Source organism: Sphingomonas echinoides (assembly GCF_029623395.1).
Lineage (GTDB): Bacteria > Pseudomonadota > Alphaproteobacteria > Sphingomonadales > Sphingomonadaceae > Sphingomonas > Sphingomonas echinoides_A.
Window position 1 is genome coordinate 57,672 of sequence record NZ_JAPYKK010000009.1, and the last position, 84,208, is coordinate 141,879.

General features: G+C 63.8%; 56 protein-coding genes (1 of these 56 running past the window's edge). 32 read left to right on the top strand and 24 right to left on the bottom strand.

The features are described 5' to 3' along the window. Both rfaE2 and QBJ92_RS07585 read right to left on the bottom strand, forming a co-directional pair. Positions 1 to 159 carry the start of a D-glycero-beta-D-manno-heptose 1-phosphate adenylyltransferase gene (rfaE2, locus tag QBJ92_RS07580; protein ID WP_277969086.1) on the bottom strand. It extends 1,266 nt beyond the left edge of the window, so only the first 159 of its 1,425 coding nucleotides appear in the window; it begins with the start codon at positions 157 to 159; its stop codon lies off the left edge, out of view. 18 nt (positions 160 to 177) lie between these two features. Continuing rightward, entirely contained in the window at positions 178 to 1,065 is an 888-nt protein-coding gene (locus QBJ92_RS07585) for a hypothetical protein (RefSeq protein WP_277969087.1), read from the bottom strand. A 270-nt stretch (positions 1,066 to 1,335) separates the two neighbouring features. On the opposite strand from QBJ92_RS07585, the gene QBJ92_RS07590 reads away from it, so the two are divergent. The 3 genes from QBJ92_RS07590 to QBJ92_RS07600 are packed head-to-tail and all read left to right on the top strand — an operon-like array spanning position 1,336 to position 15,597. Further along, positions 1,336 to 12,183 (top strand): autotransporter outer membrane beta-barrel domain-containing protein, encoded by a 10,848-nt coding sequence (locus QBJ92_RS07590; RefSeq protein ID WP_277969088.1) that lies wholly within the window; start codon positions 1,336 to 1,338, stop codon positions 12,181 to 12,183. 13 nt (positions 12,184 to 12,196) lie between these two features. After that, the gene (locus QBJ92_RS07595; protein ID WP_277969089.1) at positions 12,197 to 14,356 is read left to right on the top strand and encodes a tetratricopeptide repeat-containing sulfotransferase family protein; all 2,160 of its coding nucleotides are present in this window, start codon (positions 12,197 to 12,199) and stop codon (positions 14,354 to 14,356) included. Next, entirely contained in the window at positions 14,353 to 15,597 is a 1,245-nt protein-coding gene (locus QBJ92_RS07600) for a glycosyl transferase family 8 (RefSeq protein ID WP_277969090.1), read from the top strand. Before QBJ92_RS07595 ends, QBJ92_RS07600 begins: the two co-directional genes overlap by 4 nt. Before the next feature lie 66 nt (positions 15,598 to 15,663). Here the strand turns inward: QBJ92_RS07600 and QBJ92_RS07605 are convergent, their stop codons facing one another. After that, positions 15,664 to 18,075: a DUF3772 domain-containing protein gene (locus QBJ92_RS07605; protein ID WP_277969091.1), complete on the bottom strand. Its 2,412-nt coding sequence runs from the start codon at positions 18,073 to 18,075 to the stop codon at positions 15,664 to 15,666. A 92-nt stretch (positions 18,076 to 18,167) separates the two neighbouring features. Then, positions 18,168 to 19,283, bottom strand: a complete 1,116-nt coding sequence (locus tag QBJ92_RS07610; RefSeq protein ID WP_277969092.1) for a Gfo/Idh/MocA family protein — start codon at positions 19,281 to 19,283, stop codon at positions 18,168 to 18,170. A 186-nt stretch (positions 19,284 to 19,469) separates the two neighbouring features. Here QBJ92_RS07610 and QBJ92_RS07615 point away from each other — a divergent pair, with 186 nt between their 5' ends. Continuing rightward, the gene (locus tag QBJ92_RS07615) at positions 19,470 to 20,465 is read left to right on the top strand and encodes a LacI family DNA-binding transcriptional regulator (protein ID WP_277969093.1); all 996 of its coding nucleotides are present in this window, start codon (positions 19,470 to 19,472) and stop codon (positions 20,463 to 20,465) included. Between the two features lie 57 nt (positions 20,466 to 20,522). Here QBJ92_RS07615 and QBJ92_RS07620 read toward each other — a convergent pair whose 3' ends face one another. Together QBJ92_RS07620 and QBJ92_RS07625 are read right to left on the bottom strand one after the other, a co-directional pair. Further along, positions 20,523 to 22,148: a glycoside hydrolase family 43 protein gene (locus QBJ92_RS07620; RefSeq protein ID WP_277969094.1), complete on the bottom strand. Its 1,626-nt coding sequence runs from the start codon at positions 22,146 to 22,148 to the stop codon at positions 20,523 to 20,525. Next, positions 22,145 to 23,422: an MFS transporter gene (locus QBJ92_RS07625; RefSeq protein ID WP_277969095.1), complete on the bottom strand. Its 1,278-nt coding sequence runs from the start codon at positions 23,420 to 23,422 to the stop codon at positions 22,145 to 22,147. The genes QBJ92_RS07620 and QBJ92_RS07625 overlap by 4 nt, the downstream gene beginning before the upstream one ends. A 427-nt stretch (positions 23,423 to 23,849) precedes the next feature. On the opposite strand from QBJ92_RS07625, the gene QBJ92_RS07630 reads away from it, so the two are divergent. Continuing rightward, positions 23,850 to 26,780 carry a TonB-dependent receptor domain-containing protein gene (locus tag QBJ92_RS07630; RefSeq protein WP_431358378.1) on the top strand — a complete coding sequence of 977 codons (2,931 nt, stop codon included), beginning with the start codon at positions 23,850 to 23,852 and terminating at the stop codon, positions 26,778 to 26,780. Between the two features lie 66 nt (positions 26,781 to 26,846). On the opposite strand, the gene QBJ92_RS07635 is transcribed toward QBJ92_RS07630, so the two are convergent. Further along, positions 26,847 to 27,416 carry a DUF4142 domain-containing protein gene (locus tag QBJ92_RS07635; protein WP_277969097.1) on the bottom strand — a complete coding sequence of 190 codons (570 nt, stop codon included), beginning with the start codon at positions 27,414 to 27,416 and terminating at the stop codon, positions 26,847 to 26,849. A 164-nt stretch (positions 27,417 to 27,580) separates the two neighbouring features. Here QBJ92_RS07635 and QBJ92_RS07640 point away from each other — a divergent pair, with 164 nt between their 5' ends. Further along, positions 27,581 to 27,991, top strand: a complete 411-nt coding sequence (locus tag QBJ92_RS07640; protein WP_277969098.1) for a DUF3597 domain-containing protein — start codon at positions 27,581 to 27,583, stop codon at positions 27,989 to 27,991. 121 nt (positions 27,992 to 28,112) lie between these two features. After that, complete coding sequence (locus tag QBJ92_RS07645; protein WP_277969099.1) at positions 28,113 to 28,856, top strand: dienelactone hydrolase family protein; 744 nt, start codon at positions 28,113 to 28,115, stop codon at positions 28,854 to 28,856. 49 nt (positions 28,857 to 28,905) lie between these two features. Here the strand turns inward: QBJ92_RS07645 and QBJ92_RS07650 are convergent, their stop codons facing one another. The 4 genes from QBJ92_RS07650 to galA all read right to left on the bottom strand — a co-directional run bounded on the left by QBJ92_RS07650 (position 28,906) and on the right by galA (position 38,585). Next, positions 28,906 to 30,039 carry an acyltransferase family protein gene (locus QBJ92_RS07650; protein ID WP_277969100.1) on the bottom strand — a complete coding sequence of 378 codons (1,134 nt, stop codon included), beginning with the start codon at positions 30,037 to 30,039 and terminating at the stop codon, positions 28,906 to 28,908. Then, the gene (locus QBJ92_RS07655; protein WP_277969101.1) at positions 30,036 to 32,318 is read right to left on the bottom strand and encodes an alpha-N-acetylglucosaminidase; all 2,283 of its coding nucleotides are present in this window, start codon (positions 32,316 to 32,318) and stop codon (positions 30,036 to 30,038) included. Before QBJ92_RS07655 ends, QBJ92_RS07650 begins: the two co-directional genes overlap by 4 nt. Before the next feature lie 36 nt (positions 32,319 to 32,354). Further along, on the bottom strand, positions 32,355 to 35,117 hold the full coding sequence (locus tag QBJ92_RS07660; protein ID WP_277969102.1) for a TonB-dependent receptor: 2,763 nt from the start codon (positions 35,115 to 35,117) through the stop codon (positions 32,355 to 32,357). A 537-nt stretch (positions 35,118 to 35,654) separates the two neighbouring features. Continuing rightward, on the bottom strand, positions 35,655 to 38,585 hold the full coding sequence (gene galA, locus QBJ92_RS07665; RefSeq protein ID WP_347342786.1) for a beta-galactosidase GalA: 2,931 nt from the start codon (positions 38,583 to 38,585) through the stop codon (positions 35,655 to 35,657). A gap of 400 nt (positions 38,586 to 38,985) precedes the next feature. On the opposite strand from galA, the gene QBJ92_RS07670 reads away from it, so the two are divergent. Next, complete coding sequence (locus QBJ92_RS07670; protein ID WP_277969104.1) at positions 38,986 to 39,843, top strand: serine hydrolase; 858 nt, start codon at positions 38,986 to 38,988, stop codon at positions 39,841 to 39,843. Positions 39,844 to 39,880: 37 nt separating this feature from the next. On the opposite strand, the gene QBJ92_RS07675 is transcribed toward QBJ92_RS07670, so the two are convergent. From QBJ92_RS07675 to QBJ92_RS07690, 4 genes are all read right to left on the bottom strand, one after another. After that, on the bottom strand, positions 39,881 to 40,762 hold the full coding sequence (locus QBJ92_RS07675) for a polysaccharide deacetylase family protein (protein ID WP_277969105.1): 882 nt from the start codon (positions 40,760 to 40,762) through the stop codon (positions 39,881 to 39,883). A 75-nt stretch (positions 40,763 to 40,837) separates the two neighbouring features. Continuing rightward, complete coding sequence (locus QBJ92_RS07680; protein ID WP_277969106.1) at positions 40,838 to 41,926, bottom strand: PepSY-associated TM helix domain-containing protein; 1,089 nt, start codon at positions 41,924 to 41,926, stop codon at positions 40,838 to 40,840. 35 nt (positions 41,927 to 41,961) lie between these two features. Next, positions 41,962 to 44,169, bottom strand: coding sequence for a TonB-dependent receptor (locus QBJ92_RS07685; RefSeq protein ID WP_277969107.1), 2,208 nt, complete (start codon positions 44,167 to 44,169; stop codon positions 41,962 to 41,964). A gap of 95 nt (positions 44,170 to 44,264) precedes the next feature. Continuing rightward, positions 44,265 to 44,675: a DUF2946 family protein gene (locus QBJ92_RS07690; protein ID WP_277969108.1), complete on the bottom strand. Its 411-nt coding sequence runs from the start codon at positions 44,673 to 44,675 to the stop codon at positions 44,265 to 44,267. Between the two features lie 188 nt (positions 44,676 to 44,863). Between QBJ92_RS07690 and QBJ92_RS07695 the strand changes: the two genes are divergently transcribed. The 7 genes from QBJ92_RS07695 (at position 44,864) to QBJ92_RS07725 (ending at position 51,314) form a co-directional block, all read left to right on the top strand. Beyond that, a complete protein-coding gene (locus QBJ92_RS07695) occupies positions 44,864 to 47,707 on the top strand; it encodes a monovalent cation/H+ antiporter subunit A (protein ID WP_277969109.1) in 2,844 nt (947 codons plus the stop codon). Next, positions 47,704 to 48,060: a Na+/H+ antiporter subunit C gene (locus tag QBJ92_RS07700; RefSeq protein WP_277969110.1), complete on the top strand. Its 357-nt coding sequence runs from the start codon at positions 47,704 to 47,706 to the stop codon at positions 48,058 to 48,060. The genes QBJ92_RS07695 and QBJ92_RS07700 overlap by 4 nt, the downstream gene beginning before the upstream one ends. Next, complete coding sequence (locus tag QBJ92_RS07705) at positions 48,057 to 49,583, top strand: monovalent cation/H+ antiporter subunit D (protein WP_277969111.1); 1,527 nt, start codon at positions 48,057 to 48,059, stop codon at positions 49,581 to 49,583. The genes QBJ92_RS07700 and QBJ92_RS07705 overlap by 4 nt, the downstream gene beginning before the upstream one ends. Before the next feature lie 35 nt (positions 49,584 to 49,618). After that, the gene (locus QBJ92_RS07710; protein ID WP_277969142.1) at positions 49,619 to 50,071 is read left to right on the top strand and encodes a Na+/H+ antiporter subunit E; all 453 of its coding nucleotides are present in this window, start codon (positions 49,619 to 49,621) and stop codon (positions 50,069 to 50,071) included. Next, positions 50,068 to 50,337 (top strand): K+/H+ antiporter subunit F, encoded by a 270-nt coding sequence (locus QBJ92_RS07715; RefSeq protein ID WP_277969112.1) that lies wholly within the window; start codon positions 50,068 to 50,070, stop codon positions 50,335 to 50,337. Before QBJ92_RS07710 ends, QBJ92_RS07715 begins: the two co-directional genes overlap by 4 nt. Then, entirely contained in the window at positions 50,334 to 50,747 is a 414-nt protein-coding gene (locus QBJ92_RS07720) for a Na+/H+ antiporter subunit G (protein WP_277969113.1), read from the top strand. Before QBJ92_RS07715 ends, QBJ92_RS07720 begins: the two co-directional genes overlap by 4 nt. A 345-nt stretch (positions 50,748 to 51,092) precedes the next feature. Then, positions 51,093 to 51,314 (top strand): hypothetical protein, encoded by a 222-nt coding sequence (locus QBJ92_RS07725; RefSeq protein ID WP_277969114.1) that lies wholly within the window; start codon positions 51,093 to 51,095, stop codon positions 51,312 to 51,314. Between the two features lie 145 nt (positions 51,315 to 51,459). On the opposite strand, the gene QBJ92_RS07730 is transcribed toward QBJ92_RS07725, so the two are convergent. The 4 genes from QBJ92_RS07730 to QBJ92_RS07745 form a co-directional block, all read right to left on the bottom strand. Then, positions 51,460 to 53,127 carry a hypothetical protein gene (locus QBJ92_RS07730; RefSeq protein WP_277969115.1) on the bottom strand — a complete coding sequence of 556 codons (1,668 nt, stop codon included), beginning with the start codon at positions 53,125 to 53,127 and terminating at the stop codon, positions 51,460 to 51,462. A 320-nt stretch (positions 53,128 to 53,447) separates the two neighbouring features. Next, a complete protein-coding gene (locus QBJ92_RS07735) occupies positions 53,448 to 54,767 on the bottom strand; it encodes an ABC transporter ATP-binding protein (RefSeq protein ID WP_277969116.1) in 1,320 nt (439 codons plus the stop codon). A gap of 25 nt (positions 54,768 to 54,792) precedes the next feature. After that, a complete protein-coding gene (locus QBJ92_RS07740; protein ID WP_431358379.1) occupies positions 54,793 to 56,511 on the bottom strand; it encodes an ABC transporter permease in 1,719 nt (572 codons plus the stop codon). 457 nt (positions 56,512 to 56,968) lie between these two features. Next, a complete protein-coding gene (locus QBJ92_RS07745; RefSeq protein ID WP_277969118.1) occupies positions 56,969 to 59,431 on the bottom strand; it encodes a TonB-dependent receptor in 2,463 nt (820 codons plus the stop codon). A gap of 378 nt (positions 59,432 to 59,809) precedes the next feature. Here QBJ92_RS07745 and QBJ92_RS07750 point away from each other — a divergent pair, with 378 nt between their 5' ends. The 4 genes from QBJ92_RS07750 to QBJ92_RS07765 are packed head-to-tail and all read left to right on the top strand — an operon-like array spanning position 59,810 to position 63,712. Next, the gene (locus QBJ92_RS07750) at positions 59,810 to 60,721 is read left to right on the top strand and encodes a ubiquinol oxidase subunit II (RefSeq protein WP_277969119.1); all 912 of its coding nucleotides are present in this window, start codon (positions 59,810 to 59,812) and stop codon (positions 60,719 to 60,721) included. Continuing rightward, the gene (locus tag QBJ92_RS07755) at positions 60,718 to 62,805 is read left to right on the top strand and encodes a cbb3-type cytochrome c oxidase subunit I (protein WP_277969120.1); all 2,088 of its coding nucleotides are present in this window, start codon (positions 60,718 to 60,720) and stop codon (positions 62,803 to 62,805) included. Before QBJ92_RS07750 ends, QBJ92_RS07755 begins: the two co-directional genes overlap by 4 nt. Continuing rightward, the gene (locus tag QBJ92_RS07760) at positions 62,802 to 63,404 is read left to right on the top strand and encodes a cytochrome c oxidase subunit 3 (protein ID WP_277969121.1); all 603 of its coding nucleotides are present in this window, start codon (positions 62,802 to 62,804) and stop codon (positions 63,402 to 63,404) included. Before QBJ92_RS07755 ends, QBJ92_RS07760 begins: the two co-directional genes overlap by 4 nt. Then, entirely contained in the window at positions 63,401 to 63,712 is a 312-nt protein-coding gene (locus tag QBJ92_RS07765; protein ID WP_277969122.1) for a cytochrome o ubiquinol oxidase subunit IV, read from the top strand. The genes QBJ92_RS07760 and QBJ92_RS07765 overlap by 4 nt, the downstream gene beginning before the upstream one ends. Positions 63,713 to 63,908: 196 nt before the next feature. Here QBJ92_RS07765 and QBJ92_RS07770 read toward each other — a convergent pair whose 3' ends face one another. Further along, positions 63,909 to 64,730 carry a flagellin gene (locus QBJ92_RS07770; RefSeq protein WP_277969123.1) on the bottom strand — a complete coding sequence of 274 codons (822 nt, stop codon included), beginning with the start codon at positions 64,728 to 64,730 and terminating at the stop codon, positions 63,909 to 63,911. Between the two features lie 232 nt (positions 64,731 to 64,962). Here QBJ92_RS07770 and QBJ92_RS07775 point away from each other — a divergent pair, with 232 nt between their 5' ends. The 5 genes from QBJ92_RS07775 to QBJ92_RS07795 all read left to right on the top strand — a co-directional run bounded on the left by QBJ92_RS07775 (position 64,963) and on the right by QBJ92_RS07795 (position 71,754). Then, entirely contained in the window at positions 64,963 to 65,388 is a 426-nt protein-coding gene (locus QBJ92_RS07775) for a flagellar biosynthesis repressor FlbT (protein ID WP_277969124.1), read from the top strand. 92 nt (positions 65,389 to 65,480) lie between these two features. Continuing rightward, positions 65,481 to 68,267 carry an SBBP repeat-containing protein gene (locus QBJ92_RS07780; protein WP_277969125.1) on the top strand — a complete coding sequence of 929 codons (2,787 nt, stop codon included), beginning with the start codon at positions 65,481 to 65,483 and terminating at the stop codon, positions 68,265 to 68,267. A 93-nt stretch (positions 68,268 to 68,360) separates the two neighbouring features. Further along, complete coding sequence (locus QBJ92_RS07785) at positions 68,361 to 69,890, top strand: L,D-transpeptidase family protein (RefSeq protein ID WP_277969126.1); 1,530 nt, start codon at positions 68,361 to 68,363, stop codon at positions 69,888 to 69,890. A 12-nt stretch (positions 69,891 to 69,902) separates the two neighbouring features. Further along, positions 69,903 to 70,250, top strand: coding sequence for a hypothetical protein (locus tag QBJ92_RS07790; protein WP_277969127.1), 348 nt, complete (start codon positions 69,903 to 69,905; stop codon positions 70,248 to 70,250). Between the two features lie 154 nt (positions 70,251 to 70,404). Then, the gene (locus QBJ92_RS07795) at positions 70,405 to 71,754 is read left to right on the top strand and encodes an FAD/NAD(P)-binding protein (RefSeq protein WP_277969128.1); all 1,350 of its coding nucleotides are present in this window, start codon (positions 70,405 to 70,407) and stop codon (positions 71,752 to 71,754) included. A gap of 77 nt (positions 71,755 to 71,831) precedes the next feature. On the opposite strand, the gene QBJ92_RS07800 is transcribed toward QBJ92_RS07795, so the two are convergent. Then, a complete protein-coding gene (locus QBJ92_RS07800) occupies positions 71,832 to 72,947 on the bottom strand; it encodes an alpha/beta fold hydrolase (RefSeq protein WP_277969129.1) in 1,116 nt (371 codons plus the stop codon). Positions 72,948 to 73,213: 266 nt separating this feature from the next. Between QBJ92_RS07800 and QBJ92_RS07805 the strand changes: the two genes are divergently transcribed. Genes QBJ92_RS07805 through QBJ92_RS07815 form a run of 3 tightly spaced genes read left to right on the top strand, consistent with a single transcriptional unit; the run spans position 73,214 to position 75,245 of the window. Next, entirely contained in the window at positions 73,214 to 74,011 is a 798-nt protein-coding gene (locus QBJ92_RS07805; RefSeq protein WP_277969130.1) for a hypothetical protein, read from the top strand. Then, a complete protein-coding gene (locus QBJ92_RS07810) occupies positions 74,008 to 74,877 on the top strand; it encodes a metallophosphoesterase family protein (RefSeq protein ID WP_277969131.1) in 870 nt (289 codons plus the stop codon). The genes QBJ92_RS07805 and QBJ92_RS07810 overlap by 4 nt, the downstream gene beginning before the upstream one ends. Further along, positions 74,877 to 75,245: a hypothetical protein gene (locus QBJ92_RS07815; RefSeq protein WP_277969132.1), complete on the top strand. Its 369-nt coding sequence runs from the start codon at positions 74,877 to 74,879 to the stop codon at positions 75,243 to 75,245. The genes QBJ92_RS07810 and QBJ92_RS07815 overlap by 1 nt, the downstream gene beginning before the upstream one ends. 27 nt (positions 75,246 to 75,272) lie before the next feature. On the opposite strand, the gene QBJ92_RS07820 is transcribed toward QBJ92_RS07815, so the two are convergent. Together QBJ92_RS07820 and QBJ92_RS07825 are read right to left on the bottom strand one after the other, a co-directional pair. After that, complete coding sequence (locus QBJ92_RS07820) at positions 75,273 to 76,337, bottom strand: extracellular catalytic domain type 1 short-chain-length polyhydroxyalkanoate depolymerase (protein WP_277969133.1); 1,065 nt, start codon at positions 76,335 to 76,337, stop codon at positions 75,273 to 75,275. 26 nt (positions 76,338 to 76,363) lie between these two features. After that, positions 76,364 to 76,777 (bottom strand): hypothetical protein, encoded by a 414-nt coding sequence (locus QBJ92_RS07825; protein WP_277969134.1) that lies wholly within the window; start codon positions 76,775 to 76,777, stop codon positions 76,364 to 76,366. 206 nt (positions 76,778 to 76,983) lie between these two features. On the opposite strand from QBJ92_RS07825, the gene QBJ92_RS07830 reads away from it, so the two are divergent. Both QBJ92_RS07830 and QBJ92_RS07835 read left to right on the top strand, forming a co-directional pair. Beyond that, entirely contained in the window at positions 76,984 to 77,862 is an 879-nt protein-coding gene (locus tag QBJ92_RS07830; protein WP_277969135.1) for a TauD/TfdA dioxygenase family protein, read from the top strand. 14 nt (positions 77,863 to 77,876) lie between these two features. After that, positions 77,877 to 79,154: an MFS transporter gene (locus tag QBJ92_RS07835; protein ID WP_277969136.1), complete on the top strand. Its 1,278-nt coding sequence runs from the start codon at positions 77,877 to 77,879 to the stop codon at positions 79,152 to 79,154. A gap of 7 nt (positions 79,155 to 79,161) precedes the next feature. Here QBJ92_RS07835 and QBJ92_RS07840 read toward each other — a convergent pair whose 3' ends face one another. After that, positions 79,162 to 79,362 (bottom strand): DUF5818 domain-containing protein, encoded by a 201-nt coding sequence (locus tag QBJ92_RS07840; protein ID WP_277969137.1) that lies wholly within the window; start codon positions 79,360 to 79,362, stop codon positions 79,162 to 79,164. 170 nt (positions 79,363 to 79,532) lie between these two features. On the opposite strand from QBJ92_RS07840, the gene QBJ92_RS07845 reads away from it, so the two are divergent. From QBJ92_RS07845 to QBJ92_RS07855, 3 genes are read left to right on the top strand one after another with little or no spacing between them, the layout of a single operon-like run. After that, positions 79,533 to 80,213, top strand: a complete 681-nt coding sequence (locus QBJ92_RS07845) for an ABC transporter ATP-binding protein (RefSeq protein WP_277969138.1) — start codon at positions 79,533 to 79,535, stop codon at positions 80,211 to 80,213. Continuing rightward, positions 80,206 to 82,731 (top strand): FtsX-like permease family protein, encoded by a 2,526-nt coding sequence (locus QBJ92_RS07850; RefSeq protein ID WP_277969139.1) that lies wholly within the window; start codon positions 80,206 to 80,208, stop codon positions 82,729 to 82,731. Before QBJ92_RS07845 ends, QBJ92_RS07850 begins: the two co-directional genes overlap by 8 nt. After that, complete coding sequence (locus QBJ92_RS07855; protein ID WP_277969140.1) at positions 82,731 to 83,804, top strand: carotenoid 1,2-hydratase; 1,074 nt, start codon at positions 82,731 to 82,733, stop codon at positions 83,802 to 83,804. The genes QBJ92_RS07850 and QBJ92_RS07855 overlap by 1 nt, the downstream gene beginning before the upstream one ends. Positions 83,805 to 84,208 lie beyond the last annotated feature (404 nt).

Below are 84,208 nucleotides of genomic sequence, written 5' to 3' on the forward strand. Positions count from 1 at the left end.
CGCCACGTTCGCTGCGCCACCGGGGCGCGACTCCTCGCGCGCCGCGCGCATGACCGGGACCGGTGCCTCGGGCGAAAGCCGACTGGCTTCGGCGATGATGTAGCGATCGACCATCGTATCGCCGACGATCAGGATGGCCGGGGGGCGTTGGTGAGTCATCTTCGGGTCTCCGCGATATCAGCGCCAGCCGCGAACCTGAGAGGGTTCAGGACGCGTGGAGAGGGTCGGCCAGCGGCGTGCCCAGCCGCCGCCGTGATCCTGATGGGGAACGACGATGATCGAAACGGGCGCGTTCGGGGCCATGCGCGCGACGAAACTTCGGGCAATCGTGGGGTCGACCACCGTGTCGTCGCCCCCCACGAAATGAATCTGCGGCACGGTCGACAAAAGCGCAGCCTCGGCGGCTGGATCGAGCGAGCGTGTCAAAGGGGACAAGCGATGAGCGCGCGTCCACTGCGCCAGATCGAGATTGGCGGCGACCGTCACCAGCGCCGCCACATCCCGCCGCCGTTCCGCCAACAGCGCTGCCAGCGTTCCGCCTCCCGAATATCCGACGAGGATCAGTCTAATCCGGTTCGTCTGTCGAAGGAGAAGATCCAGCGCCTGGGACGCACTGTCGATCACTTCCGAGGAGAAACGCGCGATACTCCAGTAATCGCTCTGGCAGTGACGCGAACGGGCAGCGTATTGGCAAGGTCTCGCCAGCCAGGCGACCGCGCCCTGACCGGGGTGTTGCACGGCAAGTTGCAACGCGACGGGGGCGGTCGGTGTCGGATCGAGCGAACGGCGCCCTTCGCGCGTGTAGGCGAAGCCGTCGCCCTCGATGTAGATCACGAGGACATCGGATGTATCGCGCCCTGATCGCGTGGCTGATGCAAGGTCGAAGCGCCCGGTCGGGATGACCTGCGACTGCCACGCCGCGTCGCGCACGAGGCGCGATGCGGACTGGCGCGCGACGGACGGGCTCCCGAAGCTGAGCGAAAGAAGTGTCGCACAGCATAGCGCAATACGGACGAGTGCATCACCGTATGGTCCCCGAACGTGGTCGGACAGATCCGTCTTCATTCAGTGGAAGTGAACTCTCGAAAGGAGAAAGAAACTACTGTAATATTACCTAAATGTATAAACGCAGAACAGACGTATTGTGATGCGGTTGACGGTATAGATGTGGGTTTGAAGTAATATACCTCAATGAGAGTAAGGCGTTTATTGATCCGCATCTGTTGTTGAAGGGGAAGTCCGGTGGTGATGAACGGCGAAGCGCCCGATCAGACCAAACGGACTCGACGTCTGCACGCCGGCATTTCGCTATTGGCGATTGGTGCTGGACTTGCGATGCCCCAAACCTCCTGGGCGGATACGACCATTTCCGGAACGACGGTCGGGGCGCAGGTGCTCAATGGCAATGTCGGGCTTTTTGAGATCGAGCCTACTGGCACGGTCGTCGCGGACACTAGTGCCGCGGTTTTCAATTCTGGTACGGTCGACACGTTCACGAATAACGGCGTCATCGACAACACCGGTTTGTCCTTTAATGCCGTGCAGAACACTGGTTCGATCGGGCTATTTCTCAACACCGGCAGGATTACCAGTCTTGGCTCGGGGCTCGTTCTCACCCGGGCGACCAGTAGCTCCCCGACTCCTGCGATCATCAATGCCATCATCAATTCCGGGCTGATCTCCGGCGCGAGCTCCGGGGCGATCCTAAATTATGGCAGCACGATCGGAACACTCACCAACAGGGGCACGATAAAGGGGCTGTTCGCCATCATCAACGATGTCGACGGCACGTACGCCGGCTCGCTCGGGACGATCGAGAATTCGGGCCTGATCGCCGGCGATATTGCCAACAACGGCAACGCCCTGACGATCAGCGGCGGTACGGGTCCGACGATCGGCACGTTGAGCGGCTTCGTGACCGGTGCGACGGGTACGATCACCTCTGCGGCCGACATCGTTTTCAATTCGGGCAACATTTTGCTCAATGATTCGATATCGGCGTCCGGCTATACCGTCACGAACTCGGGCGCCGCGCTGACGCTCACGACCGCGATTGGAGTTGCTGGACGCTACAACCAGACGGCAGGAAAACTGGTGCTGGGGGCGGCCGGCACTCTGTCTGTGACGGGGGGAGCCACGCTTTCTGGCGGAACGCTTTCCGCTCCGCTTTTCGCCACTGAAAATTATTTCGCGGGAACGCTGGCGACGCTGGTCCAAGCCACCGAGGCTTCAAGCTATACCGGCGTCAGCATCAGCACCGGTTTCGGGTCCATCTTCGGGGTGCGCGGCTCAACGGTAGGCAACAACCTGCTGCTGTTGGCGGCCGGTGATTATATCGGCGGAACGCTCGCTTCGCTCAACAACAGCGGGACCATCGACAGTCCGGTTGCCGCCATCGTGATCGGCGCTACCGGCAGTGTCGGCGCGCTCAGCAACACCGGCACGTTGTCCGGCGCTACGCGCGGGATCTCCGTGCAAAACGGAGGGCAGATCGGCACGGTAACGAACAGCGGCTGGATAGCGGCAGGAACGCTCGGTACTTCGGCGGCCGGCGGCATCGCCAATAGTGGTACGATTGGTACGATCCTCAACGACGGCACGATCCTGAGTTCCCGAAGCAGTGGCATCGGGAACAACATCGGTAGCGCCTCGATCGGTCGAATCGTCAACACCGGTCTGCTGAGCGGAAATACTGGAGGGATCTACAACGAAGGCACGATCGGCGAACTGACCAATAGCGGGCGGATCCTGGGAACGCAGTTCGGGATCTGGCATGCGGGCGGTAGGATCGGTACGATCGACAATAGCGGAACGATCGCCGGGCCGGTTGCACTGGTGATTTCGCCCGCGTCCGCGGTCCACACGATCTATAACAGCGGCGTTCTTTCGGGAGATATCCTGAACGGCAGTGCGAGCGTTTTGACGATCAGCGGCGGAACGTCTGGAACCGTCGGCACGCTGACGGGACAGTCGGGCAGGGGGACGATCACCAATCAGCGCAGCAACCTCGTCTTTGCGGCGGGCGACTTGCTGCTCAACGACGATATCGTCGCCACGGGCCGCACCGTCAGCAATACCGGGGCGAATCTTCAGCTTTCGTCGATCATCAATCTCACCGGTGCGTTCAGCCAGATCAGCGGCACGCTTTCGATCGATCCGACACACGCGGGGCTGATCGCCAGCGGCGCGATGGTGCTGAGCGGGGGCACGGTGCGGTCCGACCTGTCTAGCACGGGTAATTATCTGCAAGGCAGCTACACCTTGCTCAGCGGATCGAGCCTGAACCTTAGCGGTGCAACGGTCGAGATCAACGATGTCGCCGGTCTGGGCAAAACGTCCGGCACGGTCGGCAACACATTCCTGCTAGAGATCACCAACGACTATGTCGGTGGGACGCTCTCGGCGCTCACCAACACCGCGGCGATCACCGCAGCCGACACCGGTCTGCACGTCGGTATCGGCGGCAGCATCGGGACGGTGACCAACAGCGGGACGCTCGGTGGCGCAGAGTTTGGAGTTAGCAATCGCGGCCAGATCGGCACACTCTTCAACGTCGGCGTGGTCACCAACGCCGGGCTGACCGCGCTATGGAATCAGGGCAGCATCGGTCACCTGTTGAACAGCGGTGAGATCAGCAACAACAGTTGGGCGATCCTCAACAGCGGGACGATCAGCACGATCATCAACGAAGGCATCATTTCCGGATTGGCCAACGCGATCCAGAACAACGGTGTCGTGACCCTGCTTCACAATCGCGGCACCATGTCGGGTGGCAGCAACGCGATTGCGGGCACCTTCGGCACCGTGGGCAACAGCGGTATCATCCGCGGGAACATCAACGGGGACGGCGGCCTGATCGGCACGATCATCGGCGGCACCGAGGGCACCGTCGGGACCTTCACAGGGCTTACCGGATCGACCCAGGGCACGATCGGCGCGAGTGGAAACCTGACCTTCGCGGCGGGAGCGTTGCTGCTCAACGACACGATCATTGCATCCGGCATCGCCGCGAGCAACTTGACCGTGAGCAACATCGGCGCGGATATCGCGCTGTCGACGATTGTGACGATCGGCGCCAACTACCACCAGACGGCCGGGGTATTGCGGCTAGGAAGCGACGGCCGACTGGTCGTTACCGAGGCGGCTGTGCTGTCGGGCGGAACGATTGCGGCCGACGCGGGGGGATTGTCCCCGACCGGTACGTACCGTCCGGGCGATGTCGTGGGCAGTCCGATCGTCTCGGGTGGGGTCGGCTCGACCTACGTCGGGGTCAGCATCACGACGATGGGCGGGGTCACGGGACTGGCCACGTCCGCGAAAGTGAGCGGCACCAATCTCGCGCTGGCCGCAAGCAACATCTACATCGGCGACACGCAGGTTTCGATCGGGAACACCGACACGATCACCGGGGTCAATTATCCGATCTATGTCGCGAGCACGGGGACGGTCGGGACGCTGTCGAACAGCGGTACGCTGATTGGTCTCGCAGACGGCCTCAACACCAACGGCAGCGTCGATACGCTTCTCAACAGCGGGCTGATCTCCGGTGCGCAAAAGGGCCTGGGCAGCCAGTCCACGATCGGCACGCTGATCAACGCGGCCGGGGGAACGATCCTTGGCGGCACTGCCGCGGGGTTACAGATCGACCGCATCCTGGGTGCGCTGACGAACTCGGGCTACATCTCTTCCGGGTCGGCGGGTTTCGCCGTTTATGGGTCGGTGGGAACGCTGACCAATGGTGGCACCATCAACGGTGGCCCCCAGGGAATCTATCTCTCAGGAGTCCTGGAGACGATTGACAACAGTGGCTCGATAACCTCCGGGCAGACCGCGATCAACATATCCGGTTCGGTGTTTTCGCTGACCAATAGTGGGTACATCGGCAACGCCACCACGGCTATCAACGTGTCGGGCGTTCTCAGTACGCTCGCGAACGGGGCGGGGGGGACGATCCGCGGGAATACGGCCCTCTATGTGAACGGGAATTTTGCCGAGCTCGGCAACAGCGGCGTCATCTTTGGCGCGATCCGCAACGATAGTGCCAACGACTTGACGATCAGCGGCGGGTTTGGGGGAGCGGTTGGCACGCTCACCGGGCAATCGGGCAAGGGGACGATCACCAACACGCTCAGCAATCTCGTCTTCGCGTCCGGCGATTTGCTGCTCGACGACAATATCGTCGCCACGGGTCGCACCGTCAGTAACACCGGTGCAAACCTTCAGCTCGCATCGATCATCAATCTCACCGGTGCGTACAGCCAGACCGGCGGCACGCTCTCGATCGATCCGACGCGCGCCGGGTTGATCGCCAGCGGCGCGATAGTGCTGAGCGGCGGTACGGTGCGGTCGGACTTGTCGAGCACGGGAAACTATCTGCAGGGCAGCTACACCTTGCTCAGCGGATCGAGCCTGAATCTCAGCGGTGCGACCGTCGAGATCAACGATATTAGTGGGTTGGACAAGACGTCCGACACGGTCGGGAACAAGCTGCTGCTGTCGATCGCCAACGACTATGTCGGCGGGACGCTCGCGACGCTGACGAACAGCGCGGAGATCACTTCAGCGAACACCGGTCTGTACGTTGCCACCTCCGGCAGCATCGGGACGATGACCAACACCGGAACGCTCAGCGGCGCGCGTTTCGGAATCAACAATCTTGGCCAGATCGCGACCTTGGCGAATAGCGGGTTGATCACCAACCGCGAATTCACCGCATTGTGGAATCAGGTCAGCATCGGCCAATTGGTCAACAGCGGTACGATCAGCAACAACAGCTGGGCGATCCTCAACAGCGGGACGATCGGCACGATCATCAATACCGGGCTGATCGCCGGGGCGAGTACGGCGATCCAGAACAACGCTGTCATCACGCTGATCGACAACCGCGGCACGATGTCGGGCGGAAGCAACGTGATCTCGGGCACCTTCGGCACGGTCGCAAACAGCGGGGTCATCCGCGGGAACATCAACAGAAGCGGCGGGATGATCGGCACGATCATCGGCGGGAGCGCCGGCACCGTCGGAACGTTCACAGGGGCTACGGGATCGCTGCAGGGCACGATCGGCGCGAGCGGCAATATGACCTTCGCGTCCGGGGCGTTGCTGCTCAACGACGGGATCATCGCTGCGGGGATCGCAGCAAGCAATCTGACGGTAAGCAATATCGGAGCGGATATCGCGCTGTCGACGATCGTCACGATCGGGGCCAATTACCGTCAGACTGCGGGCCTGTTGCAACTCGGAAGCGCTGGCAGGCTAGTCGTCAGCGAGGCCGCCGTGCTGTCGGGTGGAACGGTCGCGGCCGACGTGAGCGGATTGTCCCTGACCGGGACCTATCGCGCGGGCGACGCTGCGGGCGGAACGCTCGTCGCGGGCGGTGTGGGTTCGCTTTACGATGGGGTCAACCTCGCCGTGTCCGGGAGCATAACGGGGCTGAAACTGTCGGCGATCACCAACGGCACCAACCTCATCGTCGCTGCGGGCAACGATTACATCGGGGATGTTCAAGGCGTCTTCGAGAACAGCGCAACGATCGGGGGCGCGACCTACGCGCTGTATGTCGCCGACACCGGTACCGTGGGCACGCTCGGCAATTCCGGTGTGCTCAGTGCAACCGGGACCGGACTCTTCAACCGCGGCAGCATCGGATCGCTCTCCAATGCGGGTCAAATCGGCGGCCTGATCGGTTTGCACAACGTCGGCTCGATCGACCTGTTCGACAATGTCGGCACGATCTTCAGCGCGAGTGGCGCGACGACCTACGGCATATTGAATGCCTCGTCGATCGGCACGCTGATGAACTCCGGGCTGATCAGCGTCGGGAACGGAACCGGCGGGCACGGGATCTACAATACGGGCCGGATCGATACACTGGTCAATCTGGCCGGTGGGGTGATCAGCAATGTCTTCGGTGGTGGCGGTGCTTGGAACGCAGGGACGATCCTGTCCATTTCGAATGCAGGCCTGATCAGCGGGAGCAGCGTAGGATTCGGCAACACTGGAGTGATCGACCGGTTCAATAACAGCGGGACGATCACGGGCAACACCGGCCAATCCGATACCGGGCTGTACAACGGCGGTACCATCGGCACCTTTACCAACACTGGGATCATTGGTGGCAACACGGGCATTCGACACGACGGGGGATCGATCAGCATCCTCATAAACGCCCCGGGCGGGACGGTCGGCGGCGGGGAAATGGGGGTCTTCAGCAGCGCCAATATCGGTATGCTGAGCAACAGCGGACTCATCTCGGGGAGCGCCGAGGCGCTGCATGTCGAGGGGATGATCGCGACGTTGCTCAACGCGGGCGCGCTTGTTGGAGGCTCGATCAATGCGATCGTGGTCTCGAGTTCCGGTCAACTCGGCGGGATCGCCAACAGCGGATTGATCCGCGGCAATATCGTCAACGCCAGTGCGACCGACATGGCGATCATCGGCGGCAGCGACACGGTAGTCGGCACCTTTACTGGCAGCGCCGGGCACGGGTTGATCGACAACAGCGCGAGTAATCTGACCTTCGGCAGCGGCGCGATCCTGCTGGACGACGACATCGTCGTCGGTCCTTCCCATACGGTCACCAACGCCGGCGCGAGCATCGCGCTCGCCTCGATGACCACGATTACGGGCAATTACAGCCAGACCGACGGGACCCTTTCGCTCGTTCCAGGCTCGGCCGAACTGGTCGTGAGCGGCAGCGCTGCGGTTTCCGGGGGCACCGTCGCGTCCAATCTCGCGAGCACCGCCAATTACATGCCGGGCGAGAGTGTCGGGCTGATCACGGGCGGGGCGGGGTCGACGTACCGCGGGTTGACGCTCGCCGGCGGTCCCGAAGGCCTGTTGTCGAGCGCGGGCACCGTCGGCACGACGTTGGTCCAGACGTTCGACAACACGTACATCGGCGGAACGCTGGCAACGCTGGCGAACACCGGGACGCTGAGCGCACCGACGGCGATCTATGTCGCTGCAACCGGCAGTCTGGGGGCGTTGGCGAACAGCGGGACGATCCTTGGCGACGTCCGCAACCTGTCGGGACATGCGCTGACCATATCCGGTGGCTTTGATGGCGCGGTCGGGACGTTCACCGGCCAGTCGGGGCAGGGCAGGATCGTAAGTACGCTCGGCAACGTCGTGTTGGCGTCGGGCAGTCTTCTGCTCGACGACGCGGTCGACGTCGGGACCGGGACACTCCTCAACGATGGCGCGTCGGTGCGCCTGATCCATTCCATCGACGTTACGGGGAACTACGCCCAGGCATCGGGAACGCTCGCGCTCGGCCTTTCGTCGCTGCTGGTCAGCGGCAGCGCGAACATCACCGGCGGGCTCATCACCAGCAACCAACTCGACACGATGGCGAATTACATCGCCGGGAGCGGTGGCGGAACCTTGGTGCGGGGCGGTGCCGGATCCAACTATGACGGGGTAGCGGTGGCGTCCGGCGTCACCGGTCTGGCGATCGCCGCGGCGACGGCCACGATCGGGAGCAATGTCGATCTGTTGCTGGGTATCAACAACGATTACGTCGGCGGAACGCTCGGGGATCTGGTCAACAGCGGAACGATTACCGGCGTAACAACCGCAGCGTATATCGCCACGGCGGGGTATCTTGGTACGCTCGAGAACAGTGGCGTGCTGCAGGGTACGGAATTCGGCGTCCGTAATCTGGGCGTCATCGAGCGGCTCGAAAATCGCGGCGTCATCGATGGTACGGTCGGGCTCTACAACGGTGGTTCGATCGGCACCATTCTCAACAGCGGAACCATCATGGACTCGCCCGCCGTCCAGGCGGCCGGCATCGACAACAATGCCACGATCGGCGGGATTTCCAACGCCGGGGTAATCACCGGCGCCGCATACGGCATCTTCAATCGCGGGACGATCGGTCGGATCAGCAACACCGGCACGATTTCGGGGCAGCAGGCGCTCTACAACGATGGCAGCATCGGAACGCTCGACAACCGCGGCACGATCGCGGGCGGGGATCATGGTCTGGTCAACGACGGTACGATCGGCGTCCTCACCAACAACGGGTTGGTGACTGGTGCCGTCGCGGTCCGTGTCGGTGCGCCCGGAGCGTTTGGGTCGTTTTCCAACAGCGGGACGATCGCTGGCAACATCGAGAATGCCTCGGAAGCGGCGCTGACCATCAGCGGCGGCTCGGTAGAGACGCCGGGGACACTCACTGGCTTCGAGGGACAGCGCGGGACCATCCTGAGCGAATTGGCCGACGTCGTTTTCGCATCGGGCGTTCAAGTTCTGGACGACGATATCGTGGCGTCGGGGCATGTCGTGTCGAACAGCGGCGCAACCCTCGGCTTGTCGACCAGCGCGAGTATCACGGGCGACTACAGCCAGACCGCGGGCGCGCTCTATCTGGCGAGCGGGGCTGAACTCGTCGTCAGCGGGCGCGCAAGCCTGACCGGCGGCAGCGTCGTGGCACAGTTCGACTCCTCGGCGAACTATCTTGCGAACACCAGCGCAGGCACGCTGGTCCGCGGCGATACCGGAACGAGCTACACCGGGGTGACGGTCGATACCGGGCACGTCACCGGGCTGGCGCTTCAGGCGGACCCGAGCGGAACGAGCTTGGTCGTCACCGCGCTCAACACCTATGTCGGCGGCACTCTCGGCAGCGTTACGAACACCGGCTCGCTGACCGCAGACTATCCGGTTTACATATCCTCGACCGGCAGCCTCGGCAGCTTGGCCAACAGTGGCACGCTCACCGGATCGATCGCCGCAATCTTTGCTGCGGGGACCCTCGGACGCATCCAGAACGATGGCGTCATTGCCGGCAACATTACCAATTCCTCAGCGGAGCCCCTGCAGATTTCGGGTGGTATGGGCACGACCGTGGGCACGTTGACTGGCTTCGGCGGCGGTCGCGGTACGATCGTCAGTAGCGGCGGCGACGTGGTGTTCGACGCGGGCACGATCGCGCTTCAAAGCGATATCACCGCAACAGGGCATACGGTATCGAACAGCGGTGCCGAGCTTCGGCTTGCGGCCAGCGCCACGATTTCGGGAGCCTATCATCAGACGTCCGGTTCGGTTCGGCTTGCGCAGGACGCGAAGATCGTGGTCGACGGCACGGCGACGCTGAGCGGCGGCACAGTAACGGCGAGCTTCTCGCCGACCTCAAACTACCTCGCAGGCGCAACGGTAGGAACGCTCGTACAGGGCGGGACCGGTTCGAGCTACGCTGGAGTGACCGTTTCTACCGGATCGATCACCGGGCTGGCCCTGACGCCCGGAACGGCTGGGACCAACCTGATCGTGTCGGCGGACAATAACTTCGTCGGCGGGAGCCTTGCCGGCCTGGCCAACGCTGGCGCCCTTTCCGCGGCCTATCCGGTCTACATCGCAGCAAGCGGTTCGCTTGGCAGTCTGACCAACAGTGGCACGCTCAGCGGATCGGCCGCTGCTATCCGCAATCTTGGGGTGATCGGACCGATCGTCAACACCGGTGTGATCGCAGGGAACATCGAGAGCGATACGGACGGAACACTGGCGATCGCAGGCGGCAGCGGGACGGTGTTCGGAACGCTGACCGGCTATGCCGCGGGAAGCCAGGGGACGATCGTCAACGCCGGTGGCAATCTCGTGATGACCGGTAACATCCTGTTGAACGATGCGATCAACGTCGGCACCCGAACGGTCGTTCTCGACGGTGCTGGGCTGGCGGTGAATGCGCCCGTCGCCATCACCGGCAATTACACCCAGACGGGTGGCAAGCTGTTGATCGGGGTCACGTCGACAGCCGCCTACGGCCAGCTATCGGTGAGCGGCTCGGCGAATTTGACAGGCACCAACGTCACGCTCGTCAAACTGGGGACGGCGACGCTGGCCGCCGGGCAGGCATATACCGTGGTTAAGGCGAACGGCGGTCTCGCGTTCAGCAACCTCACGTCTTCGGTCACCGGTTTGACCGGCGCCTTTTCCAGTGTCGCGAGCGCCGGGGCGACGGGGCTGGTGCTGACGTTGAGCGATCCCAACGGAACGATCACGCCACCGCCGCCGGTCCGACCGACGACCTTTACCGGCACGGGCGCTCAGGCGGGCGGGGCGGGTGTCGGCACTGGCGCGGCGCTCGATGCGATTGCGGACGCGGGCAGTGCAGCCGCGGCGCCCGTCATCACGAACATCCTCCTGCCGCTGTCGCAACTGACGCCTGCGCAACAGCAGACCGCGATCGTCCAGCTTTCGCCCACGCAACTCACGCCGCAGGTGATCGCCGTCGCCGTATCCCCCGCGGTCAACGCGATCGTGCAACATCAGGAGGTGCTTGCCGCCGCGGTGACCGGTCGCGAGGAACGCGGCCTCGCCGCAGGATCTCAAGCGCAGCGCGGCGTGATCTGGGGACAGTTCCTGGCCAGCTCGGCGCGCCGAGCGGCAGTCTCCGCGGCCTCGCCGTACAAGGCGAGCAGCTACGGCGTGATGGTCGGCGCCGATCTGCTCGGCACGTCGAACTTCATTGCCGGGGGCGCGCTCAGCTGGGTTAACAGCAATGCGCATGGCCGCGGGAATATCCGGGGAAGTTCGACGACGCTCAACAGTTTCCAGGCGACCGGATATTTCACCTGGCAACCGGGGGATCTCGACAACTCCCGCTTTACGATCGATGGCCAGATCGGGTTTGGCTACAATCATTACGACCAATTGCGACGCATCGATTTCCTCGGGGTCAGCGCGCGAGCCTCCTATGATGGTCAGCAATATCTCGGAAATCTGCGCACGAGCTACACCATCCCGTTGTCGACGAGCACATCGTTGACGCCGTTCGCAAGCATTCGCGAGGTTCACCTGCACAATTCAGGATATGAAGAGAGCGAGGCGGGGACCGCCAACCTCAAGGTCGAGAAACTCGACGTGGATTCGCTCAGCCATGAAATCGGCGTTCAAGGTGGGGGTGTGTTCGACTCCGCATCAGGTCGTTTCGCGCCGATGCTGAAGCTTGGGTGGGTCCATACCTATACCAACGGGCCCATTCCGCTGACCGCGGTGCTCGGCGGCGTCGCCTTCACCAGCACGTCCGCGCGCGGCGCACGCGACGGGCTTACGGTCGGGGCGGGGATGTCGTTCATGCGGACCGAGAGGTTCCGCATCGGCCTCGGGTATGACGGCGATTTGCGCCGCGACTTCAAGAGCCACGCGGGGACCATCAAAATGACGTTCAGCTTGTGAGCGGAGACTTCGTATGAACAATCCCGCCCCGACCGGACTTTCGATCGATCAGGCGCTGATAGAAGCGAACGCGCATTGGAATGCCGGTCAGGCAGACCAGGCGGAGCGCCTCTGCCAGCACGTCCTGGCGATATGGCCCGGCCAGTCCGACGCGCTGCATCTGATGGGGCTGATGGCGCATGCCTATGGCAATCTCGACATCGCGATCGATCATCTCCGTCGCGCCTGTCAGGCGCCGCGCGTCCAGGCGATCTATTTGAGCAACCTGGCAGAGATGTGTCGCCAGAAGGGCTTGCTGGAAGAAGCGGAAGTCGCCGCGCGCCGTGCGGTGACGATGGACGCCACGATGGTCGCCGGGTGGAACAACCTGGGGATCATCCTGCAGGAAGCGGGCAAGCTCGAGGAGAGCCTGTCGTGCCTGGAACGCGTGGTCGGGCTGCGGCCCGATTATGCCGAGGCACACAGCAATCTCGGGAATACCCTGAAACGGCTCGGGCGGCTCCAGCAGGCGCGAGTGCACTACGTCCGGGCGTTGCAGCTTGCGCCGGCTTATGCCGAAGCCATGAGCAATCTGTCGCACCTGCTCAACGATCTCGGTGAGCCGGACGAGGCCATGGCCGCCGCCCGTCGTGCGATCGATACCAATCCCCGTCTGCCGGACGCCTACATCAACGCTGCCGCGGTCGAGATCGGTCGCGATCGCCACATCGAAGCGCTGCGCTGGATCGATGCTTTACTCAGTTTTGCGCCCCTGCACGTCGGTGCTCTGGGCGTGCGGGCAACGGCGTTGCGGCAGCTCGACCGGCTCGACGAAGCGCTGGCGGATGCGCGCCGCGCCGTTGCGGCGGCACCTGATGATGGAGAGACTCAGAATATTCTCGGGGAGGTCCTGCAAGCCCAGAACAAGCTGACCGACGCGCTCGCCGCGTTCGATCGCGCGGCGCAACCGAGCGGGTTTGCGTCCGAGAAGGCGTTGATCAATCGCGGGATCCTGCTGATGGAGCAAGGCGACAGGGGCGGTGCCGAAGCTACCTTCGAGACGGTGCTGGCGCGGTCTCCACGCTCTGTCGCAGCGTGGTTCAATTTTGCGGATCTTCACCGGTTCGAGCCGGGCGATCCCCGTATATCCGCGATGGAAGCGTTGGTTGCGCAAGACGGGGTCGAGGGTCAGGCCGATCGGACGGCGCTGCACTTTGCGCTGGGCAAGGCTTGGCTCGACGCCGGGGACGCCGAGCGCGCCTTCGACCATCTCGATCACGGCAATCGCCGCAAACGCGCAACGGTCTCCTACGATGCGGCACGGACGGAGCGCTGGATCGGCGAGATCGCCGCGGCTTTCCCCGCAAATCGCCTCCAACGCCCGGCGGCGGACACGGCCGGCAGCGATCTGCCGGTGTTCGTGCTCGGAATGCCGCGCTCCGGAACGACGTTGGTCGAGCAGATCCTCGCGTCACATCCGCACGTCTTCGGCGCCGGAGAGCTGCCCGCGTTACAGGAAGTCATCAATGCCGCCGGTCTCTATCCGGCATTCGCAACGACCGTCACCCTCGAGGGTGAAGCCGCCCTTGGTCGGCAGTATCTCGATCGAATTCGTCCGCTCGCGACGCATCACCGCCGCGTTATCGACAAGATGCCCTCCAATTTCCTGTTTGCGGGGCTGATCCACCGTATGCTGCCCGAGGCGCGGATCCTTCATGTCCGCCGCGATCCGGTCGACACCTGCCTGTCCTGCTACACCAAGCTGTTCACGCGCGAACAGCAGTTCGCCTACGATCTGACCGAGCTTGGGAAATTCTATCGGGCATACGACCGCCTCATGGATCATTGGCGGGCGGTGCTGCCCGCCGACCGGTTCCTCGAGGTCCGTTATGAGGACATCGTCGGAGACATCGACACCGAGGCACGGCGGATGGTCGCGTTCTGCGGGCTCGACTGGAATGCGGCGTGTCTCGAATTTCATCGTACCGAGCGGATCATTCGCACCGCCATCCTCAACCAGGTCCGCCAGCCGCTGCACGCAGACAGTGTCGGACGCTGGCGTCCATACGCGCAACACCTGATGCCGCTCCTCGATGCGCTGGGGATCGATCCGGCGCTGCCTGCACCGGACGACGTCGCCGGCGGCGTGTCCAAGGCACGGACGAAGCGCGGGCCGCGACTGGTCGCCGGATGACTCCACCCGTCTTCGACGTTCAGGCCTTCGAAGCCGAAATCCGGCCGCTCCTCACCGTCGGCAAAGGCCGCGAGGCAGAGGCGTTGATCCGCCCACTGATCGCGGGCGGGGCCGGGCCCGTTGCGGTCTGGGCGTTGCTGGCGCAGGCGCTCCGGGTTCAGGGGCGCGTTCAGGAGGCGCGACCGATCCAGGAAATGCTCGTTGGTGCCTTGCCGGGGCACGTGTCGACTCGTTTCGACCTGTCCGAGACGCTGTTGCTGCTCGGCGAGTTCGAGCGGGGATGGCGGGAATACAGCCATCGCTACGGCCTTGCCCATACCACCCGGATCGAACGCAAGGTCCAGCGGCCACGTTGGGATGGTCGCGCGATCCCCGGGCGCACGCTGCTGATCCACGACGAACAGGGATATGGCGACACGTTCCAGTTCATGCGGATGGTCCGTTGGGCGAAAGCACGAAGTCAGGCGACCGTGGTGCTCGAGATCAACCACGAGACGGCTGCTCTGGCGGAGCGTATGGGCGGGTTCGATGCGCTTACGGTGCGCGGGCAGATTCCTCCGCCGTTCGACCTGCATTGCGAGATGATGAGCTTGCCGCACGCCATGGGGTTGACGCTGGAGGACCTTCCCGGCTCGCCGATGCCGTATCTTTCGGGGTCGCCCGAACGGCGGACCGTCTGGCGCGACCGGCTTTCGCCGTATCCTGGGTTGAAGGTTGCGTTTCTTTGGGCGGGTCGACCGACGCATTTCAACGATGCCAACCGATCGATGACGCTGGAGCAGCTACAGCCGCTGGCACAGGACGGCGTGACGTTCTTTTCCATTCAGAAAGGCCCCACCGAGCAACAGGCGTTGACGCCGCCCCCCGGCATGACCGTGGTAAGCCTCAGTCCCCAGATTGCGGACTTCGAAGATACCGCGGCGATCCTGTGCGAAGTCGATCTGTTGATCTCGATCGACAGTTCGCCGGTCCACCTTGCCGGAGCCCTGGGGCGGCCCGCCTGGGTGCTGCTGCCGCTTCTTCCCGACTGGCGGTGGTTGCAGCACCGCACGGACAGCCCGTGGTATCCCTCCGTTCGCCTGTTCCGGCAGCGCGCGTGGGGGCGGTGGGATCAGGTTGTCGACGACGTTGCGTCCGCCCTTGCGGTCGAGGCACGTGCGCATCGCGACGGTCTCCAGCAGGAGCGCGCGCCAATCTTCCCGAATGCGGAGCAACCGGTCAAGGTCAGACGCCTGGGCTGAGTCCCGCCCGGCCGCATCGTGCTGTCGAACCAAGCGTCGCATGATATCGCTCGGACGATAGTCTCGTTACGTGCCCGATGTCTGTATGGGCGGGGTCGGTAAGGGCGGGTCATAGGCGACCAGCTCGATCCGCTGCGGAACCGTGCCGATATCGATCCCTTCCGCGCGGAAACGTTGCAGCAACGTCATCAGCACCGCGCTCCGCGCGGAATAGGCTGCGCGGGGATGACCGACGTGACCGAAGCAGTTGAACGCGATCCGCCCGGTAACAATTCCGTCGACGAACACTGCTGGTGCCGGATCCGTGAGCACGGCGTCTTCGGCAGCGAAAGCCTCTTGGACCATTGCTTTCACGGCTTGCGCATCACTGTCGAGCGGTACCGAGAACTGGATCTGGATCCGCCCCAGCGGGCTCGCCATCGTCTTGTTGAGCACCGATTTGGTGATGAGTTCGGAATTCGGGACGATCAGCGTCGAATGGTCGGCCAACTCGATTTCGGTCGACCGCACGCTGATCCGCTTGACGTCGCCCTCGTCGGTGCCGACGCGGATGAGATCGCCGATCTTGATCGGGCGTTCCGCCAGCAGGATCAGGCCCGAGACGAAATTCTGCGTAATGGCCTGGAGACCGAACCCGATCCCGACCGACAGCGCGGACAGCAGCAACGCAACGCGCTCCACCCCGATACCGAGCGACGCCAGCGCCCAGATGAACGCTATCGCGATCCCGACGTATCGCGCCACCAGGCTGACGGAATTGCGTCCGCTGCCGTCCAGATCGGTGATCGGCAAATACCGGTTTTCGAGCCAGCTCATGAAGCCGCGGACCAGCGCCAGCCCGACGAACAATACGATCACACCCCGCAGGATGTTGGCCGGCGAGATCGACACGCCGCCGAACTCTACGCCTTGCGCCAGGATCCCAAGGCGTCCGAACATTTCGCCCGCCCCGGCGCTTCCGCCAAAGGGGGTGACGAGCAGGCCGAGCGCCACGAGAATGAGCGCAACGCGCAACACCGCGGAAAGCAGCACGCCGAACTGGTCGACCATGCTCGGGCGAACGCCCAATGCCCGCGTAACCGTGACCCCCAACCGGCTGTCCCGAACGAACATGCTGGTCGCCACGTCGTCTACGGCGGCCATCAGCAGGTACAGCGTGATGCCGAGGATCGTCGCCCAGCTGATGAACCAGGCGATGAACAGGCTGAGCGCGATATATCCCAGGAGTAGCGCAACGAGCGCGGACGCGACCAGCACCCACGCGAGCAGCGTCCCCAGACCGATGCCAGCGCTGGTCTTGACGTTTTCCGGTTGCTGTTCGGTATCGGCGCGGTTCGCGCGCAAACGTCCGAGAACGATCAGGAAAACGCCGATCAGCAGCAGATGCAGCAAGGCCGTGAGCGTTTGCGTCGCGACCTGCGCCGGTTGGCTCGTGCCGATCGACCGATTGAGGGCGCTGGCGAGGATACTGACGAACGAGAGCCCCGCCAACATCCAGGACAGCGGGCGGAGCGCGGAGGCGGTTGCGTCGTCGATCGGTGCAACCCGCCATGAAGGACCATGGCGCATCAGCAGAGCACCGCTCACGGCTGCGGTATAGGCACTGAACCCGGTCGCCATCACGAAGGCGTCGAGCATCCCGCTCCAGCGCTCGGGCAGCAGCCCCGACCAGCGGAGCCCCTGGACCAGCGCCGCCGCCGCCAGCAGCGGCGCGAGCGTGCCCGTAAAGACACGCCATAGCGCGTTGGCGGACCGCCGCACCCGGTGACCGGGCGCACCCTCCACCAGAAAGCGCTGACCGAATTGCCGCGCGCGGACGCGCACCGGGAAGAGCAGCACCAACCCCAGCACCAGGCCCAGCAGCACCTGCCAGGGAAGGCTGTTCTTCCATTGCGCCCGGATCTGCGACGTGCCCTGCGTCAGGAACAGTTCGGTCCGCCTGAGATCGCGCGGAAGCGACTGGAGGATCGCCCGCCAGTACGACGGGGTAAGCGGGGAGAAGACCTTCGCGGTGACCTTCTCGTTGAACTGCTGTGCGCGGCTGCGGTCGAGCTCGTCGATCAGTTGTTCGGATTCGACGGTGGCGAGGCCCCCGCGCTTGATTGCAGCGTCGATCAGCCCGCGTTGCTGCGCGAGGAGCTTGCGTTGCGCGCCGATTTCGGAGGGTTCCACGACTCCCGGCGTGACCGGTCCCAGACCGGCGATCCGCGCGTCGACCAGTGTGGCCTGCTGTTGCAACTGGTCGGTGATATCGCCGATGGATTGTTGCGCCGCGACCGCGCGGCCACGAAGCTTCTTCTGGTCGTCCGCATCGACCCTGCCGTCGAGCAACCCATCCACCGTCCGCAATTCGGTCTCGGCCTGACCGATCTGCTGGGCGAGACTCGAGACCGACGGGGTCTGCGCAATGGCCGACGGGGCGATCGTGGCGAGCAGAGCCGCGACGATCCATCGAAGCAGGATTTTGGAAAGGTGCATTGCCGCCGCCTTTAGCCGTCCGCGAGACCCGCGGCAACGCGACGCGGGTCTCCGAAAGGATGGACGGCAATGCGGCCTTACAGTGGCTGGCCTTAGGCCGATTGCGGGATGATGCTGATCATCTCGTCTTCGCTCGGTTGTTTCGCCGGCTTGAGCTTGAGCGCCTGGTCGGGCTGGACGTGCCGGCTCCGCGTCGCCGGTTCGAGCGCAACCGTCTCGCCGCTCTCCAGCGACCGTTCGATCGCCGCGAGCACCCGCATATCGAACAGACCTTCCTCGCCGTCGGCTTCAGGATGAAGATCGTTGAGGATGCAGTTCGAGAAATACTGGGTCTCGTTGCCGAACTGCTCGACCGGGTCGAAGCTGCGGCATTTGCTGCCTTCTTCCGTGCGTTCGACGTAGGAGATCCCGACCTTGGGACCGAACATGAATGCTGGATTGGCGTGGACGCTCGCCTCGGTGCCAACGAGCTCGAAATATTCCGACGAGGCGGTGGCGTAGCTGACCGTAAACTGCGCGATCCGGTCGTCCGGAAAGCGCAACGTCACCGCGACGGTATCGTCAAAGTTGAACCCGCGCCCAGCCGTTTTGGTCCCGATCGCATGCACGGCGATCGGCTCCTGACCGAACAGGTTGCGGACCGCGTTCAGCGGGTATGTCCCCATGTCGGGCACCGGCCCACCCCAATAGCCATTGTGGCCACGGGAATTCGCTTCGGCCACATTCTGCGCGAAGACCGACGAGAAGCTGCGTAGCTCGCCGAATGCCCCGGCGCGGGCGCGCGTGATCAGGTCGACCGTGCCTGGTTCGTGATGAAGCCGATAAGCGATCATCAGCTTGGCGCCGCTCTTCTGCTGGGCTGCCAGGATCTGTTCGGCTTCCGCGACGCTCGATGCCATCGGCTTTTCGAGCAGGACGTGGATGCCCGCTTCGAGCGCCGGTACCGCATAGTGCAAATGCAGAAAGTTCGGCGTCGCGACATACACCGCGTCGATTTCGCCCGATTCCAGCAGGGCGCCATAATCCGCGTAGGACCACGCCTTGATCCCGTACAGCTTGGCGAGCTTGTCCGCCTTCACGGGATCACCCGTGACCAGCGCCGTCATCTCCGAATTGTCGGTCTGCGCCACGCCGGGCATGAACGCTTGCTGCGAAATCTGGCCGCCGCCGACCACGGCGTAGCGTACCTTCTTGGTGTGTCCGAACATGTCGGTCCTTCAATCTGTCTGGGGAAGCCATGCAAACGACGGACTCCGGGGATCGTTGCATCCTCGTCGGCGCCGATCGGTGTTGCTCCGGCCGTGAAATTGGCTAGTCCAGGCAAGGGTAGGGCAGCAGGGTAAGGGCGGGCGGAATTGGCACGGAAGGCGGTCCCGGGACGAAGCACGACCATCGTGGACGTCGCGGCAGCGGCGGGCGTCTCGGCGATGACGGTATCCCGGGTGATCAACGGTCAGCCGGGGGTCGGCGCAGAGACGCGCGCGACCGTCCGCGAAACGATCCGCCGCCTGGACTATCGGCCAAACCAGACCGCACGCAATCTCGTCACGTCGACCGAGCTGCGGATCGGCGTCGTCTATTCCAACCCGAGCGCCGCTTTCATGAGCGATTTCCTGACCGGGGTGTTCGAAGAAGCCTCCGAGCGCGGCGCGCGATTGATCCTCGTGAAGGGCGAGGGGGGGCGGCTCCCGCCACTGGCCGCGATCGAAGCATTGGGGGCATCGGGGGTTTCGGGTGTCATCCTGACTCCGCCGCTTGGGGAATCGCCGACCGTGCTGCGGGTTCTGCGCGATGCGGGGATACCGTTTGCCTGCGTCGGCGCGCACCGGGTGCCAGGCGCGATCTGTGTCCGTATCGACGACCGCCAAGGCGCGTATGAGATGACGCGCGATCTGATCGCGCTGGGGCATCGCAACCTGGGCTTCGTCGTCGGGAACCCCGATCAGGCGGCAAGCGCCGAACGTCTCGCGGGGTTCCATGCGGCGGTCCGCGAGAGCGAGGGCGTCCATACCGTGGTTGCCCAAGGCGACTTCAGCTATGCCTCGGGGTTGGTCGCCGGCGAGCAACTGCTCGACTCCGCGCAACCACCGACCGCGATCTTCGCGAGCAACGACGACATGGCGGCAGCGATCGTCTCCGTCGCGCATCGGCGGCAATTGGACGTGCCGGGGGAACTGACGGTCGTCGGGTTCGATGACACGACCGCGGCGGTAACCTTATGGCCGCCGCTGACCACCGTCAACCAGCCGGTACGCCAACTGGCGGCGGAAGCGCTCGGGTTGCTCGTCACCGAAATCGCCGCGCCCAAGCACACCACCGATCACCCCGAACGCGTCCTGCCGCACAGCATCATCCGGCGGCAGTCGACGGCCCCCCCGCGCTCGCGATAGCCTTCCGCAGCTACCGCCAGAAGGCGCGCCCTTCGATCGGCGGCGACGAGAACCGCTCTACCCGTCGCGTCCTTCATACCGAAAGAAGGCAAAGTCCGCGGGGAGTGCTGTGCCACCCATGTCCTGACAGGCCATGCCGACGAACGTTCCCGTGAAATTGGGCAGCCCCGGCAAAGACGCCTCGTCGGACAGGATGCTCGCGTCATAGACCTGGTCGAGCCAGATCCAGTCTGATCCCTCTTCGCCGCGCGCGAGCCGCCACGCGAAGCGCAGTTGGTCGTGATCGACGTCGACCCGCAATTCGACTGGCCCGTCCGGGAGCTGCGGGACCACCACGGTGGTCCCGCAGCGTCCGTCTTCCGGCGAGGCGGTCATCACCTGCAGTTGCCGTGTGGTGTCGTCGTGCGTGATGTTGAGGTAATGGAACTTGGTGCTGTTATAGTAACAGATGAGCCCGGCCGCCTGCTGGAAATTGGTCGGTTCATAGTCGATCCGCGTGGTGGCGGTGTAGCACAGATCCTGCTGTCGCCGTGCAACGAGCGACTGGCTGAACGGACTTCCGACCGTTTCCCGACCGTACAGCCGGAGGAAACCGGGCCGTGCACTCAGGCTGAACAGCGTCGTGGAATCCGGGGTGCGGAGCCATTGGAACGCTTCAGGCAACGCCCCCTCGTCAAACGTGCCGTCGGACGGGCTGGTCGGCCACGGTGCCGGTTGCAAGGCGGGTGCCTGCGGCGCGGGGTCCGGGCGCGCGTCTCCGTTCTGTGTTCTGAGCCATCCGTCTTCCCCCCACACCATCGGCTGCATTGCGGTTTCCCGGCCGAGCACGCACCGTTCGCGCGACGGCAGCGGTCGCCCGCAAAGGTAGGCGATCCAGGTCGTACCGTCGGCCAGATCGAACAGGTCGCCATGTCCGGCCCGCGTCAACGGTCCGTCGCGCCGGCCCGCCGCGGTCAGCACCGCGACGTCCGGATGGACCTCATACGGGCCGAACAGCGACCGGGATCGCGCCATCGTGACCGCATGGTCCCACCCGGTCCCCCCCTCCGCGACGAGCAGGTGATACCAGCCATCGCGCTTGTAGAGATGCGGTCCTTCCGTGAAGCCGATGTCCGTACCGTGAAAGATCGTACGGCGTTCGCCGATCAGCTGCAGTGTGTGGCGGTCGAGTTCCTGCGCCACGATGCCAGCGAAGCGCCCGTTGCCCGCGCGGTGATCCCACAGCATGTTGAGCAGCCAGGTCCGCCCGTCGTCGTCGTGGAACAGGGCGGGGTCGAACCCGCTGCTATTGAGAAACACGGGGTCGGACCATTCGCCATCGACCGTGTCGCACGTCACGACGTAATTGTGGAAGTCGCGTAGCGACGCGCCCGACGCGCCGTTCACGGTGGTTTGCCCGTATCGCTTCACATCGGTGTAGACGAGCAAGAACCGACCGTCCGTATAGGTCAGGTCGGGCGCCCATACGCCGCACGAATCGGGATCCCCGCGCATGTCGAGTTGGCTCGCGCGCGTCAGCGGTCGCGCCGCCAACCGCCAGTGCACCAGATCCCGGCTATGGTGGATCTGCACCCCTGGATACCATTCGAAGGTCGACGTCGCGACGTAGATGTCCTCTCCCACCCGGGCGACGGACGGGTCGGGGTTGAAACCGCGAAGCACGGGGTTGCGTAACTGCGTCATGCGGGTTTGCGTACCAAGGTCCAGAGGATGGCGGCGCCGATAAGGTCGAGAACGCCCAAAACGATGAAAAACGGAACATAGCCGACCTGATCGACCAGCTTGCCCAGCGAAAGCGTGAAGATCAGGACGCCGAGGTTGGCGGCGAGACCGGCAAAGCCGGTCACGGTGGCCACCTCGTCCCGGTGGAACAAGTCCGACGCCATGGTGATGACGGTGACCGACAGGGTCTGATGCGCAAATCCGCCGAGACAGAGCAAAGCGATGGCGACATAGGGGCTGGTCGCCAATCCGACGAACGCCATCCCCGTCATCATCACCGCACCCAGGGTGAACGCCCATCGCCGTGCGTCGATCAGCGATACGCCGCGGCGTTGCAGCAACGCGACGACCGCCGGGCCGAACAGGCAACCAAGGTCCGCGGCAAGGAACGGAAGCCAGGCGAAGATGGCGATCAGCGTAAGATCGAATCCGCGTTCGCGGGCAAGGTACAGCGGCATCCAGAACGACAACATCCCCCAGACGGGATCGGCGAGCAGCCGGGGCAGGGCGATGCCCCACAGGTTCCGCCGCCGCAGTAGCGCGGAAATCGGCTGACGCTTCGCAGCACCCGGGGAACGCGCGACTTGCTCCGTCTCGATATGCGCGCGTTCGTCTGCGCCAAGCCGGCGATGCTGCGCTGGCGTGCGATACCACAGCAACCACGCCACGCACCAGACGAGCCCGAGCCCGCCGGTGACGACGAACGCCAGTCGCCAGCTTTGCGTCATCACCGCCCAGGCGATCAGCGGCGGTGCGAAGACCGCGCCGAACGACGCGCCGATGTTGTAGATGCCCCCCGCGACCCCGCGTTCGCGCGCTGGAAACCATTCCGCGATGAGTTTCTGTCCCGCCGGTTGCGCCGATCCCTCCGCAAGGCCGAGCGCCAGCCGCAGACCCGCGAACGAAGGCCAGCCTTGCGCCAGCACGTGGGCGATGGTGATCAGCGACCAGATCGCGACGCACAGCGTAAACCCGAGGCGCAGCCCGAAACCGTCGAGAAAATAGCCGACCAGCGGCTGGAACATCACGCCAAGCTGAAACGCGCTGGTCACCCAGCTATATTGCTCGCTCGAGATTCCCTGCTCGCTCAGGATGACGGGGGCCGCGACGCCGAGCACCGACCGGGCGAGATAGTTCAGGATCATCGCGACGACGAACAGCGCGATGATCGTCCAGCGAATATACGGGAACGGGCGCCGCATCCCGCCATGATCGGCTGTACTTTCCCCCGCCATGACACCCTTTCCCGTTAACGTTATCCGACCAGTCGGTAATTAATCTTGAACGACCGTTGGCAAACGCCTCGCCGCGGATCACGCCGCGCTGCTGTACGCTAGGCGGCTTGGCACCTTTGGCCAAATCACGAGCGTCTTGTCAAACGGGTCGGACTATTGACTAGATCCGGCGACCGCCATACCAAGCAGCGGTAACGTTAACGTTGAAAGCGGATTTCGCCGCCGACGACGCCAAACGCCAGGGCGTAAAAGCGCCGATCGTTCAATGCAGACGGGGAGAGGTGCCATGCAGACGGCCCAACGGAATACGGTTTCGCTACACTCGGCCGAGCAGGTCGCGGCACACACGGCTGGCAGGACACCTCGGATCGGTGCGTTCCGCCGCCAGATCCGTTTGTCCGCCGGGATCCTCGCCCTTTCGTGCGCGATGAGCACGACCGCCGCGTTCGCGCAGGTTGCGACCACCGAAACGCCCGCGCCCAATCAGCCGGCGGCGCAAGTTCCCCCCGGCGCGATCGATCCGACCCCGCCCGACAGCGCCGAGCCCACCACCGGTAGCAGTGACGACATCGTCGTGACCGGGTCGCGCATCGTCTCCAACGGGTTCGCCGCCCCCACGCCGACCACGGTGATCGGCACCGCGCAGATCCAGGGCAATGCCCAACCCAACGTCTTCACGACGATCGCGCAGCTCCCGTCGCTGCAGGGCTCGAGCGGGTCCGCCACCAACACCTTCAGCACGTCGAGCGGGCAGCAGGGGTTGAGCTCGCTGTCGTTGCGCGGCCTCGGTCCGATCCGGACCCTGACGCTGCTCGACGGGCAGCGCGTGGTCGGCGCATATTATACCGGCGTCACCGACGTCAGCCAGTTCCCGCAACTGTTGATCCAGCGTGTCGACGTCGTAAACGGCGGTGCATCGGCGTCTTATGGCTCGGATGCGGTCGGCGGCGTCGTCAATTTCATCACGGACACGCGCTTTACGGGCATCAAAGGCAACGTCCAGGGCGGCATCACGACTTACGGCGATAACGAACAGGGCCTGATCCAGCTCGCCGCCGGTCACAGTTTCCTCAACAACCGCCTCCACGTCGTCGCCAGCGGCGAATATGCCAAGGAAGCCGGCGTCGGCCCCGGCGATTTCGGTCTCGATCTTGCCGGCGGACGCACCTGGTTCACGCAGACGTCGCTGGTCAATCGCAACGTCGTCAACGACGGATCGCCCCAATATCTGTTGCTCGACAACGTTCAGAGCACCGGTTTTACCAAATACGGCCTGATCACCGCAGGTCCGTTGCAGGGCACCGCGTTCGACAAGAACGGGCAACCGTTCGCGTTCAATTACGGATCGAACGGCACGCCGTCGCGCAACGCCGCGGGGACGGTCAACGGTTGCTATCCCGGCTTCTGCGTGGGCGGGGACACGTCCGGCAACATCGATACCGGGCGATCGCTGCAATCCGCGATCCAGCGCGTCGTCGGCTATGGCCGGATCGGCTATGATTTTGCCGACGACAACGAAATTTACGCGACGATCAACGTCGCGCAGGTCAAGACCAACAATCAGCCGACCAACGGCGCGAACCGTCCGGGTCTCACGCTTCAATGCGCCAACCCGTATCTGCCCGCGTCGGTCCGCGCCGCGTGCGCGACCGCTGGCATCACCAGTTTCCAATATGGCACCAGCAACGCGATCCTGCCGAACACCAAGGTGTTCACGGACCGCCGCCAGTATCGCTACGTGGTTGGCGCGAAGGGCAAGGTGCTGATCGGCGGGTCGAAGTGGACCTACGACGCCTATTATGAGCGTGGCATCAATAACATCGCGGTCGATGTGAACAATGTCCTGCTGACGCCGCACTTCAATCAGGCGATCCAGGCGGTCGAGCTGAACGGTGCGATCGTCTGCGCCAGCGCGGTCGCCCGCGCGAACGGCTGTCAGCCGATCAACATCTTCGGTGGCGCCGAGCCGTCGGCTTCCGCGAAGGAGTATGTCAGCCCGGCCAAGGGTCCGTTGCAGCGCATGCGGCTGACGCAGGATGTCGTCAGCGTCAACTTCTCCGGGTCGCCGATCGATTTGTGGGCAGGACCGTTGGCAGTCGCGTTCGGCGGGGAGTATCGCAAGGAATATTACACGGTGCGCGCCGACGCTTACGGCGCCGGTGTTAGCAGCATCAGCCCCAATACCGCGGATTATCCGGCGGACCCGACCCTGCTGGCGGCTGGAAACAACTGGTATGCGGGCAATTACAAGAACGGCAACGGCGCATTCGACGTCAAGGAAGCCTACGCTGAGCTTGACCTGCCGATCCTCAATTCGGAAACGCTGGGGCGCGCCAACATCAACGGCGCGGCCCGCGTAACGGAGTATAGCACGTCCGGTACAGCTTGGACCTGGAAGGTCGGTGGAACTTGGGATACGCCGATCCAAGGGCTTCGCCTGCGCGCCGTGACGTCGCGCGACGTGCGTGCGCCAAACCTGTCGGAACTGTTCGCGGCGCCCGTTACTACGACGCTCCCGAACTTCCTTGATCCGGTTCGCAACGTGAACGTCGTCGCGATCCAGAATGCCGTGGGCAACCCCAATTTGACGCCCGAGATCGCCCGCAACACGTCGTTCGGCGCGGTGCTGTCGAACCCGAGCTGGCTACCGGGGTTCAGCGTGTCGTTCGATTATTACAAGATCAACATCCGGGATGTCGTGTCGAGCCTTGGTGCTGGGCAGATCGTTGACTTGTGCTTCCGCAACATCCTGCCCGAGACCTGCAGCGCGTATAATCTCAACAACCAAGACGGGCCCAACTTCGTCAACGTCCAGTCGTTCAACCTCGCGTCGATCAAGACGAGTGGCTTCGACATCGAGGCAAGCTATCGCTGGCAGCGCCCTCTGGGCTTGCCGGGCAACTTCACGGTTCGTGGCCTCGCGACCCATATTCAAGAATACATCACCGACACCGGTTTGCCGGGCACGATTCCGTCGGAGGGCGCAGGGGTGAACCTGGGTTCCACTCCGAAGTGGAAATGGCTTGCGGTTCAAACGTATGACAATGATCAGTTCAGCCTGCTGGTGCAGGAGCGCTGGTTCAGCGACGGTACGATCGGTCAGCAATATGTCGTCTGCTCGCCCGGCACGTGCCCGCTCTCGACGCCGAATGAACCAACCGTCGACAACCGGTTCATGCCCGGGTCTTTCTATATCGATATCGGCGGGACGTATAACTTCACCAAGAAGGTGAGCGGATACTTTAAGGTCGACAACCTGTTCGACAAGGATCCGGCGCGGTCACCGTTCAACGCCAACCCGGCTTTGTACGACATCGTCGGCAGGACCTACCGCGTGGGCGTTCGCTTCAACTTCTAGTCTCGAACAGAATCGTCACTGCTCGGAAATATTGACGCGGAACGGGGGTTCCGCGTCAATATTGCTTCAGGCTTTCAGGCCCTTGGCCATGTTCAGATGCGCCGTTACGGTCGGAACCAGGTTCGTCGCGAAGGTCTTGAGCGCCGGCACGTCACCCGATGCCGCATATGCCTTCAAGGCGTCGAGGGTCTGCTGATGGCCGGTCGTCTGGGCATCGATATAGGCGCGATTGAACTCGGCGCCGGTCTTTCCTTTCAACCCGTCCACCGTCTGCTGCTGCGCTGCGGTCAGTGTCGCATCAGGTGCGATCGGCGGGGTCAGGCCGCTGACTGCCATGGTCAGTTTGGCGGTCGACTCGGTATGCGCGTCGATCATCTTCTGCGCATATTTCTTGATCGCGGTAGAAGACGAGCTGTTCAGCGCCATTTTCGACGTCGCGATCTCGAACGCGTCGCTTGCGGCGGCCGTATTCGCAAACGTCTGCCCGGCTGCCGGCGTGACGACCGGCGACGTCGATGCGGTTGTCATTTCGGTGTTGGTCGTGGTCATCGTCGTATTGTCGACCGTGGTCTTCTTGCCGCAACTCGCCAGCGCGAGCGCGCCGGCGGAGACCAGCACGAGATAGGATGTCTTCACGAAAGTTGCTCCTGTTGTGAACGTAATCGGCACGCGTCCTCAACAACCGCTGCGACGGGACGTTCCCAACAGGCGAAGATCGCGCGGGACCTTTGCCTTCGCTGCGCCGTTGGTGCGCTGCGCGGCAAGCAGCCGATCCGCAGGCATTTCGAGGAGGACATCGAATGAGCATTTTCGGGAACATCATGAGCAAGATTTTCCATCATGGTTCGGCAAAGGCCGCGACGCCCGCGCCCGCCGCGCCGGCCCAGGCGGCACCCGCACCTCCGCCGACGCAAACGCCTGCAGCTGCTGCGCCCGCACCAGAACCCGTTCAGTCGGTCGACGTAGGCGCGGTTCTTTCGGAAATGGCATCGTTGAAGGACGGCGGCGGTAACTATCAATCGTCGATCGTCGATTTGCTCAAGTTGCTCGACCTCGATTCGAGCCTGACCGCACGTAAGGAACTGGGCACCGAACTCGGCGTCCATGCGGGTGCCGACGGCAGCGCCGAGCAGAACATTGCGCTGCACAAGGCGGTGATGGCGAAGCTCGCGGAAAATGGCGGCGTCGTTCCGGATTCGCTACGCAACTGACGGTGAGGGCGCGAACCTGATCACGGGTTCGCGCCGATTGCCCGCTGCGCCCGGCCCTTGCTCCGCAGAGGGCATCGTCCGATAGGGCGGATGGGCAAATCGGCGCTGCGGGGGAATGACGATGATCGTGCGGACGGACGAAACGCTGGATGTCGATGTCGCGGGATCCGGCACGATGCGCATGCATCTCTTCCGACCCGCAGGCGACGGGACGTTCCCGGGTGTTCTGCTATTCTCGGAAATCTATCAGGTCACGGCACCGATAAGGCGGCTGGCGACGATGATCGCGGGCAACGGCTATGTCGTTGCCGTTCCCGAAGTCTATCATGAATACGAAGCGGCGGGCACGGTGTTGGCCTATGACCCAGCCGGGACGGATCGTGGCAACGCGCTCAAGGTCGCGAAACCGGTCGCTGCCTATGACGCCGACGCAGCTGCTGCACTGTCGGCCTTGGCGGCGCATCCGGCCTGTAACGGAAAGCTCGCGACGTTCGGCGTGTGTCTCGGCGGTCACCTGGCGTATCGCGCGGCGTTCGATCCGCGGGTGTTGGCGGCAGCGTGCCTCTACCCGACCGACATTCATTCCGGAACCCTGGGCGAGGGCAAGGCCGACGACAGTCTCGCGCGGGTTGCGGATCTAGCGGCGGACATGCTGTTCGTGTGGGGGCGGCAGGATCCGCACGTCCCGTTCGCCGGGCGCGAAGCGATCCGGGCGCGGCTCGAGGAATGTGCCACCCCGTACGAGTGGCATGAGATGAACGCGCAACATGCGTTCCTGCGCGACGAAGGACCGCGCTACGATCCAGCGCTGTTCCTCCAGGCAATGACGTTGACGCTCGAATTCTATCGACGCACGCTGCGGTGACGCCGGAGAACTCCCTCTCGGCGAAGGGGCTGTCCTCCCAATTGCGGGGTTAGGCCTTGAGAACCAACCCCTTGCGATCCATCCACCAGCCCATCGCCCAGCACAGCATCGTATAGGCCAACGCGCACGCCAGCGACCCGAGCGCACCCGGCGCGATCCGCTGGAAGATTTCGATCCCGACCCAGTCATACAGCCCGTGATCGGGACCGACCGGGATCAAGTTGATCGCGGTCACGAACAGTTCCGAGAACAGGTAGATCGCCAGTGGATTGCGCCCGAGGATGACGAAGAAGCGCGTGCCGCGCCGGAAACCGCTAACCTCAACCAACTGGATCACGCCTGCGAGGGCGATGCAGTCGATTCCGGTCGTCAGCAGGACGTAGGACCCTGTCCACAGTTTCTTGGCGATCGGGAACCACGGCGACCAGGCAAGACCCGCGACGACAAGCGCGACGCCGATCAGTGCCATCACCCGCACCGTCCGAGACAGATCGGCATCGCGCTGCACCGCGCGCCCAGCCAGATACCCCGCCAGGACGTTGACGATGGCGGGCAGGGTGCCCAACAGCCCCTCGGGATCGAAACCCCCGTCCTTCTTGTAAAGATGTCCCGGGCCGAGCAGCCACAGATCGAGATGCGTTCCGATTGTCCCGAACTTGTCATAGGCCATGCCCGGCGCCGACAGGAACACCAGCATCGCCCAATAGCCGAGCAGCAGCGTGGCGCACGCCACCAGGATCTGCCGAACGGAAAGCCAGCGGACCAAAACGCCCGCCGCGATATAGCATAAGGCAATCCGCTGCAGCACGCCCGGGACGCGCGTCAGCGCAAACGGGATCGGTTCCCACCCGGCTTCGCCGTGCGCGACGAAGGGAAACCAGTACATCAGGAAACCGAGGACGAAGATGGTCGCCCCGCGCCGAAATAACCGCACAAGATAGGGCCGCGCGGGCAACGGCTTGCGCATCGCGAAGCTCATCGCATTACCCATCGCGAACAGAAAGCTCGGGAAGATCGCATCTGCCAACGTGAAGCCGAACCATTTGGCATGGACCAGCTCGGCATAGGCTGGAGCGCCAGGTCCGGCTGTGTTCACCAGGATCATCAGGAAGATCGTGATCCCCCGAAAGACATCGAGCGCGGTGAAGCGGCGGGGAGCGGCGGAACCGATCGTATCGGTCATGGGCGGTCCGCCTCGGCAAGCAATGCGCGGATCTCGACCAGCGGCGCAGCAGGCCTTTGCCGGGGCCACTCACGACCGTCCTTGAGCCAGGTCTGCTCCCATGCCTTGACCGCGGCGACGGTCGCCGTTTCGTCCATGGGTGTATGCGCCTGGGCTGCCTTGCGCTGCGCGGCGAGAAAAATCTGCCAGCGCGGCAGGTAGTAACCGGCGTACAAACCTTGCCACGCACGCGAGGCATAGTCCGATAAATTGCCTTCACCGCCCCAGACGGTGACGATCGCCTTCGCTTGTTGTTCGAACGCATCCTTCTCGACTGGCGTGTCGCCATAAGCCCGCGCACTCGCGATCCAGCTTCCCAGCGTTTCCTGCTGGTTGCCGATCAGCGCATCGATCTTGCGCGCAAGGCGCTCTGCGGTCGCAGCATTGGCGTCGCCGCTTGCGATATCCCCGGCGGCGTAGGCCTTGATCGCCGCCTGCAATTGGTCGTCTAGACGGAGGGTGGCGTATTGGCGCGAGAAATCGATCAGGTCATAGACCAGCAGCGGGGCAGGTTGCCTCGGCGCGTTCGCGAGCAGACCCGCGATCCCCGCGCGCAGCTCCGCCGCGTTCCCCGGTGCGGCCGGATACTCGGCCCCGGCGAGTGTCGGGCGCTTGAAGAACAGATGCGCGCCCGCCTTGTTCTGCCACCAGCGCGGCGTCCAGTAGCGCGTGCTGTATGCGCCGCTGATCACCTTGCCCCACGCGGCCACCATTCCTGGCGGGGCCGCGCCGTAGCGTGCCCTGGCATATTCGGCGATCCAGTCCGCAACCGGGCGGCGCGCAGCATCTCCCCATGCGAGATCATAGGCATAGGTGTACGCAACGGAGTTGCTGTTCAGGCCTTCGGGAAACATGCCGAACCCGGTCAGGTTGCCGCGGGACGGGCTCCGCGCCAGCGCTGCCAGATCGTCCCGATAGAAGCCCAGGTCGCCATAGACCGGATTGCTCCCGCCATAATTGTGGACGTAGCCATAGACCCACTTCTTACCGTCGAAAGCCCCGGTCGATTGCCAGATGCCGGGGTAACGGTCGTTGCCGATGTCGAGCAAAAGCATCCGATCGTTGGGCACCCGGCTGAGGAACGACCGGATCGCCTCTGGCGTCCAGAAGGTCTTGTCGGCGCCGAACAACCAGCCCTGCATGACCCAGGTCGCGTTCGGCGCGGCAGCGGTCACCGACTGGAACAGTTTCTCGCCGTAGGCAGCAAGCCTGGAATCGCGGACGGAGGCGGGGAGGGCGGCGGCGCGGGTCGCCGCGGAATTGGCGATGCTGTCGCCATATTTTGCCTCACTTGCATCGCTGCCGTCTTCAGCGATCGGCGGTACCATCTCGTTGAAGGCGTCGGCGAGGTAATAGTCTCCGGGCCCATAAGCCTGTGTATAGAGCTGCGTGAACCGCTTCGCGAGCGTGGCGAACAGCGGATCGGACGGATCGAGCCAGTAGGTCGGGCTGAACCCCTCCCACGCTCGCATCCGGTAAATCTTCGCTTTTGGATGCCGATCGGCGAACGCCTTGGGCACATAACCCGAGAAAGCGGGCAGGATCGGCTTCATCCCGAGCGAATGCATCCGCGCGAGGATCTGGCGTTGCAGCCGGTGCTTCTTCTCGATCCAGCCGGTAAAAAGCGGGGCGCGGTAGCCTGCGATGTTCCCCATCCGTTGCCACGGCAGGAACGGTGCCGCGGAGAGGCCGTCGGCAATCGTCGCGTCGTCGAGACCCTGGTCGCGCCACAGCGCCCGCCAGACATATTCCTGGCCTTCCATCGCCAGCGGCGTGTCGATGCCGCGCGCCGCCATCCAGTCGATCTCGCGGGTCCAGTCGTCCCAGGTCCACCACGGCGTGGTGTAACCGAAGGTACAAGTATTCAAATACGTCCGTAGCGCAAAGGACGATTCCACCGGTCCGGTATCCCCGCTCGGTAGGGTGCCGATCGGCGCGATCCGGCGTCCCTCCCAACTGAGCGACAAGCGGCCTTGCCGCTGCAGATACTGCGTCGCCCCGTGCACCAATGCGACCGAGGAGGACCCTTCCACCAGCATGTGGCCGCCCCGCGCGACCCGCACCCGGTAATAGGGTTTGGCCGCGGGTTTGACCGCCAACGTTACACTCGTGGCCGGAATGCCGAGCCGCCCGAGCGCATCCCGCGCCGCAATCGTATCGCGCGTCTGCGCCTGGGCGGCATCGGCCACCACCAGCATGACAAGGCCCGCCAGAACGGGGAGGTAGGAGAGTCTTGTCATGACAGGGTGGGATCGTTTCTTGTTAGGCTACGTGGGTCAGAAGCGGGCGGTGGCGGACAGGTAGTAGGTCCGACCCGTCCGGCTGGCGAGCTGGAACGTGTCCGCCGTCGTCTGGTACGCATCTTCGTGGGTGTTGTTCAGGTTGATGATCCCACCCGTGAAGCTGAGATACTTGGTCGGGGTGAAGCCCGTCGCCAGATCGAACTGGGTGCGCGCGCGCACCGTGTGGGTCTGGCCGCCGTCGACGAAGAAGCTGGTCGACGCATCCTGCTTGTACGCGCTGCGATGGTTGATCGAGAGGCGGACGCTGAACATCTGGTTTTCCCAGTACGGCGTCAGGTTCCAGGTCAGCTTCGACAGGTCGCGCAGGTTGAAGCCAGTGCCGAGGGCGGGCGAGTCCGCATCGACGACGGTGACGTTGCCCGTCGCGCCGAAGCCCTTCAGCGGCAGGAAGTCGTCGAAGCTCTGCGATGCGGCGACTTCGACGCCCTTGATGTGGATGACGCTATTGTCGTTCAGCTTGCGACTGAAATTATAGTCGGTTCCACCATCGGCAGACTGGCAGTTGCCGACCTGGCCGTTCAGCGTCACGCCGTTGAACGAGGTCGGGCAGTAGAATTGCGTGAAGGTCCCGTTCTTCACGGCTTTGTAGAAGCCGGCGACGCTGATCGAATTCCCGCGACCATAATAATATTCCAGGCTGATATCTGCCTGGTTCGCGGTCAGCGGCTTCAATCGCGATTCACCGTTTGATACGGATACGCTGGGGCGGATCCCGGTATTGTCGGTGACGAAGGTATCGGCCATCTGCGTCTGGCTGTTGAGCAGCGGGCGTACCAGCACCTTGGCGACCGCAACGCGGGCGACGAGCCGGTTCGTCAGGTCGAGGGCGAACGAGGCGCTTGGCAGGACATTGCCATAATCCTGGATCACGTTCTGCTTGCTCAGCAGTGCCGAGCCGCTGTCGGTGCCTGCGGTGAGGTTGGATGATACGTTCTGGTGCGTGTGCTCGTAGCGAGCGCCGAGGTTGCCGCGCAGCGTCTTGCCGAATACGACCGTGTCGACATTGGCCATCGCATACACGGATGGAATGTAGCGGTCGACGCGATAGCTGTTCGCGAAGTCGCGCACGTCCGGCACGGTGATGCCCTTCGATGCGAGGATCGACTGCCACAGCGGTGCATTGGTTTCGAGGAAGCTGTCCGGAATGCCGATCTTCCCGTCCAGGAAGTTCGTGACGCGAATGCCGGTTGTGCTCAGGTTCGGAATGAAGGCGTATTCCGGATAGAGGTCGGGCCTGGATACGTCTGCGTCGCGGTCATGCCGAAAGGCGTCCGTCTGGAAGCTCTCGTGGTGATATTTCACGCCGAACACGAGCGACTTCACTCCGAAAGCGCCGACGTCCTTAGTGACGTCGAGCTGGCCGGAGACGTCCTTGGCGGTCTGAATGTGCGTCGCACCGTCGACGAAGGCGAAATAGGTGCGGTTCGCCGGGTTGAACAGCGTGCCGTTCCACACGCCCGGATCGGTGTTGAACTTGACGTTCGTCGGGTCGGAGATGTCGAGCGAACCGCCGGCAGCCACGTTTGCGCCATCGATCGAGGCGAATTCGCGAAGATCGGCGTCCCCCTTGGTATAATGCGCAACCGCGTGGATGTTCCAGGTATCGCCCGGCTGCCAGTTTACCGTGCCGGTATAGGCTTGGGTCTTGAGGTTGCGCGTCTCGGGCTGGTCGTTGTTGCCAACCCCGAAATTGCTGATCGTGATCTTGTCCGCCACGCCATTCGCGGTGTGGTTGACCGTGATCTTGCTCGGATTGGTCTTGTCGGTGGGGTTCCACCGGCCGAACACCAGCTGCTGCGTATCGTAGCGCGTGTCGTCCTTCGAATATGTACCCTGGAGGAGGACTTCGAAATTGGACTGCGGCTTCCACTGGATTGCGCCGCTGGCCATCAGTTGCTTGCTGTCGCGATCGATGCGACGCAGGCGGAAGTTGCCGGGGACATAGTTGGTGGGATCGACGACACCGGGATTGTACCAGTTCTTGACGAACGCGTAGTCGCCGCGATCCTTCAGTTCCTGGTAGCTGACGTTCGCCATCACGCCCAACGTGCCGCCTGCGAAGCTACCGATATAGGCACCGCTGATTTTCGGCGTAATCTGCTTGCCGCGATATTCGGAATTGTAGCCCTTCACCCCGAGGATGAAGCGCGGGCCCTTGTAGGCGAGGGGCTTGACCGTATCGATGTTGACCGTGCCCGAGAGACCGCCGGTGTCCATGTCGGCCGTTGGTGACTTGATCACCTGGATCGCGCTTGCGAGATCCGTCTGGACGATGTCGTAACGGAAGCCGTCCTTGAAGTCGGCGCTGGCGAAAGTCTGCCCGTTAATCGTCGTGCGGGCATATTGGGCACCCAGGCCGCGAATGCTGATCGTCGCGCCGCGTCCGTTGATGTTCGACATCTGGACGCCGGCAATCCGTTGAATTGCTTCAGTGATGTTCTGCGCAGGGAATTTGCCGATATCCTCCGAGGTGATTCCGTCGGTAATCCGGATATCGCGGCGCTTGGCGTCGGCGGCGGATTTCAGGCTCTGTCGGAAGCCGACGACGGTGATGTCCGATTCGACGCCGGACGCTTGGTCGGCGGGCGTCGTCGCCACCGGTGTCGCTACCCCGGGATCGGCAACCGGGCCTGCCTGGGCCGAAGCGGAATTGGTAGCGATGATTGCGGTAATGCAGCCCGTTGCAAGTAACCAGGCCTTGACGCTGCCGTGCGGAAGCCGTCGTCCGATAGACATATTCTGTACCATATGGTCCCCCCAAATACCCTGTCACTGTAGGACGCTGGTGCTGGCCTGAAGCCATTGTCACCGCGCCCACCCCTGCAGCGTAACCGGAGTGTCATGGAAGAGCTTGCTACCTGTCAAGGCCAAAACAAGACAAAAACATTACGTCTGATAGCCATTGGTATCCTGCAAAAAGTTGACATCATTTGGAGAAGCTTTTGTCCATGACAACCAGTTTCTGCGGATGCCAGATTCCGCGACTCGGCAGGGCGCAACGAGATATAACGATAAAAAGGGCAGCGTTATTGATATATCGAATGTGGATTGCGGCGATATACGATCGTTTTGGGTACCGACGGCGGAAACGATCGCTATGTGCCTCGCCTATATTAGCTAATGCCAGAGCGTTATTGCGGCGATCAGCTTCCACCGGGGGTCTGAGAAAGCCGGGTAGCGCTAACAATAGCAGACGTATCCAATACCAATGCGCGGAAGATTGAAATAACGAGGTGATGAGATGCTTCGAGCTATCGCGTCACGGGGGTGCGATTACCAGATCGCGACCCCGCGACTGAGACCCGTAGCCTCGCCGACGTCGGCCTCCAGCACCAGGGTGATGACGCGCTCCTGATCACCGGCGGGGAGCTTTGCGGTCATCGGCGCTTCCGCGCGGCTCGTCTTCGTGGCGACGCGGACGCGATCGACCCACAATTCGGCACGACCGATCACCCCTGCAAGTCGCAGCGTACCGCCCCGCGCGGCAACGTCGCGGCGGGGTACGAAGCGCCCTTGAAGAAGCGCTGTCGCATGCTCGGTCGGCGCTTCCTCCAGCCGCCCCGGCCGGACGTAACTCAACCCGCGCCATTGCGGGACGGGGTAGACCTCGCGCGGGTCCGGGGCCTGCACCGCGAACGGCGTGCGACGGAACTCGGTGAGGTGTTGGACGCTCGGTGTGGCAGGGATGTCGCGCAAGAGGGTGGCGGCGACAAGCGGCACGGTGATCCGTGCCTCCGGCACCCCGGCGACCCGCGCGGTCAGGACCAACTGGCGCGCGGCGGGCGCACTTCGGACCAGCACTTGGGCAAAGCCCGCGAACAGCTTGCGGGCATTGCCCTGCTCGGCATCGTGATCGTTCGGATCGCCATTGCCGAGCCCGATGATCTCCCCACCCTCAATCGTGAACAGCACGCGGTCGGTCGCGATCGGTACGTGGCGACCGTCAGCGTCCAGCAGATCGACGCTGATCGGCTGGACGTCTGCACCGTCGCCCAGCATCATCGGCCGATCCGGCGTCAATCGCAGCGCGACCGCCCGGCCCGTCGTTTCGACCGCCGCACGGACGACCTCGCGACCGGCGACATAACCAATCGCTTCAAGCTTTCCCGCCGCATACGGGACCTGCCACTCGGGCGTGACGAACGGTTTGCACGGTTGCCGGCCGATCGTCCGTCCGTTGAGCAGCAACGCGACCTCATCGGTATTGGCCGGGGTCATCACGCGGATCGATTGCCCCTCGCGTCCAGGCCAACTCCAATGCGGTCCGATCGCCAGCACGGGCTCACGGGTGATCCACTGCGCGCGGCGCAAATGATACGCCATCTTGGCGAACCCGCACATATCCAGGATCCCGAATGAACTCGAGGCGGCAGGCCAGGGCAGGGGCGTCGGCTCGCCGTGATAATCGAACCCGGTCCAGACGAAGGTGCCGGCCATGAACGGCCGCGAGCCGATCATCTTCCAGCTTTCGTGATGCGTAAGCCCCCATTCGGGTGCTTCGCTGTCGTAGGAGGTCAGCACGTTGCGTTGAGCGTCCGACACCCATTCCCCGCGCGTCATCACCGCGCTGGTGTCCTCGGTGCTGATGAGTGGACGGTCCGGATGCAGCGCGTGGTATCGGTCGTACCAGCCATGCTTGTAATTGAAGCCGACCACGTCGACCGCGTCGGCCCCGTTCAGCGGCGTGAACATCCCGTCGTTCATCGCCGCCGTTATCGGTCGCGTATCGTCGAGCGCCTTAACCGCGCCCGCAAGGCGGCGCACCATCTCATAGCCTTGCCGGGTGCCCTGCATTGGTTCCTCGTTCAGGACCGACCACATTATCACGCACGGCCGATTGCGATCGCGCCGCACCATCCAGGTCAGGTGCGCCATATAGTCCGGGCTCGGGTCGAAATGGCGGTTCTCGTCCATCACCATCATGCCGAGCCGGTCGCACGCATCGAGTAGCGCGGCGGCGGGCGCGGCATGAGCGAAACGGACCGCGTTCGCGCCGATGTCCTTCAACCGACGAATGCGCCACTCCAGGAGAGCAGAAGGCACCCCGACGCCAACGCCGGCATGGTCCTGGTGGATGCACACGCCCGTGATCTTGAGCGGTGCGTCGTTGAGGTGAAACCCGGTAGTGGCGTCGAAGGCGATGGTCCGGAAACCGATCTCGCTCCGACGGCTGTCGATCGCCTGGCCATCCCGCAGCAATCGCGTCTGCACCACGTACAGTGTCGGCGTATCGGGCGACCATAGCCGCGGTCGGGCGACCGGAAGCGACATCGATGCAACCGCCGTCCCGAGCGGCGCCACGTTGGCGGGCGCGATTGCCTGTGCGATCGTCCGGCCCTGCGGATCCAGCAGCACCGCCTCGACCGTCACGCCGACCGCCGCCGTCGCAATGTTGCTAAGCGTCACGGCGACCGGGATCTGCCAGCTCGTGGAATCCGCCTGCCGCCGCGGCGTCGCATGGACGCCATCCGTCGCGATATGCACCGGCGCACGTACCGCCAGCCAGCAGTCACGGTATAAGCCTGCGCCTTCGTACCACCACCCCTCCATCACATTCCCGTCGACTCGGATCGCAATGGTATTGGGTTCGTCCCCGAACCGCGCATAAGGCGTGACGTCGATATTTTGCTGCACATAGCCCGACAGGCTGTGCGCGACCGGAATACCGTTGAACCATACGGTGGCGGTGTTCGCCATTCCGCCGAGCTGGAGTTCGAGGTACTGCCCTTGCCACTCGGTCGGCAGGACCAGATAGCGGCGATACCAGCCGACCCCGCGCCGACGATAGCCGAACGCATCATTCTGGTCCGGCTCGATCGGATGCGCAATCGCCCAGTCGTGCGGCAACTGAACCGTGTTCCAGCCGGAATCGTCGAAGTCCACACCGGCGGCGGCTTGCGCATTACCTGCCTTCGTTGCGGCATAGGTTTCGTCATTTCCGCGCACCGGAGGGACTGGCACGTCTCCTTCGTAAAACTTCCAACCACGGTTCAGGGCGTGCAAGCTCGGATCGGCAGGTGCAATCGGGGTCGGCAATCGCCCCAGAGGGATCGGCATGTCCGGGGAAAGCGGTGCTGCTACGGTCGTACCGGCCCGCGCTACTCCCGGCATCGCGAACGATGCCGTCAGCGCGGAAGATGCAACAAACGTGCGACGATCGAGCATCGAATCTCCAGGAACATTTGTAATGCCAAAATAATACATGGAACACGACGTTGCTCAAGTTGGAATCCGGCGAGCTTTTTGACCCATCAATATCGATCAGGTACGATGCCGAGCTCAATCCGTCGTGATCCGTCACGGAATGGATGACATTCCGCCCCACTAAGCCGCGGCGGCGCCGGATCGTTCATCGTCAGCGTGCGCGCCAAGGGGCAGGCGGCGTATGTCCCGTCGTTTGGGCCCAATGATCGTGCATTGTGCTAGCCAGGTCGAGTGCACCATGATGATGTAAGAGGGGGTTACCGTCGCACGGACCGCCGATTGACCACCGTCTAGTCCGTAATCAGCGCTTGGCCGAGAGGCAGCGGCATGTAACACGAAGGGTTCAGGTTTTCGGCGTAGTATGAGAAGGTCGCTGAAGGACACCTCGCAAGGACGATCGATGCGCGTACCCATGCTTTCCCGTCTGTTGATAACCGGTATTGCCGCAAGCTTCCTCCTTCCGGTGCCGGTTGCTGCCAGTTCCCCCGAGTTGATCGGCCTCCAGCGCCAGCTGAACAGCCTGGTCGCAGCGAACTCTGGCGAATATGGCATCGCAGCGCTCGACCTGCGCGATGGCTCGACCGTCGCGATCAACGGCGACATCCCATTTCCAATGGCGAGCACGGTCAAGCTGGCAATAGCGGGGGCCTACCTTGCGGAGGTAGATCAGGGACGCCGTAGTCTTGGCGACATGATTGTGGGCCGCCCCGCGGCGAAAGTCATTGAGCTGATGCTGGTACGCAGCGACAACTACGCAACGGACCAGATCCTGGCCACGCTCGGCGGCCCTGCCGTCGTTCAACAATGGCTATTGTCGCACAGGATCTCTGGAATCCGGGTGGACCGCACGATCGCGCAGTTGCTGCGGGAGCGCGGACATCTCGCCGACAGCAAGGATGTCGCTACGCCGGTTGCGATGGTTGGGCTGTTGTCAAAACTTGATAGCGCGACCGTTCTGACCTCGCAAAGCCGCACGTTCCTGTTCGATCTTATGCGTCGATGCCAGACAGGAACTCGTCGTATCCGCGCACTGCTTCCTGCGGGTACGCAAGTCGAGGACAAGACCGGCACGCTTGATGGCGTCACGAATGACGTTGGGGTCATCACCATGCCCGATGGTCGCCGCGTCGCCGTCGTGGTGTTCGCCCGAGGTGGGCGTGATCGCCAGCCTGTCATCGCTCAGGTAGCGCGGGTGATCTATGACCGCTTTGCCGATGATACTCGTAACGCCCTCGCGTACTTCATGCGGATGCGCTGAATCCACCACCCTTGATTTGGGCGTGCTTACCCGGAGATCAGACCGCTAGGTCGTTAGCGTTTACATACGTCGCGATGTCACCCGCAGTAGTCCACCAGATCCGCGGATCGTTCGCTGTTCGTAGTTCCGTCAGTACCCGGGCTAGGGCAGGGACACGATGCGCTTGTCCCATAATGTAGGGATGGAGTGCGATGCCGAGGACAAGCGGGCGACGGTCGCATTCTGACAGAAGCTGTTCAACGTTGTCGCGGATCATGGACGCGAACGTCTCCGCTTCCTGCTTGCGCGCGATGATCGCGGGAATGTCGTTGATCTCCTGCGAGTAGGGGATTGAAAGCAGCTCGCCATAATCGGTTGTCAGTCTGGTCGGCTGATCGTCATGCGCCCAGTCGAGCACGTAGCGATACCCGTTCCCGGCGAGTAGGTCGGGCGTGTTCTCGCTTTCCGAGATCCAAGGACCCAGCCAACCGGTGGGACGAACGCCGAGTTTCGCCAAGCGCTGGGTAACGTCTTCGATCAAGTGCTTCTCGCGCCGACGGACCATCGTGCCTTGTGCTCTGGCGTTGCTGCCGCCGTGCGCGGCGATCTCGTCACCTCGATCGCGGCACGCCTCGGCAAGTCCGGGGCAGCGCTCCAGCACCTCAGCGTTCACGAGCGCCGTCGTCCGTAGCGCGAGTCTGTCGAACAAATCGAACAGCCGCCACGCTCCGACCCGATTGCCATAGTCGCGCCAGGCGAAGTTCATCACGTCCGGTTCGGTCTGCGATGGCGCAAGTTCCGCCCCCAGACCGCTGCCGAAGTCGAACACCTCGTAGTTGACGCCGATATAGATGGCGAGGCGGCGCCCGTCGGGCCAGGCATAATCCGGACGACCGATGATGGGACGGTAGGCGTAACGGTTGTGGTGCGAAGGGCTCATTGGGCTGCAACGCGCGAACCGGAAAATAGCAGCCTATTTTATAAGACCATCGCTTGGTCTTCGGACAATCCGTCGTCACGAAGCATGCGGCGATCGGCGACGCCGCAACCAGTGAAGAACGCCTGTTGCGAACAGCAGCGCGGGTACGAAACCAAGGAGCAGTGCGATGACGCGCGTCGTCGTCCCTCCAACAGTTCCATCATGCAACGTGCGGATCCAACGCGCTACTGCCGAACCGGTATTAGCGCGGCGAACGTCGTGGATCGCCAGAACCCTGCCTGAGAGCGAGTCAATAAACACATAGCTGCCCGGGAACCGCTCGTGCGGGTCGCCGGGTACCTGAACCCGTACTCGGATTGGCGCCGTGCCGCTGGTGGGGACATCCACGAAGACGATACGGCCTTCCGGCAGCGCGCGGCGCCCGACCGCGAGCGCCTGGACGATCGAGATCCGCTTGCCACGGGTGTCGCTCGATGTAGGGGCAGGGATGGTTGACGGTGCCAATAGGGTTTGCGTGACAGCCGGCAATGCCAGAAGCACGCCCGTTGCAACAAGGATGAATAGCAACGGCATGCTTGCAAGACCCGAAAGCTTGTGAAGATCGCGGAAGCGCCGGATCGGCGCGGCATCGCGCTTGAACGCTAAGGCCTTTTTCCAGCTCCCGCGAGGCCACCATGTCAGCAAACCGCTGACGAGCAGCAGCAGCATCCCCACACCCGACCAACCGACGACTTGCCCCCCGGTCGCACCGGCAAGCAATTGCATGTGAAGTTGGTAGACCCAGCTCATGAGATAGCCGCCCCATGGTTCGGCCCGAAGGATCCGCTTTCCGTCGGTGGAGAACCACACCATCAGCCGAACGCCGTGACCGCCGGGCATCGGATAATAGCGCGCCGGAATAGGACCTGGTTCGCCCGTCAACTCAAACGACCATTTGCCGCCGGCGTCGTTCCAGCGTGCATGCCCGGTTGCCAATGCGCGATCCCATGCCGGGACCGTTCCGCCAGATGCGGGGCTGTTTCGCGTGACCTGAACCGTAGGGTGCAGAGCGGTATCGATATCGCTGTAGAACACCAGTGCCGACCCGGTGAGCCCCAGCACCGCGAACAGTAGCCCGAGGCTCAAGCCCAGCCAGAGATGCACGCGTCGCACGAGAATACGCATGCTGGCGGACGCCCCTTGGCGATACCTAGCCATCCTCACAGGCGCGTCGAGAGTGCGATCTCGAACGATCTTGGAGCACCGATATAGACGTTTGTGGTCGGATAGCCTGAATACTCGCCATAAAAGGCGTCCGTCAGGTTGCGTGCCCGCAGCGTTGCCGTCGCCTGAGGGTGGATCCGGAAAGATAGGCTGGCATCGAGAACGGCATGCCCGGCGACCCGTATAGTGTTGGCAGTATCGGTAAAGAAGCTACTCGCGTGACGCAGAAACCCCCCTACGGTTACCGTGTCGCCAATCGTGTAGAGCGCCGACGCGTTGACCGTCGTCGCGGGAATATTGATTGGGCGATTTCCGCGCCGGCTGACCCGCGTTGTTCCCGCGAGCTCGAAGAGTTCGTCATAGCGTGCGTCAGTGTACGAGACGCCGCCGGACAGACGAAGCGCGGCCACCGGGGAGACCGCCGCGGACAATTCGACACCCTGTGACGACTGGCGACCGCCCTGGACCGAGAGTGTCGGGATGTTGGGGTCGCGTGTCAGGATGTCCGTCTGCTCGATCCGGTAGATAGCGCCGGTAACGCTCGCTCGCCCGGCCCAACCGCTCGCCTTGAAGCCAGCTTCATAAGCCCGGCCCTTGGTAAGCCGGAACCGGCTGTTCGCAATCGAGGCCAGCAATATCGATGACACGGGCGACACCGCGGTCGTGTATTGCCCATAGAGGGTCACATTGGACGTTATGGCCCAGGTGGAGCCGGCGCGCCACGAGATCGGGTCGAAGGTGGGATCGTTCCGATCAATCGCGCCCGTCATGTTCTGGATCGTTGCACGCTTTAGCGCCATGTGATCCCAGCGTACGCCTCCTACCAGCAACCATTTGGGGGTAAGGTTCAAAGCATCCTCCACAAATACCGAGGTTTGCTTGAGCCTCGAATCGAACGTGACGTTGGTGGTGGTGAAGATTGCGGTCGTGATTGGCAGAGGGACAATTCCCGGATTGCGCACATCGATTGCGGGCAGGGCCGTAACGGGTGCCTGTTGCCGCAGGCTGACGAAATCCGTTTCGTTGTGTTCGACGCCGAGGTTGAGGCGGTTGCGTAGCCCGCCAAGGGATCGGTCATTTGCGATACCGCCGCGCACGTTCCAGAACTGGTGATCATGCCGGAAATCCTGGTAGCTCTGGCGGAAACTACCATTGGGGAAAACGGCGGTTGGTGCGACGAACGTCTGGCTGTCCGCCAGCAAAAACGCGCGTTTCGCGGTGTAGCCTGTGAGGTCGAGTGCAACGCTCCAGCCGCCGCCGACCGTCGCATCCAGGCGCGACCGCATGGTCGTTTCGTTGCTCCCGGAATAAGCGCCCTGTGGATTGTAATTTTGGTGTCGCAACGCGCGATCCGCGACCAAGCCGGTGGTCGTAGTAACGGCGTCAGTCGGTCGCAGCGCATATTGGCCGGGAATGAGTGGAAGGCCCTGATAGGTCGCGTCGTAGCGATCCTCGAAATAATCGACCGCGATCAGCAGCGACAAACGGTCGCTTGGTCGCCACAGGGCGCTGGCTGTCAGTCCGGCCGAAAAGGTGTCGTTGTTATCGACGTCGTAGAGGCTGTCCGATCGCTGATAGCTGGCATCCGCCCGAACTGCGATGGTGGAGGAAACCGGGAGGTTGACCCCCGCCGCCGCAAACACCGTATCGAAGCTGCCGATCGATAAGAAGGTGTCGAGATGGCGTTCGCCCAGGACCGGCTTGCGGGTCACCTTATTGATGACGCCGGCGAGGGCGCCCTCGCCGTAGAGCACGGAGGCGGGCCCCTTCAGAACTTCGACCCGGTCGTAGTGCCAGCTATTGCTGTCCCGTTGGACGACGGTCGCTGCAGATAGCCGTACCCCGTCCTGGAGGATCGATACGGTATTGCCGGCGAAGCCGCGCATCGAGACGACTGCCGGATTGCCGGGCACGTTTCCGGCGATCGCCCCGACCACATCGTTGAACGCCTCCCGCGCGGTGCGAAGCCCACGGACCTGGAGATCCTCCTGAGTCAGGACCTCGACACTTGCGGGAGTCTCTCGGATCGTCAGGCCGAGCCGGCTACCGGCTTGGGCCTGTTCATTCAGCTTGAGCTGGTCTCGCTGACCGGTGACGATAATCATTGAATCTGAGCGTTCCCCGGAGGGACCGTTGAGCGTCTGTGCTTCAATCGGCACGGACAGAAGCAGGCAGGGCGCGGCGGCGCCGGCCAGCAAGTACATTCGGATCATGGAGATACCTTTGACCGACCCGGCGTGAGACACACGCCAGGCCGCAGTTCATGGACGCGCCAGACAAGGCAGCGCGGACTGAAGGGTCAGCGGTAAGCCGGAGGCCCGCGTAAGGGCGGCCGCAAGAACGCCGGACGTGCGACGGCCGGCAGGACGGTTGCCGCTAGAACGATGGCGACAATGAAGGCGATCAATGCGGCGAGTTGGATTGGATCGATCGAACCCAGAACCGCTGAGGAGAACCCGGCGAAGGCACAGGGCATTTCAGTCTTGCCGTGATCTCTCGACGTATCGTGGTCCCCTGCGTCGGCATGCATTCCCGGCATGTCCATCGGCATCGCAGCAGGCATGATACCGGAGCACAGGGTCATGACGACGCGGCCGTGATCTACGGTAATCATGTATCCGGTCGGAACGAGCAGCTTGAGAAGCAGTGTCGCCGCGCAGATCAGCATGGCAAGGCGGCGTTGCGCGAAAAGATGCCGGACGATGTGCACGGCAACCGACTACCGCCGCAGCGGCGAAGTGTCACTTGGCCATTCCGCCGCACGCCCTTTTTCCGGAAATATCTCTCGATCGGGGGCGGTGGGATCGGAAAGCCGTGCGCCGCACGAGTGGTACTCCGAACCTCGACCTATGGCGTCTCGCGTGCAAAGGCTAACGATCGCGGTTCCACGAGGTTAATATGGTCCTGATGGTCCTGCTGCTATTGCCGTTCGCTGCTGCCGTGATGCTGGCGCTGAATGCCCGCGCATCGCGTGGTGCGCACATCTCGATCGCAGCCAGCGCTAGTGCGGCGGGGCTTTTGGTTCTGTTGGGATTGGCGCCGGGCGTATTGGCTGGCACGCCTATGACCGTGCGGATCGGATGGATACCCGCGCTTGGGCTCGACTTCAGCCTGTGGCTCGATCCACTGGCGTTGCTATTCGTCGGACTGATCCTGGGGATCGGGCTGCTGGTGGTGGTCTATGCGCAGGGCTATCTCAAACGCAACGAGGCGACGGGACGATTCCTGTCGTTCCTGATGCTGTTTCAGGGAGCAATGGTCGGCATCGCCCTGTCCAACAACGTCCTGCTCCTGCTGATCTTTTGGGAGCTTACAAGCCTGTCGTCGTTCCTCCTGATCGGGTTCTGGCGCGATCGGGCGGACGCGCGGCAGGGCGCGCGCATGGCGCTCGCCGTCACCGGCGGCGGCGGGCTCGCGTTGATTGGTGGGATGCTGTTGCTTGGGCAGGCGGCAGGATCGTACGACCTGACGACGATCCTTGGCCGTAGCGGTCTGATCCAGGCCTCGCCGCTTTATCCCGCGATCCTTGTCCTCATTCTGCTGGGCGCGTTCACCAAATCGGCGCAATTCCCATTTCACTTCTGGCTTCCGCACGCGATGGCAGCTCCGACCCCGGTCAGCGCCTATTTGCATTCCGCGACGATGGTCAAGGCGGGCGTGTTCCTGCTCGCGCGGTTATGGCCGGTCCTGGCGGGCACGCAGATGTGGTTTTTTCTGGTTGCCGGCACGGGCTTGTTGACGATGCTGTTCGGGGCGGCAGTTGCGTTGTTTCGCAACGATCTGAAGGCGATCCTGGCCTATTCTACGATTAGCCAGCTTGGATTGATGGTGATGTTGCTCGGTTTCGGGACGGCTGCTGCCGCGGCCTCTGCGATGTTTCACATGATGAACCACGCTGCCTTCAAGGCAGCGCTGTTCATGAACGCCGGCATCGTCGATCACGAAACCGGAACGCGCGACATCCGCAAGCTCGGCGGTCTGGCGGCGATGATGCCGTTCACGGCGGCGCTAGGTTCGCTAGCCGTGGCGGCGATGGCGGGGTTGCCGCCGTTCGGCGGGTTTATCTCCAAAGAGATGATGCTCGAGCAGAGTGCGCATACTGTCGTAGCCGGACAAGGGCTGCTGGTGCCGATCCTTGCGACGGTCGCCGCGACGCTATCGGTCGCCTATTCGCTGCGCTATGCGACCGACCAGTTCTTTGGCCGACGTCGTTCGAGCGATGGCCCGGTGCCGCACGACCCTGGGATGGCCATGCTGGCGCCAACGGCTGTGCTGGTTTTGATCGCGATCGCGCTGGGGGTGATGCCGATGACCATCGCGGGTTCGCTCGTCGCTGCCGTTGCGTGCGCGGTTACTGGCGGGGCCGCGCCGGACGTGGATTTGGCGCTGTGGCACGGGATCAACCCCGCTTTGACGATGAGCGTCGGTGCGGTGGCGATCGGCGTGCTTCTGCTGTGGCGGCGCGCGCCGATCGCAGCCTGGCTGGCGAAGCGCCCGGCGCTCGATGGGAAAGCGCTGTTCGATGCGGCGATGGACGCCATCGTTGGCGTTACTCGCCGGGTGATCCTCGTTGTTCACGTCGCGTCGCTGCAACGCTATCTCTTCATCCTGTTCGCTGTGGCGACCGCTTTGGCGGTGGATGCGGCGCTAACTCCGGGCGGGCTCCCCGCCGGGGGGCGCCCAACGCTCCCGGCCGGGCCGGCTGCGATCGTCGCTTGGGTGGCGCTGATCGTTGCGACCGTCGCTGTCGTTGTTCGACAACGCGAGCGCTTCCTTGCGTTGGTCTTCATCAGCGTTATCGGTCTCGTCGTTGCGCTGGCCTTTATCCACCTCTCCGCGCCTGACCTTGCGCTAACGCAGATCGCCGTGGAGGTCGTCACCATCGTGTTGATGTTGCTTGCGCTACATTTGTTGCCGAAGACACCGCCGAGCCTGTCCGGCACTTTGCGTATGGGGCGAGACGCGGCGCTCGCGATCATTGCCGGGGGCGGTACTGGATGGGCTGCCTGGACAATGATGACGCGCGAAACGCGCGATACGGTCTCCGCCTACCACTGGGCGAACAGTTATGCGGGCGGCGGCGGGACCAATGTAGTGAACGTAACGCTCGTTGATTTCCGGGCGTTCGATACGTTGGGAGAGATCACCGTGCTGGGGATCGCGGGGCTCGCCATCTATGCGTTGCTCGAACCCGCTGCGCGCGGTGTTGCAGGGCAGCGCTTGCGGGCCTGGCGCAAGGATACGCCGCATTCGCCCGAGCGACATCCGATGATGTTCGTGATGGCGGCACGGCTGCTGATGCCGCTTGCCCTGCTGGTCGGGTTCTACATCTTCCTGCGCGGGCATAATCAACCTGGCGGCGGATTCATCGCTGCGCTGGTGTTTGCGATTGCAATCCTGCTCCAGTATCTCGCATCGGGGTTCGATTGGACCGACGAGCGACGTCGAATCGGCGAGCATCCGCTGATCGCTTTCGGCGTGCTGATCGCCACCGCGACCGGGCTTGGCTCGCTGCTGTTCGACGCGCCGTTCCTGTCGAGCAGTTTCGGGTATTTCCATCTTCCGCTGATCGGTGAAATCGAGCTGGCAACCGCCACCCTCTTCGATACCGGAGTCGCATGCGTTGTTGTCGGTGCTGTGATGATGGCGCTTGCACAGCTCAGCCATGTCGCCCAGCGCGCTGCGCGATACGCCGAGGCCAAACCCGAAGACACCGTGAACGATGCGGAGGCGTTGCAATGAGCCTCGAGTTCCTGATCGCGAGCGCAATTGCCGTGCTGACCGCGGGGGGCATCTACTTGTCGCTGCGCGGCCGCACGTTTCAGGTCGTTCTGGGGCTGACCTTGTTGTCCTATGCCGTAAACCTGTTCCTGTTTGCGATCGGTCGACTGGTCGTCGATCGGCCGCCGCTGTTCGCGAAGGGCGTGACCGACCATGCCGACCCCCTGCCGCAAGCCTTGGTGCTGACCGCGATCGTCATCACCTTCGGCATGACCGCGCTAGTCGTGATCCTGTCCCTGCGCAGTTACCTCGAAAGCGGATCAGACCAAGTCGATGGTCGTACCGATATTCCGCGGGACGAGACGCCATTATGATGCCGATCGACCAACTGGTCATCGCGCCGATCGTTATACCCGCAATCGTCGCGCCGTTGACGCTGCTGGCGATGCGCCGGCGGCGTCGTGTCGGGATGGCGCTCTCGCTGGCAGGATGCGGTGCGATGCTGGTCGCAGCGCTCGCGCTGTTCGGCATTGCGCAGGACGATGCGATCCGCGCCTATCCGCTTGGGGGCTGGCCTGCTCCGTTCGGCATCGTGCTGGTGCTCGATCGATTGTCCGCAATGATGCTAGTTGTGGCGGCGGTGCTTGCGCTGGTGGTGATGCTTCATGCTGTTGTGACCACGGTGGACCGCAAGGGCTGGCATTTCCATCCCATGTTCCACTTCCAGCTGCTCGGTCTGAACGGCGCGTTCCTGACGGGCGACCTGTTCAATCTGTTCGTGTTTTTCGAGGTGTTGCTGATCGCGTCCTATGGGCTGATGCTCCATGGGCAGGGCGCCGCCCGATTGAAGGCGGGGGTCACGTACGTCATCGTCAATATCGTCGGATCGGCACTGTTCCTAATCGCACTGGGCCTGCTGTATGGGCTGACCGGTACGCTCAACATGGCGGATCTCGCCCGGCGGATCTCGCTTCTCGGCGCCGAGGACCAGGGGTTGATCCGTCTGGCGGGGCTCCTGCTGCTGACAGTATTCGCGCTTAAGGCCGCGGTCGTGCCGCTACATTTGTGGTTGCCGCGTACGTATGCGGCGACCACCCCGGTGATCGCGGCACTGTTCGCGATCATGACGAAGGTTGGCGTCTATGCGATGATTCGCACGGTACCCCTCCTCTTCGGTGATAGCGCCGGCGCGGCGGCGTGGGTGCCCGCACCCTGGCTGCTGCCGGCGGCAGCGGTGACAGCGATCGTCGGCTTTGCGGGCGTCCCCGCGGCGAGGGCGATGAGAGAGCAGGCGGCGTTCGCGATCCTTGGCTCGACGGGCACGGTATTGCTGGCCGTATCGTGCTGGACGCAGGAGACAACGGCGGCCGCCTTATTCTATCTCGTCCACGCCACATATGCGGGGGCCGCTCTGTTTCTCGTCGCCGACGCGACGTCGCGACGACGTGGTCAATATGGCGACGCAATTGTTCCAAGTCCGCGCTTCGCGGGGCAGCAGGCGTTGGGCTTGCTCTTCCTCGCGGCAACGATTGCTGCGACTGGGTTGCCGCCATTGTCTGGTTTCGTGGCAAAGCTATTTATTCTTCAGACGACCTTTCCCACCAAAGCGTGGGTGGCGATTTGGGCGACCGTGCTTTGTACGACGCTGGTTGGCGTCGTTGGGTTTGCGCGCTGCGGCAGTGCGCTCTTCTGGAAGGCGCCAGCGGGTGACGCCGATCCGATCGCCTCCGTCGAGCGATCCGGCATTGAATTCGCCGCGCCCTCCGCTTTGATAGCGCTTCTCGTGCTTCTAATGTTGGGGGCTGGCTGGGCAACCACACAGACTCAGGCCGCCGCAGCGCAAATCTACGCACCGCAACGGTACATTCTTGCCGTTCTGGGGGGGGAGCCATCGTGATCCGACACATCGTTCCGCATCCGGCATTGTCGGTAATGCTCCTCGGCGTTTGGTTGTTGATGGCCAACAGCATCACCGTAGGAGGCGTTTTACTGGGTGGAGCATTCGGCCTCATTCTGCCCAAGTTTACCGAGCCGTTCTGGCCTGACCGCCCACGCGTCCGCTTCGGCGGCGCCCTGCTCCAATATTGCCTTGTGGTCCTGTTCGATATCGTCGTGGCGAATTTCGAAGTTGCCTGGCTGATCCTGTTCCGCCGTAACCGTGATCTGCGGTCGCGTTGGCTGGTGATCCCGATTACACTTTCGACACCCGAAGCAATCACCGTGCTCGCCGCGACGATCAGCCTGACGCCTGGGACCGTGTCGTCGGATATCTCGGCTGATAGGAAATCGTTGCTGGTTCATGCGCTGGATGTCGCGGACGCTGCTGCTGAGATCGCGCGGATCAAAACCCGCTACGAAGCGCGGCTACACAGGATTTTCGCATGATCACCTTAACACTTCAGATTGCGCTGGGATGTGTGGCGCTTGCATTGCTCTTCAACGGGTGGCGATTGCTCAAAGGTCCAGCGCTCGGCGACCGGATCGTTGCGCTCGACACGATGGTCATCAATGCTATCGCGCTGATCATCTTGATCGGAATGATCGGCGAGAGCGACGCCTATTTCGAGGCGGCGTTGCTGCTTGCGATGGTCGGTTTTGTCAGCACAATCGCTTACTGCAAATTCATCCTGCGCGGGGACATCGTGGAATGACCATGGTGGTGGAAATTATGGTCTGCGCGTTGGTTCTGCTGGGCGCGGCATTCGTGCTGATCGGGAGCTGGGCCCTCGTCCGCCTGCCATCGACGATGGAGCGGTTACACGGTCCAACCAAAGCGACGACGCTGGGACTCGGATCGCTGCTGGTGGCGTCGGTTTTCTATTTCCAAGGACGGCTCGGTGTTTGGACCGCGCATGAGCTGCTAATTGCGCTGTTCCTGTTCATTACTGCACCGATTTCGGCCAACATGATCGCCAAAGTACACCTTCACCGTGTCCGGATTGGTGCATTCGAGGAACCCGACACCAAAGCAGGGGCACCGCCGCGTCCGCCGGGGGAGGGCGATTGGGCAACGTTCGAGGCGCCAACGCGCAATACCCAGGCGTCGACCGCCAATACCTGAAGTCCCTCTACATCAACAGTCTCAAGCTCTTTGTTAATCCGGCTCACACAGTAAGGAAACACGAGCGCGCATTTGCCGGACATGCAGGGCGGCGGCAAATACCTGATCGAGGCTGAGTTGTCGCAATTCGATCAAGGAGGCGCTCAAGTTGTCCCCGATCGCTCCTTACTACCTCACGGGCTGGTCGTGTCGCACTGTCGATGCGAGCATCGCAACAAAGCCGCATACGCTTTCGAACGACATCGATGCGATCGACATTGTCAGGGCTGGCTGAATCCGCGAAAGTCCCACGGAATCCCGCCGTCGCAATATCGCGCTACCGGGTAGAACCATCTAGGATATTCCGTGACAGCGACCGTTATCACTCCGAGCGGCCCGGGCGCCATGGAAGCCGGCCTGGTCCTTGACGAAGACGGCCAGCGCTTCGTCGTCCTGACGTTCAAGGAACCCAAGGGCGAACCTACACTGGTCACGTTCACGGTTCCAATCTTCCAGAATTATGTTGAGCATCTCGTTCGAACGGCAAAGGCGGCTGACGAAGAAGCCAATTGGGGAATCCCCGGCTGATACGGAGAGTAGCCAATCCTTATTTTAAGGTCGCCGTCGCACGTCTTTAGCCAGTACCAGCGGCACTTCGGACGACATCAAGTTGCAGTGGGCGGGGCTATTACGCCCCACCCACTGCATCGATCCGAAGCCGTTGCCAGTTCCTTTAGCGATTGGCTGCTGCCTCCAGCACGGCACGGCGCTTCGGTGTTTCCGTCAGCGGCTGACCGGCATATTCTCGGATACCCCAGGCGCCATATTTGCTGATCGAGCCCGTTGCCGAATACAGGGTCAACGTATCGCCAATCTTCGCCTTCCAGTCGTTGAGATACCGCTTGTAGATTTCATACATCAGGGGGCTCCGCTGCATACGAGCGGCTACATCCTCGGTTGCGGGTAGCGGAACGATATGCTGGCCGCCTTCGTACGAAATATAGCGCTTACCCCATTTGGTCGCGTTGGCCTTATCCGAAACTGCGCGGCCGATCGTCTCGACTCGCATTGCTTCAAGTGTGGTGAACAAGCGCGGCAGATCCGTGACACCAACATCGACCGAGCGGAGAAGATCATGCCCGAAATAGGGGGCCGCCGCGATCGCATCGACCCACTGCTTGGTGTCGCGGAAGTTCATGATCTGGTCGATTCCGTAGCCGTTACCGTTTTGAATATTCAAAACGCGCACGAGCCGTGCTGGATTGTCCTGAAAAGCGGACGTCAACAATTTATGGAACCAGACCGACTTCTCGGCGTACCTTAAAAGGTTGTTAGTATAACGATCTGGCGAGAGCCTCCGCGCAAGACCCTCATTCAGAACTTGGGTCCCAATCGGGAAAGCGTAGTTCCACGTTTCGTTAGAAAGCTCGAAATACGCCTTGTGCCCAGGTGCTAGACGATCGTGGACCAGTTTGCCCATAGCGCGGACATAAGTTTCATCGGCGTTCCATGGCACCGTGAACCACGGGTCTGCGCCGACCGCATTTGCTAGATCGACCATATGCTCGACCGCCACCCCGTCGGTGCCATCCTGCACCAGTCGCTGGGGTGTGGAACGGCTCGACCATGTTACACTGCTTGGATTGCTGTTGGCGGACGTCCAGTCGAGGAAACGCAATACACTGTACGGTTTGAGATCGTCGACGATCCGCTGATCGAAGACACCGTTCACCACCAAGCCCGGTTCTCGGCAATCAAGATTTGCCAGAGGATCCGACGGGTTGACCGACGTGACGTGGAGCCGCGCCGTTGGCAGTGCCGTCCCGGTCCGTCCGGGCCAAGTAAACGTAACTGCATGGTTCGCTCCGGCCATTTGTGCATCGCCGTCGACGCGCAGGGCGCCACTCCCACTCCAGGTACAGGTAATTTGCGTCGCCTTGCCGCTCCAGACTGTCTGCGGAACGTTCAGGAACAGCACTGCATCGATCAGAGACGTGCCGCCTGCTGAAAGTTTCGTCTTCGGAACATCGGACCACGCCGCCGACGGGTTGCGCCACGCGCCCGAGGCGAACGCGAGGTTGGCGAATGTTCGTTCTGGCCCGTAATACGTGCTGCCCGCAACGTTGATGCCCAGTGCGAACGATTGTGGGGATGACGAGGACGGCGTCGGCGTAGGAGTCGGAGCTGGTGTTGGGGCTGGCGTAGGCGTGGGCGAAGGCTTTCCCTTCACGACGATGATAGGTTTTTGCGATCCGTTATCGCTGGCTGAGCCGCCGACCCCGGCAGCAAAGGCGCCCCCGATGATTGTTGCGCCAAGAAGCGTGCCGATGACGGCTTTTTTCCGGAAGGATGCCGACGATGCGTCAGGTATTGCGGATTCTGCGACCTTGGGATTGGACACGGATTTTCACTTTCTCTGCCGCGCAAGGCGGGTTTCGGCACACTGGGGCAACACTAGCGATACGATCGGAAGAATCCGATCGAACGACATTGGTCTTAGCGCATGAATAGAATGGGATATCACCCGAGTTGAACAACTCTGGCTGACCCGACTTCTACTGGCATCATGAAAGATGGGCAAAGCGTATTGACAACGCTTTGGCATAGTTGCGCCACGTTTCACCGCCATTCGCCGCCGGAACAACGCCATCGGGCGATCATTCGCGCTCGAATGCTGCAGAACTGTCGGCACGCCCGGTAGGTGGCGCGCCAAGTCCAACCCTAAACCGCGTCCTCCAGCGAGAAACGATCGTCGTCCTCGTCATAGGCGAAGACTTCTGCGTACCGGCCCCAGTGGGTGACCGTGCGTAGCGTCTCGTCCGCATAGTCGGGGGACATGTGGTCCTCGAGTTCGTCCCGGAAGCGGCGCGCAGGGGCGTTGTGGCCGGTGCGCTCGTCGAGGATGCGGCGGATGTGCTGTGCGAGCGGGACGTGCGCGAGCAACGCGCGTGCGAACATCGCCTTGCGGTCGTCCACATCCGCTTCGACATACCGCCGTGCCGCCGGGGTGAGCAGGATGTCGGCGCCCTGGAGTTCGGCGAACCGCAAGAGTTGAAGTGTCTCCGCGATCGGGAACAGTTCGTCGATCTCGAGCTGGAGCTGGTCCGCCAAGTCCGCCATCGCCGCGCGTCCGTCGAACGGCGGGGCATCGACCTCTTCCATCAACCCCGCGAGCGCGTTGGTCGACACGCGCGGCAAGACCATCTGGATCCCGCTGCCGGGGAACACACCGTCCTGCACGGGCTCGACCGCGACCCGCGCCGTCATGCGCGCGTAGATGTCGTCGACCAGCGCGCGGAAGGCCGGATCGAGCCGGTCGCGTGGCTGCGGCAGATCGACGACGATCTCGGCAGCGACGCGGCCGGGATTGGACGAGAAGACGAGGATGCGGTCGCACATCAGCACCGCTTCCTCGATGTTGTGCGTCACGATCAGGATCGACTTGATCGGCATCCGCCCTTCCGACCACAGATCGAGCAGGTCGCTACGCAACGTCTCCGCGGTCAGCACGTCGAGTGCCGAAAAGGGTTCGTCCATCAGCAGCAGCGACGGGTTGACGACGAGCGCGCGTGCCAGCCCGACACGCTGGCGCATTCCGCCGGAAAGCTCCTTGGGATAGGCGTTCTCGAAACCGTCGAGCCCGATCAGGTCGATCGCGGCAATCGCCCGGGTGCGCCGTTCTTCAGCCGGCACGCGCTGCGCCTCGAGCCCGAGTTCGACGTTCTGCAACACCGTCAGCCACGGGAACAGCGCGAAGGTCTGGAAAACCATGCTGACGCTCGGCGCCTCGCCCGTCTCGTCGGGGACGAAGGCGATCGTCCCTTCGTCCGGCGCGATCAACCCCGCGATCGAGCGGAGCAGCGTCGATTTGCCTGAGCCCGACCTACCGAGCAACCCGACGACCTCGTTCTCGACCAGCGTCAGCGCGACATCGTCCAGCACCAGCAACGCTCCGCTGGTGCCCCCCTTGCCATAGCGATGCGTCAGATGCTCGATCGCGACGAGTGGGCGCGCGGCGGGAAGCGAGGCGAGGGTGGCCATAAGGGGCTCCGTTACTCTTCAAAACTTAGGCAAGGCGCAGGCGGCGGTCGGCATAAGCATAGAGCGGGCGCCACAGTAGGCGGTTGAACCCGATCACGAACACAGACATCACTGCGATGCCCAGCGTGACCCGCGGGAAATCTCCCGCCGTGGTCGCCTTGGCAATATAAGTACCGAGTCCGTGTGCTTCCAGTCGTTCGCTGCCCCAAGAGACCGCCTCTGCGACGATACTCGCGTTCCACGACCCGCCAGAAGCCGTCAGCGCACCGGTGACGTAATAGGGAAAGATCCCTGGGATGCCGAGCTGGCGCCACCATTGCCAGCCGCGCACGCCGAACATACCCGCAGCCTCGCGCAGATCGTTGGGGATCGCGCTCGCCCCCGCGATGACGTTGAACAGGATGTACCATTGCGTCCCCAGCACCATCAGCGGCGACAGCCAGACGTCGACATCGAGGTGCCAGTGAACGATCGCGATTACCGCGAACGGGAACAGGACGTTGGCGGGAAAGGCTGCCAGGAATTGCGCAATCGGCTGGAGTCGTTCGGCCCAGCGTGGCCGCAACCCGATCCAGACGCCGATCGGTACCCAGACCAGGCTTGCGAGCGCGATCAGGACGAGCACGCGGAGCATCGTGATCAGACCGAGCCCGAATGCGCTCACCGCATCTCCCCACGCCAGATGCCGCGCGACATACCCGATCACGACCCACAAGGCCGCGCCCAGCACGACCGCGACGAGTGCCAGCCATAGTTTCTGCCCGATCGGATCGCGCGTGCGCCGACGCTGGGGGCGTTGCGCGCGGGCCGGAGCCCGATCGAGCGTCATCAAAAGCGCGCCGAGCAGCCGCAGCGGCGCGAACAGCACGGGTAGCAGTCGCGCCTTGCGGAACACGTCATAGGCCCAGCTCGTCGGGGCATCCTGCGACGCTGTCTGTTCGAAACGGAAGCGGTCCGCCCAAGCGACGACCGGACGGAAGACGAGCTGATCGTACAGCAGGATCACGATCGCCATCGCACCCACCGCCCAGCCGACCGCGCCGAAGTCCTGCCGGTCGATCGCGAGGGCGAGCCAGGATCCGATGCCGGGCAGCATGATTCGCGTCTTGCCGACGCTGATCGCTTCGGACGCGACGACGAAGAACCAGCCGCCGGACATCGACATCATCGCGTTCCACACCAGCGCCGGGGTGGCGAACGGCAATTCGAGCCGGAGGAACCGCCGCCACGGCGATAGCCCAAACCCCTGCGAGACTTCCGCAAGATCCGCCGGGACCGAGCGCAGCGACTGGTAGAAGCTGAACGCCATGTTCCAGGCCTGGCTGGTAAAGATCGCGAAAATCGCGGCGAGCTCGACGCCGAGTTGCTGTCCCGGGAACAGCCCCATGAAGAAGGTGACGGTAAAGGTCAGGAACCCGAGGATCGGCACCGATTGGAGGATGTCGAGCGCGGGTACGATGATCATTTCAGCGCGCTTGCTCTTGGCGGCGAGCGTCGCGACGACGAAGGTGAACAGCAACGAGGCGCCAAGCGCGGCGAACATCCTGAGCGTCGTCCGCAAGGCGTAGGCGGGAAGGTGCCACGGATCGAGCGAGACCGGGTCGATCCGCAGGTCCGCCAGCGGTTCGGCAACACCCGCCGCACCCTTAGCAACCAGCACTGCGAGCGCCGCCAGCAGGAGGAATGCGACCGCATCCGCCCATCCCGGCGTCGTGATGCGCCAGTGGCGTGCGAAAGGGCGCATGCCGCGGACGATCCGCGCCGGCGCGATCGAAGGTAGTTCACGCATGGTCTCACCTCATCGGACGCCATCGACGGCGCCCGCGCGAGACTGATCGGATCAGGCCCGGCCGAGCGCCCCCGATGGCGCGTACATTCGACTACTGTCGCTGGGCATTTGCTGATTCGAGTCCTTGATTCCCGGCATTCCGGCCGGTTCGTGGCGCTTGCGACGAGCGCGCGCGGTTGTCAAACATTCGCGGATGTGGGGGCGAGAAGGGGGCGTCACAGGCGACACTTTTTCTGCACGCGGCCCTTCGACTTCGCTGAGGGCGAACGGCTTGGCTGTCGCCTCCGTCCCCCCAATCCGTTCGGGCTGCGCGAAGTCGAAGCCTACCTATCACTGCGTGGAACGCTCGATCTGCAGGCGGCCCCTAGGCTTCGCTCAGCGCGAACTGCTGCAGGCCCGTTCGAAAACAGCCTTAGAAGCTCACCTTCCCACGGAAGCCGATCGTCCTAGGTCGCGCGAGGGTCACGCGGCTGCCCGCCTGATAGACCTGGTAATAGGTCGCCCGCGCGATGTCGGTCACCCGGACTCCGTTGGCGAGGTTGTTGCCGTAGATTCCGAATTCGAACTGGCCGCTGTTGTAGGTCACCGCGGCGCTCAGATTGTGCGTTTCGGGGATCACTGCGAAGCTCTGGTTCAAACCGTTACGGGTCAGCGCACCATTTGCGATCACGGTGCTGAACTGGTTGAAGTTGGTCGTCTGCGACGATTGATATTGATACCCCGTCTGAACATGCAGCGCCCCGTCGCCGACCGGGCGATCGTAGAACAGCTGCAGATTGCCGGTCCAGCGCGGGTAATAAGGCGTGCGATCTCCATCGAACGCGCCGACCGTCGGGATGTCGCCGTTTGCCGTCGAATCATTGTACGATCCGCTCGCCGACAGCGTGATCTCGGGCGTTGCCTTGATCATCGTCTCGAGCTCGACGCCCTTGCTGGTGATGCGACCTTTGTTGTCGGTGAAGAAATAGGAGCAATCGAGCCGCAGCCGGGTCTGCACGTCACGCCAGTCGATATAATAGGCGCTTGCGTTGAGCGTCACGCGACCGTCCGCGAACTTCGCCTTCTCGCCGATCGTGTAGTTCCACAATTTGTCCGGCCCGAACGTGAGCGGTGCGGCGTCATAGCCATAGCCCGCAAGCTGCCGCGTGCATTGCTGTGCGATCGAGCCGCCGCTTGCGGGGTAGCTCGGCGACAGCGGGACGGGCTGGTTGCCGCCGCCATAGCGGAAGCCCTTGGCCGCCTCGGCATAGATCATGAAATCCGGGTCGAAATGGTAGGACACGTTCGCCCGCGGGTTGACCCCGTTCGACTTGAGCGTTGCGTTGGTCGTCAGCGGCTTGCTGTCGATCACGCCGTAGGTGCCGCCCGAGAACAGGAAATAGCGTTCCTTGAAATTGAAGTAGCGCAGCCCTGCGGTCAGATCGAGCTTGTCGGTCGCGTGCCATGTGCCGTCCGCATACAGCGCGAACTGATGCTCGTTGGTGTTCTGAAGCCCGGAGTATATGTCATTGGGCTGGAACGCGGAATCCACGAGCTGCGAGTCATATAGGCCATCCGGCGTGTTGAACGGGCCGTAGTAGAAGTTCTGGTACGACAGCCGGTCGAACCCGGCGACCGGGATGTCCTGCCGCAGGGTGCGCTTCTGCTTTTCGTAGAACGCTCCCACGGTCCAGGCCACCGGGCCGCCCGGCTTCGAGACGAGGCGACCCTCCAGCATGGTGTCCTTGATCTTCTGGTCGATCTGATAAAGCTCGGCCGGGATTTTGAGCGCGGTCGCCTGATCATAGGACGCCGGGGCCGCGTACAGCGGATAGGAATCGGTACGGAACGGCGCCGTGCCCTCGAAGAAATAGCCGATCTGCGGTTCCAGGCTTGCGTCGAACCCGATCGCGCGGTCGGTATAGGCGCCCGTCACGATCAGATGCGCGAAGCCCGCATCGTAATCCGCGCCCAGCGTATAGAGCCGGAAGCGGTCGTCGGTGCCTTCGGGGCCGTTCGTCAGCAGCGTATAGGGCGCGAGCCCGTCGAACGCGGCGTTGAGGCCGTTGGCGATGCTGCGTTCATACGTGACGGAGGCGTCGACGGTCAGTGTGGCGTCCGGCGTCCAGCGTAGCGCGGCACGGCCCTGATAGGTGCTGTTGCGGTTCGCGTCCTGCTTGTTGCGCAAGCCGATGTTGTCGATGAACCCGCCGTCGCGCCCGACATAGAAGTTCGTGCGCAGCGCGAGCGTGTCCGTCACGATCGGCACGTTGAGCATGCCGCGGACGTTGAAGCCGGGCTCGCCGTGCTCGGTGGTGACGACGCCTGCCTCGGCGGTGCCGAACGCCTGTGTCAGGTTGGGCTTGGCCGAGACGAAGCGGATCGTTCCCGCCATCGATCCTGCGCCGAACAGGGTGCCCTGCGGTCCGCGCAGGATTTCGACGCGTTCCAGATCATAGACTTTCAGGTCGGGCGTCTGGCCCTGCACCGAGATCGGCGTATCGTCGAGATAGACCGCGACGAGCGAGCGGTCCGACGTGTCCGAAGTCCGATACGGGCCTGTCGCAAGGCCACGCATGTTGAACTTGTTGAACCCTGGTGCCCCTTCGGTGATCGACAGTGAGGGCGTGAACTTGGCGAGGTCGGACAGATTGCCCTGGCCCGCCTTGGTCACCTGATCGACGTTCACGACCGACACCGCGATCGGCACGGTCTGCAGCGATTGCGCGCCCGAACGATTTGCGGTGACGACGATGTCGGTCAGCTCGGATGCAGGCTCGGCAGCGGCGGGCGGCGCGGATTGCGCATGGGCGGCAAGCGGCGCGCATACTCCGACGATTGCCGCCGAAGCAGCCCAACGCGCGGCGAGACGGCGAAAGCGCAGTAGTGATGTCATCTTGACCCCCAAAGTATCGTGCCGACTGCCAGCCCCGTCACGATCCGCCGCGTTTTCGCGGCGCGGATCGCGGCATGGGTAGCCCGTCGTGGTCATCGTGCCCCTGCACCGATAGCCTATCCAGTAATGCGATCCCCATATGCATTTTTGGCATGAGATCGAGAGGATTTTTTCACCATTGGCAGCGTTCGCCAAGCGCACGAACGGTTTGGCCGTTACTCGGTCATCTGACGTAGGACTCATTCGGGGGCTGATCTCAGGGTCCATTCCGAGCCGCAGACAAATTTCGTTACAATCCGTCGACATGCGGCGTCCGATGGCGCAAGCACCCGCCCGGCATACGGACGTGGGGTCCGCAGCCGAAGGGACGCGTTCACGATGATTCGCCGCGAGTGTATGCGGTTGCCGGTTGCCCGCTGGGGTGTGTCCGTCGGGTTGCTGGTGGCGCTCGGCGGATGCTCGGCGCTGGGCCATGGCTTTCTCGCAGCAGCAGGGCCGGTGGCGACGCACGAGCGTCATCTGTTCCTGATCGTGTCCGCGATCCTGGTCTTCGTCGCAGGGCCGGTGCTGCTGCTGACACCGTTGTTCGCGTGGCATTACCGGTTGGGGAACGCCGACGACGCCTATCGCCCGAACTGGAACTTCTCCTGGTGGGTCGAGGCGCTGATCTGGATCCCGCCGATCGGGATCGTGGTCGTCCTCGCGGTCCTGCTGTGGACGTGGACGCACATCGACGATCCGTATCGCAAGCTGCCCGGTGCCGCGCCGATCGAGATCGAGGCGATCGCGCTCGATTGGAAATGGCTGTTCATCTACCCCGACGAGGGCATCGCGACGATCAACCAGCTCGCCATCCCGGTCGGGCGCCCCGTGCATATCCGTCTGACCAGCGCGACGGTGATGCAGTCGATGCTGATCCCGCGGCTCGCCGGGCAGATCTATGCGATGGGCGGGATGACGACCGAGCTCAACCTCGCCGCATCCCGCCCGGGTCAGTATCTCGGCAAGAACACACAATATAACGGCGCAGGGTTCGCGCGCGAGCGGTTCACCGTGCTGGCGCTTCCGGGCGCGGGCTATCAGGCGTGGCTCGGCCGCGTGCACGCCGCGCCGCGGATGCTCGACCAGACGAATTGGAGCGCGGTTGCGCAGCGCTCGGTCGCGCCGCAGCCGGTCTTTTTCGGCACGGTCCAGCCCGGCCTGTTCGCACATGTGCTGGCGAAGACGGGCGGGTCGGACTCCGCAGGAACGATGCACGGCATGCCGATGACGGCGAAGGACGCACGATGAACACCCCGGTCTGGCCGCTGCTGCTCGGCCGCTTCGAATGGCGCGACCTGCCGTTCGTCCGCGCGATCTTGGACCCGAGCGCAAGCAACCTGGTCGGCGCGTTTGCGGGCGGGCTGGTCGTGGTCGGCGCGATCGTCGTCGCGCTCGTGCTCACACGCTACGGCAAGTGGCGCTATCTGTGGAGCGAATGGCTCACCAGCCTCGATCACAAGAAGATCGGGATCCTGTACATCGCGCTCGCTTTCGTGATGCTGTCGCGTGCGCTGGTCGAGGCGGTGCTGATGCGCGGGCAACAGGCGGTCGCGATCAACACTCCGGGGTTCCTCACCCCCGATCATTTCGGCGAACTGTTCAGCACGCACGGGTCGATCATGATCTTCTTCATGGCGATGCCGTTCCTGACCGGCCTCATCAACTTCGTCATGCCGCTCCAGATCGGCGCGCGCGACATGGCGTTTCCCTGGGCGAATTCGGTCGCCTTGTGGCTGACCGCGGGGGGTGCGGGGCTGATGATGGCGTCGCTCATCGTCGGGCAATTCTCGACCGGCGGGTGGACGGGCTATCCGCCCTTCACCGAGGTCGCGTTCAGCCCCGACGTCGGGCCGGATTACTGGATCTGGGCGGTCTCGCTCGGGTCGATCGGATCGACCATGGCGGGGATCAACATCGCCTGCACGCTGTACAAGCAACGCGCGCCGGGGATGGCGTTCATGGCGATGCCGCTGTTCTGCTGGACCAGCCTGTGCACCGCGATCCTGATGATCTTCGCGATGCCGCCGCTAACCGTCGCGACCGCGCTGCTCGCGCTCGATCGGTATCTTGGCTTCCACATGTTCACCAACGATCTCGGCGGGAACATGATGAACTACGCCAACCTGTTCTGGCTGTTCGGCCATCCCGAGGTCTACATCCTGATTCTCCCCGCGTTCGGGGTCTATTCGGAGGTCGTTTCGACCTTCTCGACCAAGGAGCTCTACGGCTACACCTCGCTCGTGCTCGCGACGATGGTGATCGCGGTGCTGAGCTTCACCGTGTGGGTCCACCACTTCTTCACCATGGGGCAAAGCGCCAATCTGAACGCGGTGTTCGGGATCGCGACGATGACGATCGGCGTGCCCACGGGCGTCAAGATCTACGACTGGATCTGGACGATGTTCCGCGGCGAAGTGCGCTTCACCGTGCCGATGCTCTATGCGCTCGCGTTCATGATGACGTTCGTGTTGGGCGGGTTCACCGGGATCCTGCTGGCGATGCCGCCACTCGATTATCTGGTGCACAACACGCTGTTCCTGGTCGCGCATTTCCACAACATGCTGATCCCGGGCCTGCTGTACGGGATGCTGGCGGGCTATCATTACTGGTTCCCCAAGGCGTTCGGCTTCCGGCTCGACGAGAAATGGGGGCGGATCGCCTTCACCTGCTGGGTGGTCGGCTTCTACCTCGCGTTCATGCCGCTCTATGTGCTGGGCGCGAGCGGGATGGCGCGGCGGACGCACGAGATCTTCGATCCTTCGTTCCGCCCGTGGCTGTACGTCGCGATGGCAGGGGCAGGGGTGCTGTTCTGCGCTTTGGGGTCGCTGTTCGTCCAACTCGTCGTCAGCATCCGCAACCGCGACGCGCTGCGCGTCTTCGCGGGCGACCCGTGGGACGGGCGCACGCTCGAATGGTCGATCGCGTCGCCGCCGCCCGAGTATAATTTCGCGGTCGTGCCCAATGTGGACGGGCGAGACATCTTCTACCGGCGCAAGCACGCCGAGCATCAGGCACCACCCTATGCGGAGCCTTATGCTTACGAAGACATCGTGATGCCGCGCAACAGCGCGAGCGGGGTGGCGATCGGGGTGTTCGCGGCGGTGTCTGCGTTCGGGCTGATCTGGCACATGTGGTGGCTCGGGGTCGCGGGCGCGGTGGTGGGGATTGCGGCGCTGGTGACGCGCAGCTTCGGGCGCGATCAGCACCGTATCCTGCTCGCGGCGGACGTCGCGCGGGAGGATCGCCGCTGGCGCGCGGCGCTGGCCGAAGCTCGGTCGATCTCCCGCCACACCGAGATGACGACTGCCAATCAGGGGCTGGCGGAACGATGAGCAAGACAGCGACCGAGATCGAACAACCGGACGCAGAACAGGATGATACCGCCTTGTTCGGCTTCTGGATTTTCCTGATGAGCGACGCGGTGATCTTCGCGCTGCTGTTCGCGACTTACGGCACGATGACGCAGGCGACCGCCGGCGGGCCGACTGCGGCGGCGGAGTTCAAGCTGGTGCCGACGTTCATCGAAACGCTGTTGCTGCTGACCAGCAGCGCGACGTTCGGGCGCGCTTCGGTCGCAATGAAATATGACGAGCCGCGCCGCGTGCTGTTCTTCTGGCTGTTCGTGACGCTGGGGCTGGGCTTGGTCTTCCTCGGGTTCGAGGCGAAGGACTTTGCGGACATGTTTGCGGATGGCGCCTATCCGAGCCGCAGCGGGTTCCTCTCCGCCTTCTTCGCGCTCGTGCCGCTGCACGGGCTGCATGTCGTGGCGGGGTGTTTCTGGCTGATCGTGATGATCGTGCAGGTCCGCGTGATCGGGCTCGACCGGCGCGTGAAGCTCAACCTGTTGCGGCTGGGGCTGTTCTGGCACTTCCTCGACGTGGTGTGGATCGCCATCTTCTCGGTCGTCTATCTGGGCGGACACATCGCATGAAGAACGGGACCGAACGGCGCACCGAGCTGCGGACCTATGCGGTGGGCTATCTGCTGGCGCTTGCGCTGACCGGCGCGGCGTTCGCGGCGGTGGTGTGGCCGTCCTTCGCGGCGGGGACGACGCTGGCGATCGTGCTCGGGCTCGCGCTGGTGCAGGCGGTGGTGCATTTCCGCTGCTTCCTCCACATCACGATGCAGCGCGCGTCGCGGCACGACCTGCAACTGATTTTGTTTTCCACGCTGATCATCGTGATGATGGTGGGCGGGACGATGGTGCTGCTGATGAATTTGCGCACGCGGATGATGTAGCGGGGGGCCTGGTTTGTCGGCGCCTTCGAAGCGTTTTGCGACGATCTCTTGCAATCAAAAATGGACAGGGACCGGCCTGGCCATGGGAGCGTGCCGACCGGCCCCTGTCGCGACGTCGGCACCCTGAGGGGGTAGGCGCCAACGATCTCTGGTCCCGGCGCCGGACCCGAGGGGCCGGCGTCGGGTCTCGGTGGTCTTAGCGGAACAGCGAGGTGATGCTCTGCGGCGCCTGATTGGCGATCGACAGAGCCTGCACGCCCAGCTGCTGCTTGACCTGCAACGCCTGCAGATTGGCCGATTCCTTCGACAGATCCGCGTCGACGAGGTTGCCGATGCCGCTGGTGATCACGTCCGACAGGCTGTTCACGAAGCTCGACTGACCGTCGATCTTGCGCGATGCCGAGCCGAGCGTGCTGAGGCTCGCGTTGATCGTCGTCGAAACGTCCTTCAACGTGTCGATCATCGTCTTGGCCGATGCCGCGTCCGTGAACGTGGAACCGATTGCGTCGATGACGTCGGTGTCGAAGTCCTGGTTGGCGACATCCAGCGTCGCTGCGGTGGTGTCGGTGGACTGGAGTGCGCTGACGCTACCGCCGCTGCCCTGAAGCAGATTGGTGCCGTTGAAGCTCGACGAGTCGATGATCGACTGGATCTGCTCCTTCAGTGCGTCGAAATCCTTGCCCATCGCATCGCGGCTGTTGGTGTCGAGACCCGCGTCCGACGCCGACGTGGCCTTGGCGGCCATCTGGTTGACGAGGTCGGAGATCTGCTGCGTTCCCGCAACCGCCACGTCGACCGTGCTCTTGGCGCGGCTCAGCGACGACCCGACCGATGCGAGCTTGCCGACGTCGCCGCGCAGCGTCTGCGCGATGGTGTAGGAAGCCGAATCGTCCTTGGTCGAGGAGACCTTGAGGCCGGTGCTGATACGCTTCTGAGTCGTCGCCAGTTCGTTGGTCGTCATGCTCAGGTTCTGGAGCGCGGTAAGGGCGGCGGTATTGGTGTTGACCGACATTGCCATGATAACATTCCTTCTCAAAAACACGGTTGCTTCTGCAGCCGATGCGCCGCGACAGGCGGAGCATGCGTCCTTTTTAGAAAGCGGTTGGGAGTGCGGTTTCCGGCACGACGCTTTTTGATGGTTAAGCTCCGTGCACGAACCTTTTGATGACGATAGGCAAAAAATTCCGGGTCCGGACCGTGCGCGATGCACGCCGTCTATGATGGCGCAGGGATGTGCGGAAGGATTGGACGTGGCGCTCAAGATCTGGTTGCGGGAAGGGGAGAAGGTCGTCGTCAACGGCGCAGTGCTGGTCGCGCTCGGTCGGACGCGGCTCGCGGTCGAGAACCAGGCTGCGGTCCTGCGCGAGCGTGAGATCATGACGCCCGAGGAAGCCAACACGCCCGCGCGGCGGCTCTACTTCGCCGCGATGATGGCGTATATCGACGAGCCTGCACGGGACCGCTATCAGGATCAGGTGGTCCTGCTGGTCCATGCGTTGCTCAGCGCGATCCAGTCGGACGCGGCAAAAGCGATGGTGGTCAGCTTCGCGCGGCATATCGCCGCGGGCGAATTCTACCGTGCGTTGGGGGATTGCCGCGATCTGATTGCGTATGAGGCGACCGCGCTCGAGCGTGCGCCAGCCGAAAGCATACAAGCTTGCGCGGTGTTGCCCTGATTCAACAAAAAATGTGCAGACGCGACCGGGAATCCGACCGGTGTCTATCATGGGATGTGACCCAGGAGGGTCTCTACCCGGAGTGACGATCCATGGCGGCGGATGTCTCCAATAGCCTTGCTGGCCTGAGCCTGCTGACGCGTACCAACGAGTTCGCAACGTATGGCATGAGCGTCGCTACGGTGGCGACCGAAACCCGCGCACAGCGCGCCGCGCATGCGCAGTTCAAGACCCCCGCCACGACTGCACCCTGGACCCAGACGCGGACGCCGTCGCCTTCAGTCGCCGCGGTGCAAGCGATGAAAAGCGTCGTCGACACGCGTGCCGGATCCGGTACGTTGCCACGGGACGTGCAAGCCGACTTCACCACGTACAAGGCGCTTGACCGGTTGCGGGTCCTTGCCCAAGCGGCGGCAAGCAGCAGCGCGAATGCCGCACAGCGCAAGAGCTTACAGCAGAGTTTTGAGCTTGGGTTGAAAGATTTGCGAGCGTACCTCGGCTCGACGGTCGGCGACAAGTTGCAGCTCGCCTTCGATCAGCCGCATACGCGTGCGGAAAGCATCGCGATTGGCGGCCCCAAAGTGTTGCCGGCGATCGTCGGGAAAGGGGTGGTTGCCGATCGTTTCGCCGCCGTACCTGACATCTCCGGGACCGAACGCCTGCGCATCACGCTGTCGCAGCGCGAAACCAGCGACGCGATCGACATCGATCTGGCGCAGATCCCGCAACCCCCGACGCTTGACGGCATTGCCGCCGCAATGACCTCCGCCATCGCTGCGATCCCCGCGCGGGATACGGCAGGCGTGATCCAATATGCAGCGGACGGAACCGCGCTTCCGCGCTGGGACGTCAAGGTCCGCGTTACCAAGACCGGTGATGCCTGGGGCCTCACGATCGATCGGACCGGGAACGAACGGATCACGATCGATCAGCCAGGGGCTCCCTCGACCCTTGTCGTTGCTGCCGATGTGACCGGTGTTGCGACTGCCACGAAGGTCCAGATGCTCCGGTTCGATACGCCCGAGGGGATGATCGAGCCACGTCTCGATGGGACGATCGCTGCGACCGACCGAACTGCGACCGCAACCGCCGCGCTTCGGCCAAAACCGGCTCTCCCTGCCGCCGCACCCGGGAAACCCATCGTTGCCGCGCCGTCGCCGCCAGCGGTCACTGCGGAAACGACGGTCAATGCGCTGGTGGTCGACCCGCAGGGCTTCAGCTATGTCGTGGGGACGACGGGGGGCGACCTTGGCGGCGCGCTTTCCAACGGCAACGCCATGTTGTTCGTGTCCAAACGCGATAGCATCGGGAACGTCGTGTGGCAGCGCAGCCTTGGCACACCGGGGACGTCCACCGGCGCGGCGATCGCGCTCGCCCCGGGCGGCGGCGTGGTGATCGCGGGGACGGTATCCGATGGCGCCGATCCGATTGCCAATGGCAGCGCAATGGTCGTCGCGCGGTTCGCGGATAACGGCGACGAGCAGCTATTGCAGAGGATCCGGACATCGAGCTTCGACAGCGCTACCGCGATTGCAGTTGCCGATGATGGAACGATGGTCCTGGGCGGGCGAACATCGACGGGGCAGGGCGACGCGTATCTCGCGCGTCTCGATGCGAAGGGCGTGGTCCTGGAGCAGCGGATGCTCGACAACGGAGGTGATGACCGCGTTACTGCACTGGCTTTCAACCGTGCGGGAAAGGTCCTTGCCCTTCTCCAGCAGGGAACCAACAGCCTGATGCAACAATATGATACAGCAGGGTTTAATTCCGAATCCGGGAGTGTCTCGCTGGGTGCGGCACAAGCGCGGGCGTTGGCCGTCGCAGCGGATGGTACGATCGCGATCGGCGGTTCGACACTGGGGGCCGTGGCGGGCGATCAAGTCAATGCACCGGGCGGCGCGCGGGATGGGTTCGTCACGCGGATCAACGCCGACTTCTCCGGCGTCGCCACGACCTATCTGGCCACGACGGGCGACGACCAGATCGATAGCGTCGGCTTTCTCGGTAACTCGCTGTACGTCGGCGGGCGGACGAGCGGGACACTGGGCGCTGCCAAACGGGGCGAGATCGACGGGTTCGTCGGGCGGATCGATCCGACGACCGGCGCGATCGAAACGGTCGAACAGTTTGGCGCCAGCGGCGCGCGTACGGGGACGGTGCGGATCGCTGGCGCGCCGGGCGGGGACACGATCCTCGAAGCGCTCGGGCTCAACCGCGGCGTCGTGACACCCGACGTGTCGGCGAACCTGGTGGCACAGACCAACGTGCGGGTCGGCGACAGCCTCTCGATCCGGATCAATCGCGGGGCGGCGATCAAGCTGACGATCGGAGCGAACGACACGGTCGCGTCGCTTGCCAGCAGACTTGGGCTGCTGACCGGAGGAAAGGCGAGCGTTTCGAGCGCTATCAAGGGCGATGGTCGCGCGTTTCAGATCACCGCGCGTGGCGGCGCGACGATCGAGCTGATCGCTGGGCCACCCGGACAGGACGTGCTGTCGAAGATCGGGATCGATCCGCAAATCCTGTCGCAACCACCGGTGCGGGCGGCGAGCGCGCCGAAGGTTTCGCCGGGGGGGCAATTCGGCCTTGGCCTCTCTGCTGGCCTGTCGCTTGCGTCGGCGCAGGACGCCGGAATTGCGCTCAACGCCGTCAAGCAAGCGATGTCGATCACGCAGACGGGCTATCGTTCGCTCTATTGGGATTCGACCAAGGCTGCGCTGGCCAATGGCGGATCGCCCAAGGGCAGCAAGGCGGCGGTCTCGCGCGCCTCTGCGCAGGCCGCCAGCTATCAGGCGGCGCTTGACCGGCTTCAGAGCAGCGCCGTCGTCAGCACGGGCAAGCCGGACCCGACCTTGACCGTGTTCGGCTATACCAGGTGATGCCGTTAACCATCGTTTCTGCGCTGTTGCGACGAAACGCCAATTAGGCGATGCAGAGCACGCCAGTGCCGTGTTAGAGGCGCTGCTATGATCATGAAGCGTCGCAAAGAATCCACCTTCACTCGCACGGCATCCAGGCTTGCCCGCTATGCCGCCGCAAGCGCTTGCCTTGTTCCATTTCCGGTCTTCGCACAGACCCCGCCGCCGGTCTCTCTGCTGCCGCCGACGATGCAGGCGCCGAGCGTCACGCCCACTCCAGTCCCCACCGTGCAACCACTGATCTCGCCCGAGATCGTGCTGCCGACGCTGTCCGCGACTCAAGCCAAGCAACTCGCCGACCTGATCCGCAAGGACGTGGTCGCACAAGGGTTGAGCGATACGCCTGTGTCTGTCCCGCGCGACAATGACGGGTTGATCCGCGCGGCGCTGGACCATGCGCGCGCGGTGCATTCGGGACGGCTGGCCGAAGGGGACTTCCAACGCGATTGGGCGATGCGTCCGGTTGCCTATGACCCGCTGCCGGCGCTGCGAGCGGCGATCGTCAGCGATCGGCTCAGCGCGTGGATCGCGGCGTTGCCGCCGCCTTATGCCGGGTACGACACATTGGTCGAAGGACTCGCGCGCTATCGGGCGATCGGCCAGGACGGCGGCTGGTCACAGCTCGCGGCCGGGTCGGACGTCGCGTTCGGGAGCAGCGGGGCGCGGGTCACCGCGTTGCGCAAGCGACTTGCGGTCGAGGATCCGCAGATCAAGGCGAGCGGCGACAAGTTCGACACCGCATTGCTCGAAGCCTTGCGCCGGGCGCAGCGGCGGTATGGGCTCAATCCGACCGGGACGGCGGGTGCCCAGACAATTGCGGCGCTGAACGTCCCGGTCGATGCCCGCATCCGGCAGATCAAGGCGAACATGGAGCGCTGGCGCTGGTTGCCACCGACGCTCGAGCAGAACCGGGTCCAGGTCAACATCGCCGCTGCGGTGTTGACGCTGTTCGACGGTGACGCCCCGGTGATGTCGATGAAGGCCGTCACCGGGCGACCGGGCGACGAGACGCCGATGCTGGTTTCACAGATTCACAGCATCGTGCTCAATCCACCGTGGAACGTGCCCTCCACGATCGCGACCAAGGAGTTGTGGCCGAAGGAAAAGGCGCATCCGGGCTATCTGGCGCGCAACGGCTTCCGCGTGATCGACAATGGGGACGGTAGCAAGCGGCTCCAGCAGTCGTCCGAACGCAGTGCGCTTGGCCGGTTCAAATTCGATTTCGCCAATCCGTTTGCGGTGTATCTCCACGATACCCCGGCACAGGCGGGTTTTGCCAAGTTCGATCGGCTTGCCAGCCACGGCTGCGTACGGCTCGAAAAGCCTGCCGCACTCGCCAAGCAGTTGATGAGCACGACGCCCGAATGGTCGGCCCAGACGATCGACGAGACCGTGACCGCGGGTAAGACCGTCCGCGCCAAGCTTGCTGCGCCGGTCGCGGTATATCTGCTGTACTGGACCGCGTTCGCGAACCAGAATGGACAGGTCAGCTTCCGCGACGATCCGTACAAATGGGACGGGACGCTCGCCAGCAAGATCGAGGCGCGTTCCGCGCACCAGACGCAAACCCTTGCCGCCCGCTGAGGACCGTATCGAATGAATCGTAAAGTCGCCTTCGCCGTTGCAGCGACGCTGCTGACCCTTACTCTTGGTGCGTGTTCGGGATCGGACGACGCCCCCGTCTATACCGACAACGCGACGGACAATGCCGATCTGGGCACGTCCGAAACAGCGATGCCGACACCCGAGCCTTCTCCTGTGGCAGTCGAGCCGGTCGAGACCGTCAACACAGCGGTTGTCGACGACACGCCGCCGCCGGTTCCTGCGGAGCCCGACCAGCAGATGATGGACGACGCGTCCGCAACCGGAATGACGTCGCGCAGCGCGCGCAAGGATCTCGGTTCCGAATCTCCACCGGCCGAGGACCCGACCGAGGGTAAGTGACCTAAGTCGCCTGGTCGATATCGACCAAGCGAGGCGCTGCCCGGACGTGATGCCGGGAGAAGCGAGACTTTCGCTGGCGTTGGTCGGTTGACGGTCCAGACGGCAGGAGAATGGCAGTGAACCGTGCGACCGCCCGCGGTGGCTGGAGCGTGGCGTGATCGAACATGTCGCGATCATCGGAGGTGGATTTTCGGGTTCACTCGCTGCGATCAACCTTGTTCGGCATGATGGCCCGCGCGCGACCCTGATCGATCGTCAGGCAGACGCCGGGATCGGCCTCGCTTACGGCGCAGCGCATCCGACTCATCTGCTCAACGTGCGCGCGACCAACATGAGCGCGTTCCCCGACGACCCGTCCCACTTCGCGCGCTGGCTGGAGGAGCAGGGGCACGCCATCGTCGGGCAGACCTTCGTGCCGAGGCTGTTGTACGGCACGTATCTGCGCAGCCTGCTCGATCGGGTCGCGGCCGAGAATCCCGACCGCCTGCAGATCGTGCACGGCGAAGCCGTCGATGTCGTCGACGACTCGAGCGTTCGTGTCGTCTTGCGAGATGGTATGAAGATCACGGCAGATGCTGCTATATTAGCAGTCGGAAACTTGCCGCCGCCTGCCCCTGGTGGGCTCGCTCTTGATGCGTTTCCGCCCGACCGGTACGCGGGCAATTGTTGGCACGCGGCGGCGACGGAAGATTTGGGGGCCGGTGATACCGTTCTGATCCTCGGCACCGGTCTGACGATGGTCGATGTCGCGCTGCTGCTCGAGGCGAAGGGCTTCGAAGGGCGGATCGTCGCATTGTCGCGGCGCGGACTGTTGCCGCACGCACATGCAGCGCCGGGCGCGCCGTTCGTACCGATCAGGGAGCGTCCCACGTCCGTCCTGTCGGAACGGCTCCGTTCCCTCCGGGCGCGCGGCGCAGATATCGGATGGCGCAGCGCGATCGACGAACTGCGGCCGTTTACGCAGGACATGTGGCGCGCGGCGAGTGCGGAAGAACGCTCGCGCTTTATCCGCCACGCCCGACCGTGGTGGGACATCCATCGCCATCGGCTTGCGCCGGACGTTGCCGCTCGGATCATGGCGCTTCTGGAGGCTGGTCGACTCGACGTGCTCGCTGGAAAGGTCGCACGGGTGGAAGCGGCTTCAAATGGACTCACGGTCGAGTGGCGACCGCGTGGTGCGACAAAGGTCGAACAGTTGAATGTCCAGCGCATCATCAACTGTACTGGCCCCCAAGGCGATCTGCGGCGGACGACCGAGCCCGTGCTCAACCGGCTGACGATGCGCGGGGCAATCCGCCCCGATGCGGCGGGGCTCGGGATCGACGTGGATGACCAGATGCGCGTGGTGGCGGACGATGGCGTCCCCAACGACCGCTTGTTCGCGCTCGGCCCGATGACGCGCGGTGCGTTCTGGGAGATCGTCGCGGTTCCGGACATTCGTGCTCAGGCATGGACGCTTGCGCGACGCCTTTCCAATGCGCATTGGGTCGCGGAGGGACTGTAGGGCCGGTCGAGCAGGGCGCGTCGGACACGCTTTGTCCTCCGGTGCCTGGAACGATCCCGAACCGTTCGGTCCGTCGGTTACTGCGTCCGGTCAAGCAAATTGGCCAGATCCTGCTTCCAGAAACGTGCTGCGGTGTGCGTGCCGTGGCCGCGCGTGTCGTCGGTTTCCGCAATCAACCGGAAGCGCGCGTTCTTCATCCTTGCAACGGCTCGTTGCGGGAGATCCAGGTTCCTCGGGTTGATGAAGTCGTCGGCCGAATTGATCCACATCGTCGGTGCGGTGATGCGCTCCAGCTTCGACCAGGGGTCATAGGTCCGCGACGCATCGATTTGATACATCAGGTCGTTCGCGTCGGTCGACGCGATCGATGCCGTCACCCGCTGGCGGGCGAACGCCTCCGCATCTTGACGCCTCGGATATTGCGCCTGGAAGTACAGTGGAGCGGCGCCTGCGACGAACAACAGGCTGGCGGCGGTGCGGAGACCCTGAACCGGCGGCGTGCGATACTCGCCGTTTGCCCACGTCGGGTCCGCGCGGATCCCGTCGATCGCCAACTGTCGCCACATTCGGTTGAGGCCCGCGATCTCGATCGGTTCACAAGCGAGTGGCATCAGCGCGCGGGCAAAGTCAGGGTGCTTTTCGCCCCACATCAGGCTGTGCATGCATCCCATGGACGTACCCATGATCAGGCGCATCCGTTCGATGCCGAGCCCGTCCTTGAGCAACCGGTATTGCGCGGTCACCATGTCGTCATAATCGTAGTGCGGAAACCGCATGTGCAGCCCGTCTGACGGCTTGGACGAATTTCCGTGTCCGATATTGTCGGGCAGGATGATCCAGTACCGCCGGATATCGAGCGGTTGGCCGGGACCGTAGAGCTCATCGGCGAATTGCGGGCTGAGGAATTGGCGGCCGGTGCCGCCGGTGCCGTGCAGGATCATCACCGCATTGTCGATCTTGCCCCGCGCGTCGCGATGCGGCTGGCCAAGCATGGTGTAGCTGATCCGCATCTCGGGGAGGCTTTCACCCGACCGGAACCGCACGTTCCGGACCGTGTATTGAGCAGATCTGGCGGGCCACGCTGTCGTCGGGCGAGCAGGCGTGGTCGCAGCGGTCAGCGGCGGAATTGCGGCGGGCGCCTGAACCGGCGCGGGGCCAGCCTGCAGGAGCAGGAGGAGGACTGTAGATATCATGTCGCAAGTCTGCGCGCGATCCGCAGCCCTGCCAAGCGACGGCTATCAAATTTCCGGCGAACCCGCGCCGGTGTTACGATGCCCGTGGCGGGGCAGTCTTGGATCGACTGCAACCTATCGATCGCATGATGTGTTTCCCGATCTGACCCAAGGTCGGCCACTGGGTCGGGCCGCGCCCCTTTGATCGGCGTACCTGTTTCGGATAGCTGTTAACGCAAAGTACAGACGCATCTCGCAACACGGTCGCGCTGAAAGGAAAAGTACCGATGGTGACCAACCTGCCGCCGGATTCGGTGGCGGCCGACATGGACCGGATTTTCAAGCCCTTGGCGAAGCGTGGGCTGGCCGGAACGTCGTTGAATGATCGTGCTGGGTCGGCCCGAAAGGGTCGAGGCGGGCGTCGCTGGCGCATCGTTGCGCTTGCGGCGCCGGCGCTGGTCGTCGCGGCCGGCGCAGCCTTGGGGGTGGGCTATCTGGCGCAAGATCCGGTTCGGTCGCCTGCCGTATCCGCCGCCACGGCGGTGCCGAGCCGGGCAGCGGTCGGGGCGAGTGCCGCGCCTTCGACAGCGCTGCAGACCGTCGCGCTCGTGGCGCCCTCGGTCCGCACGGGGTCGGAAATCATCATCGACGACGAGGGCAACGGTACGGTTGCGCCACGGGCACCGACGATCGACCCGGTGCGCCGACCCATGGGCGCCGAACGGGCGGCGACCGACGACGTGACGCCCGACCGGTCAACACCGCGAGATGTGCGCGCCCGTTCGACGCCAGAGGCGTCCGAGACGGTTCGACCGGGTCGTTCCGGTAACGCCGCAGCCGGTTGCGCCCCGGGAAGTCTTGAGGATCGATGCATTTACCAGGACGTGCTCGACGCCGATGCGCGGCTCCGGCTGGCGTATAGCCGAGCTCGACGCAGCGGCGTCTCGGCAGGGCGGCTGACCGCGATCAACCGTCGATGGATTCGGGCTCGGGAGCGGTCGTTGGATGATCCGGATGGGACGATCGAACGCTATGACGCGCTGGCCGGGGCGCTTGATCGGGCGCGGCGTGAGGGGGAGGAATGACGGAAGATCCCCCGATTTCAACGACGAACGTTGAGATCCTGCGCTGGCTTCATGCCACGCCGTCCGAACGCGCCACGTCCACCGACGGTCGGATCGTCTATGCGGTGGGCGATATTCACGGCTGTTACGTGCAACTTGCCGCATTATTGGAAGCGATTGTCGCCGATGTGGAGGCGGCTGACGTCGGTTTGCCGCCACTTCTCGTGTTTTGCGGCGACTATGTCGATCGTGGGCCACAGTCCGCCAACGTGCTCACCGCGCTGATCTGGCTGGCGCGGCATGCTGCCCTCGATGTAGTGTTCCTGCGGGGAAACCACGAGGTCATGCTGCTCGATTTCGTGGAGCATCCCGAGCAAAATCTTGCCTGGCTGCAACGTGACGGTGAATCCACGCTGTCGTCCTACGGGGTTCCGCTCGCCGACATCGTGCCCTCCGCGCTCGACGAGGAATGCTTCCGGCTGCGCGATCGCCTGCTCGACCGCATGCCGGCATCGCATCTCGAATGGTTGCGCGAATTGCCGGTGACGCATATGTGCGGCGACTACGTCTTCGTCCATGCCGGGCTGAAGCCGGGTGTTCCGCTTTCGAAGCAGGACGAGGAAGATTGTCTGTGGATCGGGAAGGACTTCCTCCAGGCCGACTACCGGTTCGAGAAGGTCGTAGTGCACGGCCATAGCTGGAGTTCCGAGGCTCCGGTCGTGACAGCCAACCGGATCGGGATCGATACCGGTGCCTATGCGACCGGCGTATTGAGCGCGGTCCGTTTCGAGGGGCCGCGCATCGCATTTTTGCAGGCGCGGTTGCGGGGCATGGGGGAGACGACGGTGGCCTTCCGTGGTCCGCAGACTAGCCCAGGAGGCCTGTAATGTTTCGATTAAGAATGTTCGCCGCACTCGTTGCGATCGTCACTTTGGGCGTCATGGTCCTAGCGTTCGTCATGGAGGCACCGATCGGCGTGCCGATTGCGCTGCTGGTTGCAGCCGCGTGCCTCGCGGCGATCACGCCCTTCGACGCGCCGACGCGGCGGGAGCGGAACCGCGTTCTGATCGCTTGTCTTCTGTATCTCGTGCCGCTGGCTGTGGCGGTGTGGTTCGCCCACGGCATTCCCGGATTTGAACGCATCGAAGCCGCCGTGATCGTCCTGTCGCAGCTCGGCGTGGGGTTGATCTGCTGGGCATTCGCGACCCGGAAGCGTCGCCGGATGCCGCAACCGCGTCGCTACTTCGACAACTGATCCGGGGATGGGCCGCCGACCGCGGCGCTACTTTGCGGTGCTCCGGTGGAGCAGGAAGAAGTCCAGCATCGCGCGCGATGCATTCGGTCCGGTCGCATCGGCGTAGGACCCTTTCGAATCACCGCCAGACCACGCATGTCCCGCGCCCGTGATGGTCCATTGTTCGATCAGCACTGTTCCGTCGGCGTTGCGGCTGAGGGCGCGACTGTAGGAGCGGCCGCCTGCCTGGCCGTTTTCGACCATGACCGAGAGCGCGCCGCCGCTTGCGGCGGTGGCGGCATCGGTGATGTCGCGCGCGTTGATCTCGCCGACCGTGGTGTCGCGGTCTCCGTGGAAAGTGATGACCGGAACGAAGCGCGCCTTGCCACCAGCGGGTGTGCGGACGCGTTTGTCCTGCGTGCCGTTCTTCATCGCGGTCAACGCGCTGGACAAATCGCGGGCGGCACCGCAGGCGAGCCCGGAATGTACGCCGACTGCGGCGAACAGCTCAGGGTAGGCATCTGCCATGATCGCCGCAGCGGCGCCGCCAGCGGACAGGCCAGCGACATAGACGCGGGCCGGATCAGCGTGTTCCGCCGCGATGATGTCACGCGTCAATCCGGCGATCAGCGCCGGTTCGCCGGAGTCGCGTTGCTGGTTGCCGGGTTGGTACCAGTTCCAGCACTTCTGCATGTTGGCGGACTGGGTCTGGCGCGGATAAGCGATCACACAGCCATACTCGTCGGCCAGCGCATTCATTCCGGTTCCGCGGGCGAAATCCTCGGGCGACTGCGTGCAGCCATGGAGCATGATGACGAGCGGCATTCCGGGGGCAAGGTCGGCCGGTCGATACAGCATATAGTCTATGCTGCCGGCGCTGCTCTTGTAGGTTCGGGTCGTGAAACCGCCGACAGGCGGCGTGCCTGGCGCCTTGCGACCCGGCGTAACGTCGATGACGCGCGCGCCGGGGGCATCCGATGCAGGGGAGGGGGCGGCATCCGGGGCGAACCCGGCGTTGGCCGCCATAGCACCCCGCACCACGCGGCTTGCCGCAGCAAGATCGCCGGACTGGGTTAGCCTTAAGGCTTCGGCCATCGAATCGATCAGAGCCATGATAAAAGTCCTTCGAAAAATAGAAATCAGGCGATGCGGTCGGCGAGCGCTGCCTTGACCGCAGGACTGGCATGAAGCGCACCAAGCACGGTAATCGATCCGATCGTCGCGCGGGCGAGTTCGGGAGAGACGTCCGCGGCGATCGTGGCGAGACCCAGCACGCGGATGTCGAGGCGTTCGCCCGCTGCCTGTGTCGTTTCCAGATCGCGCGCCGAATAATGGCAGAGGCCGAGTTGTAACTGGCGGCGGATGGTCGATTGTTTCGCGGATTCGCTGTGCCGTTCGAGCTGATTGCGGATCGCCGTACGAATGAAGTCGCTGCGGTTGCCATAGAACCCCTCGCGGACGAGCAGATCGACGTAGCCGAGGTCGACGAAGCCGAGATTGATCGTAATCTTCTCGCTGTCACTCTGCTTCGCCTCGCGTACCGCGACTGTCATGAAAATCTCCGTACCATCCGTGTGGATGGTATATGGATGGTGTTGCGAAGGTGTTCAACCGTGGGCGCCATAAAGATTGCGAGGAACACCAAAACTTTAGGCCCGACAACGAATTGCAAGGCCCAGGTCTCGCCGCATCTTCGTATCCTCCGAACGAATGACATGCCCGGCACGAACGTGGTCGGGCTGTACAAACAGGAGAGCTTATGAGCGACCATGACCAACGCACCGGGGGGCATCTGGACGTTCGGGCGTCAGGCGGCGGGCTTGGCGCGGAAGTGCGCGATATCGATCTGCGCACGCTGGACGACGATGCCTTTGCGGAACTGCATGCGGCGTGGCTGGAGAACCTCGTCCTGCTGGTTCGGTCGCAGCATCTGGCCCCGGCCGATCTCATCGCGTTCAGCCGGCGGCTCGGTGCGCTCGATCATGCCCCTGTCCAGGAAACCGGGCGGCGCTTCGTCGGCAACATGCCGGAGCTCTATGTCGTGTCCAACGTCGTGGAGAATGGCGCGCCGATCGGGAGCCTCGGCAATGGCGAGGCGGTCTGGCATACCGACATGTCGTATATCGAGCATCCCCCCAAGGCGAGCGCGCTCTATGCGCTGGAGGTCCCGCCGACCGGCGGGAATACCAGCTTCGTCAACATGTACGCGGTCTATGACTCGCTCCCCGAGACGTTGAAGCGGCGGATTGCCGGTCGGCGGGTCAAGCATGACGGAACGTACAATAGCGGCGGCTATGTCCGGCAAGGGGTCGTGCCGAGCGACGACCCGCGTGAGGCCCCGGGCGCACTACACCCGCTCGTCTACACCCATCCCGAAACCGGTCGTCCCGCCTTGTATCTCGGGCGCCGACGGAACGCCTATGTCGAGGGGCTGGAGCTCGCCGAGTCCGAGGCGCTGCTCGATGCGCTGTGGGGGTATGTCGACCAGGCGGCGCTGACCTGGACCAACGTTTGGCAAGTCGGCGACTTGGTCCTGTGGGACAATCGGTGCACGATGCACCGGCGTGATCCGTTCGATCCGGATACGCGGCGGGTGATGCACCGTACGCAGATCAAGGGCGAAAGCCGCCCTGCGTGAAGGATACGGTGCCGATGAAAGCGGACATCCCCGGTCGTCGCAGGTTCGGAGTTTCGGTTCCGACCCAGGTGCTGGCGGTGCTCTGCCTGATGTATCTCGTGCTGTATGTCGAGCGCGTGAACATCGCCACGATCGCGCCGGCGATGACCGCGGACCTTGGCCTGACCAACGCGCAGTTCGGGTTGGCGGTCTCGGCCTTCTCCTATCCCTACGCGTTGATCCAGTTGTTCGGCGGATGGATCAGCGATCGCTTCGGGACGCGGCGGACGCTCCTGTTCTGCGGTGCCTTGGTGACCGCTGCTACGATGTTGACGGGCCTCGTGGGCGGGCTCGCTTCGCTGTTCGCGCTTCGGCTGGCGCTGGGGTTCGGCGAGGGGTTCGCCTTTCCCAGCGCGACGCGGGCGATCGCGACGTGGCTCCCGGTTTCGCGCTGGGGGTTCGCGCAGGGGATTACGCATGCTGCCGCGCGGCTGGGCAATGCGCTGACGCCGCCGCTGGTCGTCGCGGTGCTGACGTTCGCCTCGTGGCGTGGCGCGTTCGTGGCGCTCGGACTGTTCAACCTCATCTGGGTGCTGCTGTGGTTCTGGATCGCGCGGGACGATCCGCGGAGCCACCCCGGCATGACCGACGCCGATATCGCCGCGCTGCCGCCCGCCTCCGCCAGATCGAAGACGGCGGTGGTGCCGTGGTGGCGGCTTGCGCGGCGCATCGCGCCGGTGACTGCGGTCGATTTCTGTTACGGGTGGACGCTGTGGGTCTTCCTGACGTGGCTGCCGTCGTTCTTTCTGAAGAGCTTCCACCTGGATCTTGCGCATTCTGCACTGTTCTCGGCGGGGGTGCTGCTCGGCGGTGTCGCCGGGGACGCGGTCGGCGGACTGGTCAGCGACCGGATCTACCGCCGGACGGGCAATGTGTTGGCCGCGCGGCGGAACGTGATCATTACCGGGATGCTGGGCGCGTTCGTGTTCCTGATTCCGGTCGTCTTGACGCATGATCTGACTGTCGTTGCGATCTGCCTGTCGCTTGCGTTCTTCTTTTCCGAACTGGTGGTGGCGCCGATCTGGGCAGTGCCGATGGACATCGCGCCGGATCATGCCGGCGCGGCCAGCGGGATGATGAATTTCGGGTTCGGACTGGCGGGGATTTTGTCGCCGCTGGTGTTCGGTCTCGTGCTCGATCTCACCGGGAGCTGGACCGCGCCGTTCTGCGCATCGATCGCGCTCCTGTTGGTCGGGGCAGGGTTGTCGTTCCTGATGCGGCCGGACAAGCCGTTCGACCCCGGCGGCGGATGACGCCGGGTCAGGCGGGCGCGACCCCATCCGCGCTGACCCGGTCGCGCCCGACGATCGTCCCGCGCAGGCGCACGCGTTTCTCGACGAGATCGACCGGCGTGCGCTGCAGCTCGAGTTCGAACCGGCCGCCAAGGTCGCGCTGGAGGAAGAACGCGCCGCCGTCGCGGATCAGCGTGCCGGTTTCATCCACGGGTGTTCCAAGGTCCATTTCCGATCGTGTCCTGTTGTCTTGCATGATTCGGCGTTACCTTGGCATCGTCCCGGTCGGGGGAACACCCTTTCGTGCGGTGGCTGTGGCGGCTTGTCCGCGGAACGAAATGGGGCGATCGGACGTAGCATGCCGGGGCCGATCCGCACCCCGCGAACGGAGCATTGGCAATGGGCGAAGCTTCGCTTCTGGAGGTGCGATCGCTGGCCAAGGCGGTGCCCGGGCCAAGGCAGTTGTTTCGAAACCTCGATCTTGCGGTGGCGCCGGGGGAGCTGGTCGCCATCATCGGGGAGTCGGGCGTCGGCAAGTCGACGTTGCTCAACATTCTGGCCGGACTCGACGATGCGAATCACGGGACCGTGGCGATCGACGGGACGGTTCTGGGGAGCCTCGACGATGCGGGCCGGACCCGGTTGCGGCGGGAGCGGATCGGCTTCGTGTTCCAGGCCTTCCATATCCTTCCCTACCTTACCCTTCGCCAGAACGTCGCGCTGCCGCTCGCGCTGGTGTCGCCCGATGCGCGTGCTGCCGAGGCGCGGGCGGAGGAGATGCTCGACGCGGTCGGCCTGTCGGGCCGCGGCGACGGCTATGCGCGCGATCTGTCCGGGGGTGAATTGCAGCGCGTGGCGATCGCGCGGGCGCTGGTGCATCGCCCCGCGCTGATCCTTGCGGACGAACCGACCGGCAACCTCGACCCGGAGACGGCGCGGCGCGTGCTCGCCCTGTTCGCGGAGGCGGTGCGCGGCCATGCGGCGGCCGGGGTGATGGTGACGCATTCCGACGCCAGCGCCGCGATCGCGGATCGCGTGCTGACGCTGGGCGCGGACGGTCTGGTCGAACGGCGTGTCTGATTGGGCCGGACTGATCTCGGGACGATTGGCGCTCGGTTGGTTGATCGGGGGCGAATGGCGCTTCCATCCCGCACGCTTCGTGACGACGGCGGTGGCGATCGCGGTCGGGGTCGCGCTGGGGTTCGCGGTCCATCTGGTCAACGGCAGCGCCTTGTCGTCGTTCGACGGCGCGATGCGCGGGGTCAGCGGTGCCGCCGACCTGTCGATCCGCGCGACGAGTCCGCTGGGGTTCGACGAACGCCTCTACCCGCGCGTCGCCACCGCAGCCGGCGTCTCCGATGCAAGCCCGGTCGTCAGTCTTCCTGCGCGGATCGGGCGGACGCGGTTCACGTTGCTGGGGGTCGATGTGATCCGCGCGGCAAACGTGACCCCGTCGCTGATCGGTCGACGCCCGCGCGGACCGGACTCCGCCGGGGACGCGGCGTTCGACGAGGCCGCGCTGTTCCTGTCGCGCGATGCGCTGACGCAGACCCGCGCGAAGATCGGGGCGGTGGTCCCGGTCGTCGCGAACGGGCGGACGGTACGCTTGCGGATCGCGGGAACACTCCCCGGCGCTGGCGACGTCGCGATCGGGGTGATCGACATCGCGACGGCGCAATGGCGGTTCGGCAAGCTCGGCCGGCTCGATCGGCTCGATCTGACGCTGTCCGATCGATCCGTGGCGGCGCCAGCGGTCCGCGCGATCCTCCCACCCGATGCGATCGTCTCGAGCGCGGTGGCGCAGAGTGCGCAGGGGGATGCCTTGTCGCGCGCCTATCGCGTCAATCTCGACATGCTTGCCCTGGTCGCGCTGCTGACCGGCGGGTTCCTGGTCTATTCCGCGCAATCGCTGTCGGTCGTTCGTCGCCAGCGCGCCTTTGCATTGCTGCGGACCCTCGGCATGCCGCGCCGCGCGGTCGTCGCCGCGATCGTGACGGAAGGGCTGGGGATCGGGGTGGTCGGGGCAGCAGTCGGTCTGCTGGCAGGCTATGGTCTGGCGTGGGGCGCGCTGCGGTGGTTCGGGGGCGATCTCGGGGCCGGCTATTTCGGCGGCAGCGGGGTGCATCTCGTGTTCCAGCCGCGTGCCGCCCTTGGTTTCTTTACACTCGGGCTGGTCGCGGCGATTCTCGGGAGCGTGCTCCCCGCGCTTGGCGCCGCACGCGCCGCGCCCGCCGCCGCGCTCAAGAACGCCGGCGACGTCGTCGATCCGCGCGCACCCGCTGCGTGGATCCCGGCGGTGCTGTTGCTCGGCGCGGGGGTGGGCATGGCCTTGCTTCCGGCGGTCAACGGTTTGCCGCTGTTCGGTTTTGCGGGGATGGCGCTGATGCTCGCGGGGGGTGTGGCGGGCGTACCCTGGTTCGCGCGTGCGCTGCTCAAGCCGATCGCTGCGCATGGGGCATGGCCGGTCCCGCGGATGCTGGCCGTACGCCACCTCTACGGTGCGCCGGGCGAGGCGGCGACGGCCTTGTGCGGGATCGTCGCATCGACCGCGCTGATGATCGCGATGGCGACGATGGTGACGAGCTTTCGCGGTGCGGTCGACGATTGGCTCGGGACCGTGCTCGGCGCGGATCTCTACGCGCGGACCACCGCGGGTGCCGCGTTTGACCCGGAAGTCCGCATGCGGCTCGCGGCGACTCCCGGGGTGGCGCACGTCGCGTTCAGCCGGCAGATCCCGCTGACGATCGCTCCCGACCGCCCCCCGATCAGCCTGATCGCCCGACCGGAACGGCAGGGACGCGATCCGCTGCTCGTCCTGATCGCGCGCGCGCCGACGATCCCTGCGACCGCGGTCCCCGTCTGGGTGTCCGAACCCGCGCAGCGGTTGTTCGGCTGGGATCCGGGCGAGACGATTGCGCTCCCGATCGCTGGGCGCACCCGGTTTTACGTGGCAGGGGTGTGGCGCGATTATGGGCGCCAGGCCGGGGCGGTGCTGATCGACGAGGCGGATTATCAGAAGCTGACCGGCGACACCGGACGCGACGAGGTTTCGGTCATCGTCACGCCGGGGGAGGACGTCGCACGGGTCTCCGCCAGGATGACCGCCCGGCTTCCCGCGGCATTGCGTGATCAGGTCGAGATCACGCGGCCCGCGACTTTGCGCCGGTTCGCGTTGACGCTGTTCGACCGCAGCTTCGCGGTCACCTATCTGCTGGAAGCGGTGGCGATCCTGGTGGGGCTCGTCGGGGTCGCGGCGACGATGTCCGCGCAGACCATCTCGCGTGAGCGCGAGTTCGGGATGCTGCGCCATCTTGGTCTGACGCGTCGGCAATTGACCGACATGCTCGCGACCGAGGGCGCGATCGTCGGGTTCACCGGCGCCCTCGCTGGGATCGTCCTCGGGCTGGCGCTGGCGCAAGTGCTGATCCACGTCATCAACCCGCAATCCTTCAACTGGACGATGACGACGCGTATCCCGTTCGGCACGCTTGCCGCGGTGACCGCGGCGCTGACCGGCGCGGCAACGGTGACCGCTGTGCTCGCGGGGCGCCGGGCGACCGCGCGGCAGGCGGTCCTTTCGGTACGGGAGGATTGGTGATGGCGCGCGCGTCGACCCTAGTCGCGGGTATTGCGGCGGTCGCAATCGGAGTCGCAGCCCCCGCCGGCACGCCCTATCCGCAGGTTCGGCCCGGGATCGTCCTGCGCTTTCCCGCCGATCACGGTGCCCATCCGGCATACCGTACCGAATGGTGGTACGTGACCGGATGGTTGCGGACCGAGGACGAAAAGGATCTGGGGTTTCAGGTCACGTTCTTCCGGACGCGGCCCCCGGTCGGCACGGCAAACCCGAGCCGTTTCGCTGCGACGCAAGTTCTGTTCGCGCATGCCGCGCTGTCCGATCCGACACGCCGACGGTTGCTGCACGGCGAACGCGCCGCACGCCAAGGGTTCGGTCTTGCGTCCGCCAGGGTCGGGGATGCCGATGTCGCGATCCGGGATTGGGCGCTTCGTCGCGGGGCGGACGGACGGTGGCGCACCACCGTCGCGGCGGAGGGTTTCAAGCTCGCGCTCGTCTTCGATCCCACGCAACCGCCGATGCCGCAAGGGCAGGGGGGCTACAGTCGGAAAGGGCCACGACCGGACGAGGCCAGCTATTATTACTCGATCCCGCATCTGCGTGTCAGTGGTACGGTGGAGCATGGCGGGCGCCGGGTTCGGGTGCGCGGGACGGCATGGCTCGACCGCGAATGGTCCTCCAACTATCTCGCGCCACAGGCGCAGGGGTGGGACTGGACCGGGCTCAACCTCGACGATGGTTCGGCGCTGATGGCGTATCGTATTCGCCGGAAGGACGGCGGCACGCTGTGGGCGGGCGGGTCGCTGCGGACCCGCGATGGCCGGACGACCGTGTTCGCACCGGGCGACGTGGTGTTTCGACCGATCGCGACGTGGCGCAGTCCGGTGACCGGCGCACGATATCCGGTGGCGCAGGATCTTACGGTGCGGGTCAACGGCGTCGCGATCACGCGCCGGCTCATGCCGATGTTTGCGGCGCAGGAGCTCGATGCCCGCCGCAGTGGGCTGCCGGTCTATTGGGAGGGGGCCGTGCAGGTCCCGGATGGACGCGGGTATCTGGAACTGACGGGCTATGCGGCGCCCCTGGCGATGTAGGGTTATGGCGTGTCGTCCGCCTGGAGAAGGCGCAGGCGGCGGCAGGCGCCACGCGAGCAGCTTTTTTCACAAAAAACGCATCGCGCGTCATTTTAGCGTTGACGGGCTTTGGTTCCCCCCGTAGAGACCACTCCACCGCAGCGACGGACCGGACGGTTCGCTTCTGCAGTCACCAGATTCTCGGCGCTCGGTTCGCCCTTTGAAAGAAGGGTTGAACAAGGCGTCGGTATTCTGCGCTCTTTGACATTGTTGGTTTTAGATGAAGGGACATGTGGGCGGCGGCTACACGGTCTTTCGGGTCCTCTAGGCTCGTTGGATCGTTCAAAGCCAAGTCGCTCTTATACATGTCCTTCACGTATCCATACGTAAGAATATGTGCAGAGCAGCTCCTAGAGATGCTGATA

Excerpts from the sequence above, each read along its gene's own strand:
- QBJ92_RS07585 (WP_277969087.1), bottom strand. The coding sequence starts at position 1,065 with ATGAAGACGGATCTGTCCGACCACGTTCGGGGACCATACGGTGATGCA.
- QBJ92_RS07590 (WP_277969088.1), top strand. The coding sequence starts at position 1,336 with ATGCCCCAAACCTCCTGGGCGGATACGACCATTTCCGGAACGACGGTC.
- QBJ92_RS07595 (WP_277969089.1), top strand. The coding sequence starts at position 12,197 with ATGAACAATCCCGCCCCGACCGGACTTTCGATCGATCAGGCGCTGATA.
- QBJ92_RS07600 (WP_277969090.1), top strand. The coding sequence starts at position 14,353 with ATGACTCCACCCGTCTTCGACGTTCAGGCCTTCGAAGCCGAAATCCGG.
- QBJ92_RS07605 (WP_277969091.1), bottom strand. The coding sequence starts at position 18,075 with ATGCACCTTTCCAAAATCCTGCTTCGATGGATCGTCGCGGCTCTGCTC.
- QBJ92_RS07610 (WP_277969092.1), bottom strand. The coding sequence starts at position 19,283 with ATGTTCGGACACACCAAGAAGGTACGCTACGCCGTGGTCGGCGGCGGC.
- QBJ92_RS07620 (WP_277969094.1), bottom strand. The coding sequence starts at position 22,148 with ATGACGCAGTTACGCAACCCCGTGCTTCGCGGTTTCAACCCCGACCCG.
- QBJ92_RS07625 (WP_277969095.1), bottom strand. The coding sequence starts at position 23,422 with ATGGCGGGGGAAAGTACAGCCGATCATGGCGGGATGCGGCGCCCGTTC.
- QBJ92_RS07630 (WP_431358378.1), top strand. The coding sequence starts at position 23,850 with ATGAGCACGACCGCCGCGTTCGCGCAGGTTGCGACCACCGAAACGCCC.
- QBJ92_RS07640 (WP_277969098.1), top strand. The coding sequence starts at position 27,581 with ATGAGCATTTTCGGGAACATCATGAGCAAGATTTTCCATCATGGTTCG.
- QBJ92_RS07645 (WP_277969099.1), top strand. The coding sequence starts at position 28,113 with ATGATCGTGCGGACGGACGAAACGCTGGATGTCGATGTCGCGGGATCC.
- QBJ92_RS07650 (WP_277969100.1), bottom strand. The coding sequence starts at position 30,039 with ATGACCGATACGATCGGTTCCGCCGCTCCCCGCCGCTTCACCGCGCTC.
- QBJ92_RS07655 (WP_277969101.1), bottom strand. The coding sequence starts at position 32,318 with ATGACAAGACTCTCCTACCTCCCCGTTCTGGCGGGCCTTGTCATGCTG.
- QBJ92_RS07660 (WP_277969102.1), bottom strand. The coding sequence starts at position 35,117 with ATGTCTATCGGACGACGGCTTCCGCACGGCAGCGTCAAGGCCTGGTTA.
- galA (WP_347342786.1), bottom strand. The coding sequence starts at position 38,585 with ATGTATTATTTTGGCATTACAAATGTTCCTGGAGATTCGATGCTCGAT.
- QBJ92_RS07670 (WP_277969104.1), top strand. The coding sequence starts at position 38,986 with ATGCGCGTACCCATGCTTTCCCGTCTGTTGATAACCGGTATTGCCGCA.
- QBJ92_RS07675 (WP_277969105.1), bottom strand. The coding sequence starts at position 40,762 with ATGAGCCCTTCGCACCACAACCGTTACGCCTACCGTCCCATCATCGGT.
- QBJ92_RS07680 (WP_277969106.1), bottom strand. The coding sequence starts at position 41,926 with ATGCGTATTCTCGTGCGACGCGTGCATCTCTGGCTGGGCTTGAGCCTC.
- QBJ92_RS07685 (WP_277969107.1), bottom strand. The coding sequence starts at position 44,169 with ATGTACTTGCTGGCCGGCGCCGCCGCGCCCTGCCTGCTTCTGTCCGTG.
- QBJ92_RS07695 (WP_277969109.1), top strand. The coding sequence starts at position 44,864 with ATGGTCCTGATGGTCCTGCTGCTATTGCCGTTCGCTGCTGCCGTGATG.
- QBJ92_RS07700 (WP_277969110.1), top strand. The coding sequence starts at position 47,704 with ATGAGCCTCGAGTTCCTGATCGCGAGCGCAATTGCCGTGCTGACCGCG.
- QBJ92_RS07705 (WP_277969111.1), top strand. The coding sequence starts at position 48,057 with ATGATGCCGATCGACCAACTGGTCATCGCGCCGATCGTTATACCCGCA.
- QBJ92_RS07710 (WP_277969142.1), top strand. The coding sequence starts at position 49,619 with ATGCTCCTCGGCGTTTGGTTGTTGATGGCCAACAGCATCACCGTAGGA.
- QBJ92_RS07715 (WP_277969112.1), top strand. The coding sequence starts at position 50,068 with ATGATCACCTTAACACTTCAGATTGCGCTGGGATGTGTGGCGCTTGCA.
- QBJ92_RS07720 (WP_277969113.1), top strand. The coding sequence starts at position 50,334 with ATGACCATGGTGGTGGAAATTATGGTCTGCGCGTTGGTTCTGCTGGGC.
- QBJ92_RS07735 (WP_277969116.1), bottom strand. The coding sequence starts at position 54,767 with ATGGCCACCCTCGCCTCGCTTCCCGCCGCGCGCCCACTCGTCGCGATC.
- QBJ92_RS07740 (WP_431358379.1), bottom strand. The coding sequence starts at position 56,511 with ATGCGCCCTTTCGCACGCCACTGGCGCATCACGACGCCGGGATGGGCG.
- QBJ92_RS07745 (WP_277969118.1), bottom strand. The coding sequence starts at position 59,431 with ATGACATCACTACTGCGCTTTCGCCGTCTCGCCGCGCGTTGGGCTGCT.
- QBJ92_RS07750 (WP_277969119.1), top strand. The coding sequence starts at position 59,810 with ATGATTCGCCGCGAGTGTATGCGGTTGCCGGTTGCCCGCTGGGGTGTG.
- QBJ92_RS07755 (WP_277969120.1), top strand. The coding sequence starts at position 60,718 with ATGAACACCCCGGTCTGGCCGCTGCTGCTCGGCCGCTTCGAATGGCGC.
- QBJ92_RS07760 (WP_277969121.1), top strand. The coding sequence starts at position 62,802 with ATGAGCAAGACAGCGACCGAGATCGAACAACCGGACGCAGAACAGGAT.
- QBJ92_RS07765 (WP_277969122.1), top strand. The coding sequence starts at position 63,401 with ATGAAGAACGGGACCGAACGGCGCACCGAGCTGCGGACCTATGCGGTG.
- QBJ92_RS07770 (WP_277969123.1), bottom strand. The coding sequence starts at position 64,730 with ATGGCAATGTCGGTCAACACCAATACCGCCGCCCTTACCGCGCTCCAG.
- QBJ92_RS07780 (WP_277969125.1), top strand. The coding sequence starts at position 65,481 with ATGGCGGCGGATGTCTCCAATAGCCTTGCTGGCCTGAGCCTGCTGACG.
- QBJ92_RS07785 (WP_277969126.1), top strand. The coding sequence starts at position 68,361 with ATGAAGCGTCGCAAAGAATCCACCTTCACTCGCACGGCATCCAGGCTT.
- QBJ92_RS07790 (WP_277969127.1), top strand. The coding sequence starts at position 69,903 with ATGAATCGTAAAGTCGCCTTCGCCGTTGCAGCGACGCTGCTGACCCTT.
- QBJ92_RS07800 (WP_277969129.1), bottom strand. The coding sequence starts at position 72,947 with ATGATATCTACAGTCCTCCTCCTGCTCCTGCAGGCTGGCCCCGCGCCG.
- QBJ92_RS07805 (WP_277969130.1), top strand. The coding sequence starts at position 73,214 with ATGGTGACCAACCTGCCGCCGGATTCGGTGGCGGCCGACATGGACCGG.
- QBJ92_RS07810 (WP_277969131.1), top strand. The coding sequence starts at position 74,008 with ATGACGGAAGATCCCCCGATTTCAACGACGAACGTTGAGATCCTGCGC.
- QBJ92_RS07815 (WP_277969132.1), top strand. The coding sequence starts at position 74,877 with ATGTTTCGATTAAGAATGTTCGCCGCACTCGTTGCGATCGTCACTTTG.
- QBJ92_RS07820 (WP_277969133.1), bottom strand. The coding sequence starts at position 76,337 with ATGGCTCTGATCGATTCGATGGCCGAAGCCTTAAGGCTAACCCAGTCC.
- QBJ92_RS07825 (WP_277969134.1), bottom strand. The coding sequence starts at position 76,777 with ATGACAGTCGCGGTACGCGAGGCGAAGCAGAGTGACAGCGAGAAGATT.
- QBJ92_RS07830 (WP_277969135.1), top strand. The coding sequence starts at position 76,984 with ATGAGCGACCATGACCAACGCACCGGGGGGCATCTGGACGTTCGGGCG.
- QBJ92_RS07835 (WP_277969136.1), top strand. The coding sequence starts at position 77,877 with ATGAAAGCGGACATCCCCGGTCGTCGCAGGTTCGGAGTTTCGGTTCCG.
- QBJ92_RS07840 (WP_277969137.1), bottom strand. The coding sequence starts at position 79,362 with ATGGACCTTGGAACACCCGTGGATGAAACCGGCACGCTGATCCGCGAC.
- QBJ92_RS07845 (WP_277969138.1), top strand. The coding sequence starts at position 79,533 with ATGGGCGAAGCTTCGCTTCTGGAGGTGCGATCGCTGGCCAAGGCGGTG.
- QBJ92_RS07855 (WP_277969140.1), top strand. The coding sequence starts at position 82,731 with ATGGCGCGCGCGTCGACCCTAGTCGCGGGTATTGCGGCGGTCGCAATC.